Annotated in this window: 95 protein-coding genes and 1 tRNA gene (2 of these 96 only partly in view); 32 read left to right on the forward strand and 64 right to left on the reverse strand. The window is 48.4% G+C overall.

All coding sequences use genetic code 11. The features are described from left to right. Positions 1-463: the 5' portion of a methylenetetrahydrofolate reductase [NAD(P)H] gene (metF, locus tag EP073_RS09495; protein ID WP_128466911.1), read on the reverse strand. It extends 386 nt beyond the left edge of the window; only the first 463 of its 849 coding nucleotides appear in the window; it begins with the start codon at positions 461-463; the stop codon falls past the left edge of the window. A gap of 81 nt (positions 464-544) precedes the next feature. Between metF and EP073_RS09500 the strand changes: the two genes are divergently transcribed. Beyond that, positions 545-1138 carry a lytic transglycosylase domain-containing protein gene (locus EP073_RS09500; protein ID WP_128466912.1) on the forward strand — a complete coding sequence of 198 codons (594 nt, stop codon included), beginning with the start codon at positions 545-547 and terminating at the stop codon, positions 1136-1138. Here the strand turns inward: EP073_RS09500 and EP073_RS09505 are convergent. The 5 genes from EP073_RS09505 to eno form a co-directional block, all read right to left on the reverse strand. Further along, a complete protein-coding gene (locus EP073_RS09505) occupies positions 1135-2223 on the reverse strand; it encodes an iron-containing alcohol dehydrogenase (protein ID WP_128466913.1) in 1089 nt (362 codons plus the stop codon). The two genes, EP073_RS09500 and EP073_RS09505, sit on opposite strands and share 4 nt — an antisense overlap. Positions 2224-2226: 3 nt before the next feature. Then, positions 2227-3324 (reverse strand): aminopeptidase, encoded by a 1098-nt coding sequence (locus EP073_RS09510; RefSeq protein WP_128466914.1) that lies wholly within the window; start codon positions 3322-3324, stop codon positions 2227-2229. 158 nt (positions 3325-3482) lie between these two features. After that, a complete protein-coding gene (locus EP073_RS09515) occupies positions 3483-8060 on the reverse strand; it encodes a cadherin domain-containing protein (RefSeq protein ID WP_283808391.1) in 4578 nt (1525 codons plus the stop codon). A gap of 15 nt (positions 8061-8075) precedes the next feature. Next, entirely contained in the window at positions 8076-9266 is a 1191-nt protein-coding gene (locus EP073_RS09520) for a hypothetical protein (RefSeq protein WP_128466916.1), read from the reverse strand. A gap of 598 nt (positions 9267-9864) precedes the next feature. Then, positions 9865-11157, reverse strand: coding sequence for a phosphopyruvate hydratase (gene eno, locus EP073_RS09525; RefSeq protein ID WP_128466917.1), 1293 nt, complete (start codon positions 11155-11157; stop codon positions 9865-9867). Positions 11158-11327: 170 nt separating this feature from the next. Between eno and EP073_RS09530 the strand changes: the two genes are divergently transcribed. The 7 genes from EP073_RS09530 to EP073_RS09560 all read left to right on the forward strand — a co-directional run bounded on the left by EP073_RS09530 (position 11328) and on the right by EP073_RS09560 (position 19265). Beyond that, entirely contained in the window at positions 11328-12617 is a 1290-nt protein-coding gene (locus EP073_RS09530; protein ID WP_128466918.1) for a radical SAM family protein, read from the forward strand. Between the two features lie 3 nt (positions 12618-12620). Continuing rightward, the gene (locus EP073_RS09535; RefSeq protein WP_128466919.1) at positions 12621-13337 is read left to right on the forward strand and encodes a hypothetical protein; all 717 of its coding nucleotides are present in this window, start codon (positions 12621-12623) and stop codon (positions 13335-13337) included. Next, positions 13337-14896, forward strand: coding sequence for an L-aspartate oxidase (gene nadB, locus EP073_RS09540; RefSeq protein ID WP_128466920.1), 1560 nt, complete (start codon positions 13337-13339; stop codon positions 14894-14896). The genes EP073_RS09535 and nadB overlap by 1 nt, the downstream gene beginning before the upstream one ends. Further along, positions 14868-15557, forward strand: coding sequence for a tRNA (5-methylaminomethyl-2-thiouridine)(34)-methyltransferase MnmD (locus EP073_RS09545; RefSeq protein ID WP_128466921.1), 690 nt, complete (start codon positions 14868-14870; stop codon positions 15555-15557). The genes nadB and EP073_RS09545 overlap by 29 nt, the downstream gene beginning before the upstream one ends. A 578-nt stretch (positions 15558-16135) precedes the next feature. Further along, on the forward strand, positions 16136-16768 hold the full coding sequence (locus EP073_RS09550) for a PrsW family glutamic-type intramembrane protease (protein WP_164885327.1): 633 nt from the start codon (positions 16136-16138) through the stop codon (positions 16766-16768). 92 nt (positions 16769-16860) lie between these two features. Further along, positions 16861-18900, forward strand: a complete 2040-nt coding sequence (locus EP073_RS09555; RefSeq protein WP_164885328.1) for a PAS domain S-box protein — start codon at positions 16861-16863, stop codon at positions 18898-18900. Continuing rightward, positions 18897-19265 carry a response regulator transcription factor gene (locus tag EP073_RS09560; protein ID WP_128466924.1) on the forward strand — a complete coding sequence of 123 codons (369 nt, stop codon included), beginning with the start codon at positions 18897-18899 and terminating at the stop codon, positions 19263-19265. The genes EP073_RS09555 and EP073_RS09560 overlap by 4 nt, the downstream gene beginning before the upstream one ends. Before the next feature lie 6 nt (positions 19266-19271). Here the strand turns inward: EP073_RS09560 and EP073_RS09565 are convergent, their stop codons facing one another. From EP073_RS09565 to EP073_RS09600, 8 genes are all read right to left on the reverse strand, one after another. Next, positions 19272-19463: a hypothetical protein gene (locus EP073_RS09565; RefSeq protein ID WP_128466925.1), complete on the reverse strand. Its 192-nt coding sequence runs from the start codon at positions 19461-19463 to the stop codon at positions 19272-19274. A 6-nt stretch (positions 19464-19469) separates the two neighbouring features. Beyond that, positions 19470-20693, reverse strand: coding sequence for an NADH:ubiquinone reductase (Na(+)-transporting) subunit F (gene nqrF / locus EP073_RS09570; RefSeq protein ID WP_128467811.1), 1224 nt, complete (start codon positions 20691-20693; stop codon positions 19470-19472). A 15-nt stretch (positions 20694-20708) separates the two neighbouring features. Continuing rightward, complete coding sequence (nqrE, locus tag EP073_RS09575; RefSeq protein ID WP_128466926.1) at positions 20709-21320, reverse strand: NADH:ubiquinone reductase (Na(+)-transporting) subunit E; 612 nt, start codon at positions 21318-21320, stop codon at positions 20709-20711. Then, positions 21317-21937 carry an NADH:ubiquinone reductase (Na(+)-transporting) subunit D gene (locus tag EP073_RS09580; protein ID WP_128466927.1) on the reverse strand — a complete coding sequence of 207 codons (621 nt, stop codon included), beginning with the start codon at positions 21935-21937 and terminating at the stop codon, positions 21317-21319. The genes nqrE and EP073_RS09580 overlap by 4 nt, the downstream gene beginning before the upstream one ends. Continuing rightward, positions 21930-22706, reverse strand: coding sequence for a Na(+)-translocating NADH-quinone reductase subunit C (locus EP073_RS09585; protein WP_128466928.1), 777 nt, complete (start codon positions 22704-22706; stop codon positions 21930-21932). Before EP073_RS09585 ends, EP073_RS09580 begins: the two co-directional genes overlap by 8 nt. Further along, complete coding sequence (locus EP073_RS09590; protein ID WP_128466929.1) at positions 22693-23886, reverse strand: NADH:ubiquinone reductase (Na(+)-transporting) subunit B; 1194 nt, start codon at positions 23884-23886, stop codon at positions 22693-22695. Before EP073_RS09590 ends, EP073_RS09585 begins: the two co-directional genes overlap by 14 nt. Next, entirely contained in the window at positions 23886-25232 is a 1347-nt protein-coding gene (locus tag EP073_RS09595) for a Na(+)-translocating NADH-quinone reductase subunit A (RefSeq protein ID WP_128466930.1), read from the reverse strand. Before EP073_RS09595 ends, EP073_RS09590 begins: the two co-directional genes overlap by 1 nt. A gap of 102 nt (positions 25233-25334) precedes the next feature. Continuing rightward, positions 25335-27554, reverse strand: a complete 2220-nt coding sequence (locus tag EP073_RS09600) for an EAL domain-containing protein (protein ID WP_128466931.1) — start codon at positions 27552-27554, stop codon at positions 25335-25337. A gap of 269 nt (positions 27555-27823) precedes the next feature. Between EP073_RS09600 and EP073_RS09605 the strand changes: the two genes are divergently transcribed. Genes EP073_RS09605 through EP073_RS09615 form a run of 3 tightly spaced genes read left to right on the forward strand, consistent with a single transcriptional unit; the run spans position 27824 to position 31535 of the window. Then, positions 27824-28183 carry a response regulator gene (locus EP073_RS09605; RefSeq protein WP_128466932.1) on the forward strand — a complete coding sequence of 120 codons (360 nt, stop codon included), beginning with the start codon at positions 27824-27826 and terminating at the stop codon, positions 28181-28183. A gap of 12 nt (positions 28184-28195) precedes the next feature. Continuing rightward, positions 28196-28819 carry a chemotaxis protein CheX gene (locus EP073_RS09610; RefSeq protein ID WP_128466933.1) on the forward strand — a complete coding sequence of 208 codons (624 nt, stop codon included), beginning with the start codon at positions 28196-28198 and terminating at the stop codon, positions 28817-28819. After that, the gene (locus tag EP073_RS09615) at positions 28809-31535 is read left to right on the forward strand and encodes a PAS domain S-box protein (protein ID WP_241654080.1); all 2727 of its coding nucleotides are present in this window, start codon (positions 28809-28811) and stop codon (positions 31533-31535) included. The genes EP073_RS09610 and EP073_RS09615 overlap by 11 nt, the downstream gene beginning before the upstream one ends. Here the strand turns inward: EP073_RS09615 and EP073_RS09620 are convergent. From EP073_RS09620 to draG, 9 genes are all read right to left on the reverse strand, one after another. Next, positions 31532-31990, reverse strand: a complete 459-nt coding sequence (locus tag EP073_RS09620) for a DUF269 domain-containing protein (protein WP_128466935.1) — start codon at positions 31988-31990, stop codon at positions 31532-31534. The two genes, EP073_RS09615 and EP073_RS09620, sit on opposite strands and share 4 nt — an antisense overlap. A gap of 1 nt (position 31991) precedes the next feature. Then, complete coding sequence (nifX, locus tag EP073_RS09625; protein ID WP_128466936.1) at positions 31992-32360, reverse strand: nitrogen fixation protein NifX; 369 nt, start codon at positions 32358-32360, stop codon at positions 31992-31994. Further along, positions 32357-33688: a nitrogenase iron-molybdenum cofactor biosynthesis protein NifN gene (gene nifN / locus EP073_RS09630; protein WP_128466937.1), complete on the reverse strand. Its 1332-nt coding sequence runs from the start codon at positions 33686-33688 to the stop codon at positions 32357-32359. The genes nifX and nifN overlap by 4 nt, the downstream gene beginning before the upstream one ends. 4 nt (positions 33689-33692) lie before the next feature. Further along, entirely contained in the window at positions 33693-35051 is a 1359-nt protein-coding gene (gene nifE / locus EP073_RS09635; protein WP_128466938.1) for a nitrogenase iron-molybdenum cofactor biosynthesis protein NifE, read from the reverse strand. 11 nt (positions 35052-35062) lie between these two features. Continuing rightward, a complete protein-coding gene (gene nifT / locus EP073_RS09640; protein WP_128466939.1) occupies positions 35063-35269 on the reverse strand; it encodes a putative nitrogen fixation protein NifT in 207 nt (68 codons plus the stop codon). Between the two features lie 402 nt (positions 35270-35671). Further along, positions 35672-37189 carry a nitrogenase molybdenum-iron protein subunit beta gene (nifK, locus tag EP073_RS09645; RefSeq protein WP_128466940.1) on the reverse strand — a complete coding sequence of 506 codons (1518 nt, stop codon included), beginning with the start codon at positions 37187-37189 and terminating at the stop codon, positions 35672-35674. Positions 37190-37218: 29 nt separating this feature from the next. Further along, a complete protein-coding gene (nifD, locus tag EP073_RS09650) occupies positions 37219-38661 on the reverse strand; it encodes a nitrogenase molybdenum-iron protein alpha chain (protein ID WP_128466941.1) in 1443 nt (480 codons plus the stop codon). Positions 38662-38793: 132 nt separating this feature from the next. After that, positions 38794-39663 carry a nitrogenase iron protein gene (nifH, locus tag EP073_RS09655; protein ID WP_128466942.1) on the reverse strand — a complete coding sequence of 290 codons (870 nt, stop codon included), beginning with the start codon at positions 39661-39663 and terminating at the stop codon, positions 38794-38796. A gap of 157 nt (positions 39664-39820) precedes the next feature. Continuing rightward, a complete protein-coding gene (draG, locus tag EP073_RS09660) occupies positions 39821-40711 on the reverse strand; it encodes an ADP-ribosyl-[dinitrogen reductase] hydrolase (RefSeq protein WP_128466943.1) in 891 nt (296 codons plus the stop codon). 35 nt (positions 40712-40746) lie between these two features. Between draG and EP073_RS09665 the strand changes: the two genes are divergently transcribed. Then, on the forward strand, positions 40747-41550 hold the full coding sequence (locus tag EP073_RS09665; RefSeq protein WP_128466944.1) for an NAD(+)--dinitrogen-reductase ADP-D-ribosyltransferase: 804 nt from the start codon (positions 40747-40749) through the stop codon (positions 41548-41550). Here EP073_RS09665 and EP073_RS09670 read toward each other — a convergent pair. From EP073_RS09670 to nifA, 3 genes are all read right to left on the reverse strand, one after another. Next, entirely contained in the window at positions 41526-41819 is a 294-nt protein-coding gene (locus EP073_RS09670; protein ID WP_128466945.1) for a nitrogen fixation protein NifZ, read from the reverse strand. The genes EP073_RS09665 and EP073_RS09670 overlap by 25 nt on opposite strands. A gap of 1 nt (position 41820) precedes the next feature. Then, on the reverse strand, positions 41821-42084 hold the full coding sequence (gene fdxB, locus EP073_RS09675; protein ID WP_128466946.1) for a ferredoxin III, nif-specific: 264 nt from the start codon (positions 42082-42084) through the stop codon (positions 41821-41823). 145 nt (positions 42085-42229) lie between these two features. After that, positions 42230-43897 (reverse strand): nif-specific transcriptional activator NifA, encoded by a 1668-nt coding sequence (gene nifA, locus EP073_RS09680; protein WP_128466947.1) that lies wholly within the window; start codon positions 43895-43897, stop codon positions 42230-42232. A gap of 446 nt (positions 43898-44343) precedes the next feature. Between nifA and EP073_RS09685 the strand changes: the two genes are divergently transcribed. Then, entirely contained in the window at positions 44344-45183 is an 840-nt protein-coding gene (locus EP073_RS09685) for a 4Fe-4S binding protein (protein WP_241653991.1), read from the forward strand. Here the strand turns inward: EP073_RS09685 and EP073_RS09690 are convergent. From EP073_RS09690 to EP073_RS09710, 5 genes are all read right to left on the reverse strand, one after another. Continuing rightward, the gene (locus EP073_RS09690; protein WP_128466949.1) at positions 45177-45542 is read right to left on the reverse strand and encodes a response regulator transcription factor; all 366 of its coding nucleotides are present in this window, start codon (positions 45540-45542) and stop codon (positions 45177-45179) included. The two genes, EP073_RS09685 and EP073_RS09690, sit on opposite strands and share 7 nt — an antisense overlap. Then, positions 45532-47688: a PAS domain S-box protein gene (locus EP073_RS09695; protein WP_241654081.1), complete on the reverse strand. Its 2157-nt coding sequence runs from the start codon at positions 47686-47688 to the stop codon at positions 45532-45534. Before EP073_RS09695 ends, EP073_RS09690 begins: the two co-directional genes overlap by 11 nt. A 192-nt stretch (positions 47689-47880) precedes the next feature. Next, entirely contained in the window at positions 47881-50970 is a 3090-nt protein-coding gene (locus EP073_RS09700) for an efflux RND transporter permease subunit (RefSeq protein ID WP_128466951.1), read from the reverse strand. Further along, positions 50967-52151, reverse strand: coding sequence for an efflux RND transporter periplasmic adaptor subunit (locus tag EP073_RS09705; protein WP_128466952.1), 1185 nt, complete (start codon positions 52149-52151; stop codon positions 50967-50969). Before EP073_RS09705 ends, EP073_RS09700 begins: the two co-directional genes overlap by 4 nt. Next, positions 52148-53560: an efflux transporter outer membrane subunit gene (locus EP073_RS09710; RefSeq protein ID WP_164885329.1), complete on the reverse strand. Its 1413-nt coding sequence runs from the start codon at positions 53558-53560 to the stop codon at positions 52148-52150. Before EP073_RS09710 ends, EP073_RS09705 begins: the two co-directional genes overlap by 4 nt. 158 nt (positions 53561-53718) lie before the next feature. Here EP073_RS09710 and EP073_RS09715 point away from each other — a divergent pair, with 158 nt between their 5' ends. Both EP073_RS09715 and EP073_RS09720 read left to right on the forward strand, forming a co-directional pair. After that, positions 53719-54405, forward strand: coding sequence for a response regulator transcription factor (locus tag EP073_RS09715; protein ID WP_128466954.1), 687 nt, complete (start codon positions 53719-53721; stop codon positions 54403-54405). Further along, a complete protein-coding gene (locus EP073_RS09720) occupies positions 54402-55772 on the forward strand; it encodes an ATP-binding protein (protein ID WP_128466955.1) in 1371 nt (456 codons plus the stop codon). The genes EP073_RS09715 and EP073_RS09720 overlap by 4 nt, the downstream gene beginning before the upstream one ends. Positions 55773-55793: 21 nt before the next feature. On the opposite strand, the gene EP073_RS09725 is transcribed toward EP073_RS09720, so the two are convergent. The 4 genes from EP073_RS09725 to EP073_RS09740 all read right to left on the reverse strand — a co-directional run bounded on the left by EP073_RS09725 (position 55794) and on the right by EP073_RS09740 (position 57978). Then, positions 55794-56213 carry a Spy/CpxP family protein refolding chaperone gene (locus tag EP073_RS09725; RefSeq protein ID WP_128466956.1) on the reverse strand — a complete coding sequence of 140 codons (420 nt, stop codon included), beginning with the start codon at positions 56211-56213 and terminating at the stop codon, positions 55794-55796. 7 nt (positions 56214-56220) lie between these two features. Then, positions 56221-56508, reverse strand: coding sequence for a hypothetical protein (locus tag EP073_RS09730; RefSeq protein WP_128466957.1), 288 nt, complete (start codon positions 56506-56508; stop codon positions 56221-56223). Further along, positions 56501-57109 (reverse strand): RNA polymerase sigma factor, encoded by a 609-nt coding sequence (locus EP073_RS09735; RefSeq protein ID WP_128466958.1) that lies wholly within the window; start codon positions 57107-57109, stop codon positions 56501-56503. The genes EP073_RS09730 and EP073_RS09735 overlap by 8 nt, the downstream gene beginning before the upstream one ends. A 143-nt stretch (positions 57110-57252) precedes the next feature. Continuing rightward, complete coding sequence (locus tag EP073_RS09740) at positions 57253-57978, reverse strand: hypothetical protein (RefSeq protein ID WP_128466959.1); 726 nt, start codon at positions 57976-57978, stop codon at positions 57253-57255. A gap of 205 nt (positions 57979-58183) precedes the next feature. Between EP073_RS09740 and EP073_RS09745 the strand changes: the two genes are divergently transcribed. Continuing rightward, positions 58184-58618 carry a Fur family transcriptional regulator gene (locus EP073_RS09745; protein WP_128466960.1) on the forward strand — a complete coding sequence of 145 codons (435 nt, stop codon included), beginning with the start codon at positions 58184-58186 and terminating at the stop codon, positions 58616-58618. Then, the gene (locus EP073_RS09750) at positions 58618-60081 is read left to right on the forward strand and encodes a catalase (protein WP_128466961.1); all 1464 of its coding nucleotides are present in this window, start codon (positions 58618-58620) and stop codon (positions 60079-60081) included. Before EP073_RS09745 ends, EP073_RS09750 begins: the two co-directional genes overlap by 1 nt. 166 nt (positions 60082-60247) lie before the next feature. On the opposite strand, the gene EP073_RS09755 is transcribed toward EP073_RS09750, so the two are convergent. The 4 genes from EP073_RS09755 to EP073_RS09770 are packed head-to-tail and all read right to left on the reverse strand — an operon-like array spanning position 60248 to position 63865. Then, positions 60248-60862 carry a class I SAM-dependent methyltransferase gene (locus tag EP073_RS09755; RefSeq protein WP_128466962.1) on the reverse strand — a complete coding sequence of 205 codons (615 nt, stop codon included), beginning with the start codon at positions 60860-60862 and terminating at the stop codon, positions 60248-60250. Positions 60863-60873: 11 nt separating this feature from the next. Next, positions 60874-61908, reverse strand: coding sequence for an ATP-binding cassette domain-containing protein (locus EP073_RS09760; protein WP_128466963.1), 1035 nt, complete (start codon positions 61906-61908; stop codon positions 60874-60876). Then, on the reverse strand, positions 61901-62605 hold the full coding sequence (locus EP073_RS09765; RefSeq protein ID WP_128466964.1) for a GTP-binding protein: 705 nt from the start codon (positions 62603-62605) through the stop codon (positions 61901-61903). The genes EP073_RS09760 and EP073_RS09765 overlap by 8 nt, the downstream gene beginning before the upstream one ends. 18 nt (positions 62606-62623) lie before the next feature. Beyond that, the gene (locus EP073_RS09770; protein WP_128466965.1) at positions 62624-63865 is read right to left on the reverse strand and encodes an ABC transporter substrate-binding protein; all 1242 of its coding nucleotides are present in this window, start codon (positions 63863-63865) and stop codon (positions 62624-62626) included. A gap of 257 nt (positions 63866-64122) precedes the next feature. Here EP073_RS09770 and EP073_RS09775 point away from each other — a divergent pair, with 257 nt between their 5' ends. Then, complete coding sequence (locus EP073_RS09775) at positions 64123-64452, forward strand: YnfA family protein (protein ID WP_128466966.1); 330 nt, start codon at positions 64123-64125, stop codon at positions 64450-64452. A gap of 48 nt (positions 64453-64500) precedes the next feature. On the opposite strand, the gene EP073_RS09780 is transcribed toward EP073_RS09775, so the two are convergent. The 6 genes from EP073_RS09780 to EP073_RS09805 form a co-directional block, all read right to left on the reverse strand. Beyond that, on the reverse strand, positions 64501-65532 hold the full coding sequence (locus EP073_RS09780) for a DUF799 domain-containing protein (protein WP_128466967.1): 1032 nt from the start codon (positions 65530-65532) through the stop codon (positions 64501-64503). Positions 65533-65534: 2 nt separating this feature from the next. After that, entirely contained in the window at positions 65535-65891 is a 357-nt protein-coding gene (locus EP073_RS09785) for a DUF4810 domain-containing protein (RefSeq protein WP_128466968.1), read from the reverse strand. Beyond that, on the reverse strand, positions 65888-66250 hold the full coding sequence (locus EP073_RS09790; RefSeq protein WP_128466969.1) for a hypothetical protein: 363 nt from the start codon (positions 66248-66250) through the stop codon (positions 65888-65890). Before EP073_RS09790 ends, EP073_RS09785 begins: the two co-directional genes overlap by 4 nt. After that, the gene (locus tag EP073_RS09795) at positions 66237-67175 is read right to left on the reverse strand and encodes a CsgG/HfaB family protein (RefSeq protein ID WP_128466970.1); all 939 of its coding nucleotides are present in this window, start codon (positions 67173-67175) and stop codon (positions 66237-66239) included. The genes EP073_RS09790 and EP073_RS09795 overlap by 14 nt, the downstream gene beginning before the upstream one ends. Before the next feature lie 155 nt (positions 67176-67330). After that, the gene (locus EP073_RS09800) at positions 67331-71704 is read right to left on the reverse strand and encodes an efflux RND transporter permease subunit (protein WP_128466971.1); all 4374 of its coding nucleotides are present in this window, start codon (positions 71702-71704) and stop codon (positions 67331-67333) included. Positions 71705-71709: 5 nt separating this feature from the next. Beyond that, positions 71710-72891: an efflux RND transporter periplasmic adaptor subunit gene (locus EP073_RS09805; RefSeq protein WP_128466972.1), complete on the reverse strand. Its 1182-nt coding sequence runs from the start codon at positions 72889-72891 to the stop codon at positions 71710-71712. Between the two features lie 297 nt (positions 72892-73188). On the opposite strand from EP073_RS09805, the gene EP073_RS09810 reads away from it, so the two are divergent. The 7 genes from EP073_RS09810 to EP073_RS09840 all read left to right on the forward strand — a co-directional run bounded on the left by EP073_RS09810 (position 73189) and on the right by EP073_RS09840 (position 82528). Continuing rightward, positions 73189-75213, forward strand: a complete 2025-nt coding sequence (locus EP073_RS09810; RefSeq protein WP_128466973.1) for a methyl-accepting chemotaxis protein — start codon at positions 73189-73191, stop codon at positions 75211-75213. Between the two features lie 163 nt (positions 75214-75376). Further along, the gene (locus tag EP073_RS09815; protein ID WP_128466974.1) at positions 75377-75751 is read left to right on the forward strand and encodes an ArsR/SmtB family transcription factor; all 375 of its coding nucleotides are present in this window, start codon (positions 75377-75379) and stop codon (positions 75749-75751) included. Positions 75752-75753: 2 nt separating this feature from the next. Beyond that, positions 75754-78159 (forward strand): heavy metal translocating P-type ATPase, encoded by a 2406-nt coding sequence (locus EP073_RS09820; protein WP_206617461.1) that lies wholly within the window; start codon positions 75754-75756, stop codon positions 78157-78159. 137 nt (positions 78160-78296) lie between these two features. Further along, positions 78297-79064 carry a helix-turn-helix transcriptional regulator gene (locus EP073_RS09825; RefSeq protein ID WP_128466975.1) on the forward strand — a complete coding sequence of 256 codons (768 nt, stop codon included), beginning with the start codon at positions 78297-78299 and terminating at the stop codon, positions 79062-79064. Between the two features lie 119 nt (positions 79065-79183). After that, complete coding sequence (locus tag EP073_RS09830) at positions 79184-80584, forward strand: PAS domain-containing protein (protein ID WP_164885330.1); 1401 nt, start codon at positions 79184-79186, stop codon at positions 80582-80584. Positions 80585-80748: 164 nt separating this feature from the next. Continuing rightward, the gene (locus EP073_RS09835; protein ID WP_128466977.1) at positions 80749-81714 is read left to right on the forward strand and encodes a lipid A deacylase LpxR family protein; all 966 of its coding nucleotides are present in this window, start codon (positions 80749-80751) and stop codon (positions 81712-81714) included. A gap of 376 nt (positions 81715-82090) precedes the next feature. Beyond that, positions 82091-82528 carry a hypothetical protein gene (locus tag EP073_RS09840; RefSeq protein ID WP_128466978.1) on the forward strand — a complete coding sequence of 146 codons (438 nt, stop codon included), beginning with the start codon at positions 82091-82093 and terminating at the stop codon, positions 82526-82528. A gap of 107 nt (positions 82529-82635) precedes the next feature. Here the strand turns inward: EP073_RS09840 and EP073_RS09845 are convergent. The 4 genes from EP073_RS09845 to EP073_RS09860 form a co-directional block, all read right to left on the reverse strand. Further along, positions 82636-82709, reverse strand: a tRNA-Pro gene (locus tag EP073_RS09845). Between the two features lie 97 nt (positions 82710-82806). Further along, positions 82807-83640 (reverse strand): thiamine pyrophosphate-dependent enzyme, encoded by an 834-nt coding sequence (locus EP073_RS09850; RefSeq protein WP_128466979.1) that lies wholly within the window; start codon positions 83638-83640, stop codon positions 82807-82809. Beyond that, entirely contained in the window at positions 83637-85325 is a 1689-nt protein-coding gene (locus tag EP073_RS09855; protein ID WP_128466980.1) for a 2-oxoacid:acceptor oxidoreductase subunit alpha, read from the reverse strand. The genes EP073_RS09850 and EP073_RS09855 overlap by 4 nt, the downstream gene beginning before the upstream one ends. A 55-nt stretch (positions 85326-85380) precedes the next feature. Then, a complete protein-coding gene (locus tag EP073_RS09860; protein ID WP_128466981.1) occupies positions 85381-85992 on the reverse strand; it encodes a trimeric intracellular cation channel family protein in 612 nt (203 codons plus the stop codon). A 180-nt stretch (positions 85993-86172) separates the two neighbouring features. On the opposite strand from EP073_RS09860, the gene EP073_RS09865 reads away from it, so the two are divergent. After that, a complete protein-coding gene (locus tag EP073_RS09865; protein ID WP_128466982.1) occupies positions 86173-86397 on the forward strand; it encodes a hypothetical protein in 225 nt (74 codons plus the stop codon). A 45-nt stretch (positions 86398-86442) separates the two neighbouring features. After that, the gene (locus tag EP073_RS09870) at positions 86443-86742 is read left to right on the forward strand and encodes a nitrous oxide-stimulated promoter family protein (protein WP_128467813.1); all 300 of its coding nucleotides are present in this window, start codon (positions 86443-86445) and stop codon (positions 86740-86742) included. A gap of 334 nt (positions 86743-87076) precedes the next feature. Here the strand turns inward: EP073_RS09870 and EP073_RS09875 are convergent, their stop codons facing one another. The 6 genes from EP073_RS09875 to EP073_RS09900 all read right to left on the reverse strand — a co-directional run bounded on the left by EP073_RS09875 (position 87077) and on the right by EP073_RS09900 (position 94456). Continuing rightward, positions 87077-89236: a methyl-accepting chemotaxis protein gene (locus EP073_RS09875; protein WP_128466983.1), complete on the reverse strand. Its 2160-nt coding sequence runs from the start codon at positions 89234-89236 to the stop codon at positions 87077-87079. Positions 89237-89430: 194 nt separating this feature from the next. Further along, positions 89431-90105 (reverse strand): phosphate signaling complex protein PhoU, encoded by a 675-nt coding sequence (phoU, locus tag EP073_RS09880; RefSeq protein WP_128466984.1) that lies wholly within the window; start codon positions 90103-90105, stop codon positions 89431-89433. Between the two features lie 13 nt (positions 90106-90118). After that, complete coding sequence (gene pstB, locus EP073_RS09885; protein WP_347338916.1) at positions 90119-90886, reverse strand: phosphate ABC transporter ATP-binding protein PstB; 768 nt, start codon at positions 90884-90886, stop codon at positions 90119-90121. 57 nt (positions 90887-90943) lie between these two features. Continuing rightward, entirely contained in the window at positions 90944-92107 is a 1164-nt protein-coding gene (gene pstA, locus EP073_RS09890) for a phosphate ABC transporter permease PstA (RefSeq protein WP_128466986.1), read from the reverse strand. A gap of 13 nt (positions 92108-92120) precedes the next feature. Beyond that, a complete protein-coding gene (gene pstC, locus EP073_RS09895; RefSeq protein WP_128466987.1) occupies positions 92121-93350 on the reverse strand; it encodes a phosphate ABC transporter permease subunit PstC in 1230 nt (409 codons plus the stop codon). 92 nt (positions 93351-93442) lie between these two features. Then, a complete protein-coding gene (locus EP073_RS09900) occupies positions 93443-94456 on the reverse strand; it encodes a PstS family phosphate ABC transporter substrate-binding protein (RefSeq protein WP_128466988.1) in 1014 nt (337 codons plus the stop codon). A gap of 340 nt (positions 94457-94796) precedes the next feature. Between EP073_RS09900 and EP073_RS09905 the strand changes: the two genes are divergently transcribed. Beyond that, positions 94797-97028 carry an NHL repeat-containing protein gene (locus EP073_RS09905; RefSeq protein ID WP_128466989.1) on the forward strand — a complete coding sequence of 744 codons (2232 nt, stop codon included), beginning with the start codon at positions 94797-94799 and terminating at the stop codon, positions 97026-97028. A gap of 148 nt (positions 97029-97176) precedes the next feature. On the opposite strand, the gene EP073_RS09910 is transcribed toward EP073_RS09905, so the two are convergent. The 5 genes from EP073_RS09910 to EP073_RS09930 form a co-directional block, all read right to left on the reverse strand. Next, complete coding sequence (locus EP073_RS09910) at positions 97177-99504, reverse strand: FAD-dependent oxidoreductase (RefSeq protein WP_128466990.1); 2328 nt, start codon at positions 99502-99504, stop codon at positions 97177-97179. A gap of 13 nt (positions 99505-99517) precedes the next feature. Beyond that, positions 99518-101161: a glutamate synthase-related protein gene (locus EP073_RS09915; protein WP_128466991.1), complete on the reverse strand. Its 1644-nt coding sequence runs from the start codon at positions 101159-101161 to the stop codon at positions 99518-99520. Beyond that, positions 101149-102255 (reverse strand): class II glutamine amidotransferase domain-containing protein, encoded by a 1107-nt coding sequence (locus EP073_RS09920; RefSeq protein WP_128466992.1) that lies wholly within the window; start codon positions 102253-102255, stop codon positions 101149-101151. The genes EP073_RS09915 and EP073_RS09920 overlap by 13 nt, the downstream gene beginning before the upstream one ends. Positions 102256-102788: 533 nt before the next feature. After that, on the reverse strand, positions 102789-104003 hold the full coding sequence (locus EP073_RS09925) for an HDOD domain-containing protein (protein WP_128466993.1): 1215 nt from the start codon (positions 104001-104003) through the stop codon (positions 102789-102791). Between the two features lie 23 nt (positions 104004-104026). Next, a complete protein-coding gene (locus EP073_RS09930) occupies positions 104027-106021 on the reverse strand; it encodes an ATP-binding protein (RefSeq protein WP_164885331.1) in 1995 nt (664 codons plus the stop codon). 254 nt (positions 106022-106275) lie between these two features. Here EP073_RS09930 and EP073_RS09935 point away from each other — a divergent pair, with 254 nt between their 5' ends. Further along, entirely contained in the window at positions 106276-107247 is a 972-nt protein-coding gene (locus tag EP073_RS09935; protein WP_164885332.1) for an SLAC1 anion channel family protein, read from the forward strand. 34 nt (positions 107248-107281) lie between these two features. Here EP073_RS09935 and EP073_RS09940 read toward each other — a convergent pair whose 3' ends face one another. After that, positions 107282-107905, reverse strand: coding sequence for an NAD(P)-dependent oxidoreductase (locus EP073_RS09940; RefSeq protein ID WP_128466996.1), 624 nt, complete (start codon positions 107903-107905; stop codon positions 107282-107284). A 162-nt stretch (positions 107906-108067) separates the two neighbouring features. On the opposite strand from EP073_RS09940, the gene EP073_RS09945 reads away from it, so the two are divergent. Further along, positions 108068-108415, forward strand: a complete 348-nt coding sequence (locus EP073_RS09945) for a winged helix-turn-helix transcriptional regulator (protein ID WP_128466997.1) — start codon at positions 108068-108070, stop codon at positions 108413-108415. A gap of 664 nt (positions 108416-109079) precedes the next feature. Here the strand turns inward: EP073_RS09945 and EP073_RS09950 are convergent. The 3 genes from EP073_RS09950 to EP073_RS09960 all read right to left on the reverse strand — a co-directional run bounded on the left by EP073_RS09950 (position 109080) and on the right by EP073_RS09960 (position 112874). Beyond that, the gene (locus EP073_RS09950) at positions 109080-110792 is read right to left on the reverse strand and encodes a methyl-accepting chemotaxis protein (protein WP_128466998.1); all 1713 of its coding nucleotides are present in this window, start codon (positions 110790-110792) and stop codon (positions 109080-109082) included. A 209-nt stretch (positions 110793-111001) separates the two neighbouring features. Beyond that, entirely contained in the window at positions 111002-112174 is a 1173-nt protein-coding gene (locus EP073_RS09955) for a class I SAM-dependent RNA methyltransferase (RefSeq protein ID WP_128466999.1), read from the reverse strand. Continuing rightward, the gene (locus tag EP073_RS09960; RefSeq protein ID WP_128467000.1) at positions 112164-112874 is read right to left on the reverse strand and encodes a tRNA1(Val) (adenine(37)-N6)-methyltransferase; all 711 of its coding nucleotides are present in this window, start codon (positions 112872-112874) and stop codon (positions 112164-112166) included. Before EP073_RS09960 ends, EP073_RS09955 begins: the two co-directional genes overlap by 11 nt. Positions 112875-113082: 208 nt before the next feature. Here EP073_RS09960 and EP073_RS14100 point away from each other — a divergent pair, with 208 nt between their 5' ends. Together EP073_RS14100 and EP073_RS09970 are read left to right on the forward strand one after the other, a co-directional pair. Beyond that, entirely contained in the window at positions 113083-114495 is a 1413-nt protein-coding gene (locus EP073_RS14100; protein ID WP_128467001.1) for a response regulator transcription factor, read from the forward strand. 147 nt (positions 114496-114642) lie between these two features. Then, positions 114643-115343, forward strand: the start of a protein-coding gene (locus EP073_RS09970) for an Lcl C-terminal domain-containing protein (RefSeq protein ID WP_128467002.1). The gene runs 1402 nt beyond the window's last position; the window shows 701 of its 2103 coding nt (coding positions 1-701); its start codon is at positions 114643-114645; its stop codon lies beyond the right edge, outside the window.

Raw genomic sequence — 115343 nt, forward strand, 5'->3', positions numbered from 1 at the left:
TATTTTTTGTCTGCACGTGCCCTTCGGGGTAACAAGCGACGCCAACGCTGTAATCTCCGCTCTTTTTCAGAAAATTCACCAGATCAGATGCGTATTCAAACTCCTTACTTATCTCATCCGTGTTCATTTCCAGCGGGACATCCCCCCTGAGAGCGAGAATATTCTTTACGCCAATAGAATCAAGCTCCGAGGTTACAGACTTGATCACCTCGCAGGTCGCCGCAACGCACGTAAGGTGCATCATTACCTCAAGACCGTAATCCACACGGGTTCTGCGTATCCATTCCACAGTTTTTTCAGTGGTGCTGCCGCCCGCACCGTAGGTAACGGAGACAAAGTCGGGGCTGTATTTTTTTAACTGAGAAATTGTATCAAAAAGGACGGATTCCGCTTCCTCTTTTTTAGGGGGAAAAAATTCAAAAGATATTGTGCGTTTTGAATTTATTATATCAATAATTTTCATGTGGACATCTCCGGATGTTTAATGAAAAATAACCGCAGAATGCGTTGACTGCAAGAAATATTTATGAAATAGTCATTACAGATGAAGCTTATCTCAATATATAAAAAAATCCTGCTGGCGTTTATCATTTATGTTCTTCTTTTAAATACATGCACATTCCTGAGCACATTTAATCCGAAAGCACTCTTAAATCCTTTTCATATAAAGATAAGAACGGTCAGCGTATACTACCTAGTACGTCATGTCGTGCTTGTTTCCGGCGTGGCGTTCAGGGAAACGCCGAAAGAAATCATCAACAAGAAAGCAGAGCTCTATTCCGAAAAATACGGTATTGATCCGGACCTTGTTAAAATAGTGATCGATGTGGAATCCGAATACAATAAATTTGCCATATCCAGAACAGGCGCCATGGGACTTATGCAGCTTATGCCCATCACCTTCGGCGATATGGGCGGGCAGGATCCTTTCGACATAGACACAAACCTTGAGGCGGGGATAAAATATCTCTCAATTCAGCTTAAAAGGTTCAATAATACTGAACTGGCTCTCTCCGCTTACAACGCGGGACCTTACACTGTCTCCTCCAGAGGGAACCGTGTGCCTGATTTCGGGGAGACACAGCGGTATGTCAAAAAAATCATGTACCGCTACAGTCAGGTCGCAGGGCAGGACTAAACCAGCTTTTTCACCACGTAATCCGCATCCGCCTCGAAGGGGGTGGACTTCATATTCGGCTTGCTCAGAGCGTACGCCGCCATCACAGGCTTTTCATCCATAGTCAGAACGCTGCTCAGAGGTTCCGCTCCAAGTCTTTCCAGCCAAAGGTTTATATCAAATCTGTGTTTCTCAAACAGAGAAGGAATAACATTGAACTTCTGTACCCCTTTCTCTCTGAGCATTTCCATAAAGCATGGAAGAAGCATGGCGTTTGCAGTGCCGTGGTGAATTTTCTTGTTGTTTGTAAGGTAATAGCCGAGACTGTGCAGGAGTGTGGTACCCGTATGCAGAATAACCGTGCCCGCAAGGGATGAGGCGTACATGAAATTAACAAGGGCGCGTTCGTCTTTGAGGTCTTCCACGGCGGAAAGTGTGGCGAGAATAAGCTCCATGGATGTCATGGCGCACATATCGCTGAAAGGGTTCGCCCTGAGCGATATTAGCCCCTCCATTGAGTGGGTAAAAGCGTCGAATACTGTCGCAAGCAGTGTGCGCTCATTCAGTGTTTTCAGCAGCCCGGGATCAAGCACCGCCCACTTGGGGAACATGCAGGGCTTGCTGAAATTTATTTTATCTGTCTTTTCTGCGTCCGTAATGATCGAATAAGCGTTCATTTCGCTTCCGGTACCGCATGTGGTGGGCACTGCGAGAACCGGCAAAGGCTTATTGGGCATATCCTTTTTCGCCAGAAGCTCATAGAAGCTGTCGTTGTTTGTCGCAAACACGGCTATTGATTTCGCAGCATCCAGCGGACTCCCTCCGCCCACGGCTATCACAGCCTCACACCTTGCGCTGCGCATGAAAGCTCCGCCGCGGATGATTGTGTTTATGGACGGGTTTTCCTCAACTTCCGAGAAGAAATGGAGCGACCTGTCCGCAAGCTCAGCTTCCAGAAACGCCTTCATGCCTGTAGCTTCAAGAGATGTGCGACCGGAGACTATGCCTATTGTTTTGTAGGGCGCCATCAGTTCTTTGATTTTTTCTATGCTGTCGAAGCCGAAAAACGCCTCAACGGGGCTGTGGAACGAGAATATATAGCTCATAGCTTACATACCGCTGAATCTGCCGTTTTCAAAAACAAGCCTTCCGTCCAGATAAGCTTTGCCGTCTTCCATGGCTTTTATCATGTCCCAGTGGATGCCGGATTTATTTTTGCCGCCCGCTTCGGGGTAAGAGGCGCCCACTGCCATATGGATTGTACGTCCGATTTTTTCATCAAACAGAATATTTTTCGTAGGTTTGGTAATGGATTCGTTAAGCCCGAAGGCTATTTCGCCTATGAAGCGTGAGCCTTCGTCTGTCTCAAGCACGGACTGGAGAAAGTCATCGCCCTTTTCAGCGTGGGCTTCCATGATTCTGCCTTTCTCAATTTTAAGAGTTATTCCGCCCGCTTCCACGCCCATGTAAGATGTGGGCACATCGAAGTATATAGTTCCGTTAACTCCGTCCTCCACAGGGCTTGTAAAGACCTCTCCGTCAGGCATATTGTGGTGTCCGTTGCAATTGATCCACTTGCGCCCGTCCACGTTGAAGGTTATGTCGGTCTTATTGCCGACAATGCGGAGCTCCTTTGTTCCGTTCAGGAGACCCGTAATTTTCTGCTGGTATTCGTCAACCGCTCTCCATGCGGCAACAGGATCATCCTCATGAAGCCTGCACGCGCGGAACACAAACTCAGTGTATTCATCAAGCGACATTTCCGCATCCTGCGCCATTGCGGCTGTGGGATAGGGGCAGAGCGACCAGCGGAACTCCCCCTTCTGCTCCCTGTCCATGAGGACTTCACGCACCTTTGCGTATGACTTGGCGTATGTCGCTATCTTGGATTTATCAGCCCCTGTGAGCTGCTTGGTGTTGTCTGTGGCATCTATGTATACCGAAGCTGTTACATTGTGAGTATCCGCCCATACGCTGTGCGGGATAAACTCAAGCTGATCCTTCCCCGCATGCTTGTAAAACACCGACTGCTGACCGGAGAACGCCAGACGCAGAACCGGATAAGCGCCAATCTCAAGGGTTTTGGCATAGATCTCTTTTATAAGCGGCTCACTGACTGTTTCCGCACGGATCAGGAGAATATCTCCCTTTCTCAAGGCAAGGCTGTATTCGCATATAAGTTTGGCTAATTTCTTTTCAAGACTCATTTTGTGCTCCCCGTTGTTTTTACTTCTGACATAACATAATCCATTTTGTTAAATAAAAAAAGGGCAGCCTGAAAAGACCAGCTCAATAAAAAAAGCGCCGCACCCTGAAAAGGTACGGCGCTTCTGATATTATTCTGTTTTTTTACTCTTTGTCGGTTTTAGACTTTTCTCCTTCTGATAAAGAGAACAAGCGCAGCAGTGAGGAATATGAGACTGATCACAGGATCCCCCGAACCCGCTGAGCATCCGCCGTGACCGCCGCCGCCTCCGCTGTTTCCGCCGCCGTTATCCGGCAGGGTTTCCTTACTGACTATGCCGAAGCTCGTAAGGTGGTCAACCCAGAATGTGGCTGTGCCTGTTATGTAGTCAATTTCAATTATATTATCCAGCGGAACAGCCGTTAAGTTTCCAGCCACGAAATCTTCATAGGATTCCGCACTGAAAATTTTGTACTCTCCGCTTTCAATATCACCGGGTTTAACGATAGCTGTGTTAAACGGAACAGTAATCTCAATGCGCTCAAGGATGTTGTCCTCGCCATTGGTTTCAAACTTAAGGTCTTCGCATCCGTATACATAGAGAGACACATCATACAGACTCGCGTACGAACCCTGAAGAGTATCCTCACCGCTGTACAGCTGCTGAACCTCAAGATTTGCGGTGAGCGAGTCGGTGTTGCCGCAAACGCTTTCAGTGTCAGCCATGATTTTATCAACATTCAGACCCGCAGGCGGGATGATGACAAGGATTTTTTCATCCGCAGTCACTCCGTCACCGTCTTCGGCGTCACCCACGTTGTTTGAAACCTGACTTCCGCCCTCAATATTAATCTCTTCATTGAGATAAACAGGGGTCACATCGTTATCCTCTGCCTTGTTGTTCACAAGGTAGGTGTATGTATAGAGCACTCTGCCTCTGTCGGAAACGTTGAGAACAATGTTTCTGCTTCCGCCGTACTGATAGTCATACTCTGTTCCGAGCATGGATTCAGTATCGATAAGTGTTCCGTTGTCCGACTTCACTATGAGTGTCAGACCGTTGAAGCTTCTGCCCGAAAAGGTTATTACAGTCACGTTGTCGGCTGATGCGGCTGATGCTCTGATGTCCGTATTGATTTTCGGTGTCATAGCCACGCTGACTTCTGTATCAGTTGCGCCTATGCTTTTGGTTCCCGTCAAATATCCGGCTGATTCGCATGTGATGAATGAGAAATCAGAGCCGGATTCAAGCCAGAAGACATTCTCCGCCGTACCGCCCGCACCTGCTGTTAGGGTAACTGAGGCATGTTTCTTTTGCACTCCGCCGGTTTTGACCCAGAGAATAACATTCGCTGAATCTCCCTGAAGCAGACCGCTCACTCTAGCCGTTATGCTTTTCGTTGTCGCCTGCATGGTGACACTCTGTCCGTAGCCGGTGAGAGCAGTGCCGGACATTTTGGTGAACACATAGCCTGTTTTTGTGAAGGTCAGGGTATGCGCAGTATCGAATCTGGAAGGTATCTCCAGAGAGAACCTGCCGTCCGATCCTGATGTGGCGGTGTAGCTTACTCCGTCATACTTCACTTCGTGCTCGGCGAATACACTCACGCCGGAAAGCGGGTTCTGAGAAGAATCGCGCAGCGTCCCTGCGTATATGACAGAGGGAACCATGAGTATGGAGCCTGTCTGCGCGCTCTCCTCATCGCTTTCGGCAAGTATGCTGAAGTTGAGGAATTCCTCTGCGTCAGCAGGCATAACTGTTCCGTATGCAGTGTTGCCGCCTGACGCCGCAGAAGCGAAAGTGCCGGAGGTTACAGTGGCGATTTCGCCCGACGCGTCTTCCGCTCCGTTTTCGTCAAGCACTGTAAACACCGCGGCAGAGCTTATTTCACCGCCCTTAAGGATTACTTTTTTAGTGGAGTCTTTTTCATATATCTGCTGTTCCTGCACGAAGATATTCATCGGTACATGCAGGGTGAATACGGAGACCTCTCCGGTGAGAGAATCCGTAACAGTCACTGTGTAATTGCCTGCGAAGGCTCCTTCCGCGGTTATTTTAAGGTCAAAGGAAGAGCCGCTGCGCACTACTTCATAAGCAGCAGTTCCCCCTTCCTTGGTGACGATCACTGAAGGAGTGACAGCAGCGGGAATATTGAAGCTGAGAGCCTTGCCCGTTTTGAGCTGAACGGTAGTATAATTCAGCACTGTTCCCTGACTTGTTACGGTGAAAGGGTAGTCCTTCCTGCCATCGCCATTTGCGTCGTCATCAAGATAGTCGAGCCTGCCGTCACCGTCTGAATCTCCAGTTCCTTCCAGATAATCGGGAATGCCGTCGCCGTCTGAGTCCCTCGTCTTATCTGAGGACAGACTAACGGTAACGGAGATCGTTGCCTCATCAGTGAGAGCGCCGTCCGAAACCCTTATCTTGAAGCTGTCAGCGCCTATGTATCCGCTTGCGGGAGTATATGTAAACGAACCTGTTGAAGCGTTAACGGAAGCCGTGCCGTGACCCGCCTGAGCGGATATGGTGTAAGAGAGGCTGTCGCCGTCCACATCCTCAGCGTCCGCAGTGTCTGTAACCGGAGTGTTCTCCTCGGTGCTCACTGAGGCATCCTCAGCCACAGGGGCTTCATTCACGTTGGTGACTGTGACAGTTATATCCTGCTCGTCGTTATCTGTGCCTACAAGCACTGCGGCTTTCACACGCACAATATAAGTGTTGTTATGGTCTGAGTCTGACGGCTCCTCATAATCCGGAGCACTGTTGAAAACAAGCGCTCCGCTTGAGGAGTTAATACTGAAGGCTGAAGAATCCGCGCCGCCTGTTATAGAGTAGACTATGCTGCCGCCGAGAGGATCATCGGCAGTTACGGTCATGACCTCAGTCTGTTTTTCGGGTACGGACGCAGTAGCTGAGCTCGTTATTTCAAATACAGGCTCAAACACATCCGTAACAGTGACTGCTATGTTCTGAGTAACCTCATGCACGCCGTCAGAAGCCTTTACGGTAACAAGGTAAATGTTATTGCTGTCTGCATCCGCAGGCGTTTCATAATCAGGCGCTGAAGTAAATGCGAGCGCACCGTTAGCCGAGTTCAGCGAAAATTTCGCAGCATCGGCGCCGCCTGTTTTAGTAAAAATCAGTGTATTGCCGTCTGCGTCGTCAGCAGTGACCGTCATTACCGATGTCTGATTTTCAGGAGTGCTCAAAGCTGCGAGGCTTGTAAACACAGGAGTATTATCATTAAGATTGTTTATGCTCACAGTAATGCTCATGGGCACGCTGTGCGGACCGTCATCCACTGTGACCGTGAGTTCGTAAACATTGTCGGCGTTGGAGTCGAGGGGATTCTCATAGTCCTGAGCCGATGCGAAAGCAAGAACGCCGGTGAATGTGTTCAGCGTGAATTTGCCCGAATCAGCTCCGGCGCTGAGGGAGTATGAAAGCGTGCTGCCGTCCGCGTCTGTCGCTGCGATAGTTCCAACCGCTGTCAGTCCTTCGTCAACAGAGAATGTTCCTGAACTTGAAAATACCGGAGCATTGTCGTTCTCATTGGTTACTGTGACCGCAAAAGAAGAGTTCGCTGTGAAAGTTCCGTCGGATACTGTGACTGTAACATTGTAGATGTTGTCAGCGCCTGCATCCGTCGGATTTTCATAATCCGGCGCCGCTATGAACGAAAGGATGCCCGTTGCCGCCCCTATGCTGAATTTAGCGGCATCCGCACCGCCTGTTATGCTGAATGCGAGCGTATCGCCGTCAGCGTCAGTTGCTGAGGTTGTCCCCACAGATGTCTGGTTTTCAGGAACGCTGAAGGTTGCTCCCCCTGTGAAAGCGGGGGCGTTCTCGTTTATTTCATCCGTGACCGTGACTGATATAATCTGCACGGCAGGGTTTGTCCCGTCTGTGGCGGTAACCTGTACTACATATATATTGTTGGTATCACTGTCTGAAGGGTGTTCATAATCAGGAGCATTTACAAAAATGAGCTCTCCCGTTGTGCTGTTTATACTGAATTTAGCAGCATCCGCACCGCCGGTTATGCTGAATGTCACCGAAGCGCTGTCAGGGTCTGTCGCTGTTACGGTCACTGCCTCAGTAGTATTTTCCGAAGCAGACACAGAAGCGGAGCTTGTAAATGTCGGTGCTGTATCATCAAGATCCTGAACCGTTACAGTTATGCTTTGTGAGTCAAAGTTTGTTCCGTTTGAAGCTCTTACAATGACTTCATATATATTGTCCGTGCCGGAGTCGGCGGGGGTTTCATAGTCCGGAGCGGAGTTAAAGGTCAATACGCCTGTTGAAGAGTTGATGGAGAAAAATGCGCTGTCAGCTCCCCCGTCCAGTGTGTAAGTATATGTTTCGCCGGTAACCGCAGTTACCGTCACTGTGGTCACCGCGGTTGTGTTTTCATTGACATTGACAGACGCGAGCGAACCGCCGCCGTTGCTGGTGATGGTTACGGTATCAGCAACGGAATTGATCGTGACATTGACAGTTATTTCATCCGTCCCGCCGCTGGTGTTGGTTATTTTAACCTTGAAAGTATCACTGCCGAAGTAGTTCGCAGTGGGTGTATATGTCACAGATTTTGATGTCCCGGTTCCGCTCACTGATGCCGTGCCGTGTAAAGCGGCGGAGGAGATGCTCCATGTTATCGTCTCGCTGTTCGGGTCAGTGGCGTTAAGCGTGAGACTGAACGCTGTGGGGCTTCCGTCCTCGCTCATGGTTACGCTTGCTGAATCACCTTCGGTAATTGAGGGCGTGGGGGTCTAAGCAACACCGTAAACATACGTGCTTGCGTCATCATAGTTGACATAGATAAAGCCGCTTACAGGTCCGGGAAAAAACTCCCCCCAACTGTCGGGGCTCTCTCCGGTACGTACAGGTCCTTCAAGGCTTGTTGCGTTATTATCAAGCAGTTCTGAGGTTACATATGAATCCACGTCAACATCGGCAAGAACAAAACCTCCGTCTTTCAGGCTTACGGGCTGTTTAATGGAAGTGTTGCCGACCACGCGCAGGATAGTTTCACCGGAAACTGTACCTGTGCCGCTGATAAATGCCCGCCGCTCATCCCTTGAGTTATAATCTGCTCCGGGTTCCCCCATAAACATTGTTACAAATGTATTATTTGAGAGCCCCTGAACATAAATCTGTGCAGACCCGCCTTTATCAACGGAAGAAATTTTATAATGGTTGTACCCGCCAACGGTAGTCTGGGTTCCGTCGTTATTGTATATTACACCGTAGTAATTATCCACACCGTTGCAGTGATAGCCGAACATGAATTTGCTGTCGATCACTCCGAGGGAGTGGGAGTACATTGATGAGCATGTACCGTCCCTTGTGCCGGTGTTGGATATGGAGGTGGCGCTTTTCGCAACGTCACCGTCAGCTTCAAATATCTTCATATGATATTCATCACCAGCGCTCTGCCAATAAAACAGTATATTTCCGTTGGAAAGCTCCGCTGAACCTCCGTAACAGTTGTAACTTGATGCGCTTTCGGAAATGTTGGTTACACCCTTTACAAGTCCTCCGTCTTCATCAAGGATTATCATTTGATAATCGCTTCCGCAGCCGTTATCTGTACCGTCCCATGAAACTATTATGTTTCCATTGGAAAGTGTCTGAATGTATGAGCCCATGTAGTTTGAAGCTCTGGCGCCCATAAGCGGGCTGACGTCATATGTCCACGCCGCACTGCCGTCCAGATTGAAAGCTTTGACATAAAGCCCGCTTAAGTTCCATGAATCGTCCAGAGAGCCAACAGAGTAAACAACCTTGCCGCCCGCGGTAACGCCGAATTTGTAATGATATGCTGTTCCGGAACCGTCAAACTCGGAGAAATCGGGAATAATCTTGGCTGCGTTCGCAACGCCGAGATACGCCGCGTGAGCACTAACTGAAAATGAAAAAATTACGAGAAACAGAAATAGTCTAATAATACTCTTATACATATGCAACCATCCGGAAATAATTATGATTCTAATCTGTCAAAATTAATAATAACATATTTTGTCACATATAGTGTCAAATCAAAGTATTTTTTTATGCGAACGTCTAAAATAAAAAGGGGGAGCTTTGAAAAGGCTCCCCCGGCTGATAGCAGAAGAAAAAAAAGCTGAGACTGCCGCGTCGCTTTGCTCCTCGCAGTGACGTAACCTGCTGTCATTGCGAGCGTGCGAAGCACGGCGCGCCGACATCATGTCGGCGTGGAATACGCCTAACCTCTTTTCAAATTATAAAAAGAGCCGAGTCCTTTATAAACTCCCTGATCCGTCTTTATGGCTCAAAACCTGCATCCTGCGGTTTTTCGCACACGCTCGCGGGCGGATAAACCGCCCTTCGCTTCGCACGGCGCGCCGACATCATGTCGGCGTGGAATACGCCTAACCTCTTTTCAAATTATAAAAAGAGCCGAGTCCTTTATAAACTCCCTGATCCGTCTTTATGGCTCAAAACCTGCATCCTGCGGTTTTTCGCACACGCTCGCGGGCGGATAAACCGCCCTTCGCTTCGCACGGCGCGCCGACATCATGTCGGCGTGGAATACGCCTAACCTCTTTTCAAATTATAAAAAGAGCCGAGTCCTTTATAAACTCCCTGATCAACGAGTTCTTCCTCGATGCGGAGGAGCTGGTTGTATTTGCAGATGCGGTCGGTTCTGGAGGCGGAGCCGGTTTTGATCTGACCGGCATTCGTGGCGACAGCCAGATCGGCTATTGTTGTATCCTCCGTTTCGCCGGAACGGTGAGAGATAATGTTTGTATAGCCCGCTGTTTTGGCTGTTTCAATCGTATGGAGGGTTTCTGTCAGAGTGCCTATCTGGTTCAGTTTAACAAGAACAGAGTTGGCGACGCCCCTTTTGATGCCTTCCTGAAGACGCTTAACGTTTGTGACAAACAGATCATCTCCCACAAGCTGGATTTTGCTTCCCAGAGCGTCCGTGAGTTTTTTCCAGCCGTCCCAGTCGTTTTCGTAAAGACCGTCTTCGATGGAGATTATAGGGTATTTGCCGCAGAGGTATGAGTAGTATTCAACCATGTCATCCGCTGATTTCTCAGGATTTTTCTCCGCAGCCATGAAGTATTTGCCGTTTTTGTAGAATTCGCTTGCCGCAGCGTCCAGAGCAAGGCATATGTCCTCACCGGGCTTGTAGCCTGCGCTTTCTATGGCACGGAGGATCACTTCAATTGCTTCCTCGTTTGACTTAAGGTCGGGCGCGAAGCCGCCTTCGTCACCGACGGCGGTATTGTATTTTTTCTCATGGAGAACCTTTTTGAGAGCGTGGAAGGTTTCAGTGCCCATCCTGAGAGCGTCACGGAAGGTTTCAGCGCCCACAGGCATGATCATGAACTCCTGAATATCCACGTTGTTGTCGGCGTGCTGCCCGCCGTTGATGATGTTCATCATAGGCGTGGGAAGAGTGTGTGCGAACGCTCCGCCTATATATTTATAGAGGGGGAGTGAAGAGGCATCCGCAGCGGCCTTCGCGCACGCAAGCGAGACACCGAGTATAGCGTTTGCGCCGAGTTTGGATTTATTGTCTGTTCCGTCAAGGTCTATGAGAATTTCGTCAATGAGCTTCTGCTCAAGAACGTCTATGCCCTCAAGCTCGTCTGAAATAATTTCGTTAACATTCTGAACGGCTTTCAGAACACCCTTGCCGAGGTATCTGCTTTTGTCGCCGTCTCTGAGTTCCACAGCCTCATGCTCGCCTGTGGAAGCGCCTGAGGGAACGGCAGCTCTGCCTAAAAATCCGCCGCTCGTAACCACCTCTACCTCGACCGTGGGATTGCCTCTGGAGTCAAGGATTTCCCGTGCATAAACCTCAATAATATCTGTCATTTCATACTCCCTGATTTATATTTTTTTCTTAACTGTTATTAGGTGCCGTAAGTATATATTGAAAAATTGCGAAAATACAATATGATTTGTTTTCCCGTGCTCACTGACGGCGGGCTGTCCGTGCGTGTCAATGAGGCATCCGCGCGGGCTTATTAAACAAGGCAGGTACTATGTACGATATACCAAGTCTGCTGTTTGCGGACAGACAGGGCAATATATATGACCACCCCAGCCTTAAGATGGCTGTGAGAAGCGAAAATTATAACTTTGTTCCTTACGAGACAGAGCTTATTGAGCTCCCCGAAACCTCAAGACTGTATTTCATGCCGAACACCCACCCCATAGCCTATAATCAGGACACGGCAAACATGGAAACCTTCACGGGCGGAACGGCTGTGAGCGCATTTCTCGCCCCCGGGTTCCTGCGCCTGTTTCTTCCGGCGTATAAAAAGCTTAATACGGAGATTCTGCCGCTTTACGCATATACGGCAGTGGGCTGGATGAACGGCAAATTCGTTGTTCCGGCTATCAAAATAGACGATGATTCCAAATGGAATCCCAATCTTTACGACTACACGGACGCCTTCAAGCCGAAGGTTCAGGCTTACCTCAGCAAATACCCCGAAAACAGGCTCTACAGGCAGCTTGCCAAATGCGCGCTGGAATACCACTGCACGGCGGCGAAAAACGTTTTCATGGGCAGATGGGAATGCCCCATCCCCACCGCTCCCTCGTGCAACAGCAGGTGTCTCGGCTGCATATCCAAACAGCCTGCCGAATGCTGCCCCTCACCTCAGTCCCGAATAAATTTCGTTCCTTCTCCCAAGGAAATAATAGAAGTAGCGCTGAACCACTATGAAACCGCTGAGGAGCCGATAATCAGCTTCGGTCAGGGCTGCGAAGGAGACCCGATAACAGAGGCTGAAACCATTGCCAAGGCTGTTTCCGTCATTAAGAAGAAGGCGCCGAATATGACAATTAACTTTAACTCCAACTGCTCCAGCCCGGAAAAGCTCAAGCTCCTTCTGGACGCCGGAGTGGACAGCATAAGAGTCAGTATGAACTCCGCCAACCACACAACATACGAAATGTACTATTCACCGGTGGATTACGATTTCGGAGATGTTCTGAAAAGCATAGAGCTGGCAAATAAATATAAAGCCTACGTTTCCCTGAATCTTCTCACCATCCCCGGCGTGAATGACCGTGAGGGTGAGCTGAACACGCTCCTTGATTTCCTCGGAGCCTACAACATTGATCTCATTCAGCTTCGCAACCTCAATATTGATCCCGATTTTCTCTTCTCAAAAATGAAGTTTAAAACAGAGGAAATCCTCGGACTTAAAAACATGTTAAAATTAATCAAGCGTAAAAATAAGAATGTCAGGTTCGGTTACTTCAACCGCACGAAGGAAAACTTTTTCAAGGACTTCGGCTACCCTGACCTTAAAAGGAGATAAACCATGAAGAAGCTTCTCGTACTTGCATTCGTCATCTGCTTTTCCGCTACGGCGTTCGCAGACGACATAAAACTCCGCTCCGGCATGACTCAGAGCGATTTCAAAACCTTCGCGAAAGAGCTCGGCTCGGTCATATCCTTTGACCCCAACAGCCCCGCTGACCCGCTTGGCATACTCGGCTTTGACATAGCCGCCGAAGCGTCATTCAATATAATCGACACCGGAATATGGGATCACGCGGCAGAGGACGGCGATTCGCAGGAAGCTCTCGTTATGTACAGAGTTCACGCTCAGAAGGGGCTCCCCGGCAAGATTGACATAGGCGCCATGATAGGTCAGTCCGCCAACTCCGACCTCACTGTAGCAGGCGTTTCAATAAAATACGCCATACTGGAAGGCACAATGGCAACCCCCGCCATCTCACTCAGAGCGGCATATTCGCAGACAATAGGTCACGATGAAATAGACGCCTACAACGCCAACCTCGGTCTTTTCATCAGCAAAGGCATACTCATCGTCAAACCTTACGCGGGCATAGTCGGCTCCATGAACTATCTCAAGGAAAGCTCTGACGCGGTTGATCTCGACGCTGAAACGGCTTACACGGCAAAAGGCATAGTGGGTGTTCAGGTTACTCCGTTCCCTTTCCTTAAGTTCAACGCTGAGGCGGGAATAGGTGAAATTAACCAGTTGAGCCTTAAGGCGGGCATTCGCTTCTGATGAATAAAAAACGCTTCGATTATATAGTTCTCGGCAGCGGCGTAGCAGGTTTGCGCGCCGCTATTGAGCTTGCCGGTCACGGTGATGTGGCTCTCATAACCAAATGTGTTCTGGGTGAAAGCAGTTCCGAATATGCTCAGGGCGGCGTCGCCGTTGCCCTCAGCGAAGAGGACGACATAGTTCTTCACTATGAAGACACCCTGAAGGCAGGCGACGGGCTCTGCGTTAAGGAGGCTGTCAAAACCCTTGTCGCCGAGGGACCGGAATACATCACCCAGCTTATTTCATGGGGAGCGAAATTCGATACCAAGGAGGGAGCCCTCTCCTTCACCCGTGAGGCGGCGCACAGCGTAAACCGAATAATACACGCCCACGGCGACGCCACAGGACACGAAATAGTCCGTACACTGAAAGAATATTCCCTTAAATTCATTAATATTTACAGGCTTGACTACACCTACGCCATAGATTTCATAAAAGAAGACGGCAGGGTCACGGGAGTTCTGGCGCTGGATGAAAAAAGCGGCGAGTTCACGTCATTCTTCTCCAAAGCGGTTATTGTCGCCACGGGGGGAGCGGGAAGGCTTTTCACCCGCACTACAAACCCTGATGTTTCAACCGGAGACGGCGCCGCTATGGCTTTCAGAGCCGGAGCGGAGCTGGAGGACATGGAGTTTTTCCAGTTTCACCCCACGGCACTCCACTTTCCCGGCGCTCCGGCGTTCCTCCTCAGCGAGTCTATGAGAGGCGAAGGAGCTGTTCTGCGCAACAACGCGGGGGAAAGATTCTGCTTCAGCTATCACGAAGACGGCGAGCTTGCTCCCAGAGACGTTGTAAGCCGTTCAATATTCTTTGAAATGAATAAAACAAAAACGAATCATGTTTACCTTGACGTGACTCATCTTGATAAAGAGCACATCCTCCTCAGATTTCCGAAGATATACAATACATGCCTAGGCTACGGCATTGACATAACGCAGGATTATATCCCCGTCAGCCCCGCAGCGCACTACTACATGGGCGGAATAAAGACCGACCTTGACGGGCGCGCGAGCCTCAAAGGTCTGTACGCCTGCGGCGAAGCGGCATGCACGGGAGTTCACGGAGCAAACAGGCTTGCCAGCAACTCGCTCCTTGAGGGTGTTGTTTTCGGCGGAAGAAGCGCGAAAGCGGCGATTAAGGATTCAGAAAATACGGACATAAGCGATACGGAAGTTCAGACCGCTGAAAAGTTCGCCGAAGCGGATTACGCCGAATCACTGAAATCCATTCAGGAAATTATGTGGAAGTATGTAAGCGTTTCCAGAAATGAAACGGGGCTCAAAGCCGCAGTCAGTGAGCTTTCCGCTTTTCTGAAAAGATTTGAAGACAGAACACCCTCAGACAGGAAAACGGCAGAGCTTAAGAACCTCGCCCAGTCGGGGCTTCTGATGGCTCATGCCGCACTCGCCAGAGAAGGCAGCCGCGGCGGACACTACAGAGACGACAAGCCGGAGAAAATAACAGAAGATTACCATATATATTTCAGCAATGCCGAATTTAATCCTCATTTCAGGTGATAAGAAGCCGATCTCCACGGGGGACGGCTCCATATCATTCTACAATCTCACTTATAAGCAGGCTTACCACGCCAAAAGCATAGGCACCTTCACCGAAAGCCTGCACAAGTTCGTAATCCCTTCGGAAATTGTGGAAAAGCTGAAAAAAGGGCATGTCCGCCTGCTGGACATCTGTCTGGGAATCGGCGCAAATCTCGCCGTGACTTTCCATGAAATAGAGAAACTCGGAATCCCAAAAGAGCACAGACTCCAGATAGTAAGCCTTGAGAAGGACCACAGCCTTGTGCAGCTTATACAGAGAACATCTACCCTCAGTCCGCCTGACGGCTACAGAATCCTCCGCAGACTGCTTTATGAAGGCACATGCGGGCGATACGGACTTGATGTCATGTACGGTGACGCGGTAAACAGTCTGGACAGGCTACAGGCTCCGTTTGACGCAGTATACTTCGATCCTTTCAGTAAAAGAAAAAACGCCGAAATGTGGACGGAAAGCGTGTTCAGAAATTTACACAGAATATTGAAAGACGATGGAAAAGTTGTAACTTATTCGTGCGCCAGAGGGGTAAGAGAGGATATGAAGAAGGCGGGGTTCGCCGTCTCTGACATTCCCCGCCTTCCTGATGGCTTTCAGTCAGGAACTGTAGCTATGAAAAACTAGTCTGCACACTAGTCTGCATGTTGTGCTTTGTAGTAAACAGCAGTCCAGAAACCTGCGATAGCCGAAACACAAAGAATACCTAAGAGTATTGCCATTTCTTTCCTCCATACGCAGAACGTATTTCCTTTGTCAGCCGAAGCCGGAAAACTGCGTTCAACTTATTTGTTTGATCTGAAATAATAATAGATCCTCTGATGAATAAAACAACTCCATTTTTTGTCTCTAATTAATAGATCGTAGAACAAAACGCGTTTTACTGTTCTAATACACTATTAATCATCAGTTTATTTATTAATATGTTTCCTTTGCGCGCAAAACAAATAACTTCTTTTTAAAAAGAAACACCTTGAATTATATATTAAAAGCAATTTTCACAGACACTGTGCTCAAAAGCTTTTCTGAATGATTTTGTTCATTATGAATTACAGTGCGTTTCGCTGATGAAACAAGACAGACTGTTTTTATAAATAAAAAAAATTGGTGTTGCGCAGCAGAGAACTCTGATCTACTTTTATTAATTACACTTTGGCAGGTGCCGGTTGGAGCTGATGTTAATTCTGACGGCGGGATCACTTGTATTGGCATTTATCATAAATGCCTTCGGCAGGTTTGAGAAACGCACACTTTTCATGTCGCTCCTTGTGGCTTTTGCGGCAGGTTCCGCGGCCTATCACCCTGCGGCGTGGATGAACACCCTCTTTCTCGATACTCTGGGAATAGAAATGAACGCCGTGAACCTGCCCAGACCTTCAACGGCTGCCTACTCCGCCTTTGTCGGCATAAATGAGGAGTTCCTCAAGTGTCTCATTACATACCTGATAATAAAAGACTCAAATAATTACCAAACCCCGCTGCAGGGCTATGTATACGCCGCTTCGGCGGGGCTCGGCTTTGCCGTGCTGGAAAACATATACTACCTCGGCGGGCTGAACATACAGATGCTGCTGATGCGGCTTTTTATATCCACCCCGCTGCACATAGTCCTTGCGCTGATATGGGCTGCCGGAATAAATTCTGCAAAATTCCGCGGATGCGGTTTTCTCAAATGTACCGCAGCGTATGTGTTCGTTTCCGCAGCCCTGCACGGAACATACAACTATCAGGCGATATACGCCCGCACAATGGGTGAAAGCGCTGTGAAGACACTGACCGTCCTCGCCGTCACAACGGTTACTGCGTTCTTCTTCATAAGGCATCATAAAAACAGATAAAGGCTATTATTACCCTTTTACTCAGTGATAGTTTATGATAATTTACTAAACAATATGTTTTGAGCGATTGTTAAGGCTGTGGATGTATGTGCGTGAACAACTCCGATGGACAGAAAAAAACTGAGAGCATTGATTTCGCCTCTCTCTCCGAGGAGGAGAGCTGTTTTCTGTTCAGGTCTGTTTTTGAGCAGAGCTCTGATGCCGTTATCATCACTGACCCCAAAAACAACATAACTTTCTTCAACCCCGCCGCCGTGCGCATGTTCGGAATGGACGCCGAGCAGCTCTCCAGACAGAATATCAACTCACTCGCCTTCGGACGCAGAATCATTCTGCCGGACGAGCTTAAAAAACTCTCGAAGGGTGAATATCCCGAAGGTCTCAGAGCGGAAAACCTCTTCATGACTAAAAACGGCTTCTTCTGGGGGCATACTGCAATATCCGTCATTACGGGAAACGGACGGGGAAAACAGCGTATTCTCTTTGTAATAAGAGATATAACCACTGAGAAGAACCTCCGTGAGGAGCTTTTCACCAGCAGAGAGCAGCTCCAGAACATGCTGGATTTTGTGAACAGCATGGTTGTGGTCACAAACGGCACTGAGATGCGCAACTGCAATAAAAACCTCCTGAACTTCTTCGGGTATGAATCCCTCCCCGATTTCAAAGAAAATAACGGCTGCGTATGCGACATGTTCGTTCCTATGAACGGCTATCTCACGGAGAGCAGACGCGGGCACTGGCTTAAAAAGGTTCTGCGCAACAAGGCATCCTCCGGAGATACAAAGGTTGCCATAAAGGATCCCAAAACAGGCTCTGTACGCTTCTTTTTAGTGGATATTCAGCCGTTTCCCGGGGAAAAATATTACTATATAGTCTCCTTCACTGACATCACCGAGCTTGAAAACCAGAAAAAGCTTTTGGAAGACACGAATATCTCCCTCGAAGAGAAAATAAACCGCCGCAGCAGAGAGCTTTTTGAAAGCTACCGCAAGCTGGCGGCAAATGAGGAGATGCTTTCCGTAATATTCAATATGGCGAGCATAGGCATAGCCATGGTAGACGACAAAGGGCGATACGTGCGGGTAAACGGGCGCTTCTGTGAGATGTACAGGCTGAAGGAATTCAACATAATAAACTCTGCGTTTGAAACCGTGCTCCACGAAACCCTGCGGGAGGATATGCGGAGACTGTTCATGAAATACCGTGACGGGCACTTAAAACGCATCGCCTCCGAGTGGAAAATAAGGCGTGTTGATGATACGGTTATGGACATGCTTATGACCACCAAGTGGGTAACCATGTACGACGGCAAGCGTTATCTTATCTCCACTCACCTTGATATAACCGATAAAAACAAGCTCCAGCAGAAGCAGAGAGAACAGGAGCGGATGCTTGTCCAGCAGTCCAAAATGGCAGCCATGGGCGAGATGATAGGCGCCATAGCCCACCAGTGGAAACAGCCGCTGAACGCCATAGCCCTCATAGCGCAGTGCTTTAAGGACGATTATGACTATAAGGAGCTCACCCTTGATGCGGTGAATGAGCACGTAAGCGGAATCCTCAAGCAGGTAAACTTCATGGCGGCGACCATTGATGATTTCAGAAACTTCTTCAAGCCCGCCAGAACGATGCAGGAATTCAAAATTTCATCCGCAGTGGCGGATATTGTCAATCTCATGCTGCCCCAGCTCAAGGTCAACTACATAGCTGTGTATGTGGACGACACAGGAACGGAGAAATGCGGCTCGGAAGTTTACGGTTATCCCAATGAATTCAAGCAGGTGATCCTGAACCTGATAGCAAACTCTAAAGACGCCATAGCGGAGAGACGAAGCCGTAAAACGCTTAAAAACTCGGAAGCAGGCATAATAAACATAAAAATAGAGTCAAACGAACAGCAGGTAAAAATCACCTTCGCAGACAACGGAGGAGGCATACCGGACGAAGCCATGAGCAGGCTTTTTGAGCCTTATTTCACCACCAAGGGCTCAGGTTCGGGCATAGGTCTTTATATGTGCAGAACAATTATTGAAGGGAAAATGAAGGGAAAAATCAGCGCTAGAAATACCGGCGACGGCGCGGCGTTCACCATTGTGCTGGAAAAATTTATTGAGGGGAGCAGCGAATGAAGAACCTGAAAGACATCAGGCTTCTTTTCGTGGAGGACGAGCTGCTGATGCAGAAGTCCATCGAAAAGATACTGGCAAAGCATGTTACTGAATTCAGGCTTGCGGTTAACGGGGAAGAGGGTCTGAAGATGCACGGAGAGATGAAGCCCGACATCATAGTCACAGATCTCGACATGCCTGTGATGAACGGAATCCAGATGATTTCGGCGATCAGAAAGACAGATACCGAAACGCCGATAATAATCATCACCGCATTTGAGGATCAGGCAGAAGTGGCTAAGGGAGCCGATTTCTCTCTTATTAAGCCTATCCTGAAGAAAAAGCTTTTTGAGCTTCTGGAACTCTGTGTGGAAAAGCTGAACTAAAACCGGTCAGCTTTTACCGCAGTCTCCATGCCCGTTCTCACATTCACCCTTATCGGTATGCCCGCCGGAGGAGGCGCAGCAGTCTGCGCCCTTTCCGCACCCGCATGAGGCGTTTTTCCTCTTCGCGCTAAGCACGGTGAGGAAAAACACCGCAAAGGCTATGAAAGCCGCCACAAGGGCGGCCGCAAACATTTTCATTCTCAATTACCCGCCGAAATCGTCGAAGTATATGTTCTCCGGCTCGACACCGAGTCTGTCCAGCAGATCAAGCACGGCATCTATCATCACAGGAGGTCCGCAGAGATAATATTCGCAGTCCTCAGGCGCCGGATGGTTTCTCAGATAAGCGTCATAGGCTATGCAGTGCACAAAGCCCTTGTATCCTGTCCAGTTGTCCTCTGGCAGGGGCTCACTCATCACCACGTGCCAGCTGAAATTCTCGAACTCCTTCTCAAGCTGCTTGAAGTCCTCATCGTAAAACAGCTCGGCAACGCTTCTGGCCCCGTACCAGTATGAAATTTTGCGTTTCGTTCCCTTTCTCTTAAGCTCGTCAAATACAATGGAGCGCAATGGAGCCATGCCCGCGCCGCCGCCGAGAAATATCATCTCAGTGTCATTATCCGTGGCGTGGAACTCACCGAAGGGTCCCGTTATCGTGATCTTATCGCCGGGCTTTCTCGTATGGAGGTAAGTTGAACCTTTTCCGGGGGGGATGCCCACAGTCTTCGGAGGCGGAGTGGCTATGCGTACATTGAGTTTGATAACACCCTTCTCGTCAGGATAATTCGCCATGGAATAAGCACGCACCACTGGCTCGTCAACCTTGGAGCTGTACTGATAGATACCGAACTTCTCCCAAGCGGCGTGGTATTTTTCGCCCACGTCTATCTGGATGAAGTCCGCTTCATAGGGAGGAACCATAACCTGAATATACCCGCCCGCGCGGAAGTTCACATCCTCACCTTCGGGAAGCTTGAGAACTATCTCCTTTATAAAGGTGGCAACATTTCTGTTGGATATTAGCTCGCATTCCCACTGCCGTGCACTGAACACCTCAGCGGGGACTTCTATTTTTAGATCTTCCTTAACAGTGAGCTGACAGGAAAGTCTGTAGCCCTCACGCTCCATCTTTCTGTTGATGTGGCTTTTTTCCGTGGGAAGAATGTCCCCGCCGCCTTCATGCACTATAACCTTGCACTGACCGCAGGAGCCCCCGCCACCGCATGCGGAGGAGACAAATATTTTTTCATCCGCCAGAACGCTTAAGAGCTTCCCGCCCCTCTGCACGCTGAGCGCCTTATCCTCGCTGTCATTGATTATAATGCGGACACTGCCCGCCGGAACAAGCCACTGTTTGGCGGTGAGGATGAATCCTGCCAGAAAAAGGATTATTGCCGTAAAAAGGGCAACGCCTAAAACTATCTCTATCACGCTTCGCCCCCCTTAGAGCTGTATGCCTGAGAAAAGCATGAACGAAATCGCCATGATTCCCGCTATTACAAATACTATGCCCAAGTTATCAAGTCCTTTAGGAACATCAGCATACTTCATCTTTTCCCTTATACCCGCCATCGCTATTATGGCGAGAGCCCACCCTGCCCCTGAGCCGAATCCGTAAACCACGCTCTCGCCGAAGGTGTAATCACGCTGAACCATGAAAAGAGTACCGCCGAGTATAGCGCAGTTCACCGTGATCAGCGGAAGGAAGATGCCGAGTGCGTTGTAGAGCTTCGGCACGAACCTGTCCAGCCCCATCTCAAGCACCTGAACAATGGCTGCGATGATGCCGATGTAGGTTACAAGACCTATGAACGTGAGATCAACATTATCGAGCCCCGCCCACGCCAGAGCTCCTTCCTTAAGTATATGCTGATATATCAGGTTATTGACCGGAACGGTGATCGTCTGCACGGCGATAACCGCTATACCCAGCCCAGTCGCCGTCTCCACCTGTTTTGAAACGGCAAGGAATGTGCACATACCCAGAAAGAAGGCAAGCGCCATGTTCTCCACAAAAATTGATTTAACCAGAAGGCTTAAGTAGATCTCTGTCATGCCTTGACCCCTTTGGTTATAATAAGCTGAACACCCCAGATAATAAGCCCGATCAGGAAAAACGCGCTCGGAGCCAGAAGAAACAATCCGTTAGGCGTGTACCAGCCGCCGTCCGAGGTGAGCGGAAGCACCTGAAAGCCCAGAAGCTTGCCGGCACCGATAAGCTCACGGACTGTACCCACGGCTATGAGCACGAGACCGTAGCCGGCGCCGTTGCCCAGACCGTCAAGAAGACTCTGAAACGGCGGATTCTTTATAGCGTAAGCTTCAGCTCTGCCCATGAGAATGCAGTTTGTTATGATAAGCCCCACAAAAACAGAGAGCTGCTTGCTGATCTCAAAAAAGTAAGCCTTTATAAACTGATCCGCTATGATAACCAGAGAGGCGATAATCGTCATCTCCACTATGATCCTTATGCTTGAGGGTATGTAGTTCCTGATTACGCTTAAGGATAAGTTTGACAACCCCAGAACCACAGTAACAGCCAGTGCCATGACAAAGGTAGTCTTCAGGTTTGAAGTAACCGCCAGAGATGAACATATACCCAGAACCTGCACTGCGATGGGGTTGTTTCTGAAAATGGGGTCAGTAAATATTTTCGCTGTGCTGCTAGCCATTGATCCCCTCCGCCTCTATTTTGGAAAGAAACTTTCCGTAGCCGTTTTCTCCCAGCCAGAACCGCACGAGGCTGTTTACGCCCCTGCTTGTCATTGATGCGCCGGAGAGCGAATCCACAAGATATGCGGCATCGGGCGAAGCGGGATCAACCTTTCCGTTTCCCACACCGAGCCTAAGCCCGCCGTCCTCTCCGTAAATCTCTTTTCCCCGCCACTGAGCTTTCCAGTTCGGGTTGTCCACCTCACCGCCGAGACCGGGTGTTTCCTTCTGGTCATAAAAGGTGAGTCCGGCAACGGTTTTGCCGTCGCCTTCCAGCGCCAGAAAACCGTACATTGTAGACCAGAGTCCGCTGCCGTATACATGAAGTATTATTTTATCCGGTTTGCCGTCCCTCATGACTATATAAACGGGCTGCTCCTCAGCTATGCTGGCTATGCCCGCCGTGTCCTGTTCCTTAGTGAGGCGGACTGCCGTGCTGAGAGCCTTGAAATCCTTAAAAAACCCTGTGTCAAAGCCCTGCTTCCGCTCAAAGCTTCCGTCGCCCACATTCACCGCAAGTACGGAAATATTCTCAAAAGCCTCTTCAATATCGGTGTTTTCACCGAGAAGCCCCGCAGCGGCGAGAACATTCTTCTGCCTGTCAAGCTCGCGGTTTCTATCCTGAATGGGCTTGAGAGAAACAGCCGCGGCAGAAACCAGAACCGAACAAACAACGGAGAGAACCAGAGAGACTATAAATGTAAATTTTCGTGAATTAACATCCGGCATATCTGCGCCCCCTCCTTCTTATATTCGCCTTTATCACATACTGATCTATCACAGGCGCGAATACGTTTCCGAAGAGGACGGCGAGCATCGCCCCCTCAGGGAAAGCAGGATTCACCACCCTTATCAGCGCCGTCATTGCGCCTATTAAAAATCCGTAGATATACATGCCTGTTCTCGTCATGGAAGCTGACACAGGATCTGTCGACATAAAGACAGTGGCGAAGGCGTATCCGCCGAGGACAAGATGCCATTCGGGGCTGAGGTTCATCATCGGGTTGGTTTCGCTCCCGATCCCGTTAAAAAGCAGGACAAGAGAAACCAGTCCGGCAACACTTGAAAGCATTATCCTCCATGAGCCTATGCCTGTCACTATCAGAACCGCGGCACCGAAAAGACACGCAAGAGCGGATGTCTCACCCATTGAGCCGGGCATAAAGCCCAGAAAAGCGTTGATCCATGTGATCCCCGAATCACTTCCGTGAGCCATGGAGCCCAGAGGGGTGGCGTATGTCATTGTATCGGCGGGAATCCATATCCGATCCCCTGTCATGGCGGCAGGATATGAGAAGAAAAGTACCGCCCTTGACATCAGAGCAGGGTTGACAAAGTTGCGCCCTGTTCCGCCGAAAACCTCCTTGCCCATAACAAGACCGATGGAGATAGCCACTCCCGCCTGCCAGAGAGGAATAGTCGGCGGAAGGATCAGCGGAAAGAGAAGAGAGGTCACAAGGAACGCCTCGCCTATCTCATGCTTTCTGACAACTGCAAAAAGCAGCTCCCAGAAGCCGCCCACGGCAAGAGTCAGAATATATACAGGCAGAAAATACAGTGCCCCGTGCAGAAAACATGAGCCGACGGATGAGCTGTCCGCTCCGCCGGAAATGCTCATAACGGCAAGCCGCCAGCCCTCGGCAAGAGTTCCCGCCTCAAAAGCATAATTCGCCTGAAGTCCGGTATTGTAAAAAGCCATAAGAACGCAGGGGATAAGAGCAAGAACGACAGTTGTCATTATCCTCTTAAGATCCAGTCCGTCTCTAATGTGAGTGTATCCTTTTGTCACATCAGGGGAAGTATAAAGAAAAGAATCGGTCATCTCAAATACGGGATACCATCTTTCCAGCTTTCCGCCCTTTTTGAAGTGATGCTCATGTTTTTCGAGAAAATTACGCAGCCCTTTCATCAGCCTTCCTTCTCCAAAGTATCAAGCACCTGCCTGAGCATAGGCGCATAGTCCTGCTTGCCCGGGCAGGCGTAAGTACAAAGAGATAAATCCTCCTCCAAAAGCTCCAGACAGCCGAGCTTCTCCGCCGTTTCAAAATCACCCACGGAAACAGCCCGCAGGAGATAGGTGGGCAGAATGTCCATAGGCATAACATCCTCATAGCTTCCAACAGGAATTATGGGACGTTTGCCGCCGTTAAGATTTGTATTGAAAGCAGGCTTCCCTATGCCGAAGGCGGTGAGAAAAGAACGCTTAACCGAGTGCATGTCCGTTCCCAAACCTGCCCAGCCCAGAAGCTTTCTTTCCCGACCTTCGGGGATAAGAGTAACCTGATTTATGTATCTGTGCAGATAGTCTGTCGGGGGTGCGGTTTTCCTTCCATGGAGAGCGCTTCCGCTTATGATACGCACATCCTCCGCATTGATCTCGTTTTTAAGGAGATCACCGAACCATGCGCCCCGTATGGTTCTGATGAGTCTCGGTTTAACCGCTCCGGTTCCGCAAAGGGACACGACAGCCTGCACGGGAATTTTCCCTGTCAGGAAAAGCTCGCCTATTGCCGCAGTGTCCTGCCAGTTTATTTCCCATGTGCGGTTGCCGGCGTGAGCGGGAGAAAGAAAATGTATGTGAGTCCCTGCCAGCCCCGCAGGGTGGGGTCCTTTAAAGCACACGTACTCTATTTTGCCCCCCTGAACCGCGGGAACCGCGTCTTCCGAACTAACACATATGTATAGTTTTTTGCCCGCCAGTTTTTCAAGGAGGCTCACACCGGCAGCAAAAAAGCTTTCCATGCCCGCCATGGCGGTCTTTACATCAGCGCAGAGGGGTCTGGTATCGGCGGCTGTTACATAAATATAATCCGCTTTTGCGTCGATAGCCGGGGTTCTGCCGAACGGACGGCTGATGAAGGATGTCCAGAGTCCGGCATCGTTCAGCACATTGCGGATCGTTTCTTCACCGATGATTTTCAGCTCCGCAGTGTTAAAGACCTTCAGGCTGCCGCCCTCTGTGCCGTCTATTTCGATTTCAAGGGAAAGAAACCTTCGCTTCTCGCCCCTGTTGACAGCCAGAACTTTGCCGGAAAAGGGGGAAACAAACTTCACGCCCGCATTTTTTTTATCGGTGAAAAGCAGATCACCGGACTTCACAGAATCCCCTTCCTGAACATTCATCGTGGGTTTCAGTCCGATATAGTCGTCCCCAGTGACGGCATATCTGCTCACAGTTCCCGATTCATAAACTTTCTGTTCGGGAGCTCCGCCTAAAGGGAGGTCAATTCCCTTCTTAAGAACCACTTTTTTCATTCCGCTCAAAAAACACCCTCACTAACTCGCTATATTAAGACAATTTATACCTTATAATACACAACAGCTTACAAATAAAGCATAATCCTAATGGCGTCAGAGTCAAGTAAAGTCGTCAGGCTTGGTGTCAGGTCTCGGCTTGGCAATAAAAAACCCCTGCGAATAGTCGATTCCGAGTTCATTGACAGCGTCAAAAATCTCCTGACTGCTCACAAACTCAGCAACCGTTTCTATTTTCATTCCGCCGGCGAAGCCCGCTATACTTTTCACCAGACGGTTTGTGTATTCGTCACGGTGGATGTTCTGGATAAGGCTTCCGTCAATCTTCAGATAGTCAAAGTCAAGGTTCATCAGATGAGTGAAGTTGGAATACCCTGTGCCGAAATCGTCTATGGCAACCTTGCAGCCAAGACTTTTCACTTCGCTGATAAACTCCCTTATCTCCTCATAGTTACCGATGTTGTCCGTTTCGAGAATTTCAAATATCACGTTTCGGGCAGTGCAGGTTTCCTTCAGGAGATTTTGTATATAATGCACTATATCCTTATTGAGTATATCCTCAGTTGAAATATTTATGGAAAATTCTTTCCCGCCGCCGTTAAAATGCTCCACCGACTTGCGGAGCATAATTTTGGTAAGCTGCGGGTAAAGCTTGGTTTTCTTGATAATTGGCAGAAACATCCCGGGGGAAACCACGCTTCCGTCCGCCTCCAGCATCCTGATGAGACATTCGTATTTGCGGATCTCACCCGTGCGGTTGTCCATGATGCCCTGAAAATAAGGCACTATGCGGTCTTCCTTAATAGCCTGCTTAACCTTATTCAGCCAGAAAAAGTTGTTGGACTGATGCTGGCTCAGCTCCATGCTCTCGTCAAAGTGCATGTATGCCCTTTTGCGCTCCCGGGAGATTTTGAGCGCAATATCCGAGGATTGGAGAGGCTTTTCCCTGTTCCCTGAAATGCCTATGCTCACGGATATGGAGATTTCGATCCCCTGATAATCTATAATTTCGGAATCTGTTCTGTTTGATATGTAGTCGGCTATCTTCTCAGCCAGCTCGGTTTTTGTATTAAGAAGGATGACGAATTCATCCCTCCCAAGCCTGTAAAGAGTATGTTCTCCGGTTATTTCGGGGTTAATTGACTCAAAGGATGAAATATATTCCCGCAGACACACCGAATACTCCTTAAGAACCTGATCTCCAGCCCCGATTCCGAAAACCTCATTGACCTCCTTGAAGCGGTCAATATTAATCAGAATCATAACAGAGCCCGAAGCCCATTCCAGATCGCTCAGAAGCGCGTTTCTGTTGGGAAGTCCGGTGAGTGTGTCCGTTCTTTGCTGAGCGGAGAGAGTTTTCTTCCCCTCCTCAATCTCCCTGAGCATAACACGGAAGCTGTAGTGGAGAATAGCCGCAGCGAGAATGAGAAAAGCAAACACCACCAACACAAGGTAAAATCTGGCGTTACGGTAATCCTGAACCTCCGCATCGATATTCTGTACCACTACAAGGTAGGCAAAGGGCGCATCATCATACTCCCTCAGTTCGTAAGCGGTGTGAAAGCTGTAGTAAGCGCCGTCGATTTTCTTGAGGAGCATCTCCCTGCCCGGAGTAAAATCCGTGCCGAGAGTCAGAAATACGGGGTCATCGGTTCCTGTGATATAATAGTTTCCTGCGCCGATCATTTCCTCTCTGTTGTTTATGACTCCCGCGTAAGATTTATTCAGAAACAGCGCACTCTTAAACTGGAAGTGCTTCGATACCGCCTCAATAACAAAATCAGCGTTAAGCCCCAGATCGAGCATTCCCTCGTACTCTCCGCCTGAAAAGATAGGAATCATCACTCTGTAGTAAATGCCGTGCCTGCCCGGTTCAAAGCCGGAGAGCCTTTCTCTGGTTCTGTTCATCAGCCTGACAAGCGGGCGAACATCAGTGAGATTATCGCCGTGAAAATCCGGTCTGTGCATACGCAGAACTGTCACTCCGTTTTTGTCGATGAAGTGCATAACGTGGAAAAAGGGATCCTCCCGTGTCATCTCCCTGTAGAGCGGAACAAGCTCCAGAAAAAGCTTTTCCCTGTCTCCGGCGAGAAATGCGCTGAGAACCTTGTCCCGCTGGAGCAGGGCGTGGGCGGCATTGAAATATTTGCGTTCAGTTTCCGATACGGAAAGCCCGAATGAACGGGCAAGCTGCGAATCGAACCTGCGGAAGGAGTAATCAAGGTATTTTTCATTAAAATAATTGCCCGCAAAAAGAAAAATAGCAGAAAGAGAGAGCATTAATATGATAACAAGAAGCATGGCTCTCATGCGGACAGTCATACATTACCACCTTGATTCCGCGGCATTCAGACCGCAGAATTAATACACAAAAAACCTGCGGCAGCGCATCAGAAACGAACAGCCGTTTAAACAATACCAAATCACTATTCATTATACATTTTCACAAAAGGAACCGCAACTAACATTGATATTCGGAAATAACAGCCCAAAGTAGGCAGAATGAGCGCCGGAATTGAGATCTTGAACTTGACATTTGGCTTTCTCAGGTTATGATCATTTAACTTAATAAAAATTATCAGCAGGTACACATGAAAATCTTGATAGCCGATGATTCTAAAATAGCAAGGAAGGGGGTGCTCAAATCTCTTACCGCGGCTTTTTCAGGAGAGTTTGACTACCGCGAGGCTTCAAACGGCTTTGAAGCGGTTGAATCCTTTGCCGCATACAGACCGGATCTCGTGTTTATGGATCTCACCATGCCGGAAAAAAACGGAATAGAAGCACTGGAAGAAATAAAAGCAATGAATCCGGCGGCAAAGGTTGTTATAATTACCGCAGATATACAGAAAAAAACAACCGAGATTGTCTCCGAGCTCGGAGCAACAGGGATACTCAATAAACCTGTCACTGCCGAGAAAATCTCGCAGATTATAACAAAACTCGTTTAACGGCTGATTTGTATGATGAATGTTCTGAATGACGACAGGAAAGATGCGCTCACGGAAATCATGAATATTTCTTACGGCATGGCTACTGCCATAATATCCGATTCCATCGAAGCTCACGCGAATCTGCATGTTCCGAAGATTCATATAGTGGGCACCGAAGGACTTGAGAACTACGTCAACAGCAAAACATCCAAAAAGAATAACTATTTCGTTTCCGTACAAGTGTTTATCAACAAACTGGACGGAGAAAGCATCTTCATCATAGACGATAAGTCCGCTCTGCAAGTCGCCGGCATTTTTATGAGCGATGCGGACGAAACCATCGAGAATGAGGACGACATAGTGAGCTCCATCCACGAGCTTTCAAACATCCTCACCTCCGCCTGCGTGGGCAAGATCGCTGAACTTCTTGAACTTGAAGTGTTTTTTCATCCTCCCGCCGTTGACAAGCAGAGCGGGGAAAAAATCGCCGAATACAAAAACTTTGAAAATTTCAGCAAAATTATTGTCGTGGAAACTGTTCTGGATTTCAGACAGGAAAAAATCCACGGGCTTCTCATCTTTCTTCTCAAGGAGAGTTCTTTTGAGCATCTGCTCATAGCTTTGGATAAATATATTGAACAGTATGAAATTTGAGACTGATCCGGCTTATTTTCTTGACTCCATCTACAACGGCGCCTGCATTCTGGACGATGAACTGACGGTTCTTTTCTGGAACAAGTGGCTTGAGGCGCATACTTCCCTGTTCAGAGAACAGGTTACAGGCAAAAAAATAACAGATCTTTTCCCTGAAATAAACGTAAAACAGCTCAAAAGAAAGATACGCTCCATGAAGGCACTGCGTTCACATACATACTACGACGCCGGCACGGACGGCTGGCTTTTCAAAATCAAATCAGCGAAATTCACCAATTCCTTATTTGAATACATGAAGCAAAACGTGGTCATATCCCCCTTTGACAAGGATCTGAATTACGCTCTCGTGATGATCTACGACCAGACACGCCTTTTTGAGACTCAGAAAAAACTTGAGGAAAGCGAGTCTTTCCAGCGTGCCGTATTCGGCAGGAGCGCCAGCGGCATAGTTATTCTCAACACTGACAAATCCATACTAACCACGAACGAATCATTCCGGAAAATGGCGGGAAGTGACGAGGATGAGCTCAAGGGCATGGACTTTGAACGGTTTCTGAGCCCTGACCACACTGAGCTCTGCCGTGAATGCTTCGGAAAGCTCTATTCCGGTCAGGCGGACTCGGTGACAGAGGATGTGAAGATACAGATGCCGGGCGGCAGAAAGTTCTGGAGCAGGATTGCGGTTTCCGTAATCTTCGATCAGGAGGGAAAGCCCGAATACATCGTATGCGTTATGGACGATATAACCGAGCGCAGAAACTTCCTTGATGAGCTTGAGAAAAAAAGCGAATACGTGCAAAAAATTCTGGATTTCCAGTCAAACATAATAATAGTCACCGACGGCGAATTTCTCCTCAACTGCAACAAAAGCTTTCTGGACTTCTTTCAGGCAAAATCTCTGGATGAATTTAAGAGCAAAAAGAAGGAGCTTTCTGATTACTTCATGAAGGAACAGGGGCTTATAACCGGAGAGGATGAGCAGGGCTGGCTTGAGGAGGTTTTTCAGAACTTCCGCATGGGTGTGGACAGCAAGTTGAAAATGCGTGACCCGTTCGGCGCCGTGCGCACATTTCAGGTAACGTTCCGTGTTCTCCCCATGACTGCCGGAGAATACATAGTCTCCCTCTCTGACATAACCGACCTTGAGAATTACCACAAAATACTCAGGGACGCCAACCGCATACTGGAAATAATAGTCAACGAGCGCACCGAGGAGCTGAGAAAAACCAACCGCATGCTTGAAAGCAGCCGTCAGCAGCTTGAGCAGGCGCAGCAGATCGCACGTATCGGAAGCTGGGAATGGTCAGGAGCGGACAGAAAGCTGAGCTGCTCCGACGAGCTTTACAGGATATTTGGCGTTGACAAAACAGAGGTTATCCTTTCCGACAAACACTTCTTTGAAATGGTCGCTCAGGAAGATGTTCAACTGCTTCGGACTATGGTTTCCGAAGACACGATAGCACGGGGCAGCTTCGATGAATACATCCACATCAACAGGATAGACGGAGAACGACGGATCCTCAGAGTGCAGAGCCGTATAAGAACGGACGCTGCCGGCTATATAAATATACTCGGAACAGCACACGACATAACAGAGATCAAGCGCACGGAAACAGCGCTCCGCCAGAACGAGCAGCTTCTTTCATTCATATTCGACTTCGCCAGCTTCGGTATATGCCTTGTGGATCAGGAAGGCAGCTTCATCCGCTTCAACAGGAAGTTCAGTCAGCTGCTCTCCATTCCTGAAGCTGCGCTCAAGCAGCAGAACTTCTTCGGACTTTTCCCCGAAGCCGACAGAGAAAAAGCGCACCATACCACAGAGTGGAAGCACGAACTGGAAAACGGAAAAACCCTCGATTTACTTGTTACGGCTGGTGCGGTCAAGATGCTTGAGGAGGAGGACAAACTCCACTTCATATACTCAATAGCCGATATTACCGAGAAAAACAGGATAGAAAAGATACACCGTGAACAGGAGCAGATGCTTATACAGCAGTCCAAGCTGGCAGCTTTGGGAGAGATGATAGGAGCCATAGCCCACCAGTGGAAGCAGCCCCTGAACTCCGCCAGCCTGTATGTTCAGCTTATTGAGGACGACTACGACTTCAATGAGCTCACGAAGGAAAAACTCAGCGAATACGTAATAGAAATCATGAACCAGCTTAATTTCATGGCGCACACGGTTGAGGATTTCCGCACCTTCTTCACACCGTCAAAATCACTGGGTGAATTCTCCGTCAGGAGAGCGCTTGATGATGTTGTAGCGCTCATGAAGTCATCCCTTGAAAAGCACAAAATTAAAGTAAGTGTGGTTACCGAAGGCAATGAACCGGACAGCATTGTCCTTTTCGGATATGCCAGCGAGTTTAAGCAGGTTATGGTGAACCTGCTCAGCAACGCCCGGGATGCCATAGACGCTAAAAGGCTCTCCATGCCGCCCTTGGAAAGGAAAACAGTGGGAAATATAGATGTGATAATTACCGAAACCGACACCGAAGTAATAGTCGAAACCAAGGACGACGGCGGCGGCATACCGGAGGACGCTCTTAAGCGGATCTTTGAATCCTACTTCACCACCAAGGGTGACGAAGGCACGGGAATTGGTCTCTACATGTCCCGCATGATAATAGAAAACCGCATGAAGGGAACAATCGCGGCCTCAAACAGCGGAAAAGGCGCGGTGTTCACCATGCGCTTCCCGAGAGAATTTCTTTAAACAAGCCCCAGTTCAGCCGCCTTTTCGCAGGCTTTCTGGGTTTTTGTCTCACCTGCTCCTGCGAGCTCCTCAACAGAACTGAAACTGAATTTGTGGGCATTGCGGAGGGTATCGCAGCAGAGAATGAAGTCCTCGTGTATCACGAACGCCCTTCCGAATCCCTCATAGCCCAGATCCAAAGCGGCATAGCACATCTTCCCTATGTTCTGCTCAACAAGCATCGCCACAGCCTCGTAAAACATCCTTATCTGCCAGACCGTCTGTATGTCCACAACGCCGGAGGTGTCTATCTTCTTTTTTTCTTCCCTGCTTTTCACATAACGGCTCAGAACCTGAGTATCCTCAAGCTTTTTCCATGAGCCGTATGTGTCGAACGCCCTCATCTTTTTGACAAGGGTATCGGTAAAGTCTGAGACCTCCCAGCCGGTTCTCTGTGAAAGAGACATGCCCGCCATGTTATTTTACCTGTATCGCCTTTCTCAGCCATGGCGGCGGAGAATCGTTAAGCTTTTTCACAAGAGTATCCAGAAGCTCGTCTATGGACGCCTTGTCATCCACCTTTACGGGGTGAATCTTATTGCGCACAACAACGGCAGCAGCGGGTCCGCCTATCTCGGTGAGGTAAAGGATCGAACAGTCGTTGAGGGCTTCAACCTTTGTATTAATGTCAATTTTATGATTTTCATCAGCATCTATGGGGATAAATGTGCGCAGCTCGGCGAACTCCGATCCGTCCGTGTTTACATCATAAACCGCCACTGAGGTAGCTCTGCCGAAATGCTCATCCACCTCTTTCATACTGTTCGTACAGAACGCAACCTTCATATACTCCTCCTGTAGTGCTCCGTCTGTTTCTCCCATGAGTCGTGCTCGTCATGCTCAAGGAGAATGCTTCCTATCTCAGAGGCGAAATAAGCCGTGCCTCTGTAGCAGGTGTAAACCTTTATAAACTGCCCTATCCTGTCCTTCACCGGAATGCCCATCCTCAATAATGGAGCGTGTATCATCTCCGAGGCTAAGTGAGCATTGGTGTTTGAAATAATAAGAGAGACTCCTCCCCCCTTTAGGGCTGCATCTTCCAGATCGCCTTTGATAACCTCTTCCGCAGGAATATCCATGAGAAAGGGGGAACCGAAGGTGGTGATTCCTATTTGTACGGTAATGCCCAGCTCGTTATGAAGAAACTTGGATACGCCGAGCAGGAGATCCGGCTCAATGGCGACGGCAGCTTTCTTCCCGCCGAAATTGAAGTGTCCGTCAAGCATTACGTCTATTGCTGTTCTGCGCTGCTTTTTGATTTTTGCGGGAATATCCTTCCTTCCGGAAAGCTCCATAAGCAGCTCTATAAATCTGTCCGTTTCGGTGATTCCTATGAGGGAATCAAACACAACGAAAGGGACATCCGTAAGTTCTTTCAGTAGTTCCGTTATCTCACCCATTGTTCTGCCGACTGCTATATTAAGCTCAGCGGCTCCTGCTGTTTCAATGTCTTCAACCGTGCATCCGCCGGGGGCTGTGCTGTAGAAGAAGTCTGCGCAGCCGGACATGCTTTCGGAAATATCAGGCAGAAATACAGGACGAAGCCCGAAAGATTCCACTATATCCCTTATCTCGTCTATATCGCCTGCTGTCATGGCAAATGCGGGGATAATGTTCACACGCCCCTTTTCGGTTTCCATTTCAGCGGGCGCCAGCTGCTTAAATATTGCTTTCAGGGTGTTGGTGTAGCCGAGGTGAGCGTCATCCACAAAGTCCGGCGTTGTGCAGTAAACTATTTTTGATCCGGCGTACTCGGGATATTTCTTCCTGAAATCCTTTATGCTCCGCTCAAAGTCGTCCCCTCTGGTATCGGAAATCCCTGTGGAGAGAAGAACAAGAAGTTCCGGTTTATGCTTCTCTATTACGTTTTTCATCCCCTCAAGCAGGTTCCAGTCCTCGCCCATAATCGTTGCAATGTCGGTGAGGGCTGTGGTCTGCATAGGAACAATCTCACGGAAGTGCTGAGTGAGGAACGTCTTAGTGAACGCCGTGCACCCCTGCGACCCGTGATGGAGAGGCATAGCCCCTTTTATGCCAAGGGCGGCTAAGCTTCCGCCCAGTACCTGACTTTTTTTAAGCGGGTTGGTTTGCCCAACTTTTGATATTGCTTCCATAGACCTACTCCCAAGGAGCCTTGCGCCTTGCCACTTCCCAAACGGGGGAGGTGAGAGTGTATGCGAGCTGTTTTGCCAGCTCAACCATGCCTGTGTAGCCTGCGTAGCCGTGTATCCTTTCCTGATTCACGTCCACAAAAGGGTATCTGCCTTTGATGGAGGTGTACATGTTCCTCCCTCCGGCTAGGAGAAGATCAGCCTTCTCCTTTTCCAAAACACCCAGAAGAATACGTCCGTCCCCTTTTTCAAGAAGCATTTTCTGTGTACCTTCAAAGTGTTCCCTGATTTTCTCTATATCCTGCTCAGTGGATTTTCTTGTACTGGTTCCGATTACGTCCATGCCGAGTTCCTCAAGCTGATATATTGTCGACCAGCTTTTCACTCCGCCTGTGTAAACAAAAACTTTTTTACCTTTAAGAAGAGCGGTGTATGGCGCTATATCAGCCAGAGTCTCTGCGTTTTTCCTTTCAACATAAGTGTGTATTCTTCCCCGCAGCTCCTCTGAGTCCAGCATGTCCGCTACAGAGAGAAGCGTCTTCTCTATCTCTCCCAGTCCGTAGAATGAGCCCTCCGCGAACGGTATTCCGTATTTGCGCTTAAGCCCCTCCGCCAGAGTGAGCAGAGCCTTGCTGCATATAACAAGTGTGCATTTCGCCCTGTGCGCATAGGCGATTTCGTCAAATGACGTGCCGCCTGTGAGACTTGAGAGAACATTTATCCCCAGCTCCCTGAAAATAGGCATCATCTGCCAGAGCTCACCTGCTATGTTGTAGTCGCCAATAATGTTGATGTCGTATTCTGTGGTTTTTTCAGGCTCTTGCGTGCCTATTACGTACTCAAGGAGAGCATCGCCCGCTATCTTGTTGCCGAAGTTTTTATTGCCGATAAAGCCGGGGGATTCCACGGGTATCACGGAGATTCCGGTGAGTTCGGCAGCCTTTTTACAGGCGGTGGGAACATCGTCGCCGATCATGGCGGTAACGCAGGTGGTGTAGACAAAGATAGCTTTTACAGGGTATCTGGCAGCTATCTCCACGCATTTATCCGTAATCTTCTTCTCCCCGCCGAAAACAACGTCCATTTCGGTTACATCTGTAGAGAATCCCATTTTATAGTATTGACCGTGAAGGTTCCTGCTGCCCCTGTTGTTCCAGTTCTGGCTCACGCATGTGGCGGGTCCGTGTATGAGATGCGCTGCGTCCCCCACGGGAAGAAGCACTATCTGCGATCCGTCAAAGGCGCATCCGCCCATTGTTGCCCCGGGTGTGGGTTTGGCGCATTTTTTTACTTTTTCCGCTGTGCTTTTCTTTTTATTTTCAGAACAGCTGTCAACTTCGGTCAGATGGTCAAATTTTGCAGCCATGACACATTCCTTTATTTTGAGAGTACTTTTACCTCGAATGTAGCGGGGAGCTTAGGTACTTCCTCCAAAGCGGGAAATTCCAAAACCCAGCCGTTGTCAAGTTCAAACACTCCGCCCCATGCCCCTGCCTGCTCAATTTTGATTACGTGCGCTTCAATGTCCTTCTTGGGAACGTAAATATTAATGCCTTTCGGTGTTTCTCTAACTGTTACTTTCATTTTGCAGCCCTGCCTCTAATTAAATCATCGCCGAACCGGCGTCCTGCGGTTCGGCTGAAACCGCTCGCGCCTTGCAAAGCAAGCCTCCGCTCCGGCACGGCGCAGTTCCATCCATGGAACCGGATAAAACGAGGGGCGGACTTTTGCCGCCGCCCCGCAGCGGTATATACTTTGTTATTGAAACTGTTTGTTATCTGATTACGTCGTAGCTCGTGGTGTACATCGTTTCCCACTTTCCATCGCCGAACCTGCATCCTGCGGTTCGGCTGAAACCGCTCGCGCCTTGCAAAGCAAGCCTTCGCTCCGGCACGGCGCAGTTCCATCCATGGAACCGGATAAAACGGGGGGCGGACTTTTGCCGCCGCCCCGCAGCGGTATATACTTTGTTATTGAAACTGTTTGTTATCTGATTACGTCATAGCTCGTGGTGTACATCGTTTTCCTGTCTGTTTCGTCAAGGATTGTGTTGACGATCCAGTTGAGGAGGTTCAGACCGCCCATGTACCCTATTGTGGGGTATCTGTGGAGGAACTGTCTGTCAAACATGGGAAAACCGATTCTGATAAGCGGTATGCCCGTATCTCTCATAAGGTATTTTGCGAAGCTGTTCCCTATGATGAAATCGCAGGGGTCGGTTGCAAGCAGTGAGCGGAAGTGCCACATATCTTTATGAGCGTAAACTTCGGCCTCGCTGCCCTGAGGGCAAGAAGCAAGCAGCGCTTTAGTGTCTGCTTCCCAGTCCTTTGTACCGTTTGTAAGCAGAACATGCTTGATTTCGCCGCCGAGTTCCATAACCATGCGTGTAAGACCGAAGGCATAGTCAGGGTCAGCATTCAGAGAGAAGGTCTTGCCGTGTACCCAGTAGTATGAGTCGCCTATGGCATCGACAAATCTGCCTCTTTCATTTTCGATTTCAGCAGGAATTTCCTTGCCGGTAAGTTCGGCTATTGCCATCATAAGGTCGTCTGAGCCTTTGATACCGAAGGGGTTAACCACTTTCACAGGGTGTCCCCATTCTTTCTCAATGAACTCTATTGTTTTAACAGTTGAGTATTTCTGAAGAAGAAGCGTAGCCTTGGAGTTGGGCGCGTCCTTCAGGTCAGCTATCTTAGTTCCGCCGTTGAACATTTTGTAATGTCCGTCGGTGGGGGAATCAAGGTTGTAGGAAGGATCGCTCAATATTATGAAATCCACTCCGAACAGACCGAGAATCCTTTTTATCTCACGGAAGTTGCCTATATAGGTATCGAATCCGAGGATAACGTTGATTCTGTCTTTCACTTCGCCTGTTTTCTCGCCAACCTGAGCAAGCATGCTTGAGAGCATGTTGTCATAGCCGGTGATATGCGAACCCACGAAGGAAGGGGTGTGCGCATGGGTTATAAGCGAGCCTTCGGGAACGTTGCCCTGCTCTTTGGCGTTTTTTACGAAGTTGTTAAGGTCATCCCCGATAACTTCCGCCATACATGAAGTGCATATGGCGACCATGCTTGGCTTATAGAGCTTGTAAACATTGTCAAGCCCCACGTACATGTTATTGTGTCCGCCGAACACAGCGGCGTCTTCCGTCATTGAGTCGGAAACAGCGGGGAAAGGCTCCTTGAAGTGACGGCAGAAGTGCGAGCGGAAATAAGCCGCACAGCCCTGTGAACCGTGCACATAGGGCATAGTGTCGTCAAAACCTATGGCAGCGTAAAGCGCGCCGAGAGGCTGGCATGACTTAAGAGGGTTTACAACAAGGTGCTCTCTTTTGAAGTTAAGCTCCTTGTATTCCTCGCCGAGAGTCCACTCAAGGGTCTTGGCAACCTCTTCTTTTGTAGCGGCGTTTTCGTAAAGCTCACGCTTTCTTTCAAACATTTCCGAGAAACGTTCATCGTTAAATAGGGTTATATGATCTTTTACTTTAATATCTTTGCTCATGACTTACCTCTCTTGTACGGCACTGATTATCAGCTTTTCCACGGAGCTTTGATGTTTTTCCAAACGGCTCCGTTAATTGCCATGTCCATATCTCTGGCGAATACTCCGAATCCTTCCACACCGTGGTAAGGACCTGAGTAATCCCATGAGTGCATCTGTCTGAAAGGGATGCCGGACTTCTGTGTCTGGTATTTTTCTTTAATACCTGAACCGAAGAGGTCGGGTTTATACTTCTCAAGGAAATTGTCCATCTCGAATTCCGACATGTCGTCAACCATGATGGTCGTGCTGTCAAGGTATTCAAGGGTACGCTGGTAATCATCGCCGTGGGCGAACTCGTAACCAGTGAGCAGTATTTCAACACCGAGATCCTGAAAGGCGGGCATTGTGTGTCTGGGTCTCAGACCGCCTACGAAAAGCATTGTTTTCTTCCCTTCAAGTCTGGGTCTGTATTTAGCGACAATTTTCTCAAAGTAAGGCTGATATTTTTCAGCAATGACTTTTTCTGTCTGTTCCTTAATCTTGTCATCAAACATAGCGGCGATTTTGCGCATGGATTTGATGATCTGCGTGGGTCCGAAGAAGTTGAACTCAAGCCACGGCACATTGTATTTTTCCTCAATGTAGCGTGAGATGTAGTTCATTGAGCGGTAGCAGTGGATAAGAACCACTTTAGCCTGCGCAACGTTTGCCAGTTCGCTGAAAGTACTGTCTCCGGTGGACTGGGCAACAAGGTTGAGCCCCATGTCCTCAATGATTTTTCTTGAAGACCATATATCACCGCCGATGTTGTAATCGCCGATGAGCGCCACATCGTAGGGACCTTTCTCGAATTTCTGACCGACCATGTCTTTTTCGTATATCCAGTCACGGATGGTGTCGTTAGCTATGTGGTGACCGAGAGACTGTGAAACGCCTCTGAAACCTTCACAGCGGCAGGGGATAACGGGTTTGCCGATCTCTTTGGAAATGTCTTTGGAAACGGCTTCAATATCATCACCGATAAGACCGATGGGGCACTCTGAAAGCACGCTTAAGCCTCTGTTCAGAGGGAAAAGATTGTTAGCTTCCTTGAGAAGCCCTCTCAGCATCGCATCGCCGCCGAAAACTATGTCTTTTTCCTGAAAATCCGATGTGAACTGCATAGTGCCGAAGCTGTCTATACCCGTGGTGCCGTTGTAGTAGTTACGTCTGGAAGACCATGAGTACTGACCGCAGCCCACAGGACCGTGGCTCACGTTTATAATGTCTTTAATGGGACCCCAGACCACGCCTTTGGCACCCGCATATGCACAGCCTCTCATGGTGATAACGCCGGGGCGGGATTTCCTATTGGACTTAACTCCACATTTTTCCTGTCCGGGTTCTACAACCTCAATGTGGGTTTTCCTGTCCTTGTAGGTTTTCTCCTCGTACTGTGTTATGACCGACTCTATAAAATCTTCGGCCTGTTTTTTATCTATAGTGCTCATGCTGTCTACCTCGTTTTATTGCGGTCAAAGGTCTCAAATCTGCGCTTTCTTTCCGCATTCAGGCAGCTTCTGTGTCTTTCCCGTTGGGAATATGAGCGCCCGCGACCGAAAGAAAGCCTTAATCCTGCGGAATTAAGCGTTTTTCGCTTTTCCGACCTCTGCGTCATCCTCCTGAATGATACCGAATTCCATAAGGAGTCCTTCGAGTTCATCCATTGTAAGAGGAGTGGGGATATTGAACATTTTGTTATCGTTTATCTTCTGTGCAAGAGTTCTGTATTCGTCAGCCTGTTTGCATTTTGAATCGTATTCGATAACAGTCATTCTTCTAAGCTCCGCATGCTGAACGACGTTGTCTCTGGGCACGAAGTGTATTCTCTGAGTATTTATTCTTCTCGCAAGCTCGCTGATCAGTTCGTCTTCCCTGTCAGTTTTACGTTCGTTACAGATAAGACCCGCAAGACGGACGCCGCCTGAGTTAGCGTATTTAAGGATACCCTTGGAGATGTTGTTCGCTGCGTACATAGCCATCATCTCACCCGATGCGACGATGTAGATCTCCTGAGCCTTGCCTTCCCTGATGGGCATTGCGAAACCGCCGCACACAACGTCACCGAGAACGTCATAGGAAACAAAGTCAAGGTCTTCCTCATATGCGCCTTCTTCCTCAAGGAAGTTGATAGCCGTGATAACACCCCTTCCAGCACAGCCTACGCCGGGCTCAGGACCGCCTGACTCAACGCATTTGATGCCGAGGAAGCCCGCCTTGAGAACCTCATCAAGCTCAAGGTCTTCCACTGAGCCTTTTTCAGCGGCAAGTTCCATGATTGTCGCCTGTGCTTTGGAGTGAAGGATAAGACGAGTAGAATCTGCCTTGGGGTCGCAGCCTACGATCATTATCTTTTTGCCCATTTCCGCAAGAGCGGAGATAGTGTTCTGGGAAGTGGTCGACTTGCCAATACCGCCTTTGCCGTAAAAAGCTATTTGTCTCAATTTAGCCATGATCCGAAACCTCCGGTTTATTATCTGCATTAGTATAAACAAGAAGCGTGCCAAATGCGTAAATTATTGATAAACAAGAATTGTCATATTTTGAGAGGTTTCAGTGACAGGCGTTTGTAAGGTTTTTGTATGGTTTGAAGGGGTAAACTGACAAACCTTACAACAAAATCACGTTCATAGGGGCATTCAGCAGATCTTCGGTCTGTTTTGTAATAAGCCTTACAACATCCTGATCCAGCGCCCTGAGCCATTTCTGGGGTATGCCGTCCATGCCGTACAGAGCGCCCGCAAGCATCCCCGCTATGGCTCCGTTGGTGTCGGCGTCACCGCCCTGATTCACTGTTCTGACTACTGTTTCGTACAGGCTGTCTGAATCAAAGAAATAGTGCATCACGGTTCTGAAAGTATCCTTAATATAGCCCGATGCCTCGCCGTTGTATTTTGAGTGTGAGAAGGTGGGGTCTTTTTTGATGAACTCGGACACAATATCAAGTGCTGCCCTCTTGTCTCCCGTTTCGATGAGCGCCTTCACAACCTCGCCCAGAACAAGGGTTGCCATGTCGGACAGCTCGTTATTGTGAGTTATATGACACTGGGATATTGTTATCTCCTCAAACCATACCCAGTCTTTCAGGCAATAGAGCACAACGGGAAAATTCCGCATGGCGGCGCCGTTTCCCGCTGAAAATGTTGAGTAGAGAGACACTACAGAACGTTTTGTAACATAATTAACAATGCCCCTTCTCACTGTGCTGCCTATGTCCACAGGCTTTTTCTTCATCCATCTTGCGAAGCTTGCTGCCGCACCCTGAACAGTATAGCCTCCGTTTTCGATCAGGCTGTCGCCGATAGCCAGAGACATCTCCGTATCATCTGTAACATTCCCCGCCTTAAGGTGCAGCCACCCGCCGCCGATTATTTTATCGTGTATGCCGTATTTATCCCTGATTTCCCTCGGAAGCATGAATTCTGTAGTCGCTCCGAGAGCATCACCGGCAGCAAAACAGAGATAAGCGGCAAGCGCTCTTTCAAAAACATCATTTTTCATTTGCAAACTTCCTTTTGTCTTGGCATATTCCGATCATGATAAATCTTGATGACAGCCACAAGGCAGGCGTTTATTACCACAGCACGAATAAAATCAATATACCCGCAAAGCTCTTTGTAAGCAGAGAGTACAATGTGGGCATAATCCCTATTACTATTGACGGAGTGCTGGAATATCACCGCAGGCTTTTTGAGATCGCGGCAGCGGCAGGCAGCATTTCCGAGGCTTCCGTTTTCTTTGAAAACTACATGAACGAGCTCTTCGCTCTGGAAGAAAGTGTGAAAGGAAAAAAGGTCGGAAGCTACATAAGGCTTCTGAAAAGCTGGCTTTTTGATTCCAACAACTCCGCCGGAGCCGTGCTCAAGGGCTGGGTGGAAAACCGCTTCGGGCTTATTCCGTTTTACCACGGACAGAGCATCCCCGGGCTTTATTCCAAAGAGTACTATGATTACCTTCAGGAGTGGATGAACTCCAGAACCAACAAAAACAGCATGTTTTCGCAACTCGACCTGCTGTACACATACACGCAGACAATAATTAGGGCATACTGCGAAAATCATGTTCCCACCATAACCCTTTACAGGGGAGTGAACGATCTGAGTGACCATATTATCATTGATCAGCTCTCAAAAAGAAAATACTGCATCGAACTGAACTCCCTCTCCTCGTTCACTTCTGAAAAGGAGATAGCAGAACAGTTCGGCAGTAAGATAATTAAGGCTGAAGTGCCTTACACAAAAATCGTTTACTTCTCGGAAGCCCTGCCCCGAAGGTCATTCAGCGGTGAGCTGGAGTACCTTGTGATAGGCGGGCGCTACGATGTTGAAACCGTATTCTGAGAATCGTCCTTTTTAATTTTTATCCAGACCATTTCGTCCGGATCATAGTCTTCAATAATTTCAATCTCATGCTTCCTGAAGCCGACTTTTTTATTGGTTTCAAGAAAATGAACCACTACAACAGGCTCGAAGAGGAACTCCGTAATCTGGCAGACAAAACCTTCCTCTCCCTCTTCGGCGACCACTTTACCACGGTTGCAGCCTGCGCAGGTTCCGTCACTCTTAGTGCAGCCGAGAACTCTGATTTTCTGGTTTTCTCTGAATTCCATATTATGCCTCCAGTGGTGCGTGGGTGAAACACTTCTTCGGACAAGCGACAGCGCAAGCCTTGCAGCCTACACAGGCATCATCGTTTTCGAGTACCATGTAGCGTTTCGCTGAATCGTCATCGTCGTCTTCGTGAAGTGAAAGGCAGCTAAAGCTGCAAGCTTTATAACAGCGTCCGCAGGCGATACATTTTGAGTTGTCGACAGCCATAACGAACTCGGGTGTCCATTTGCTGCCGCCTTTAGTAATTCCGGTGATGTAGGTCATTGTGTTCCTCCTTAAGCTTTTCAGTTACTGATGCAAGCGGCGTGCCAAATATGAAGAACCGCTTTATCAGCAACTTAGGAGGATCAATTCCCGTCTTGTTCAATTTTTGTAAGCTTACCTACATTTATTGTAGGGTTTGTGTTTGTTATATTTTCTTCACTTCTATGCCGAATTTCATTATGCGGTAATTGATCTGGCGAACTGTCATGCCGAGAAGTCTGGCTGCCTTTGCCTGAACCCAGCCTGTTTTCTCAAGAGCGTCAATAACCATCTGCTTTTCATCATCCACAGCAAGGGGTATTTCAGAGTGCGGCTTAGCCTGTCTGACAGACTCTTCTGCGGGTTTTTCGGCAGCTTTGGGATAGTGTTCGCAGAAAAATTTCTGTTCTCCGCCCGTATCCATATTGAGTGACTCAATACAGACCGCATGCTCGCCGCAGCCGGCGTGACCGTTGTTCTCCATAAGCTGGGCAAGACAGACCTCGCCTCTGGAGCATGTGAACTCGGCTGGTGTTATCTCATCGCTTGTTACGGAGAGGGCGGCACGCTCTATACAGTTTTCAAGCTCACGTATGTTGCCCGGCCATGAGCATTTCATAAGCAGGGGGAATACATCCGGTGAGATCTTAAGCTTTGTGCCATAGTTTGTATTGAATTTGTCAAGGGCTGTCTTTGCGAGTTCGGGAATATCCTCCCTGCGTTTCCGCAGAGGCGGGAGGAAAATAGAGACGACATTCAGCCTGTAATAAAGATCCAGCCTGAAATCTCCTGAACGCACGGCGTTTTCAAGGTTTCTGTTCGTGGCGGCAATCACCCTCACGTCAATGGGTGTGGGCTCCGAACCGCCGACACGCTCTATGCTCATCTCCTGAAGAACACGGAGCAGTTTGCTTTGCGCCTCAAGGGGCATGTCGCCTATTTCGTCAAGGAATATAGTTCCGCCGTTTGCCAGCTCAAATTTGCCTTTTTTGTCGGCGATCGCTCCAGTGAAGGCGCCTTTTTTATAGCCGAAAAGCTCACTCTCTATAAGCTCTTTCGGGATCGCCGCGCAGTTGACGGCGACAAAGGGCTTCTGCGCGCGGTCGCCGGAGTAGTGAACGGCTTTCGCCACCATCTCCTTGCCGGTTCCGCTTTCGCCTCTGATAAGCACTGTTGTTTTTGTGCGGCAGACCTGAGAGATCTTCTTTAAGACCTCCTGCATCAGCTTGCTGCCGCCAACAAGACCCTTGACGGAGAATTTCACCGCAACTTCGCTCCGAAGCCGCTCCTTTTCCTCTATCAGCTCTTTCTTCTCGCTGTTTATAAGCGTCATCTTGTGCATGAACGAGGCGACAAGAGCGGAAATCATCTTCAGAATATCCACCTCAGCCTCATAGCTCACCACCTCACGGTAGTGCTTGTCCACAGCGAGAACGCCTATCTTCTCGTTTCCATGGCTGATGGGAACGGCGATAAAGCTTGTTTTCTCATCATCCCTGCGCTTGATTTTATCCTTGAAATCGGGCTCAAGGCTTATGTCGTGGAGCATGATCGGGAAGCCGTATTTAAACACCTTCCCCACCATGCCTTCGCCGCTTTTATACACCATTTCCGCAAGAGCGGCTCTGCTGAGACCGTGCGAAGCCTTCGGCAGGAGCGCCCCTGTCTCCGGATCGGCAATAAGAATTGTACCGTTCTGAATATTGAGATTATTGCTCATAATATTCATCACGTTCTGGAGCGCCGCACTCTCGTTCACCTTTGAGTTCAGCTCAAGGCTTATGTCGTATATTGTATTCAACAGAAGTTTATAATAGCTTAATCTCTTTTCCATGGAGTATAACAAGCAATGCCTGTGCCATTGGGAAATCAGCGAAAAACAGGCGTTTGGAAGGTTTATTACATTAATGATGATTAAATATTAATCGCTTTTAATTACATTCTTTACAATTTTAGCCGCATTGTTTTATTTCATCAACAAGTCCCTTAATTATAAACATCTTATCCGTCATTGCCACTGACTATATTTTATACATTCACGGGAACTTCTTTGCTGTTTTTTGTTCGGGATCAATTATAGGAATAAAATTTACGGCTACACTGCCCTAAAGATTTATTAAAGAGGAGATTTTAATGAAACAGCTTCTGAGCTCGACCGCTCATTTTCTCAGGTCTGATAAAACGGCGGTAAGGCGTTTGATCCAATATTTATTCTTTGCAGCAACAGTTTATATCGGCATAAGATTTTACTTCTACTTATCCGCCCTTCAAGCGGGCGACATGTCGGCAGTGAAGCCCGGCGGCGTGGAGGCATTTCTGCCTATAAGCGCGCTGATGGGGCTCAAGCGCTTTGTGTTCAGCGGAAATTACGATATGATCCACCCTGCGGGACTGACGCTTCTCATTGTCTTTCTTTTAATCAGTATAATCTTCAAGCGCGGCTTCTGCGGATATATCTGCCCCATCGGGCTCATCTCCGAAACAATAGGCTCCGCAGGCAGAAATATCAAAATCCACAGGTTCATAGCCTACCCGCTGTCCTCTCTGAAATATCTCCTGCTGGGGTTCTTTGTTTATATCATCCTCATACAAATGTCTCTGCCTGCCATAGAGGGTTTCCTCAATGCGCCTTACAACAAGGTTTCAGACGCAAAAATGATGCGCTTTTTCACAGAACCCTCCCGCACTACCCTCATGGTTCTGGCTGTTCTCCTGATACTGGGGCTTCTTTTCCGCAACTTCTGGTGCAGATTTCTATGCCCTTACGGAGCGCTGATGGGGCTTGTGTCGCTCGTATCGCCTTTCAAAATAAAAAGAGAGAAGGATGCCTGCGTGAACTGCATGAAATGCACGAACATCTGCCCGATGGATATACAGGTGCATAAAGCCGGAACAGTCCATTCGCCGGAGTGTATAGGCTGTCACGACTGTGTCAGGGTTCGGGCTAACGATGAGTGTCTGAAAACTTACAAATCAGACTACAGATCCCTGACCCTTGCGGTATTTGCGGTATTCTGGATAAGCATAGCCGCCGCCACGCTCACCGGATTCTGGCGGTCGGAGGTATCAAGCGGGGAATATCTCTTCTGGCTGGAAAGGCTCGGTCAGCTCAGTCACTGACAGTTAAGGAGTCTGGTTACGCAGGAATAAACATCCGCGAAGCTGATCGGCTTAAAAAGAATTTCGCAGTCCTTCAGGGAGCATGTTTCCTCTCTGAAGGCTGTGGTTATTATAAATTTGGGCTTGCCGCCCTGCCCTCTTATCTTGTCCACAAGCTGAAAGCCGTCCAGATGGGGCATAGAGAGATCTGTTATGACAATATCCGGCTGTGTTTCCATAAAAATCTCAAAGCCTTCCCTGCCGTTCCCCGCCTCGTAAACATCACTGAAATAGAGCCTGAGCTGGCGTACCATAAGCATTCTGGTGAGCGCCTCATCCTCTATGTACAATATTTTTGCCTTAACAGTTTCAGCCGTCATCTTTCACCGCCGCAGATCTGAGAACCAGTCTGAAAACAGCACAGCCATCCTTTGATTCGGCGGTCAGATACCCTTTCATATGCTGTTCCACTATATTTTTTGACATATACAAACCAATGCCTGTTCCTTTACCCTCTTCCTTCGTAGTGAAATAGGGATCAAAAACTTTCTGAATCACGTTCTCAGGTATTCCGCCGCCGTTATCCTTAATGCTGAGAACTATATTGTCGCCGCAGGCATCCAGATCAAATTCAATGAATCCCTGAAAGCCTTCCGCCTCACTTTGCCTTCTTTCGATTATAGCATCTCTTGCGTTGTGTATGATATTGAGCATAACCTGTTTGAATTCGCCTTCATAACCCCTGACAAGCGTCTTTCGACTCAGACACCCGGGGCTCTCCACAGAGTTTTCGCTGAAGTAAGAATCGTCGCCGCATCTGCATATTATGCGGTAATCGATGCTCGATGCCATAAGCTGTGCGCTGACCAGCCGAATGGTCTCCAGAACGGAGCGTATGATCTCGAAGGGCGCCGAGCTTTTATCGGGAGCAAAGAAGCGTCTGAAATCATCGATAGTGTCGGACATGTGGTTGATTATGTGCATGCAGTCCTTTTCGATCTGGTTTACGTATGAGTCATCAAGCCCCTGACTGAAGTGGGTCTCCCGCATATCCTGAACATACAGTCCCAGTGCGTTGAGAGGCTGGCGCCACTGGTGGGCTACAGCGTTTATCATCTGCCCCATGTCAATGAACTTTTTCTGTTCCATCATTATCTTTTCGCTGAAAAGCCTGCGTTCGGTCTCCTGATCAACCTTCTTTTCAAGAGCTTCGTTGAGGGCTTTCAGTCTGTTTTCCGCGTCCTTGCGCTGGGTAATGTCCAGAACCACAGCCATAATAACCTCACGCCCTTCGACAAAGGTTTTCTGAATATGTATTTCAACAGGGTACAAGGTTCCGTCCTTACGCCTGTGAACTGTTTCAAACATTACCGTTTCCTTCTCCCCCTCTATAACAGGCAGAATCTGTTTTCTGAACGACTGAAAAGTCATCTGAGGTTTGATGTCCAGAGTTGTCATCTGGAGGATTTCTTCATGAGAGTACCCGAGATTTTTGCAGGCTCCGCGGTTTACTTCCACAAACCGGAGGGTGTCTATATCGTAAATAAAGATTTCATTCAATGAGTTAGCGATTATATCGCCGAGATAGTTTTCCCTTGATTTGCTTTCCTTATATTTTTTCTCAAGATCGCTTATTATCCGCATAAACGAATTTTTCATCATAAGAATGGTGAGACATATGAAAATAACTGCCATAATCACGGCAAGTCTCAGATAATGGGTGATCGCCATTTTCTCATTTGTTATATCCTGAAAGGTCACGAGACTGGCTATCTTCTGTCCGTTGTAGCCCTTAAGAAAATGATCCATGTGGACACGGTAGAATTTGCCGTCCTCATTAATCTCTGTTAAAACGCCTTTGGAGAAATCAGCCTTATTGAAAATCGTCACAAAATCGTCATTGGATACATTGATCAGCCGTTCGCCGTCCAGACTTTCCGCCCGGGGCTCAAAGCAGAGGTTCTCAGCCTTATCCGCTGGAATGAACAGCCCCATTTCAAGATCCAGCGTGTTTTTCATGAGAGAGAGCAGATAGTCCACCCCAATGCCCACTTCGGCTATGCCTACAAAAACGCCCATATAGTAAACGGGTTCCGCGTATCTGTAGTGAAGTCCGTAGCAGCCGAGATCAAAACCGAAACGCGGCTCCTTTTTATCGGCTACCTCCTCAAGCATGGGTCTGGGGTAACCGGAATAGTTGAGATGTCCGGGCGCGTGCATCCGCATGAACGAGCTTCCGTTTTCATCATGAATATGTATGATTATTTCCGTGTGATACTCCGCCACGAGAGCGCCGTATTTTTCATTGAAATAAAGTCTGATTCTTTCCCTGTCCTTTGATGCCATCGCCTCACGAAGGTAATAGTCGGACAGAAGAGCCCTGAACCTGCTCCTCAGTGAGCGCTCAAGCTGATCAGACTGATAGCTGAGCATAAACTCTATTTTCTTATGCTTGTAATCTATTGCGGACGAAAGGTCATTACGCACATGGACAACGGTGAGAGCCGTAAACATGAAAATCGCCATCAAGACTATTAGAACGACTCCCAAAGTCGTCTGACGCGTAACTGACAATGAAAACTCCCTGACACATATTCAAAAAAATGCACGCCTCTGGCTTCTGTACAGTTTTTCCGGGCGCTCAATGTTAAATATATGTCCTCTCTGTTTCTTAACAATAAATATTAGCACCGGAGAGCGAACATAGCCTTAATAGTTTCACTGCTTTTTATCAATCAGGCGTTTGCAGTCCTCCATAATAGAATAAGCGCTGGGTACGAAAAGAAGCGCCACAATCGTTGTGAAAAGCACGCCGAAGGCTATGCTGACCGCCATGGGAATGAGAAACTGAACATGTATGGATGTTTCAAGTATCATAGGCGCCAGTCCGAAAAAGGTTGTGAGAGACGTCATTATTATAGGTCTGAATCTCCTTTTTGCCCCTTCCATGATGATTTCATCGTTTACATAGCCTTTATCCCGTCCGAACCTGTTTATAAAGTCCACCAGAACAAGGGAGTTATTCACCACCACACCGCTGACCGCCACCATGCCGAATATGCTCATGAGGCTCAGGGTAAGTCCCAGAAGCATATGTCCGGCTGCCGCTCCCACCAGCCCAAGAGGAATGGAAAACATTATAATAAGCGGCTGAACATAGCTTGCCAGAGGAACGGCAAGAAGAGCGTATACGATCAGCACGGCAAAAGTCATATTGTATTTCAGGCTGTCCATGGATTCCCTTCTGCTCTCCTCCTGACCTTCAAACTTCCACTCAAGACCGGGGAAGAGGCTCTGAACCTCCGGCATGGTATTTTCAGCCAGATCTCTCATTATCTCCTGCGGGTTTGAGAATACTCCGGCAGTGGCTATTACATTCACAACCCTGCGCCTGTTGGTGCGGTTTATCTCCGTGAGATCCTCAGTAAAGTAAACCTCAGCCACCGAGCTCAGTGGAACCTCCGAACCGGAAGGGGTTTTAATGTTAACAGCGTATACGTCACCCAGATATTTACGTCCGGAATAAGGATATTTCACCCTAACTGTCACCTCGTCCTGTCCTCTCTGATAAATAAGCGACTTTATTCCGAGAAAAGCCGGAGAAACCTGAGAGGCTATGGTCTCGTTCGTGAGTCCGAGAGATCTTCCGTAGCCGTTAAGCCTATAATGAATCTCCTGCTGCTTTGACGCAAAGGAGTCCTCAATATCATAAACCCCGCCGTATTCCGCCAGCTTATGCTTTATTATGCCGCTGGCTTCCCTCAGCACTTCCTCATTATCATGATCCAGACGGACGGATATATTCGCGCCGAAATTTCTGAGCTGCGAATCGAAGCTCAGTGATTCCGCGGAGCTTATGCTGCCCACCGCCTCACGCCATTTTTCCTCAAACAGCCCTGTACGGAAATTGCGGATTTCATATTCGTAAAGCATTACGTTGACAACGGCGCTGCCGTCTCTGCGTATGCCGCTGTTAACGTATTCTATAAAGCCCGTGTCGCTTCCTGTCTCCCTCATCATCTCCGCGTCAACCTTAAATGCCGTTTCCTCAAGCCTTTTCACCACCCTCTCAGTGACGGCTGCCGCAGTTCCTGTGGGCATTACCGCTGTCGCCCGCACTCTGTCTCCCTCAAGCGGAGCCATGAAACGGAACTTGAGATTGCCGGAGCCCACAATACCGGCAAAAATTATGGTGATGGCAATGAAGACAGCCACAGTGGCGTATTTATACTCCATAGTCATCCGCAGGAACCTGTCAAAGGGTCCGTTCACGAACCTGTCCAGAGCGTTTCTTATTCCGTCTCGTATGCCAAGAGAGAACTTAGGCTTGGCGTCTCTCTCCCTGCCGCTGTTCATATGCGCGGGAAGAATAAAGAAGGACTCCATAAGCGAAACCAGCAGAACTGATATGACCACCACGGGGAGGGTGTTCATCAGAAGCCCCATGCTCCCCTCCACAAACAGAAGCGGAGCGAACGTGGCGACTGTGGTAAGCACTGAGAAGGTCACGGCGCTGAGCATCTCCTTTGTTCCGTCAACTGCCGCCCTGTATCTGGTTTTGCCGGACTTGTAATGGGTGTGTATATTTTCACCCACGACTATGGCGTCGTCCACCGCTATACCCAAGGTCATTATGAAGGCGAAGGTTGTTATCATGTTTATGGAGGCGCCCGCCAGATTCAGAAAATAGAAGGAGCCGAAAACGGAAATAGGTATGCCCAGTGCCACCCAGAGAGCGACACGGGTTTCAAGAAACACAGCAAGAATAAGCACCACCAGAGACAGACCGAAGGCGGCGTTTTTCATCAGAAGATCTATGCGGTTCTGAAGCTGCTCCGACCTGTCATCCCATATGACAACTTTTACTGATTCGGGGAAAGAGGCGGTTATCTTATCAATAGTTTCGTGAACCCGTTCGGACACGCTTGCCGGAGTCTGCTTGCCCACCCTGTAAACATCTATGGAGATTGACGGAGCGCCGTTAAAGCGCTCAAGTATATCCTGCTCCTCAAAGCCGTCGCTTATTTCCGCAATATCGCCCAGAAGAACTGTGCCGCCGCCCGCTGAGGATACGACAGGGATACTCCCGAACTCACTTCCTATTCGGCGTTTATCGTACATCCTGAGCTTTATGTCACCCGATTCGGTTTCAAGTGTTCCCGAAGGGTAGTCCATGGAGTTTCCTCGCAGTGCGTCCGAAACATCCCTGAGAGTGAGGCTGTACTTTCTCAGTGTTTCCTCCGGTATCCAGACGGCTATCTCCCTGTCCTTCACGGCCACATACTCAAGCTGGGTTATGCCTTCCGTGGCAAGGAGCCCGTTTTTTATCCGATCAGCGTAAAAACGCAGAGCCTCTTCGTTCACATCACCGTACACGCTGACTGTGAGAACTTCTCTGCGCCGTATCTCAAGCTCCACATCAGGCGTTTCCGCCTCGTCCGGATACGTGGATATTTTATCCACCTCAGACTTAACATCCTGAAGCGCCTGCTGCCTGTCCATTCCCTTGATAAGCTCAATGCTCACCGAGCCTGAGCCTTCACCTGCCACGGAGGTTATCTTATTTACAAAGTGAAGACTGCTGACGGCATCCTCCGTGGGAAGAACCATCCCTTCTTCTATTTCGGAAGGGGAAGCGCCTGTGTATTCAAAAGTAATGTTTATTATATCCTTTTCAGAATCGGGAAAAACCTCCTGTTTGGTGTTCAGCATCATGAAGATACCGCCCACAAGCAGGAAAAGCATCAGCAGATTGGAGGCGACCTTATTCTTCGCCATCCATGCTACGGCGCCGCCCCTGAGCATCATTTAAGGCTCCCGGAAAGGGTGGAATTATCAGCCGTGCGGACAGTGACATCCATGCCGTCAATGGCGCCTCTGAGTCTTGAGACTATCAACTCCTCTCCGCCTCCAAGACCAGAGGACAAAAGCACCCTGTCCGCCTTGTAGGAATGGACTGAGACAGGAATTATGCGGAGCTTTCCGCTCTCCACAGCCCAAACCTGTGAGCCTTCCCTGAGAGCGGCTTCGGGTATGACAACCCTCTCTTCCGGCTCTCTTGTGCGGAGAACGGTTTTTATATTCATCCCGATTGCGGGATAGGGTTTATCTTTTAAATTTTCAGGTGTGAGAGGAAGCCTCACGACGGCTCTGACCATTCCGGTGGTTTCATCAGCCCCGGGAAGAAGCTTTGCCAGATAGCCTCTGTACTCCCATGAGCTCTGTCCGTCTTTCAGTATGACGGAGGCGGGCGAAGCCTCAGTCTCGTTCAGCGAGAAGCGGAAATCCACCGACACGGAAGCGGGGAAAGGCACAACGACCTCGTAAAGCCGGCTGCCCGCCAGAGAACCCAGCACATCGCCGGATTTCACGACGCTTCCGTTCTGTATGGAGGATGAAACAACCACAGCACTGAATGGCGCATAGTAAACAGTTTTGGCAAGGGTGTTTTTCGCTGACCTCAGATCATTCTCAGCCTGAGCCAGCTTCGCCTGAGCTTCGGCTTTCTGAAGCTCATAATCAGCAAGCCGTCCGGGTTTCTCCGGCCGTTCCTTGCCTTCGTTCCAGAGCTCCCACTCTTTGGCGGTTATGTCAGCGGAGTGCTCTATTTCGGCGAGATTGAGTCTGGCTGTCGCCACCGCAGTTTCCGCAGCGCTCAGTTCCGCCTCGTAGGAGACAGATTCCAGCCTGAAGAGAACCTCGCCCTGCCTCACCCTGCCTCCCTCTTCAAACGAAGGGTTCTTATATATAACTGTTCCGCCTGTTTCGGTTTTTATCTCTATTGTTTTTTCAGCCTGAATACGCCCGTATCCTTCCCTTTCAAGGGGTATAAAGGTTCTGGAACACACCTCGGTTATCACGACAGGCGGAATCCTCGCAGGCTCTGTCTTTTCGGGAACGGGAATGTTGGACATATAATATTTCCAGACCAATAGCGATACTCCGATCACCGCCACCGGCAGCAGAATTTTGATTATGCTCTTCCTCATTTCCCGTCTCCTGATTTATCTGCTATATATTTCTCTTCCCATCCGCTGCCTAAGGCGCGTATGAGGCTTATTCTGGCGCTCACAAGCTCACGCTCAGCACCGAGAAGCGAAATCTCCTGCTCCAGCATGCTTGTTTCCGCGGCAATCACGCTCCTGATGGGGATAAGACCACCTTTAAACTTCAGACTGCCAAGCTCATAAAGCGACCTGTTTTTCTCCGCCGTGCGCTTAAGCTCCTCCAAGGATTTCTCCCTGTAGGCGTTCTCCAGCAGTCCCTTTTCTATGTCGTGCAGGGCGGCGAGAACCGCTTGTCTGTATTTAAGAATATATGAATCAAGCTCCAGCTCCTTCACCGTCACAGCGGTTCTCTTCTTTCCGCCGTCAAACACCGTGAACAGAGCATCCGCCACCAGAGAAAAAGCGAAAGCCTCCGGACGGATGAGCGATGAAACGCTGTCCGAACCGTAGACTCCGGCGGCTGAAAGGGAGAGTGACGGATACCTGTCCGCAATGGCTGCGGCAAGCTGTCTGTCTGTTCTGTAGATTGCGTATTGAGCCGCCTTTATATCCGCTCTGGCGGCAATCACCTCAGCGGGAATGGCATAGGGCACATCAGGAATCCTCACGTGCCACCCCTGCGGCAGCTCGGGCAGCTCTGCTCCCTTTATCGCCAGCATGAGGGCTATCTCTTCCCTGAGGCTCATGAGGGTAGATTCGGATGATGCCCTGCTTATCCGTACTGTTTCCAGCTTCTTTTCGGATTCGTATATATCTTCAAGGCTGCCAAGCCCTGATTTAAAGGCGTTTCTGTCCGCCGTGACCAGTTTTTCGTAAAGTTTTTCAAGGGCTGTGAGTTTTCCGAGGCGCTCGGTTTCGTAGCGGTACAGGAAATATCTGTCAGCGAGTTCCGCCGACAGGGACAGGTACTGCCCGCGAAGAGTCATTCCTGCGTATGCCGCGTCATATTCGGCGGCTGATACAAGGCTTGAGTTTCTGCCCCATATGTCCGCCTCCCACGAGGCTCTGGCGGAGAGTTCATACTCGTCCTGCCATCTCCTGCCGCCGTCTGCTTCACGGGAGGTATCCGAAACGCCGACCCCCGCTGTCAAGGTCGGCAGTCTGTCCGCACGGGCGGATTTTACGCCCGCACGCTTTATCTCAAGGGATACATAGGTATCCTCAAGCTCATAGTTTTTGGCAAACATTTCACGGATCAGCCCGTCAAGGGCAGTGTCATCAAAAACATTCCACCACTCAGAAGAAAAATCCGGCACATATCCGGAGGAAACATTCACAAAGCTTTCAGGAGCGCCGGTATTAAGCTCTTTCACTTTCAGCGACTGCTCCCTAGCTCCGCAGGCAGAGAGTACCGCTGAGACAGCAAACAAAAAAATAACAGTATACTTCATAATCATCCCTTCCCCGCGGAATAATAAAACTCTACTCTACATTGACCGTTATTATCCAGAAAAGTCCGGCCTGTATGGTAAATTTTTGTAAAGCGGCAGAGAACCGCTTAACTTAAATTAACGTGATTTTATTGCGGTTTACTTTTATAATTGTATCTATGAATTTTATAAATGCAAATATACTGATTATAGACGATGATACGGAACTTTGCGAACTTCTTGAAACCTATCTCGGAGAAGAGGGTTTCGGAGTGGAGAGCGTACATGAGGGAAAATCAGGACTGGCAAAGGCTCAGGACGGCGGCTTTTCCCTGATCATTCTTGACGTGATGCTCCCCGGGATGGACGGCTTCGCCATACTCCGCGAACTCCGCAAAACAAATGACACTCCTGTTTTCATGCTCACAGCCAGAGGTGAGGAAACCGACAGAATCTCCGGCATTGAAAACGGCGCCGACGACTACCTGCCCAAACCCTTCAACCCGCGAGAGCTCATAGTGAGAATAAAAGCCATACTAAGAAGAACTGGAAGACAGACAGCGGGAGTTACAATAGAGGCAGGCACGCTGCGAATAAACACATTACGCCTCAGCGCATACGCCGGCGGGCAGGAAATCACACTGACATCCGCCGAATTTCAAATACTCGAAATGCTTATGCGCAGCGCAGGCAAAACAGTGAGCAGGGATGATATATCAAAATGCGTATTTGAACGAGAGCTCAACTCCTTTGACCGAAGCATAGACGTTCACATAAGCAACATCCGTAAAAAAATCGGCGACCCCGACATTATAAAAAGCATCAGGGGCGCAGGCTACATTCTGACGGCAGAGGTTAAAAATTGAGGCTGGGCAAAGGCGGAATCTTCCTTAAAATTTTCATTTCATTCTGGATAAGCCTCATAGCGTTCAGCATACTTAGCATATTTCTCTATGTTATGTCAGATAAGGATTTTATACGTATTCTATCAATAAAGGCGCAGCACTCAAACGAAATCAACCTCAATATTCTTTTTGTCGACAGACACCTGACAATGGACACGGACAGCTTCATAAAATATGTGAGAAAGGTCTCCGCTAAATCTCCGAACAAGACGTATATTTTTGACAAAAATCTTGAAGAGATAACCGGACAGCCCTTCTCTGAGGAAGCGATGGAAACCGTGACCACGCTTGCCAAACAGAAGCTCCGTGTTGTCAGGCAGATAAGCGACAGTCAAATTCTCAATGCGTTTGTTCTGCGGGATTCAGCAGGCAATATGCCGGAAAAAGCCTCATATCTGCTCACAGTTTATAACAGACCGGAGAGAAGAGTGATTGCAATGGTGTGGTTCAAAGAGTATTTTCAGGAGATTATGCTGCACATCATAATTATATCCCTGATCAGCTTCTACCTCGCCAGACACCTTACCATACCCCTGAAAGAGATCAACGAAGCATCTGACAGAATATCGCAAGGCTCATTCGACATATCACTCAGTGAAGTCGCACACAGGAATGATGAATTCGGCGAGCTTGCCCACAAGTTCATGCTGATGGCGGAACGCCTTGAGGAGAACAGGCAGCAGCAGATAAGGATGTTCAGGGATATTTCCCACGAGTTGAGATCCCCCCTCACCAGAATGCGCCTTGCCATAGAGCTGGCGCTTGCCAAAGCGGATCAGCCCACCGCCAAGCTGCTTAACCGCATAGAAACAGAGTGGAACAGGATGGGGACGATGATAGCCGACCTTAAGGCAGTTTCTGACTGTACCGGAAAGCAGATACAGTTTGAGCATTTCGATCTCTGCTCTCTCATAGAAAACCTCATGCCCGATTTTCACTTTGAAGCGGAAGCCTCAGGAAAGAAAATAATCTTCAACGGATGTTCCTGCTGCAAAATTCACGGTAATAAAAGACTGCTCTCAAGCGCTATAGAAAATATAGTCAGAAACTCCCTTAGATATGCTGCGGGAAGGATAGAAATAATTGTTAACACGGATGATCTTTTTTTCACAGTTGAAGTTCTGGACGACGGACACGGAGTTCAGGAAGAAAATCTTGAAAGGATATTCGTTCCCTTTTTCAGGGAAAACTCAGACAGAGACAGGCAGACCGGAGGAACCGGACTGGGGCTTGCCATAGCTAAACGCGCGGCAGACCTCCACAGGGGAGAGCTTTACGCCGCCAATACAGACAAAGGCTTCTGTATAACAATGAAGCTTCCTGTGTAGAGAGATTCACCGCGCCGCCTGTTACGGTCTGTCTGGAAAAGGCGGAGGGGGCGGAGGTCCGAACCCGCCCGTCGGCGGAGGAGGGGGCGGGGTTTTCTTGAACCTTTCATGAAGCTCATACAGTTTTTTCATCTGTCCTTCATCCAGAACTTCATTCATTTTTCTGAAAGCTTCTTCAAAAATTTCATCGGCCTCACGCTTCGTTTTATCCCTGAGCGCATCTGCCTTCGGGCGCGCCTCGTCAAGAATACGCCTTACATCGGCAGACTGCTCAGGAGTGAGCTTAAGCTCCCGTTCAAGCATGGAGTGAATTTTTGCCGCCACATCGTGCGGCTCTTTACGCATATGATTAAACTGTGCTATGCGGTAAATATTCATGGCAATTGCGCCTGCCACAAAACCAATAAGAAATATAACAACAAAATAAGCAGACTTTTTCATGGCATACCTAGATCACTACGCCTGAGACACCGGTCACAAGCAGTTCCATGAGATAAAGCGTCTTTTCCTGCACCATATAGTTTTCGGTAATGAAAAGAACAGCCAGAAGAACGCACAAAACAGGTACAAGCACCGCGAATGCCGGTGTTTTCACCATCGAGATCTCAGCCTCTTCCGCCATGCTTTCAAGCGCCTTTCTGTAGGCTCTGTCAGCAAAGCCCTCATCCGGCGCAGTGTTTCTGCCTGCCCTGCTAGCCGCAGCAAGTTCTTCCGTCAGTCGTTTTTTCTCACTCATAATTACTGTCCCTGATTCCCATTCTTTTAAGTGCGTCTGAAAGCTTTTTCTTTGCGCGGAAGGCTCTGACTTTGACCCCCGCTCTTGTCATATTCATAACGTCCGCAGCCTCCGCAGCGGAGACTCCGTCAAAGTATACCAGCTCCATCAGTATTCTGTCCTTGGGAGAAAGAACGAGCATAGCTCTGTCGAGAATCATCCTCAGGTGCGTCTGCCTGCTTTTTCTCTCAAACTCATCGCCCGCGCTTTCGGATTCCAGCCTTTCAAGCAGGTTTCCGCCCTCATAGCTCAGACTGCTGAGGGAAGTTTCGTTCTTTCTGTATTCCCGCCGCCAGTAGTCACAGCAGCAGTTTATGCTCACTTTTTTGAGCCAGCCTTTGACTTTTTCAGAATTATCCAGTGTTTTCAATGACTTGAAAACTTTTATAAAAACTTCCTGTGCAACATCTTCGGTCATGTCCTCCGGAACATGTCTTCCCACGGTTTCAAAAACCAGCGACTCGAATCTTTTAACAAAGACTCTGAAATATTCGTATTCCCCGCAGACAAGCCTTTCTATCAGCTCTCTGTCGGAAATATCAGGCTGTAGTTTGCTGCACATTCAAAATAACATTCTTCCGCGTTTACCTTATTCAGTCAATTATTAAATTTATTGGGGCGGAGGGAACTCTGTCTATCCCGCTCCGCCCCTTTCGGGTGGTGTGCGTCCTGTCCGAACCTTGCATCTTTAACTGTCATTAATCCTTACGCTTCGCCGAAAAGAAGTGAGTTCATCATCATGGAGTATTTGTACTCAAAAGATCCCTTCTCCTCATCGGTCGATGTCATTTTTTCCAGCGCGCTGAGCAGCATCTCTGAAATCTGACTGAGATTCTCCTCTTCCGCAACTGTTTCGGCTGTTTCTTCGGCTTCCTCGGATTCATCCGTCTCGGAAACACTCAGAGTTGTTTCCGTTTCAGTGTCCTCTCCGGCTTCCGCAAGCGCTTCCAGAAGGCTCAGAAGAGTTTCGTCAGTGGTTGTTTCCTCGGATTCACCCATCGGGGGCATTCCGCCGGGAGGAGGTCCTCCGGCAGGTTTCCCGCCCTGCATGCCGTACATCCCTTCCTGAGGGGCGTTCTGGTGCATGTCATACGCCTGCTGAGCCATTTCGGTGAGGCTTACGCCCTGCTCTTCGGCATAGGTTTTCAGTTCTTCCGAGGCTGATTCAGCAACGCTCTCCGCGCTGAACTCCTCTTCGCTTTCCGCTGCTTCCTTGATGGCGTTTCTGAAGTCTTCCATGTCTGTCTGAAGCTCTTCGGGCATGTTCACCATGAAGCTGCCCATTTTGCTTATCTCTGCCTTATCTACAGAGGAAAGTGATGCAAAACGGCTGTCTTCGCTGTTTTCTTCGGTTTTGCTGCCGGAGGAAACCTGTGTGAGCCCGCTGATCTTCAGGTTTTCATAAAGACCGCTTGAAGCAGAAATTATCATGTGTCATCCTCCCTGAAGTTGTATTCGGCATCCTGCCTGATACCACCTTAGACGAAGGTGAGTTTTCAGCGGTTACATTTGTTTTGATCTGATAAAATAAATTAATGATATTTTTTTCGTATTGACTTGACCTGCGGCATTTTAATAATTAAAATCAATTTATAATGATTACAAACTTGTTTTCATTATAGCTAAGAAGGAGCATATGAAACACAGCAACGAAGAAACTGCGGCAGAGCTTATGAACCGGAATATCAGACCCTCATTCCAAAGGGTGCGTATTCTGGTGTATATGCAGGAGAACCTCTGTCACCCCACAGTGGAGAAAATCTTCAATGATCTGCACACCGAAATCCCCTCTCTCTCAAAAACCACCGTTTACAACACCCTCAGTCTTTTTGTTGAGGCTGGTCTGGTGCGGATTCTGAACATTGAGGACAATGAAACAAGGTACGACATAATTATGAAAAATCACGGACACTTCAAATGCGAATCCTGCGGTGAAATATTCAATTTCAGGATAAACCTTGACGACTTTACCGCAGACGAACTAGGCGGTTTCATAATAAACGACAAAAACGTTTATTTTAAAGGCATTTGCCCTAAATGCAGGAAAGAAAAAATTAAGGAGGCAGAGTAATGGACAAAAAGAAAAAGAAAAAACTTACAACCGTTGCAGGCGCACCCGTAGTTGATAACCAGAATGTTCAGACCGCCGGTCCCAGAGGTCCTATGCTGCTTCAGGATGTTTGGTATCTTGAAAAACTCGCTCATTTTGACAGGGAAGTGATACCCGAAAGAAGAATGCACGCCAAAGGCTCAGGCGCCTTCGGCACATTCACCGTTACACATGATATAACTAAATACACAAAGGCTAAAATATTTTCAAAAATCGGCAAAAAAACCGATATGTTCGCGCGCTTTTCAACCGTTGCGGGGGAAAGGGGCGCAGCGGACGCGGAAAGGGACATCAGGGGATTTGCCATGAAATTCTACACAGAAGAAGGCAACTGGGACCTTGTCGGCAACAACACCCCTGTTTTCTTCCTGCGTGACCCGCTGAAGTTCCCCGACCTTAACCACGCAGTCAAGCGTGATCCCAGAACAAACATGAGAAGCGCTAAAAATAACTGGGATTTCTGGACATCTCTCCCCGAAGCTCTGCATCAGGTCACGATTACGATGAGTGAAAGAGGGATTCCCCAGTCATACCGCCATATGCACGGCTTCGGCAGCCACACTTTCAGCATGATTAACGACAAAAACAAGCGTGTATGGGTCAAGTTCCACTTTGTTTCACAGCAGGGCATCAAAAACCTCACGGATGAAGAAGCGGAAAAAGTCATAGGTAAATGCCGTGAAAGCCACCAGAGAGACCTGCTTGAAAGCATCGACAAGGGCGACTTCCCCAAATGGAAGATGTTCATTCAGGTTATGACGGAGGAAGAGGCGAAGAAAATGCCCTACAATCCGTTTGACCTTACAAAAGTCTGGTTTAAAAAAGATTTCCCGCTTATTGAGGTAGGCTGCTTCGAGCTGAATAAAAACCCCGAAAACTACTTTCAGGATGTCGAGCAGGCAGCTTTCAACCCTGCGAACATTGTCCCCGGAATAGGCTTTTCACCGGATAAAATGCTTCAGGGCAGGCTGTTCTCCTACGGTGATACACAGCGCTACAGGCTCGGCGTGAACCACCACCAGATTCCCGTAAATGCTCCCAGATGCCCGTTCAACAGCTACCACAGAGACGGACAGATGCGCACAGACGGCAATCAGGGCTCCACTCTTCACTATGAGCCGAACAGCTACGGCGAATGGCAGGAGCAGCCGAAATTCCGTGAGCCTGTGCTTGAGCTTGAGGGCGGAGCATGGAACTGGAATTTCAGGGAAGACGATGACGACTACTACACTCAGCCCGGTCTGCTTTTCAGGCTCATGAGCCCCGCTCAGCAGAAGGTTCTCTTCGAGAACACGGCAAGAGCCATGGGAGACGCTCCTGAAAAAATAAAGGTGCGGCACATCGGCAACTGCATGAAGGCGGATCCCGAATACGGCAAAGGCGTTGCCAAGGCTATGAAAATCGATATTAAAAAGGTTAAATAACTAAGAGATTGCTTCACTAAAGTTCGCAATGACGGCAAATTACTTCACTGCGAGGCAGTCTCAGTTTTTTACTTTTGTCAACAACTTCAGAGGCGGGTTTCCCCCGCCTCTCTCTTTTTATCCGCATGCTTAACCGACTTTAATGGATAAAATTTGAAAATTACCTTTACTTCCGGCAGATTACCCAGCCGCCACAGTCATTTTGAAATATTTCAGTGAGACCGCCGAGTTGGTTGAAGGTGTCCGCTATGGTTTGCGGAGTATGTTCCGCCCCTGTTTTCTTTTTGACCTTTTTGGGCCACTCGGGACTTCTTTCCCTCATTTTTTCGATTACAGCCTGTTTCACCCTCTGCTTGCCGAAACCGCTGCCGATAAAGATTATTCCGCCCGGAGCGAGAACCCGCATAAGCTCTCCGAAAGCTCCGAGATGATCATCCCAGAACCAGACTGAGCTTCTGCTCACTATAAGGTCAAACGAACCGTCCGCAAACGGGAGACTGTGCACCCCCGCTACAACCGCTTCGGCTATGCAGGAAAAACCCCAGCCGCCCACTCTTTTGCGGGCAAGCTCAACGGCATCCGCAGAAATATCCGCAAGAACAAGACGCATATCGACCATTCTGGCTATCTCAAGCCCCAAATGCCCGCCTCCGCAGCCTATATCAAGGCACGTTCCGCTCTCTTTTCCGGTGATTTGCAGAATCTGTTCCGCAACAACAGGATAAAGGGGGGCAAACACCTCTTCGGCTATGGAGTCAAATTCCTGCGCCTTGTTCTGCATAAGTTATCACCTCAAAGTGCTTTTTCTGCAAGACCGAGGAACTCCTCCATCCCGAAATCTATTTTTTTGCCTGCTCTCAGCATGTTTCTTATGCTGAGGATTTTAGCGTCATAGGCTTCCAGAACAGAGAGATTCTCCTTCTCCTTTTCTCCTGTTTCGATAACAGCGGATATGCCTCCGTTGCTTATGGCTATGCGTCTGTTACCCATAAGAGCCAGAATCGGGTCATGGGTGGACATGAGCACGATCTTTTCTTTTTTCACAAGAAGATCCAGAGCTTTTTTTCTGTCAATACCTGCGTTTTCTATCTCGTCAATAAGCACAATCGGTGATGAGCTGAGCAGAGCCGTATCTGCTATCATCAGCGCTCTGGACTGACCGCCGGAAAGCTGCGTCAGCGCCGTTGTGCGCTCGAATTTCTCGCCGGCAAGCTCGTTGGCGCACTCTATGACGGCCGCAACGGTATTTTCTATATCCACAACCATGCGGCTTGAGGCGTGCATGGCGACAAAGTTTTCCGCATTAAGATCAACCACGAAGTTCATATTCTGCGAAAGCTGCGCCACAAGCTTGTTCTCAAAGCGGAAGCGCTCCTCCTGCGAAGGGGTTTTTCCGTCTATGAGGATTGTCCTGCCAGTAGGCGTATCCTTCTGGGCGAAGCATTCAATATCTGCCAGAAGACGGCTTTTTCCTGATCCGGTGGGACCGACAATGCACATTATGTCACCCGGGCGGAGCTCAAGCTCCACATTCTCCGCACGTCCGTTTTTATCTGTTCCGCCTATTACAGTAAGAGAGTTAAGCCTGCGTCTTGAGCCCTTCATAAGCGCAGACGCCTGCTCCATAAACTCAAGGAAATGGGTGCGCATCTGCTCGTGAGAGAGTCCGGCGTCCTCCATTGTTTCCTCATCAACGGATTCTATGAGCTCAGCCGGAGTCAGGAGGCTGTCCTTCCATGAAAGACCGATGGAACGGAAATAATCTCCTGCGTAAGGGTGCTCCTGAAGCAGCCTGCCGAACGGCACTTTAAGAAGATGATTATTCATTCGGCACCGCCTCTTTGAATGCCATTTTCTTAACATTGCCCTTCTGATGGGCTACGCCTATATCCGTTTCCCCCACGCAGTAGGGACAGATCGCGGCGGGAATGGAGAAGCGGAGCCTTGCCCCCTCAAGAGAAGTGACCTCGGAGGCCTCATCAAACGAGAAGCTCAGGTCATAGGCGCCCTGTCCGGTAATGCCGTTAACAAACATCACCGCCGCCTTAGGGTTAGCCTGACGGACACGGAAAGCGAAAACCTCCCTTTCCGCCTGAGAAACTATGTCTCCCTTGGTGATAACGGCTATGTCTGCGTAACGGAGCATAGGACCAATCTTCTGCGGTGTGTCCACCCCTGAGAGACAGTCCACAACACAAACGGCTGTAACGCCCTTTATGTGGGGCGCACAGCGGTTGCAGAGTCCGGCGCTTTCGCTTATGAGCACGTCAAAACCTTTCTCCAAGCCCCACTGAACACAGTCATCAATATTGCTGACAAAGTAATGGTCGGGACACAGATTGCCGGAAAGTCCGGTGACAACCGTCAGACCCGCTTCCGTATACAGCCTGTGGTCAAGGGCGGAGAGGCAGTCGAATTTGACTATCCCTATTTTCCCTTTGTATTTACTGAGGTATTCTGCTGTTTTTATAATAACCGAGGTTTTCCCCGCGGACGGGGGTCCCGCAACTGTAATAAGCTTCATTTATCTTCCTTTGATTTATCAGCGGATAACTACGTGGAGCTTTTTGCCCTGCTCTTTCCTGTGCTGCCTGAGTTTTTCCATGAACCTGTCGTTCATTTCGTCAGAAAATTCCTTCATGTCCCTTTCCCTGATGAAGTCCCAGCCGAGCCATTTGATTTTTGCCCCTTCAGGGAGATGGTTGTTCGCCTCAGGGTGGACAGAAGGGAAGAATGAGGAAGCCATAATGTCCGCCAGTTCAGTTCCTGTCATATAGTCTATAATTGGTTTCAGCCTTTCCTTTTCACTCTTTTTGACAAGCATATACATGGGGCTTGCCATTGCGCCGTCCTCAGGCCAGATTATCTCCGTATGCTCGGTATTCGGGCAGGATTTGGCGAAAAACCACGGCAGAACATAAATAGCCGCTCCGGTCGACATGGAGCTTCCGGCTGCTTTTGCCATCTGAGAGGCATGCCAGCCGTCCTTGATATTGGGCAGAAGCATGTCCAGCCCCTCCTGACCGTAATCCTTCCAGATGTTTACGAGGAGAACCTCACTGATGTAATCGTCACTGCCGCCGACTATGATATTGTTTTTATACTCAGGCTTGAGCAGATCGCTCCATCTGCGGGGAACGGGAAGATCTTTGAGTTTTTTGTAGTCCACAAGAATGATGTAAGTATAGACAGCGTAAACAGTATAAACACCAAGCGGATCTTCGATTCCCGCGGATGCGAAGGGCTCGGGCATCGGCTTCATCTGGCAGGATTCATAATGACCGCTGTCCAGAAAGCGGGAGGTAAACTGACTGCGGTAGAAGGAGCCGAAACCTATGGAACCTACAATATCGGGCAACTCGTCTATGTTGTGCGACTGCCATATATCTTCATACGGATCCGCCCCGCCGCAGCCCATCGGCACAAAGCTGACGAATTGTTCCCCTGTTTTTTCAAGGTGTTTCAACATCGCTTCCTCGTATGACTCCTTGAAAAGATGCTTAACGGGGCACACCATGTAGCCGAGAAAATCCGGCTTCACGGGGGGCGCGTCCTCTGTGTAAAGCATGGGAGTTTCGCACGCTTCTATACGCTTTTCCAGAAGCGGAAGGAAAATTTCGGGGTTAAGCTCTCTCATCTTCATAAATGAATCAAGAGTAAGGGTTTTTAGAAACGCTTCATTCTCCGAGAAAGTACCGAGACCGTTCATGATAAACAGTTCTCCGGTTTCGGGAAATTTTGCGAAAATGTCTGAAATACTCATTTCAGGCTTAATATTTTTCAAGACTGCCTCCTTGAAACCGCACGCTCACGACGCACGTAGATAATATAGCCTGATCCGTCACTTAAAATAACGACATCGCTATGAAGTAAACTATATAGCGACCTTATTAAATTATCAATAAAAAATCTGTGTATCGTTTTATGTTCTGAATAGTATCTATTTTATCCCTTTTGCACTGTTTGTCCATAACAAAGGGCATAATACAGGTTGCATTTGGCAGACGTTTTACCTAGTCTTGGATTTCAAGGGGAACAATTATGAATATTTTCAGCACAGTTGGGCTTTTTGTAATTACAGGTCTGGCGGAGATTACAGGCTGTTATCTGCCCTATCTCTGGCTTAAAAAAGGTGCTTCTGCATGGCTGCTTATTCCCGCAGCGCTTAGCCTTGCTCTTTTCGCATGGCTGCTCACGCTGCACCCTGCCGCCGCAGGCAGGGTTTACGCTGCTTACGGCGGAATCTATGTAACAGTCGCCCTTGTGTGGCTCTGGCTTGTGGACGGGATTAAGCCGCATCTGTGGGACTACGTGGGAGTAGCGGTAACCCTCTGCGGAATGGCGATTATTTTTCTCGCTCCAAGGGGATGAGCACACCCGCGGTTTTCCGCAGTTCAGCCGCGAGGCTGAACCAATTATCTAATTACTTTTCACTTCCACTACTTCTTCTATATTAAAGTAATATTTACTGCCATCTTTTATAAACGGAATTTTCCCGTCCGATTCTCTTTCAACGTATAACTTTTTTCCTTCAACAAATAAAAAAGGTCTGTAATCATCATAAAGAAAAAACTTGTTTTTGAGGTATGTTTTTTCACCTACTTTCTCTAAATAATAATATTTTGTATACCCGTTATGTTTAAAAACATTTCCACCCAAGCTCATTACATTAAATGCAAAATAGCCGTTTGCCCTCATTCTAACTACAAGCGGAACATCTTCTTCAGAATTTTCTCCATATACAAAATACTCATCCACATAGAGTAACCCATTTTTGTATTCACCGGAATCAGGGATAACCAGAACTTCTTCTAAATCACTTTTATAATTGGGGTGATATTTACCAACAGGAAGAGTTGACAACCCGTGTTGATTGGCCACAAGAGATAATTTAGTATAGTCAGTTCCAGTATTCACTGCAACTGTAACTGCGGAAACAATGATACTCACTATACTACTAGTATCAATTACTCTGGCTGAATAAGCATAAGCATTGCTTCTCCATATTTCTTTCTCGGTCGCAGTATTTACAATAGCGTATGACAAACCAACATCAACATTACTTGAAATAACATTATAACCAGTATCCCATGCATTTATGTCAATATAAACTATTGCATCAGCATTAAATACCTCTTTAAGTTTTGAAATTGGAATATTTCTTATCAGTTCATTCTCAACAATATTCTCGCTTTTAAAAAAAGCATCAACAAGATGTACAGGGTATACATAATATCCCCTTTCAGCCAGAGGTTGCGTAATAGAATATCTAAAATGTTCTGCTGCATCAGCTGCTGTTGTCGTATTTCTTGCCGGTAAAACGAGAATTGATGTAGGGTGGGTATTAAAGTAAGATTTGTAGTAATCACCCTTTTTGACAGAAGATGACGTTGCACACCCTGAAAACACAAAACTTAAAAAAGAAATTATTAAAATCAGTTTTTTATTCATACCTAATTCTCCGAATAAAGTTTAGATACTATTCTGTTTATAAAAACTTCTGACTCAGGATACGTTGTTTTTTCAAGTTCAAAAAATTTCCTGGCCTCGTTTCTTTGTTCATTTTCATAAAGAAGCTGCCCGTACTCGGCGTATAATCCTGGAGCAACTCTCCTTTTTTGACTGTCGGATGTTTCTATAACTTTCCTGAGTTCTTCTATATGCTTCTGAGTATACTCCTTGTCAGCGCTTTTCATTGCATAATTAACTGAAGATTTAGGATAATCTCCCCAATAATAGAGAGAAGTATTTGTTGCACAAGCAACAACACTGAAAGCAATTAATAAAGCGAATATCAAACTTTTGATCATGGCAATTTTACCTCATAAGTGCTATTTGAACCCAAGTAAATTTCTTTTGACATAATGAGTAAATTATCTTTTGTGTATACTTTCAGTTCAACCTTACCACTTTGAACTTCGTAGACTGTGTTACTGTTGCTGTCTATGCATTCATTCTCAGCTAACTCTGCCTCATTCCGTTTAATAGTGCAATGTTCAAGCTCAAAAGTATACCTTTCATTAACTGTTATCTTATATGTAGCAAACGCACTTTTATAAAATTTGAGATAACCAATATCTCTGGACTGAACAGTTGCTTCTCTATAACCGCACCCAACTAGTATAAATGTAACGAAAATAAAAAATATGAGAACCTTACTTTTCAACATATAAATCCTCCAGATTCAGTTTTGAAAAATTACCTTCTTCAATAATGCAAACAGAACCTTCGTCAGTGTAGTTGGAACCAAACAGTTGCACGACCTTTATCTTGCCAAGTTTAGTTCCTGGAAGCTCAATCAGAGTACCAGTCTGAGGATTCTTGATTTTTTTACCCTTTTCATACACATTGAATATTTCTCCAACAATAATACCTTGATTCTGCCCTCCAGCAATAGTAATTGTCGATTCATCAAACGTAAGAATATATGAACGCCATGGTTTATTAAGAAGATTGTTCATTAACCCATCAACAACGCTGTTGATTGCTGCAGAAATGGCCTTGTCGTTCAGGGTTGAATCATAACCTACATGTTTACCCACGCCGAAAGCAGAACCTGCTTCACTTAAAGCTTCACCACTGCCTTCCTGTGCAAAAATAATAATACCAGTTTTTACATCAATGAGTCGAACACTTACTTTCGCATAAGCAACCTGTTGTATGGAACGAGAGAAAACACCAGTTTCTGAAACAGTTTTTCTTCCAAACTCACTTACAGACCCAACAATAAGGTAATCAGCGTTAATTTTCAGTGATTCAAGGCGATGAGCATCTATTTCTTTTTTAAGGAGTTCATCATCACTACGCTCAAGAAGGATAAACTTTCCTGATTGTGTAAGCTTTGCAGACAAAATATCTGTGGCTTGTTTTTCAGCATTGTAGTCATTATTTAAGCCGAAAAGAGCAGATTTTGAATACATTGCTTCGTTTCCAAATCGAGCAATAGCAACCTTCCTCTTGAGGATATGTTGTTCTTTCCCAATAACTTGAGGCTGAACAACTGTAGGTACATCAATTTTAATTACTGTTGGCGTAGTAGTACACCCAAGCAAAAATAGCATTAAAAACATAAGTAAAATATTAAGCTTAGACATTTCCTCCCCCTGTCTCTTGTGTTTTTTGACCAATTATTTATTATTCACAAATAAACAAGATATGTCTATACGAAAAATATATTCACAGAGTTCTTTTATTGTTTAAAGTGAGAAATGAACATTAGTAAAAAAATACAATCTGCTACTAACTCATTTCAATTTGCCAATACCAGCACACCCGCGGTTTTCCGCAGTTCAGCCGCAGTCAGGAGAAGGTTCAGCCTTGCCGCCCTCATATCGTAGAGAGCCTTTTCCGCTGCCGCTCCCGCCTGCATATACTTGGATTCGCTCACCAGTCCGGCTCTGAGCCTGTCCTTCATCTGGCGGAAGCTCTCCATCCCCAGTTCCGCCGCTTTCTCGGCTGTTTTCAGTGCGCCAGCGGCATATTCAAGCCTGCCGCTCAGCCTGTTCAGCTCCACATCAAGCCTGCCCCGCACGTTGCGCAGGTTTTCCGAAGCCTGAGTCACCTGTGCGTTTCTCTGCCCCACCAAACCCTTGCGTTTGCCCCAGTCAAAAACGTTCCACTCAGCCTGCACGCCGAAGGTGGTTATGCTGCTGTCAACAAACGGTACTCCGTCCTGATAGGTATGCCTGACGAACAGACCCAAATCGGGGATATATTCATCCTTCGCGGCGCTTCTGGCGTGCATTGTTTTTTTCAGCGCATACTCAGCCGCCTGAACATCAGGGGAGGTCAGATAAGCCTCTGCCGATGTGATATTCACATTTTCAGGTTCATCATCAAATGTGTCTGAAAGAACGATTTCCGTGTCCTTAGGCAGGTTCAGCAGATCTCTGAACTGAGCCCTGAGATCCGAAAGCCGTGTCTCAGCGGCTATGACGTTCTGCCTGCTGTTGAGGAGCCCTGTTTCAGCCTCCATCACTGCGGATTCCAGCACATTGCCCGCATTGAAAGCGTCACGGGCTTCCATAACGGCATGCTCAAAGGCTCCGACATACACTCTGTAAACTGCCGACTGCTGCTCCGCCAGAAGAATGCCGTAATAAAGCTGCCGCACGGCAAAGGCTGTTTCGTTCACAGCCTTTCTCTGCTCCGCTCCGGCTTTTTTAAGATCGGCGTCTGCGGCGCCTGCGCCCTCATTTATTTTAAAAAGCTGTGTCAGCGGCTGTTTTAAGGTAGTGCTTACAATAAACAGGGAATTGCTTCCCTGATCTATCTCAAGGTCTTCCGTGGGAAACCCGCCGAGACCGGGCACTGTGCCCAGCGCGCCTTTGTCTATTGTCACTACGCCGTTGTTGCTCGTCTGAGTATACATGGATTCCACTGACAGCATGGGAAAATAATCCGCCCGTGCCGTCAGTTTCGCCGCCGCCTGCTCCTGTATTTTCGCCTCGGTTATTTTCAGGTTCCGGCTGTTTTTAAGGGCATATTCCTCCGCCTGTTTCAGAGTGAAGGTTTCGGCATTTGCCGTGCCCGCAAACAACAGCAGAACTAAAACGGCAGCGGTTGATGTTCTGCCTTTCCTTGACATAACAACTACATACAGCACAGGGACAACAAGAAGCGTAAAGAACATGGAGAATACAAGCCCCACGGCGATAACACTTGCCAGCGGGCTCCAGAGGCTTGAACCGGAGAGAATCATGGGAGTAACCCCGACCGCCGCCGCCATTGTGGTAAGAAATATGGGACGGAGCCTGCGTTCACCCGCTTCCGTAGCCGCACGCTCCAGACTGTGCCCCTCGGCGGTTTTCTCCTTTATGTAGTCCACAAGGATTATGGCGTTTCTCACCACTATTCCGCAGAGGCTGATCAGCCCCATGAACGCCGTGAAACCGAAGGGATTGTTTGTGATAAACAGCCCGAACATAGCGCCCGGCAGCGCAAGAGGTATGGACGACATAACCACAAGCGGCTCTCTGATATTTTTAAACTGCACAAGAAGGACGAAGAATATCGCGGCAAGGCTTATGCCGAGAGCAACCACCATCTGCGGAAAGGTCTCCTCCCTGTTCAGCAGTTCGCCGCCGTAGCTGATTTTATATCCTGCGGGAAGCTTTATAGCCTCCACTGCAGGGCGCACATCACCAAGAAGAGCTGAGGCGTAATAACCTTCCTTAACAAAAGCCCTCACAGTAAGCGTGGGGACTCCGTTTCTGCGGACTATGCGGCTTGCCTGAAGCTCCGGTTTGAGCTCCGCAACTGATCGCACGGGAACCTTTGCGCCTGTCAAGGGAGAGGTTATGTAATAATCCCCGATGTCTGAGAAGCTTTTCCTGTTCTCCTCATTAAGCCGCAGCACGACGGGAATCACTCGCTCCCCTTCCCTGTAGTCGGTGACTGACAGACCGTCAAACCCGCCGTAGAGATAGCCTGCTATGGCTGATGCGGGAATACCCAGCCTTGCGGCGGCGTCCGTATCCACATCAACATCTATCATCATGGAATCATTGAAGAAATCCGTATGCACGAAGTCGGAGTAAGGCACTGCGGATATGATTCCGCTTATCTCCGCGCCGATGCGCTTAAGCTCCTGAATATCATACCCGCTTATACGCACCTCAACAGGAGCCTCAAGGAGATTGCCCTGCTGAAGCTCCTTCACTATCACAAGCGCTTCCGGCGCCGTTTCCGCCAGAGTTCTTCGCAGTTCATACACAAGAGCGGATGTTGCCTCCTCTGAGGCAGTATTCACTATGAACTGACCGTATGCAGGGTCCGGCTGCTGAGGATTCACGTTGTAATAGAATCTCGGTGCGCTTCTGCCCGCAAATGAGGCAAAATGACTAATATCCTTGCGGCTGCCGAGTGCTTTTTCTATGCGGCGCATAATATCGTCTGTCGTCTCTATTCTGGAGCCCTGCGGCATCCATACATCAATCACAAACTGGTTGCGCTCGGCAGACGGAAAGAACTGCTGAGGAACATACCTGAAATACAGCCCGCCCAGAAGAACAGCGGATATGCCCACCACGGCGGCAAGGTATTTGCGCTTCATGAATATGCTGATTGTAACGGCGTAGGCATTCTGAACCCTGTCAAGCACTGTGCGTTTCCGCTTTCTGCCCGCTGTTTCATCATGCAGCCCCTTTTTGATGAAGAACCTGCACATAATCGGAGTCAGCATGACGGCGACAATGAACGAAACAGACAGGGCAATGGATACTGTTTTCGGCAGAGCGGAGATAAATTCGCCCACCGAGCCTGTGAGTATGAGCAAGGGCAGGAAAGAGAAAATAATTGTCAGAGTCGCCGTGAGCACGGGAACGAAAACATCCCCCGCAGAACGCCACGCCGTATCCTCCTTCGGCACCTTTCTGTCCAGCAGTTCCACATAGTTATCCGCTATCACTATGGCGTCATCCACCACAATTCCCAGCACCATTATGAGAGAGGCTATGGAAACCTGATGGAGCGCTATCTCAAAGGTGTTCATTAAACCCAAAGTAGCGCATAGGGTTACGGGAATAGCGACAGCCGCTATGACAGCTACGCGAATAGGCAGCAGAATGATCGTTACGAGTATTACAGAGGCTATGGCGAGCATAAACTCATGGGTGAGAGTGCTCATCCGTTCCCTGACAACTGTCGGCTGATCCGCCACGAGATCAAGTGACAAGTCCGGAGGGAGTATGCTTTTCAGCTCCGTAAAAACCCTTCCGATTGATTCGCCCAGTTCGACTATGTTTTTCCCTTCCTGCATCTCAACGGAGAGCAGAAGAGCCGCTTCGCCGTCATAACGCACCATGAATGAAGGGTCTTCGTACACCCGTTGGACATCCGCCACATCTTTCAGATAGATAGGGTGTCCTGTTGTGCGGGAAACATCTATCAGCGTGTTTCTGACATCATCCTCGGCACTGAAAAACCCGCCGGTTTTGATTGGAATCTTGTTTTCCGCCGATTCAAAACTGCCGGAAAAGCCTGTCACGTTCCGTTCCTTCAGCGCACGGGCGATCTTCATCGGGTCTGCGGCATATGCGGAAAGCCTTTCGGAATCAGTAGAAACAGTTATCTGCTCCTGCTGCCTGCCGTATACGGCGAGCTTGCCCACTTCCCGCACTGAGCGGAGTCCGTCCTTTATTTTATCAGCGTAATCACTCAGCTCCCTGTAGCCGTACTTTCTGCCGTGAACGGCTATAAGCATCGCCACGGTGTCGCCGAAATCGGAGTTTACAGACACTCCGGCGACCCCTTCGGGGAACTCGGAGCGGGCTTCCGTAAGCTCATTACGCAGCTTCGCCCAGAAGAGATCCGCCTCGGTGACGTAATCCTCAAGCTCAACATTTATCACAGCCAAACCCGGACGGCTGGTTGAATAGGTTTTACCCTTTCTGATCTCGGGAAACTTGAAAATATGCTCCTCAAGCTTTACAGTGAGCCGGCGTTCCACCTCCTCTGAGGTTGCGCCCGGATATACCGCAAATACAAGACCTGTGCGGATAGTGATTGAGGGGTCTTCGGTTCTGGGCATCTTCATAAAGGCGTGGATGCCCGCTATCACCACGGCAAGGGTAATAACGACCGTAACTATAGGGTGGTTCAGGGAGCTTTTGATGAATTTCATAACCGTCACTCCGCTGCCGGCTTAACGCCGTTTCCGTCCCTGAGCCTTTCCTGTCCGGCTGAAACTATTGTTTCATCACCTTTCAGACCGTTTTTTATCTCTATGGATGTTTTATAAAGCCTGCCTGTCTCCACTTTGACGGCATAGGCTCTGTTTTCTTTGACTACAAAAACCGCCGGAGCGCCCTGAGCATCCCGCACTATGGTGTTAAGCGGCACAGTGAGCATGTCCGCCCGCTCGGATGTCTTAACGGAAACATCCGCAGCCATTCCTATTTTCAGTAGCTTGCGGGGATTCTGCACTTCGATCTTCACAAGGTATGTTCTGGTGGCGGGATCAGCGGAAACATTCACAAGCCGCACAATACCCTCAAAAACCTGTTCAGGCAGAGCAGCAAGGCGCACCTCCGCTACCTGACCTGCCTCCAGCAGGCGTATATCCTTCTCGGGAACGCCTGCGCTCACATCCACAGGGTCAAGCTTCACAATCTCAGCAACTGGGGAACCGGCTGAAACTGTTTCTCCTTCGGAGACGAACCTTTTGGACATATATCCGTCACTGACGGCGTAAAGCTTTGTGTCGCCTAAACTCTTACGTACGGAAGACAGAGCCGCCTCAGCCTGCCTCAGCGCCGCCTTAGCCTGCTGTTTGTCCTCTTTCTGTCCGCCGTTTTTTGCCATTTCGTACTGGCGTTCCGCAGATTCGTAAGCTGCCCTGAATTTCAGATAATCATTCGGGGCGAGACTGCCCGAATCATAAAGCGTTTTCATTCTTGCATGCTCATCCTTTGCCCGCTCGCAGGCTATGCGTGCCTGCTCAAGCTGTTCGGGGCGCACGGGACTGTCCGCCTTTTCGTATGCCGCTTTCGCCATCTCAGCCTGTGCCTCCGCCCTCTGCACCGCAAGCCTGTAGTCGGTCGGATCAAGCTCTGCTATGAGTTCCCCCCTGCGGACAAACTCCCCCTCGCCGGGGACAATCCTCATGACTCTGCCGGAAACAAGGAATGACAGCTTCGCCGGAGCATCCTGAGAGGTCACTGCTCCCCCTGCCGAAACTGTGAGATTGTCATTAACATGCGTCACTTCTGCTGTCTTCACCGGAATATATGTTTCATTATCCGTTTCCCTTTTATCTCCGCACCCCCATAAAACAAACAGAATCATAAGCAGTGTCAATGACTTTTCCATGCTTTTACCTCTCTTGCGTTTAAGCCGCTGAAACCGCAGGCTATACAGTATTTATATCATCGCACTTTGAGTATGTCATTTCAACAATATAGTCAATAAAGTTGTCAATTATCAATTTTCTAAACAGTGATATTTTTATCATTCGTAAACTGTCGAAATATTTTCAGGACACGGAAACGCACTATTAAGCATACAGTTCATATGTGAGTTATTATTTTCATATGACTATTAATATAATCATATGAATCTTTTTAAAAAGGTGTTATAGTTGACAAATTTTATTCGCAGGGGATCGTCATGAAAATTTCATTCAGAATGAAAATTCTGCTTCCGGTAACGGTAAGCGTAATCATCGCTTTCCTGTTCACGGGAATAGCCTCCTACAGGGCTGTCAACAGGGAAACGGTCATAATCGCGCAGAACGATGTGCGTAATATGACATACAGATACGGTCATCTGATCAAAAGCAGCGTGGAGCAGGCTCTCAGCACATCGCTTACTCTTTCCGCTTCCGCCGGAGCCTTATCTGAGAACGGCGGCGCCATACCCCGCAAAAAGATTGCCGACATGCTGAAAAAAGCGGTCGAGGATAACCCCGGTCTGTTTGACGCATGGATAGTCTGGGAACCGGATATGTTTGACGGAAAAGACGCTGAGTTTGACGGTACAAACACCGCAGGCACAGGGGAAAACGGGCAGTTTGCTCCTTTCGCCGTGCGCCTCGGCGGTGCAGTCAGGCTTGCGGCAGCAGGCGGTATGTACGAGTCCGACTGGTCATCGGACTGGTATCAGAAACCGTTTCAAACAGGAAAACCACACATAGGCGAGCCGATCACCCGTGATATTGGTGATGAAGTTGTCACAACTGTATCAATAGGTGTTCCCTTCACGGTAAACGGGAAAACAGCCGGAGTAGCCGGAGTGGACATATCCGTCGCGCTGTTTGACGGGCTGCTTTCAGGCGTAAATGTATATGATTCCGGATACACATTCATGCTCTCCAAAAACTACACAGTTCTTGTTCACCCCGTCGGTGAGCTTGTGGGCACAAGAGCCCGCCTTGCCGACACCATAAGCCCGTATCTGGACAACGGCGATGAATACTTCGTGGAGACTGTCTCCTCCCAAACCGGCAAAACCTCGTACACCCTCTACTCTCCCATTGAGATAAACGGAACGGACTACAGCTATTTCATAGGCTTAAGCGTTCCGATAGATGAAATAATGAAAGCCGTCCAAGTGATTGAGATTACAATAGCCGTTGCGGCTGTAATTGCGGTGATTGTCATCATTGCCGTTATACTCCTCATTGTCGGTTTTCTGGTGCGTCAGCTCGGCGGGGAACCGCATGAGGTTGTGGAAACAGTCCACCGCATAGCGGGCGGAGACTTCACAACTGATATTAAAACCGCGGTAAACGACACCTCAAGCCTCACGTACGCTATCAAGGAGATGGTAGCTGGCTTAAGCGGGATGATAAATAACGTAACGGAAGCGGCTGACAGACTGCGGGAAGCCAGCATAAACCTCTCGGCAGGAGCTCAGCAGCTTTCCAGCGGCATGACGGAGCAGACTGAACGCTCGGGGCTTATCACCATCGCCTCAAACGAAATGAGCTCAACAACGGGCGACATAGCGAAAAACCTCACGGAGATAACATCCTTCGCCCAGCAGACAACGGAAAAAGCCGTCAACGGAGACAAGGTTGTCAGTACCTCCCTGAAAGCTGTGGAAAAGATAAAGGATACAGTTGATCAGTCCGCTGTGCTTGTGCACTCCCTCGGCGAAAAATCACAGGAAATCAAGGATATTGTCAACGTAATCAGCGATATAGCCGACCAGACAAACCTCCTTGCCCTCAACGCCGCCATAGAAGCCGCCAGAGCGGGCGAAGCGGGCAGAGGCTTTGCGGTGGTGGCGGATGAGGTACGCAAGCTCGCCGAACGCACTCAGAAGGCAACCACCGAGATCTCAAACCTTGTTCAGGGAACTCAGACAGAAATGAACAACGTTATTGTGTCCATGGAAGGGGTTACATCGCAGGTGCATCAGGGAGTGGAATCCTCCCGTCTCATAGGCGCTGTTCTGAAGGAAATTCAGGAGGGTGTCGCCATGCTCCAGTCCATGGTGGAGAATATTTCCAGCGCCACGCAGGAGATGGCATCCACCAGCTCGCAGATTCAGCAGGACATAAGCTCCATCTCCTCCGTTTCCAATGAGGTTAAAACCACCTCCGACCATCTGGCGGAAAGCGCCTCCGGTCTGGAGCACATCTCAGACAGTCTCAGAAAGCTGATGAGACGGTTCAGATTAAAGGCATAAACATTTTCCGGCTCCTGCGGCAAAAACGCTTCAGGAGCTTTTTTTTATTTTGATCCTCAAATTATTTTCTATATCTGCGTTTTATCGATTGACTTCATCTGCGCTCCTGTTATCATTACATATGAACATATAAGCATATGTAATGGCATAACGGAGCGCCGCAATGGTTAAAGAAACAGAAAAAGACCTGTGTGATGAAAAATGTATCCACCCGCAGTCCATATGCCTTGTCAGGCAGAGCATGCTTGATGAGAACACAATATACGATCTCTCGGAAATGTTTAAGGTGCTCAGTGAGCCTTCAAGGATAAGAATACTCCACGCCCTTTCAAGACGTGAGCTCTGCGTCTGCGATCTTGCGGAGGCGCTGGGCATGAACCAATCGGCAATCTCCCACCAGCTCAGGATACTCCGCAACGCCAGACTGGTCAAATTCCGTAAGGAGGGCAAAGAGGCTTGGTACTCTCTGGATGATGAGCACGTTATAACCCTTATGTGTCAGGGGATTGAACATATCTCACACGGAAAAGGAAAATGAGCATGATAAAATTCAAACATCTTAATAACAAATGCGCCGATGCCTGCTGCTCGGGCATACACGGAAATGAAATGCCTCACAGAGATACAGAGGTGAAACAGACACGCTCCGCATCCCTTAACATACAGGGGCTGGACTGCGCAGACTGCGCCGCGAAGCTTGAGGGCGCAATACAACGCATGGCGGGAGTGACCGAAGCGCAGATAAATTTCGCCGCCGCCAAGTTGAAGGTGGTTTTCGATGAAGCTGTTCTGAGCATAGATGAAATAATAGGAACAGTCACAGGCTTCGGCTACAGAGCATCCGAAAAAACAGAAAACGGAATAACCGCTGTTTTCAAGCTCTCAGGGCTCGACTGCGCTGACTGCGCCGCGAAGCTGGAAAAACGCATAAGCTCTATAAAGGGTGTGAGTTCCGCCAAGGTAAATTTCAGCACATCCAAAATGACAGTCACCCACTCCGTTCAGGAGGAGGAAATAATAAACGCAGTCAGGCAGGCAGGCTATCAGGCTGTGAAACACGGCGAAAAGGCTATGGTTAAAACATGGCGGCAGCAGCCGAGAATGCTTTCGGTTATCGCAGCGGGATTCATTCTGGTTTTTGCGGCAGTTCTTGATAAATCAGGTTCAAATGATTCCGTGGTAACGGCTCTCTATGCCCTTGTGATGGCGCTCGGCGGCTTTCATGTGGCAAAAAGCGGTTTCTACGCCCTGAAAAGCATGACCCTTGACATGAACTTTCTCATGATAACAGCGGCAGTCGGCGCCGCGGCTATCGGAGAGTGGAGCGAAGGGGCGACTGTTGTTTTCCTCTTCTCCCTCGGCAATGCTCTTCAGGCTTACACTATGGACAAAACCCGCAGCTCCATCAGAGCTCTTATGGAGCTCGCCCCGCCGGAAGCCCTCGTCCGCAAGAACGGAGCTGAAACATTGATGCGTGTGGAAAACATTGATATAGGCGATATTGTCATCGTCAAACCCGGCGAGAGAATAGCGGTTGACGGAACCGTCTCCGGCGGCTCATCCGCAGTGAATCAGGCGGCAATAACAGGCGAATCCATGCCTGCGGATAAAAACGCTGGCGATTCGGTATACGCCGGAACAGTGAATACTCACGGCGCTCTGGAGATTACCGTCACCAGAAAGGCGGAAGATTCCACGCTCTCAAAAATAATGCACGCCGTTGAGGAAGCTCAGGCACAGAAAGCGCCCATGCAGCAGTTTGTGGACGTTTTCGCAAAATATTACACCCCTGCGGTGATACTCGGCGCAGCGGCTGTAGCCGTTATACCTCCCCTGCTTTTAGGGGCGGAGTTCGGTACATGGTTCTACCGTGCCCTTGTTCTTCTTGTTATATCCTGCCCGTGCGCACTTGTAATATCCACACCGGTTTCAATAGTTTCCGCCATAGGCAACTCATCCAGAAACGGCGTACTGATCAAGGGCGGGGCATACATGGAGAAACTTGGTCAGGTCAAGGCGATTGCCTTCGACAAAACAGGAACCCTCACTCACGGCAGACCGCAGATTACCGATATTGTCCCACTCAGTCCGTCCTTCTCGGAGCAGGATATTCTTACACTCGCCGCTGCTGTTGAAAAATGGTCGGAGCATCCCATAGCGAAGGCTGTCACAGCCGGAGCATCGGAATACTCGGTTCAGTATTCCGAAAATTTCAGGGCATTCCCGGGCAAGGGAGCAAAAGCCGATGTGAACGGAAAAACTGTTTACGTTGGCAGCGTCAGGCTTTTTGAAGAAGCCGGACAAAGCGCAGCCGCTCATGAGGAAACCCTCCGCAGGCTGGAGGAACAGGGCAAAACGGTGATATTCATCGGCTCCGCAAATGAAATATTCGGCGCTGTCGCAGTGGCGGACACTCTCAGACACAACAGCAGTGACGCAGTGCAGGCACTGAGAAAAACAGGGATAACCCATATAGCCATGCTCACCGGAGATAACAGAAGGGTAGCGGAGGCTGTAGCCGCCGATCTTGACATAGACAGCATATACAGCAGTCTCCTTCCGGAGGATAAGTCCTCCGCAATGAAGGAGCTTAAGAAAAAATACGGAACAGCCGCCATGGTTGGCGACGGTGTGAATGACGCCCCTGCCCTTGCCGTTTCGGACATTGGCATAGCCATGGGTGTGGCAGGCTCCGACACTGCCCTTGAAACAGCAGACATAGCGCTGATGGCGGACGACTTAGGCAAGCTCTCATACGTGATAAGGCTGAGCCGGAAGACCCTTGCGGTTATAAAGCAGAACATCACATTCTCCATAGCGGTGAAGGTGCTCTTCATTGCCGGAACCTTCTTCGGATTCGTGAACCTCTGGCTCGCCGTACTTGCCGATATGGGGGCATCGCTTCTTGTCACGCTGAACGGAATGAGGCTTATCAAAAAGGTCTGAAAAAAATACACGCCCTCCGCCGCAAAAAGCCGCAGGGCGTTTTTTTATGACGGAAATCACATTTATTCATACTGAGAGGGTTAATAACATGGTAATCTATACGATAAAACATACATAAAAAATATTAAGGATGTTCCATGATCTGCACTGAGGAAACACTGAACTCATTAAGCAGAAAAGACCTCACAGAAGCGCTCTGTTTCATGGATGACTGCCTTAAATGCGAAAATGACAGAGAGTTCGACAGCCTTCTCAGGGATTTCGGCTCTTATCTCGGTTTTGAATATGTTCTCTGCTGTTATATGCACTCCACCTACCGCAGAGCAAACAAGGTAAATATACTCAACATATCCAACCCTGCTGAATGGATGGATGAATACGAAAAAGAAAATTATGTGCAGGACGATCCTGTGCGGTATGAGCTGGAGCAGCGGCTGAGCAATAACGAAACGGTTTCCTTCATCCACTGGGACGAATACGAACGCTCCCTCTCCCCAAAGGAGCTACAAATAATTGAACGGAGAAGGCACTACGGACTGAACTACGGTTGCTCCGTTTACACCAATTCGCAGTCGAAGGATTTTACATTTCTCATCTCTCTTGCCGATAAAGAAAAGGAAGTCGACAGGCGGACTGAAATTCTCTCAACTCTGCTTATCCAGCACATGATGAACGCCAAGAAAAGGCTGGACACCACCGCCCTTGTAAACGCTCTCACCAAGAGGGAGAAAAGCGTTGCTGACTGGATTCTGGACGGCAAAACCAACTGGGAGATAGCCGCGATACTCAACATCAGCGAAAACACCGTGAAATATCACGTAAAAAACATCTATATCAAGCTTAAAGTCTCCGGCAGGCAGGAAGCCATAGCGGTAATGCTGGCGGTGAGATACTTAAGCCTGTAATCTTCCGCTGCCTCACGAAATTAGACGTATCAAATTTTTTTCGCTCTTCTTAATCTATATCAAGTTTATCTCTCAGGATGGATGCTATCTTACCAATATCACGTTACGGAGGATGCACTATGAAAATCACAAAGGAAATGACAGTCTACAAGGTTGTCTCAGAGTACCCGCATCTGAAAGAGATTTTTATAGAATCTGGCTTCAAAAGCATTACTGACCCAATCAAGTTCAACACAGTCGCCAAGGTTATCAGCCTTGAAAACGCATGCAGGATGAAGGATGTTGACCCGGCAGCCTTCCTTGAAAAGCTTAATAATGCTGTGGGCGGAGGCTATGACAAATCAGCGGAAATGGAACGCCATATTGATATTGATAAGTCAAGAGCGGATAAAATAGCGGCAATTGTACACAAATTCTTTGACGGAGCGGACAAGACTCTCCTGCAAAAGAAATATGACACAATAGCGCCAGTCACGGCGGCAGAATTTGCCTATGCCGAACAGCTTATATCCGATGCCGGAGTTCCGGACAGCAAATTTGAGAATGAAATAGGCGGAATCATATCCCTTTTCCGCTCGTCCCTTGAGAGTAGCGCAATTCCCGTACTGCCCGCAGGACACCCCGTATCAACATATATCAGAGAAAATGCCGAGATACTCAAGCTCACAGCAGAAGTCAGAAAGGAGCTTGAAACAATCACCCCTGACAGGGAGAACCTGCTCCGGCTTTATAAAAAGCTTAAGGATGTCAACCTGCACTTCATCCGCAAGGAAACACAGCTTTTCCCCTATCTTGAGAAAAAAGGATTCGACAAGCCCACAACTGTTATGTGGTCACTCCATGACAGGATAAGAAAGGGGATCAAGGACAGCATAACAGCACTTGAGCACGGAAGGCTTGACGAGTTTCTTAAGATTCAGGAATCACTGCCCGAAGAAATAGACGGTATGACCTTCAAAGAGGAGAAGATCCTTTTCCCCACTGCGCTTATGATGCTGAGCGAGGATGAGTGGAAGCTGATAAGAAGCAATGAAAAAGAGCTTGATTACTGCCTCATCGGGCAGCCCGAGGAATGGGGCGGAAGCATACAGGCAGCCGGAACGGATTTGAACGGATTTGTTAATCTCGGTGAAGGTATCCTCTCCTTTGAACAGCTTAACGCCGTTTTCAGCCACCTTCCGTTCGATATATCATTCGTTGACGAAAACGACAGAGTAAAATTCTACAATGCCGCTCCGAACAGAATTTTCCCCCGCAGTCCGGATGTTATAGGGCGTGAGGTCAAATACTGCCATCCGCCGAAAAGCGTTGCCACTGTCATGGAAATTCTGGATTCATTCAGAAACGGCGGGAAAGACAAGGCGGAATTCTGGCTCACCCTGCACGGCAGATTCCTTCATATCAGATATTTCGCCGTGAGGAATGCAGGCGGCGGATACATGGGCACACTGGAAGTGATGCAGGATGCCACGGAAGTCAGACAGCTTGAAGGAAGCAGAACCCTGCTCTCGTGGGAGTGAGTGAGGACAGGTTTTGCAGCATAAGCTTATTACCTTGATAATCAGATACTTAAAACAGTATAATGGGGGTGGTTTTTATTCTACCCTCAGGTTATCAGGTGCGCGGCATGGGAAAAACGTTACCAAGGTTCAATACATTAATATATAAATGCGCGGCGGTTTTTATGCTGACCCTGCTGCCGGCTGCGCCGCAGAAAGCCTTTGCTGCGGGCGATGGTCTTAACGGCACACTGAGCCTTGTCATTGAAAACGACATTTTTTACAGTGACCAGTATTACACTAACGGAGTGCGTGCCTCGTGGACTACCGCTGCGGACAAAAAACCTGACTGGGCGCTGAACGCCGCCCGTCTGTTCCCGTTTTTCCCTGATAATTCCTCTGTGCGGACTAACTACGCCATAGGTCAGAACATGTACACCCCGAAAGAAACCGATTCCAAGAATCCGCCTTCGGATGACCACCCCTATGCGGGCTGGCTGTACGGTTCTGTGGGTTTAATAGCCGAAAACGGTCGGCAGCTTGACCAGATCGAGCTTACTCTCGGAATAGTCGGTTCCGTGTCACTCGCCGAACAAACTCAGAAATTTGTTCATAAAGTCAGAGGTATTGACATACCCCAAGGCTGGGATACCCAGCTTAAAAACGAACCCGGAATTGTTCTCACTTACCAGCGAAGCTGGAGAAGCTATGTTTCAAAATCATTTATCGGAGTGCCCTTTGACCTCACACCTCACGCAGGCGGAGCGTTAGGCAATGTTTTCACATACGCAAATACGGGGATTACCCTGCGTTACGGAAAAGGGCTGCCTGTCGACTACGGACCTCCGAGAATCCAGCCAAGCCTCCCCGGTTCAGGATTCTTTGTTTCACAGAAGGATTTCAGCTGGTATCTTTTCGCAGGGGTAGAAGGCAGATACATCGCCCGCAATATATTCTTAGACGGCAACAGCTTTACCGACAGCCGGAGCGTGGACAAGGAGCCGTTTGTCGGCGATCTTCAGATGGGTGTGGTTGTGACAAAAGGCAACGTGCGTCTTGGATATACCAAAGTATTACGTACACGGGAATTCAAAAGCCAATCCTCCGACAGGCAGGACTTCGGCGCATTCAGCCTTTCCATGCAGTTTTGAGGGATGGTGGGCTATTTATAGACCGTGCTGTGATCTCAGATATTTATTGGAATAATCTTTTCTTTACTGTTGAATTTTCTCTTGATTTTGTTCTCACTTTTGTTAGCTCATAAAAATGAAATGGCACATAGAATTTGTTAATGATATTGTTGAGCAGGACACTTTGGAGTAGTCGGCAGATATACTTGAGAATTTACTTCATATATTTGAACTGATTGAGAGAAATGGAATAAATTTAGGCAAGCATTATATAAAATCTATGTCTGGTCAAGCATGCTAAGACTGAGGAACTGAACTGAAAATATTTGTGGGCTGATGAGCTTAAAAAGGCGGAGCTTGCAGCTCCGTTGGGGGTAGTTATTACAGGGGGCAAACAATGAAAGATAAATTTATTGAACAGTTTAAAGAAAGAATAGTATCGATAATTCTAACACCTGTTTTCATTTTCTTCTTGTGGAGCTTGCAGCAGCTTACCAATGGTCTGTATGGGAAGATAGAACCTATTATCCTTGAACATATCTCAAAAAGATTGCTTTGGGTTGTTGTAATTATGGAAGCAGTAATGATTATCATATTACTATTCGTTGTTTATATCCTAAAACCAAAGGGAATGAGTTTAAAATATGGTATTTATTGGGATAAAGACAAAAACCCTCATTGTCCAAGCTGTAAAAAACCTCTGAATAGCTATGATGACTACGGCATAAATGGTATTGGATTTTATTGTAATAGTTGCAAGTTAGTTCATCCAATGTCCAAAAAAGGAATTTATTTAACAATTTCTGACGCAAGGAAAATCATGGATAATATGTAGAAAATAATAGTATAAATTGTATACATAAAGAAAAGACTACATCTTTCTCTTAAAGTGTGCAAAACAAAAACTACAATCATAAATAATTGATAAAAAAAGAAAAAAAATCGGGGAAACAGGATTCGAACCTGCGACCCCCTGTGCCCAAGACAGGTACGCTACCAAACTGCGCTATTCCCCGATTATTTAAGGAAGGGAACTATACTATTCCCGTTTATCTCTGTCAATAGATAAAAAAAGAGGCGGAAGCACCCTGCCTCCGCCTTCTGTATCCCTCTCTAAACAAGCTCTTCGAGAAGAGCCGTCACATCTCTTTTGCGAACCTGCGCCTTTTCGATTTCGGGGTGCATCTCATTGTAGGAAGGATGCCCCTCTGCCTTGTAGAAAAGCCCGATGGGAAGCTTATCCTTTGTTTTTGAGAGCTTTAATGCAGCATCAGCGTCCGTCACATCGTGGTTTTCGATTTTAACAACCCTTTCCTGATAATACTCATACTGGTATTTTCCGCCGAAGGTTACGCACGGCTGAAAAACATCTATCAGCGCAAAGCCGTTGTGGTTCAGCCCGCCGAGGATAAGCTCCGCAAGCTGCTCCGAATCGCCGGAAAAGCCTCTGGCAACGTATGTCGCTCCGGCATCTATTGCGATTGCGATGGGGTTAAGCGGCTCATCCACAACGCCGAACGGAGTGGATTTGCTGGGCGAGCCTACATCATTGGTGGGGGATGCCTGTCCGGTTGTGAGACCGTACACCTTGTTATTATGCACAATATAGGTGAGGTCGACATTGCGGCGCATAGAGTGGACGAAGTGTCCCACACCCATGCCGTAGCCGTCCCCGTCGCCGCCGTTTACGAGAACCTTCATATCAGGGTTGGCAAGCCTTATCCCCGTGGCAACGGGCATTGTTCTGCCGTGGAGCCCGTGGAAGCCGTATGCGCGCACATGGTTTATCATTTTGCCTGAACAGCCTATACCAGAGACAAGCGCGAGCCTATGCGGTTCTACACCAGCTTCGGCAAGGGCTTTCTTTATGCTGTTCCAGATGGCGAAGTTACCGCAGCCCGGACACCATACGGGTTTTTGTCCTGTGTTGTAATCGAGTGCTTTCATTTCGCCGCCTCCTCTGCAAAGCTTACAATCTCTTCATTGAAAAACGGTCTGCCGTCGTATTTAAGGAAAGTTTTTTCAATTATTATGCCCGTATTCTCGGCGATTATGCCTCTGAGCTGGGCTGTGTAGTTGTTTTCCATCACACAGAGGTTTCTTCCCTCAAGCATTTTCTTAACCTTGTCCCAATTAAGGGGAATGACGGCGGGAAAATGTATAAAGTTGAATTTATCGGTATGTTTCATGGCTTCAAGCAGCATCATCTTCACCGAGCCGAAGCATACGAAGGTAAGCGGCGCGTCCTTTTTGCCGAAAAGCTCAGGGTGCGGCATATCGTCAGTGAGAGGCTTAAGCTTGCGGAAGCGTCTTTCCACCTGACTTTTGCGTACGTCCGCCTTATCGCTCACGAAGCCTTCGTCTGTGTGCTCGTTACTGCTGGCTATGTATAGCCCGCCCTTAGTCCCGGGGATAACTCGCACACCCACACCGTCTTTCTTTTCGGTGAATCGGTTGAAGTATGCCATGGGTTCTTCCTCATTCCCTTCAAATATATAACCACGGTTAACCTCACCTGTTTCAGGCATTTTTTCAGCCATGAAGTGGGATTCGGAAAGGAATTTATCCAGAAGCACAAAAACGGGAATGTGATATTTATCAGCGAGGTTCAGAGCATCAAAGGTAAATTTGTAGCACTCCTCCACACTGCCGGGGGAGTAGACAGCTCTGATAAACTCGCCCTGAGAGGCGTTGATGATATATTTGAGATCCCCCTGCTCCGTCCATGTCGCCATGCCCGTTGCGGGTCCCGGTCTCTGTGAAACGGCAAGTACGATGGGAACCTCAGTGATCGCCGCCAGTCCGAGACCTTCGTTCATTAGGCTGAAGCCGCCGCCCGCCGTGCCTGTCATGGCTCTTGCCCCTGCGAAGGATGCTCCCACAGCCATGTTTATTCCGGATATTTCGTCCTCCGTATGCTTAACCACCAGTCCGTGCTCTCTGGTGCATTTGGCAAGGTAGTGAAGTATGGATGAGGCGGGGGTCATGGGATATGTGCTGAAGAATGTCAGACCGCCTGCTACGGCGCCGATTGAAGTTGCCTCATTCCCTGTAACATAAAGAGCGGGAGCGCATTTGTCCGGCGAAGGTTTACAGACAACGGAATAACGCTCCTTAACAGATTCATAGCCTTTTTTTGCCGCATCAACGTTTATTTTTGCCACCTTTTCCTTGTAGGCTGCCATAAGGTTTTTCTCAAGCAGCGCAAAATCAAGACCGAGCAGAGCAGCGGCAGCGCCGAGGGCGACGGAGTTTCTCATTATGTCCGGTCCGTCCATCTCTTTGACTATGTCCATAAGCGGAACATCGATTTTCTTGGCTTTAATGTCTCCGGCATTTTTCAGATTGGCGAAATCGCCTATAACATAAGTGCCTTCCTCAAACATTTCCCTGTTGAAGCATTCATCGGAAAGCGCAACGTACATATCGATCTTTTTGTAGGGAGCGGTGACCTCAGTGTCTCCGAACGCTATCTGATAGCAGTTGTAGCCGCCTCTTATCAGCGAAGGGTACTCAGGGTAACCATGCACATGGTATCCGCTCGCCTTAAGGACTTTGGCAAACATAGGACCGGTGGTCATAATGCCGAATCCGGCAGGACCGCCGATTTTCCAAACGTAAACAGAACTCATGACCTCTCCTTTGTTTATTTGATTTGCATATCCATTGGATATTATAACATAAAATTTATTGTTTGATCCTCACAACAGGCAGCCCCCACTTTCTGCGGAGCGAAATCATCCTCAGACTGAAAACAAATGATGTAACCAGTATAAAGCTTATGCTTTTGTTGATTCCTGCGTAATGACAGAGGCAATAGATTATGCCGCCGAGCATGGCGGCGCTGGCGTAAATCTCCTTCTGGAGCACGAGCGGTATCTCCTTTGAGAGTATGTCCCTGAACATGCCGCCGAAGGTTCCCGTGATTACCGCAAGCATCACCGCGCCCGCCCAGCCCACATCATAAGCCAGACCCACGGAAACACCCGTAACTGTGAATACGCCGAGACCGAGAGCATCCATAGTGAGGAAGAGGTGCATCTTGCTTTCGAAATGCTTGTGATAGAAAAACACTGCGAATGAAACAACTACCGAAACTATCAGATAGTTGTAATCTGCGAAGATGATAGGCGGGATTTTGCCCACCATTATGTCACGGGTGGTTCCGCCCCCGACAGCGGTTACAAGGGCGAGGAAAGTCACCCCGTAAAAGTCCATCTCTTTACGCACGCCCACCAGCGCACCGCTGACGGCGAAGGCGACTGTTCCGATCATGTCCAGAATATACGGTATTGTCATAAAAGCATTATATCAGGCAGCAGCTATTTTGAAAACGGGGAAAAGATTAATGGGGAATTAAATATTACATTACTCCGGGCAACTTTCTTAATGCTAAATTTATTTGATTCAACGAAATTATTTTGATAGTATTTATCAAAATAAATAATAATACACTGCCTGTAGGCTGTGTATACTTATGTGCAGGATAAACCCGCCAAGACAAAGGTTACAAAAGATAATACATCAAATGTCAAAATCACTTACAGAGATTCCAGCGGCAACTACGCCGAGCACTTTCCGCAGATCGTTACTGAAATGCTGAACAAAGGCACGCTGAACCCTGTGGAGCTGGATAATGAGACATGGGAAGAATACGTAAACTCAGTAAACGAAATGCGGACGGAGAGATTCGGTAAAAATTGACGCTGCTCAATGTTCTTTTGCCTGAAAATGTACTATCATTCGGGTATGAAGAAGGAAAAACGGGTAATTAAGGACGAAAAGATTTTACGCCGTTTCATAGGCGTTTTCTGTCGTGAAAACCACGGCAGCGGAAAGGAACTTTGCCCCGAGTGCGCGGAGTTGCTTGCCTATGCGCTCAAACGGAATGAGAAATGCCCCCTTGACCCTAAGCCGAAGTGCAGGGACTGCAAAATACACTGCTACAAGGCGGAAATGCGCAGGAAGATACGGGAAGTAATGAAGTTCAGCGGTATCTGGCACATTAAGCGCGGTCGACTGGACTGGGTGCTGCATTATTTTTGGTGAAGATGTTTCTGAGTTCTTCAATAACACAATAACTGCTTGGTTTTATAGAATTTAATGTTTGATGTTGTTGTAGCAGCCCCAAGGATGGGGCTGCGCCGTGTACAGTGAAGCCGAACAGTGTTCGGCGCGGGCGTGTACATCAAACTGACAGGATGACGCATTACCGTGTCACTGCGAGGAGCGACGCGACGCGGCAGTATCTAAAATATACTGAGAGATCACTTCACTCTTTCAGGGTTCGCAATGACGCAAAACAGTCCCGAAAGAAGAAATCCCCATCCGATCCCCCTTTATAAAGAGGGAAGTCATTGCTGTTAAAAACCCCCTTTTCAGGCTATTTCCTGATGAAAACTTCAACCGATTTATGAAGCTGATCCATGGAGTCTTTCATTTCGGTGAAGATACCGAGAAGGTCGTTAACTGTAGCGGTGCTCTGGCTGACCATAGTTCCGGAGCTCTGCACCATTTCGTTCACACTGCCGATTGCCCTGTCCCTTTCATTAAGCGTCTGCTGCATGGTGAGAAAGGTTGTATTGAGAGATTCGCCTGATTTCACGATCCCTTCAAATACTTCCCTTGTTTTCGCCATGACCTCCGCACCCTCCGCCACCTTGTCCTCAGTGGTGCGCATATCGTTCAGGATACCGGTGATGTCAGCGTTAAAGCCGCCTATGATGTCACCTATATTTTTAGTGGCGTTGCGTGTTTTCTCCGCCAGCTTACGCACCTCATCAGCAACCACGGCAAAGCCTCTGCCGTGTTCTCCTGCCCTTGCCGCTTCTATTGCAGCATTGAGAGCGAGAAGATTTATCTGGTCGGTGATGTCGTCTATCACACTGAGAATGCTCCCCACCTCTCGGGATGATTCCCCGAAAAGGAGGAGCTTACCGCCGAGCTGCTCAACAGAAGTGCCTATACCCTCCATCTGGTCGGATAGAACATTCATATTCTGTCGTCCGCCGGAGGTGCGTTTTTCTGTCTCCTGAGTAACTTCCCTCGTCAAATCAAGGTTGCGGCGCATCTCAAGCCCTGCGGATTTTACCTTATCCATTTCCTTAAGCAGGAGCGAAAGATTTCCCTCCTGTCTGCCCAAAACCTTTGTGAGTTCAGTCTTCTTCCTGTCGAACTGACTGAAATCCTCCTCTGTCCTCACGGAGATCTCGTATATTTTTTTCACAAGCTCATCCAGTCTTTCCAGAAAACTGTTCATGTGGTTAGAGATGTTCGCAATTTCGTCCTTGTAGAAAACAGGGATGCGTTTTGAAAGGTCACTGCCGATGGAATTGATCTCTTTTCCGATGAAGTCCAGCCTTTTAAAGGCTATGCGGTCAAACATGAGATACAGGACGGCAAGTATTACAAGAAAAGTCAGTCCGGCGTAGAAGAAAACACCGCCGATCAGACTGCGTATCTGCGCCAGCATCTGACTTCTGTCCATCTTGATTACGATGTCAAAGCTTTTACCCAAAAATTCCGCACGATCCTTGGAGAAGATATAGCCGTTTCTGCCTGCGTCAGTTATCTCATCGGTGAGTGAAGTTTGCGGCAGCGCGGCGAATTTCAGTGTTTCGGGATCGTCCGCACCGGCAGGCATGTTCATCAGAAGACCTGATTTATCCAGCAGGCGCAGATAGGTGTGTTCATCTATTCTCTCCGGCAGAAGCGACATTACAGTGTCTCTGCTGAGTGTCACAATGACAATCCCTGTTCGTATATCATCAGCGTTTATATGCCTAGCCATGTAGGCAACAGGTCTGCCGCCGTCAATTTCAGACGGTTCAAAGTCGGTAAAAAGTGTCTCGGTAACGGGCATTGAAAGAGCATTCCCGAATGTTTTTCCCAGAAAGCTGTCCTTGTGCACACCTGTGATAAGATTTGTTGCAAAAGCGTGGTTCCTGTCAGAAGAGAAGATTATCACACCCTCACTGTCCACTATGTACATAGAATATATGTGATACGGCTCCATGAGAAGCCTGAAGCTGTCGTAATAATTTGAATAGACAAAGTTGAACTCTACCGGAAACTGCATGGTTTCCATCTCGTCCAGACCTGCTATGTTTGTGTATTGCAGTACAAGCTGGCGGAAGTCCTCATCGGTTGAGAAGTCAGCTCTGTCCATCCAGTTCAGCATCTGCCTGTTTCCGGTCTTCTCAAAGAAAGCTCTGAGCCCCGGAGCCATCATCTCCGGATCAAGGGAGGGGCGTTTGTTCAGCTTGTAATAAGCAGAAGCTATGCTGTAAAAGCCCTCGGTTACGTAACCGTTTTTCGCAAAGCCGGTCAGAAACCTGTCCACCGAGCCGAGATAGCCAGTGAACCGCTCGGACATGACTTTTTTGAGTATTTCCGCCTGCTGCCCCTTACTCTTTGCAAGTTCCCCTTTTCCCTTCTGAATCAGCACCGAAGATGAAACAAACGTAATAAGCAGAAGCGAGCAGACAAGCATGGCGCTTATCTTCACTTTCAGGCTTAAGTTTCTGATTATCCCTTTTTTCATGTATATCCCTTCCGTAACAGCTTTTGTTATTACAATGTTATGAATGGGATCGGAAGTTATCAGATAAATGTTAAATTAATGTAAAAGCTTGGTAATTAAGATTTATATAGTGATTAAGTAGATAAGAGACGGTTTAAACCATGCGGGCGTCAATACCCGCATGGTTATAAGGTCGGGGGGTTATGGTCCTGAGATTATTTATCGGACTTTATTTCTCCGTCCGGTACATTTTTGATAACCTTTCCGGTGGCGTAGTAATACGAATGTTCGGCGATGGTGACGGCATGGTCAGCAGCTCTCTCAAGGCATCTGGTGATGAATATGAAGGAGACGGTTTTGTCCGCCCTGTCGCCGAATGCTGCCATGTTTTCAACAGCTTTTTTCAGAATTTTCCTGTGGAGTCTGTCCACCCTGTCATCCCTTTCGATAATCCGGAGAGCGAGCTGCGAATCGCATTTATAGAACGCGCCTATGCTGTCTTTGATCATATTGGCGGTTTCATTCACCATTTTAGGGAATCTTTTCATGTCGAACTCATAAAGAGGTCCGCCGGCGCGCATAACTTCCTTGGCTATATCAGTGCAGTAATCAGCTATTGATTCCAGTTCGCCCACTATATTGAGGGATGATATAACATAACGGAGGTCGCTCGCTTTCGGCTCAAACAGACCAAGAAGGGATATGCACACTTTGCTTGTCTCCCCTTCCAGCCTTAGCGCCGCCTTGCCTTCGCTGACTATTTTCTGGGCAAGTTCCTCGTCATACCCGTTCAGCAGAACGCTCACATCCTCAACGATGCCGGACACAAGAGCGGTAAGCTTGTTCAGGTTATCTTTTAGGGCTATATACTGAATTTCAGCGTTGTTCATCTCGCATCCTCCCTTAACCGAATCTTCCGGTTACGTAGTCCTGAGTCTGCTGTTTGTCAGGGTTGGTGAATATCTTCTCTGTGGTGTTGTACTCCACCATCTCTCCCATGTAGAAGAATGAAGTGTATTCAGAGATCCTTGCAGCCTGCTGCATGCTGTGGGTAACTATGATTATGGTGAACTTCTCTTTCAGCTCAAAGATAAGCTCCTCTATTTTAGCTGTGGCAATGGGGTCAAGAGCCGAAGCGGGTTCGTCCATAAGCAGAACATCAGGCTCCATTGCGATTGCCCGTGCTATGCAGAGCCTCTGCTGCTGACCGCCGGAGAGGGTTGTTGCCATATTGTCCATCCTGTCGGAAACCTCATTCCAGAGACCGGCTCTCCTGAGAGCGTTCTCCACAAGGTCATCCATGTCACGCCCTTTTCTGACTCTTCCGTGAATCTTAGGGGCATAGGCTATGTTGTCATATATACTTTTGGGAAAGGGATTCGGCTTCTGAAAAACCATACCGACTTTGGTGCGTATATCCACAACATCTATGGAACTGTTGTATATGTCAATATCGTCAAGGAGTATGGTTCCGTCCACCCTTATGCCGGGAACAAGGTCGTTCATACGGTTGAGGCAGCGCAGCAGTGTTGATTTTCCGCAGCCGGAGGGTCCGATCATAGCCACAACGTGCTTTTCGGGGAAATCGATATTAACGTTTTTAAGAGCGTTGAAGTCTCCGTAATAGAAGTCCAGATCACGTACGGACATCTTCATTTTAAGGTCCTTCATCTGTTTGATTTTCTCAGCGGGTGCCGCCTGTATACTCATAGGTTTAAACCTCCGGAATTACCATTTGCGTTCATATTTGTTTCTGAGCCAGATTGCCGTAAAGTTCAGCGCGAGAAGAACAGTGAGCAGCACCAGTATGCCCGCCGCTGTCCTTTCAACATAAGGGCGGAGACTCGTTGCCGACCATGTGTATATCTGAGCGGGAAGAACCGTTGTAGCACTTGTCACGCCTGAGGGAACATCTGGAATATACGCCATCATGCCCACTATGAGAAGCGGCGCTGTCTCGCCCATTGCTCTGGCAAGACCGATGATCCATCCGGTGAGTATACCGGGCATCGAAACGGGCAGAACATGATGCCACACGACCTGCCAAGGCGAAGCGCCTACACCGTAAGCGCCGTGACGTATGGATTCGGGAACAGCCCTCAGAGCCGCTCTTGTGCTTATTATCATAACGGGAAGTGTCATAAGCGCCAGAGTGAGCCCGCCTACCAGTGCGGAGGAGCGCGGCACGTTAAAGAAGTTTATGAAAATGGCAAGCCCAAGAAGACCGAATATAATTGAGGGGATTGCGGCGAGGTTGTTGATATTCACCTCAATAAGCTGGGTGAATTTATTGTCCGGCGCAAACTCCTCAAGATAAATAGCGGTCATAACCCCCAGAGGGACACTGAGCAGCATGGTAACCACAAGAACCAGAATAGTTCCCATCATAGCGGCGTATATCCCCGCTATTTCAGGCATCTTGGAATCTCCGGTGGTAAAAAAGCCTGTGTTGAACGCAAGGCGTATCTTATCCGCACCCCTGAGATTGCTTATGTACTCGATCTCTCTGTCATTAAGCCTGTTGGGTTTGTTTTTCATATACTGGTCAACATCACCCTTGGCAACTACCCAGAGAGTTTGTGTGGTGTTCATATATTCAGGATGCTCCTCAACTACCTGAGGCAGAATGCGGAGAAAGCCTCTGGAAAGAACATCCCTGTCGGCCTTTGAGACTGCCCTGTTGGGCATCTGGAGAGTCTCTTCATTGAAAGTGACTTCGGCTTTTATCTCAGTCTGAGAGAAAGCCGTATAGCCTGTTTTTATCATATCATAAAAGAAGAAAACAAGAAAAGCGACCGCCAGCAGAAGCGCCGCCTTGCCGTAAAGCTGAAAGCGTTTTTCCGCAGCGTATCTTTTCTTAAGTTTCTTATCGTGTTCGTTTAAATAAGCCATTAGCCCGCCCCCCTTACTCGTAAATCTTGCGGTATCTGCGTACTATGTACGTGGAGACAAGGTTGATGATAAATGTGAATATCAGAAGCACAAGTCCCAGACCGAACGCCGACAGAGTCGCAAGGCTGTCAAATGCCTGATCTCCCGTGAGTGCGTCAACTATCTGCACCGTAACGGTCGTCATGCCTTCAAGAGGGTTCCATGTGAGGTTAGGACGAAGCCCCGCCGCCATCACCACAATCATCGTTTCGCCCACTGCGCGGGAAACTGCAAGAAGTATGGCGGAAACTATCCCGGGCATCGCCGCGGGGAGAATAATCTGTTTTATCGTCTCGGATTTGGTTGTACCGAGAGCGAGACCGCCCTCTCTCAGACTCTGGGGAACGGCGTTTATAACGTCATCGGAGAGGGAAGATATGAAGGGAATAATCATGATCCCCATCACAAGACCCGGAGCGAGAGCGTTTGTGTAATCGGCCTGAAGACCGAAGAAGCCGGCAACCTTAACAACCAGAGGGCTCACGGTAAGTGCGGCGAAGAAGCCGTAAACAACCGTAGGTATACCTGCGAGGATTTCCAGCACGGGTTTGAAAACCTTTCTGAAATTGTTTGACGCGTATTCCGAAAGGAAAATCGCCGCAAACAGCCCCACAGGGACGGAAACGGAAAGCGAGATAAGAGTTATCATGAATGTTCCGGCGAATATAGGCGCGGAACCGAACTCCGGCTTGGCTGCGTGCTCAGACTCTCTGCCGGCGCCTTCAAGGAAAGCCGTGTCAGGGTTCCATGAGGTTCCGGTAAGGAAGTCTATTACGTTCACATGTTTGAAGAAAATAATTGCCTCAAAAAGAATAGAAAACACAATGCCGACTGTAGTGAGAATAGATACAAGAGATGCGGCTATCAGCAGGTATCTGATATGCTTCTCAACTATCACTCTGGCATTTAAAAGAGGCGAAAACTTTTTGGAGGAGATGATGAATCCCGCAATAACAAGCAGGGCGGAACAGGCGAGAACCACGGCGGGCGAAATAACCGCTATTTTAGTGGTTTTCAGCAAAAGCGCTGCGAAAAGAAGCAGCCATGAAGGAACGGTGAACTTTATCACCGCATACCATGCGTAGTGACCGGGTCTTGAGCTTAGCCGCTGCTTTGAATCCTCCCATACTTTTGCCCTGTGAGCTCCGTATGCGAAAGACAGTCCAGACAGCACCGCCAGTATTATGATTATTGTAATCAGCATCAGCAATGCGCTCCGATGTAGTTTATGTTTTTACACAACAAAACGGATCGGAAAGCTATCCGATCCGTTCTGCTTGTTATTTATGCTATGTCTTATTTCACGTCGTTGAGAGAAAGAGCCTTGCGGGCTTTCCAGTCTGCTCTGACTTTTTCTCTTTCTGTTTTAGAAAGAGGAATGAGTCCGATTTCTGTAAGGAAACCGCCTTCGCCTATCATTTTCTCAGAAAGGAAAAGATCAACATACTGCTCCATGCCTTTTACCTTGCCGAGGTGATCGCCTTTAACATAGAAGAAAAGGCTTCTTGATATGGGGTAGCTGCTGTTAAGAACGTTCTCAGGAGAAGGGAGAACACCGTTGACTGCCACGCCTTTAATTCTGTCGGCGTTTTCCTGAAGGAAGCTGTAGCCGAAGATACCGATTGCGTTTTTGTCTTTAACGAGTCTCTGAACTATAAGGTTATCGTTCTCGCCTGAGGGAACATAAACGCCGTCCTGACGGATTTTTTTGTAGGGCTTGCCGTATTCTTTGATTTTGCCTGTAGCGCCTTCCATAACAAGCTCTTCAAAGGCGTCACGAGTGCCTGAGGATGTGGGAGGACCGTAAACAAGAATGTCTGCGTTGGGAAGACTTTTATCTATATCAGACCATTTTTTGTAGGGGTTTTTTACAAGCTGACCGTTTACAGGCACTTCCTCAGCAACTGCGAGCGCAAGCTGAGCGAGTGTAAGGCTGAAATCAGCTCCGCTCTTGTTGTGAGCTATTGCTATGCCGTCATAACCGATTTTTATTTCGATTACCTGTGTTATACCTGCCTTGAGATCTGCTTCAAGCTCGCTTTTTTTGATTCTGCGAGAAGAGTTTGTAATATCAGCAGTATCAAGACCTACGCCTGCGGCAAAAAGCTTGTGTCCGCCGCCGGAACCTACTGATTCAACAACGGGAGTGGGGCTTTTTGTTGTTGCGCCGAATTCTTCAGCAACATAGCTGGAAAAAGGGAACACTGTTGAAGAGCCGACAATTCTGATCTGGTCGCGTGCGAATGCGAAACCCGCAGTAAGTGCCGTCATAAGAAGGGCAATTGCGATAAGCTTCATAGTTTTTTTCATTTCCTACCTCCGAGTGAGATGACTTCTTAGGTCAGGTATATAAAAGTTTATTTTTGTGAGGTTCTGATTACGGAAATGTCAGAAAAAAGTTAAATCGCAAAAGCTCTGTTTTCGTAAGAGAGGTTACCACTTTCTCTTGATCACACACACGGCAGGAAGTAGAATTTAATAGTGATTATACTTTTCATTATTGAATCCTAAATTTGTCGGTAATGCCGGCTGCATACACAATTCGGACGATATTAAAAAATCATCAACTCAGCAAATGCTTAGTTATTTTTTACCAATAGTGCGTAAAAACTTTGAAGTCAATAAAACTGATTTGTAAGGAGAGCAGGGAATGAGAAAAAAACTGTTATTGGTATTTGTATTTATTTTATCACTGTCTGTGTTCGGCTGCAACGGATCATCAGGCGGGTCAAACAATGATCCGGGAGCAGGCGATGAGACTTCGGTGTATGCTTTTGACACCACCTACGCGGGTATCCGCTTCAGGACAGATAACGTATCAGAAATGTTAATGTACAACTCGAATAATTACGGCAAAATAAACAGCTTGGCGACATCCGGCGAAGATGTGTACGCCGTCGGGGAAGGCGCTCTGTGGGTCAACGGAGTGCTTGATACAAACATCGAGGCGGCTCTGGCTGAACACAATGTCAATTCTCTTTACCTCCTTTCGGTTGCCGCCTCTGAAGACAAGGTGTATATAACGGGAACAAGCGGCAACAGGGCGCTTCTCATTGAAATAAAAGGCGTTGAAATCACATTTTTTGATCTGCCGACAGAAATCTCGGAATCGGGGCAGTCCAGCGTTCGTTCTGTTGTTGCCGGTGCTGACGGAAAGGTGTACGCCGCAGGAACATATTATGTCAATATGTTTGACCCCCGTGCGTTTCTTGTTGAAATAGACGGAAACAGCACCACACTCCTCAACATTCATGATGAATTATCCGGCGCGCTGACCTCTCGGGGATACGCTGTGACAGTCGCTTCAGACGGCAGTGTCTATATGGCGGGAGGCTATGACGACGGCAGCAACAAGGCTTTTCTTCTGAAAAGAAACGGAGGCGCCTTTTCACAGCTCACTCTTCCTGCGGAGCTTGCCGGTTTAACGACCATCAACGCCATGACAGCCGGAAATGGTAAGATTTATCTGACCGGAAGCGATTCAACGGCAACGGCATTCCTCGCGGAAATAAACAGCAGCGATACGGTTTCAATGATAATCCTCCCAGCCGCTATCACGGGTTCAGGTATTTCCAGCGGAAACTCAGTCGCTGTCGGCAATGACGGAACAGTTTATGCGGCAATCGATAACAGCGGCGGAAATCAGGCGGCTCTGGTTACTGTCACCGGAGGAACCGCGGCATTCACCGACATACACAGCTTATTCACAGGAGCAGCATATTCACATGCCAATGCCGCAGCAGCAGACAGCAGCGGCAAGGTTCATATAGCGGGGTACCATCATGACAACTTCAGCAGTACTGCATACCTTCTTGAAGTAAGCAGCGGCACTCCGGCGTCTGTTGCGCTGGAAGTTCCGGATAACGCACTTGCGAACACCTATGCGTATACCATGGCTGTGGCAGATAACGGCACGGTTTATATGGGAATAGGATACTCTGATTACAGCACATCGAGTGCTAAAGCCGCAATTATCAGGAAAAGCGGAAGTGAAACCGAATTAATAGACTTCAGCGGGCAGTTGACAGACGCAACGGACATTTATATCCGCTCTTTGGCAGTTGGAGATGATGGAAGAGTCTACGCCGCAGCATATTACTATGACAGCAGCTACGATACTAAGGCATTCGTTGCGGAAATAGACGGCAGCACTGCCGCGATCATTGATATTCACAGCGAAATCACGGGAGCCGCAACATCCGCCGCCCACTCCGTCACGCTGGACAGCGACGGCAAAATTTATACCGCAGGGCAATATGATGACGGCAGCAATAAAGCGTTTATTGCCGAAATTGATAACGGAACTGTTACAGTCACTGATCTGCACAGCGAGTTCACTGGAGCAACCTTTTCCCGTGTTAATGTCATTGTAGCGGGTACAGACGGCAAAATCTACGCCGCAGGCTATTATCGGGACAGCAGCAACACCACAAGAGCATTTCTTATGGAAATAAACGGCGGAGCTGTTACTGTCTTTGATCTGCACGACGAGATCGCCGGAGCGGAATCTTCCGTAGTTTACTCGGTGGCAGTCGGCAAAAATGGAAAGGTTTATGTCACAGGAGATTGTTATGACGGCAGCAACGATAAAATATTCATTGCGGAATTGAGCGGCGGCACACTTTCACTGCTGACTCAGCCCGATGAAATTACCGGAACCGATGAGGCATACACATCCAGTATAAATGTCAGCGCAGACGGTAAAATTTACGTCGGAGGAACTTATTACAACGGCAGTATCTATCAGCCATATCTCATTGAAATAAACGGCGGGACTGCACAGATGGCAGAACTGAATCCCCCCGCTTCTCCGAATGATTTTGTCGACATTATAACATGGGACGGATCAGGCGATATGTACTTAATGTACGTATCGTTCTGAGAAAAAGACGGAATTAGGTAAACCGAAAACTGACAGAGGAAGCCTCAAACGGCTTCCTCTTTTCTGCCGATATAAATCAGACAGAATGTACTGATTTCCGCATACGCTGAGGATGACGCATAAATGCCGTCCTTAGGGCTGTTTATATCTAGCTTTCCATAAATTTGATTAAGTTGTCCGTCATAGTCCATACGCCGCAGGGGCATACTCCTGCACAGATGCCGCAGCCGATACACTTTGAGGCGCTGGAAACATATTCAAATTTGTCGTCCGCCTCAGTTCTTGTTATCGCCTGCTGAGGACATATGTCAAGGCAGAAACCGCAGTCACGGCAGAAGCCGCAGCTCATGCAGCGCTTGGTTTCGTCCTCTGCCGGCATCTCCTCAAGGCGTGTGGAATTCATCGGGTGATAGAACTCATCCTTAACCTTGTCCTGCGGAATCATAGGCGCCTTTTTGAAGGCATCCAGAGGTCTGCCCTTGAGCAGCCTGTCTATGTTGATCGCAGCCTTGCGCCCATCGCCGAGAGCGTGGGTGAAGAGACCCTGCTTTATCGTGTCTCCCGTGACGAAAACCTTCTCATTCGCTGGAGACTGCATGAAATCGTTCACCAGCGTCATGCCCCTCTCGTTGAGGTATTCCCTGCCGAGAAAGGAGACATCCGGTCTGTCGCCGATGGAGATTATAACCGTATCCGCCTCTATGAATGAGCCGTCCTTAAAGTGTATGCCTTTGTCGGTCACCTTATCGGTAAATTTGGGGAAAAGTATTTTCGCTCCGAGTTTTTCGGCGTGTTCTATTTCCTTTTCAAAGGCTGCGGGTCTCTGAATATCAACAGCGGTGACTTCCTCCGCACCCATCTGATAAGCTCCTATGACAACGTCCATAGCGGCGTTGCCTGCGCCTATCACCACAACCTTTTTACCCACTGCCGGTTTTTCGCCCCTGTTGATTTTTTTGAGGAAATCAAGACCCTTGACAAGCCTTTCGTGCCCTTCAAACGGGATAACCACGGGATTGTGAGCACCCACGGCAACCACAACGGCATCGTATTTTCCGCAGAGATCAGCGAACATATCCTTATCAACACGGGTGTCTGTTTTCACGTTCACACCTGTGTCCAGTATTCTTTTTATTTCGGCTTTAAGAACATCTCTCGCCAGCCTGTCTTCGGGGATAACCTGCATCAGCTTACCGCCGATTACGCTGTCCGCCTCAAGAATATCAACTGCATAGCCCATCCTTTTCAGGTGGAAGCCAGCGGTAAGACCCGCAGCGCCCGCACCTATCACCGCCACCTTGCAGCCGTTATCGGCCGCAGCGGCGGGAAGTGTGACATCCCTGCTGAGCATGCCCATTTCCTTTATTTTTACAGGCACATCCACATGAAGCCTGCTGCATTCGTCCTGACAAAGGTTCGGGCAGACCTGACCGCAAACGGACGCGGGGAACGGGCTGTGCTCAAGCACAAGCTCCAGCGCCTCTTTCACCTTGCCCTGACGAAGAAGAGCTATCCTCTTCTGAGTGGGGATGAACACGGGGCAGTTATATTCACACGGTGCGGAGTATTTAGCGTTGCGCCACTCGGGAATGCGCAGCCTGTTTGCTCCCGTCTCCACATAGTCTGTTACCTTGAAATCTTCCTGAACCAGATCGCCGAAGATTCCTCCTTCCACCCATTTTTTCAGGCGGAAGTCTCTTGCTGACATATATCTGACTTCGTGTCTTTCCTCATGTGTTTTAGCAACGATTTTGTGCCACTGCGCCATGTCGGAAAGCTCGCTGTAAAGCTCCTGCTTATCTATTTTACCGAGGAAGACACCGAGACCTTCCCTGAGAAATTCCCTATCGGCGTCATCCAGTTCCAGCATCCATACTTCATCAGACAGACCGCTGACAAACCCTCTCACATAAACTGTTCCGCCAACCATGCCGACACAGCTTCTGTCGCCGAGGACAGATTCTCCTTCTGAAACACCGTGTCCGCAGACTATGGCATAGCCGCCGCCCATGAACTCGAAGCTGAATGAGCCCACCCTTTTCAGCACCCAGAACTCAGGCGCGGTATATCTCGGGTCGTATTTCATGAGTGCGCCGGAGCGTGTTCCGGTTTTGCCCGCAACGTATATTTTGCCGGATGCCGCGCAGTGCGCCGTGGTGTCGCCGCCGTCGCCTTTGAGAATTATCTCAGCTCCGGCGTTAAGCCAGCCCACGTCAGCGGGGGCAGAGCCTTCAATGACTACGGTTGTTCCGGGCATCCCCATAGAACCCGCCCTCTGACCGGGGTTTTTCACCCTGAATGTGAGGTGTTCGCCGTTTTCCGCCCATAGAGCGCCGCCGATATTATGCTGACCTGAGGCGTCCACGTCAAATTCACGGATGCCTGAATCAAGCCCGCTGTATATTTCTTTAAGAAGGTTCTGAGTAGAGATCCTTTTATCGTTTTTTACTCCGCTGATATGCGCCTTTCCGCTCATTTTGCCACCCCCTCTAGCATGCGTACTGAATTTTAAGTCTGTCCGCCACAGCCTTGTCCTCGCTGATCAGGCAGTCTGACCTGCCTACAGGGAGTGAGCTGTTGCCGATGGGAGCAAGAAGCTTTTTGAGCTCACTGTCAACTGAGAGGAAATAGTTGACAATGTTTTCGGCGACTCTGTCTATATCCAGTCTTTTTACAAGTGTCGGGTTCTGCGTTGTTATCCCAACAGGACAGAGACCCGTGTTGCAGGCGTTGCATTTGCCGTGGTCATTGCCCACACAGCCCGCAAGCTGAAGCATTAGCTTCCCTGTGAAAACACCGTTGGCGCCGAGAGCTATCATCTTGAAGGCATCCGCGGCGAGGTTGCCCGTCTGCCCCAGTCCGCCCGCGCCCCAGAGAGGTATCTGGGACTGCTTGCCCTGATGCGTCGCCGCAAGGTAGCAGTCACGGAGCTTGGAAACGATGGGATGCCCCGTGTGATCCAGTGAAACCTCATTAGCCGCTCCCGTTCCGCCGAGTATGCCGTCAAGGAAGAAGCCGCCCACAATGTTGTACGGGTCACGGAGGAGGTTGTTGTAAACCGATACGCTGGTGGAGCTTGCGGCAACCTTAATCGCCACCGGAACTTTGAACTTGAACGCAGAGTTGAACGTGAGGAACATCTTCTGCACGCTCTCCTCTATGGAGTAAAGCCCCTGATGGTTAGGAGGGCTGAGGAGGTCGGTTTTCGGAACGCCTCTGATCTCCTGAATGTGGCTCGCCACCTTCTTAGCCTGAAGCAGACCGCCGTCACCGGGTTTCGCGCCCTGACCTATCTTGATCAGCACACCGCCGGGAAGCTCCTGCATATAGGGCATTGTATTTATGATCCTGTTCCAGCCGAAGTGACCGGAAGCTATCTGGAGTATTGTATACTTAAGGAATTTTGATTTCAGGAGCCTGATGGGAACGCCGCCCTCGCCGCTGCACATGCGCACGGGAAGCCCGCATTCCTCATTGAGATAAGCCGTGGCGATCGCCATAGCCTCCCACATTCTCCATGAGAGAGCGCCTATTGACATGTCACCTATTATGACAGGGTATATCCAGTTCATCGGCGGGAGCACGCCTGAATCTATTTTCAGCTTGCCGTTTTCCAGCACAAAGGGAATCTGGTCCGCCGGAAGAATCCTGCCGAAGGGGGCGAGCATGTCGAAGGTGTGTCTGGAGGCGTCCAGTGAGGGGTCTGTCATCTGGCTGATGCGCCCGACTCTTATTTTGTCCAGAGTGCGTACACCGGTTGAAAGATTCGCCCTGCCGCCTCTTTTGTAGGGGTCGGCAAGGATGCTTCTGTATTTTATGGTGAATCTGGAGTCCTCATTGCGCACGGGCTTGATGGCAGTGTTCGGGCATACCCTTTCGCATACGCCGCAGCCGCGGCAGAACTTATATACATCCACCTTCTGTTTTATAACAGGTACAGCCTTAAACTCCACCTTTGGCTCAGGAGTAAGATAATCGCTCACTACCTTTCTGCGCTTTTCCATTCCGGCTTCTATAGCCTCAAAAGGACAGGCGGCGACACAGCTTCCGCACATAGTGCATCTTTCGGTGGAATAATTTATCTGCCAGTCAAGGTCGTCCCTTGATATTTCGTTCACTCTCATTGTTGCCATCTCTGCACCTCAAGGTTGTTGGTGATAACAACTGTCTCTCTTTCGCTGGTGTATATATCCTCTTCCCAGTTTCTGCCGGGAAGAACCTCGTTTATGCCTGAGACCTCTGAGGTCATGACAACTGTGCCGTTGTGCCTGCCTATGACCGTCGGGCGGAGCTTCTTGGCATCACAGGTGTTGAACAGAGTGCCGTCCGGCAGAACGCCAATTATGGTGTTGGGCCCGTTTATCTCAAGGTTTGAGAGGGAAGAGCGGATAAATTTAAGCGCCTCTCCGTCCTCTCTTTTCGCCATTTCCTCAAAGGGAAGCGGTGTTATGGCGTGCTTGTAATATTCCAGAGGCCATTTGAGTATTTTATGGATGTAGTGGAGTGTATAGAGAAAGCACTGCGAATCGGACTCAAAGCCTATATAGCCTTTGTAGAGCCCGTTCTGGAAGTTTTTGTTTTTTTCATAAAAGGTGTTTTCGCCGTTGGCAAGCGCAGTGTACCCCTGAAGAAAGAAGGGATGCGCCGCGTAGCGCACTATATCGTAATTTGTGTTCTGGCGGCACTGAGCGGTAATCACCTTTGCGGTGAAATCCCTGTCCTCTTTCCAGAGTCCGAAATAGGTTCCTATATCCTGCGGATCGCCTATCTCCTTGAGGGTTATCACATCCGGCCAGAAGGAATACACATAACCGTCGTCATTCTCCTCAAGAACATTTCTCAGCTTCAGCCTCATATCCACCAGAAGCTCTTCCTTCTCCTCCTGAGGAGCGTACTTGAAGCTTCTGGGGTATTGAAACACCTGAAAAACATAATTGGGCATGGGCTCTATATTCAGCTCGTCACGGAAGTTGATCTCCGGCGACCACTGCATAACCCTTACAAAGCCTTCTTTATGAAGAATATCCTCCGCAGTCGCCATGCCCTTATCCGTACATGCCATGGAGAGAATGGGAAGATCCTTATAGTCTGCGAACCTGCCGCCCAAGTCCTGCATAACCATTGCGAAACCTGAGTTATCGTGCCCCTTCTGCTGGGAACGCATAAGGAGCAGGGCTTTTGACGGATGAACATAATCCGTGGATTTGATAGCGCCTATTCTGCACATATCCTGCCTCCTGTATGAAAACAATTTACATTGCATTCTAAGTTTATAAGACCGTTAAGCCTGATAAAATAAACAACAAGGCGGACTGCCGAAACAGCGTATGACCTGTGGGACACTGAGACCGCTTTCGGAATAAAACTTTACGGAGAGAAGCTTTCCTTTTCTTTCGGGGCTTTCTGAAATAAACCGCTGCCCTTAATCAACTGCGTCTGAATTTGTCGCTGCGGATCTGAGATCCGCTTCGGAAATACGGTAAATCTCCCCTTTGTGTTTTACCGCCATATGAACTTATAATATGATACAAATGATAAGTCAATAATTAGAAACAAAGGTTAAAGCATGAAAAGAGATATTAAAATAATTCTTAAAAACAATTTAAAAATTATTTGAAAACGCAAAACCATTGTCACATTTATTACAATTCATTTTTAGCATTTATTATCAGATATTTGAAAAAGCTCAAAACTATACTGTTTGTTTTAAGAGGGAAAGATAAGCACGGATTAACAATTATAAGGAAGGCTTAAAAAAAATCAGTTAAATATCATTTTTGTCTGTAAGTAAAACTCATCGGAACCGTCTCTTATTTTTTCGAGCTGGCTTTTGGTAAGGTTTATCCGGTTTTTCATAAGGTAAGTGGCGGCAATGTCAGGCTCGGCAATGCGGAAATAGGTATAGAGAATCTTGGACATCTTCAGTATCTTAGCTTCATTCTGAAACTTGCATTTAAAGGGCTCGTCCTGAAACTGCACAGGCATGTAGAACTCAGGCTTAAACTTCCACTTCACAAGCAGAGCGATTCCTGCGTTCACCGAGTTGTGGTCTGCCAGACGCTTGTAGTTCTCGCTGTCCTTGGCGTCGATGGTTTCTCCTTCCAAATAGTCAGACAGAACAGCAAGAAGGAATATATACCCGATGCGGTGGATCATTCCGATAGAGAAAACAATTTTTTTACCTGAGAATTTAAGGACATCCGCCAGAACATGGGCAATGCACCCCACCCTTATGCTTTCTTCCACCGCTTCGCTTATCTCATTATGAAACATAAGCTCCTTATTGGAAGCCAGCGCAACGTTTATATAATTGATAAGGAACATTTTTATATTCATTGTGCCTATGCGCACTATGGCGCTCTCAATATCCTTAATATCAGTAAAAAGACCGCTGTAGTGCACGGAGTTGGCAAGTTTGATAAGCCCTGCGTGTATGCCCGGATCAGTTCTGGACATTACTGCTATTTCCTGAATAGTCACATCGTCCGATTCAAGAATAGGAAGCATCTGAAAGGCTATATCCTTTTTCATGGGCAGAATAACGTCACCCTTGCTGAGAACCTTTTTGATGTAGTCGAAAATACCTTCCTTGCTCTTCTGCGAAGCGGCCGCCTCAAGGGGTCTGCACACCTTGCCGGCGACGAGTATCTGTTCAAACGGACGCATCACCTGATTATGGTAGATTATCTCATAGCTTTTGTGCATGAAATACTTATCAAGCTCTTTATCCGCAAGGATCATGTAGATGCTCTGGGTGGAGTCTTTGATATGATCCTGAAGCTTGGAAAAGCTTACAAACTCGTTTTTATCAAGCAGAACAATGAACACATTGCGGAAGCCGCGCGTTTCCAGAAGTCTGCGGAAGCCGCGGGTAAAAAACGAGAATGCCTCATGCTCAACCCCGAGTATCTCAAGCATGGAGCTGTAATAATTAAGAATCTTTCTTTCAGAGCAAATAAGTATGGTGTCTGCCATTTTTTACCTTTCGTCGGTTTATTCTACTGCTGGATGCTGGGCAGTTCGATGCGGAAACATGCCCCCTTGTCAGTGTTCCGGACGGAAAGCTGTCCGGGCATGCTGTTTTCCACTATCATTTTAGACATATACAGCCCTATGCCAGTGCCCTTTCCTTCGGGTTTGGTAGTGAAATAAGGCTCGAATATCCTCTCCTGAAGCCCCTCATTCACCCCTCCGGCATTGTCCTCTATCTCCGCCACGGCTTTTCCGTTTTCATAATAAACACGGACAATAACCTGCGGTTCGGCTACGTTTTTCTCTGTCAACGCGTCTTTGGCGTTGTTCAGAATATTGAGAAACACCTGCGCAAGCTCACCCGGGTAGCCGCTCACCATGAGTTCGCTGTCAATCCGGAGCTCGACATCTATCCTGTGCTCCTCAAAGAAAGCCTGCACAAGATAAAGCGCCTTTCTCACACAGTCGGAGAGGAGAAACTCCGCCTGTTCCTTATTCTCCTTGAAGAAGTTGCGGAAATCGTCCACAGTGGCGGACATCTGCTGGATGAGAGCGTTCACCCTGTCCAGAATGTCCTTAAGCTTGTCATCGGTAAGCTCGCCGGAGTCCTTTATATATTTCAGCTCAAAAAAAGACAGATTCAGCGCATTCAGAGGCTGGCGCCACTGGTGGGCTATGTTGCCGAGCATCTCGCCCATAGCGGCAAGCTTCGACTGCTGGATGAGCAGCTTTTTGTGCTCCATACTTCTTTCCACTTCATGCCTGACCTTTTCCTCCATCAGCGCATAAAGCTCCATCAGCTCTTCCTGCATGTATTTTCTGTCCAGCACATTCACGAGGATTTCGCTTACGATGGTGAGCAGGGAAACTATGTCGTCATCCCAGTCACGCTCTTTTTCAAGGGATGAAAAAGTCATGAAGCCTGTGGATTTACCCTCTTTAATCATAGGTACTATAATAAGCGACTTAACCCCGAGAGCGTTCAGATATTCCCGTTCGTATTCGGAGCATTTTCTGTAGCCGCTGAGAGATGTTATATTAATTATCTCCCTGCCTGCAAGCTTTTCCATAAGAAGTTCCATTTCAAGCAGAGAAACAGACTTCATTCTCTTCATCAGGCTGGGCACACCGGCCGCAGTCCATTCATGGGTGACAGACGCCCTCATGCTGTCCCTGTCCATACTGAAAACGCAGCAGCGCTCGGCGTCCACAAATGTTCCTATCTTCTCCAGCGCGCTGTTGATCCCCGAATCCACCTCTTCTGCTGAGAGGTTTATGAATCCGGCGGAGATCTCCATTATCTGCTGCTCAAACCACAGCCTGTTCTGTATGCCCAATTCGGCATTGACCCATGTTGTTATATCGTCATGAATGGAAACCACGCCGGCAAACTGTCCGCGCTCGTTCCTCACCGCTGTTTTTGTTATGTCAAACCAGCGGAACTCGCCCGTGGTTTTTATGTAAACCGTTTCAACATAGTTGTAGCTGGAGCATCTGCCCGCGGCTATTTCCCTGTCTCCCTTGGAGAAGCGGTCAAACTCCTCGTCAGTGAAGAGCTGTTCGTCCGTCCTGCCGATTAAAACTTCGTCACTGTGTGCTCCGGCAAGATCAAGAAAGCTGCGGTTGCACCCTGTGTAGCGAAGATCCCTGTCTTTCCAGCATACCGCCGCCGGAAGACTGTCTATGACATTTTGCAGCACCTTCTGGTAGCCGCTTCCGCCGGAAAACGATGTGTAGTCGGGACAGTTGACCCTGCGGATTATGCCTTCAAAGCCGGATGCCTTGCCCACCGCGTCCCGTATTATAAAAATACTTTCCGTGGCATTCACTTCCTCACCGTTTCGTGTGACAAGAGTTACGGAAATGTCCTCTGCGAGACCTTCCCTTAAGATCGAATCCTCCACAGCGTTTCTGACGGAAGGGTATTTATAGAAGCTGTCAATGGTTCTGCCTGTAAGTTCCTCGGCGGAGTACTCTAAAACACGCTCCGTTCCGCCGGAAACCTTTATGATTCTCCTCAAAAGGTCGGTTTCGTAAAAAATTTCTCCAGAAAAAGCTGAAAGCCTCTCAAAAGGCATCGACAAACCCCTATGACCCTGCTGTGCGGGCATTGATGATAAATAATACACATAATTGCTTATAATAACAAAACTTAAATGTTATACCCGTTCTAAAATAACATATTTATTTTCATTATTATAAAAAATTGAAGTGACTTTCCATGAGGAAAAGCATATATTCATTTTTCCGAATATATACTTCAATGGAGATCGAAATGTCCGAAGCAGTGCATGCCGTTTCCGGCAGCAGATTAAGATACTTCCCAATAACCCTTTTTGCGACTGTGATGGGGCTTACGGGACTCGCCATAGCCTTCTTAAGGTTTGACCATATAATGCACGCCCATACATATGCGGGACAGTTCATCCTGTTCGGAGTGACTGTCTGGTTTTTCTTCATTCTGAGTGTATACATTCTTAAGCTTTATAAATACCCCGAAGAAGTAAAGGAGGAGTTCCGCCATCCGGTGAGAATCAACTTCTTCCCCACAATATCAATATCCATGCTCCTTTTAAGCATAGGCTACGATGGCGTTTACCAGCCGCTCTCCTCCGCTCTTTGGCACATCGGCGCGCTGGTTCACATCAGCTTTACGTTTGTCATACTTAACATCTGGTTTTTCAGCGATTTTAAGGTGCAGACCAAAAACCCCGCATGGTTCATCCCTGTTGTGGGAAACATACTCGTTCCTGTCGCGGGAGTAACCCACGCGAACATTGAGATAAGCTGGTTCTTCTTCTCCGTTGGGATCATACTGTGGATTGTGCTGTTCGCTATAGTGTTCTACAGACTCATTTTTCATGAACAGCTTATGGCGAAGTTCCTTCCCACGCTGTTCATTCTCATAGCGCCTCCGGCAGTGGGTTTCCTCGCCTATGTGAAGCTCACCGGAAGCCTCGATTCCTTTGCCCGTGTGCTCTACTACTTCGGACTGTTCACGGCGTTCATGCTGTTCAGCATGTTCCGCCAGTTCAGGAAGGTTCCGTTTTTTGTTTCATGGTGGGCATACACCTTCCCCATGGACGCGCTCACTATCTCAACCCTGCTTATGTACAAAATTACCGGTTATGTCTTCTTTAAAGGGCTGGCTGTTATTTTCCTGACTATGACTGTCGCAGTTGTGCTTACGGTTATCTATAAGACAATAACAGCGGCGGCAGACGGAAAAATCTGCGTACCGGAATAGCGGAGGCAGGCTGATCAGCCTGCCCTGCACTTATTCAATAACCCACGGTGAAGCGTTTTCTGATGTGTTTGGGAGCTTCCAGCTCATCCAGAACTGCCGTTGCGTAATCACCTGTGGTGATGCTGCTGTTGCCGTCTTTATCCACCAGAAGCTCATCACCGCCGATCCTGAAAGCGCCTTTTTTCTCTCCGTCTATAAACTCCGCAGAGGGGCTGAGGAAAATCCAGTTAACATCACTGACTGTCTGAAGGTATTCAATAGCCTTCGCCATTTTTGACGCCACAGGGTAATAAGCCGCCGGGAAATCGGGAAGAGTGTAAATCTCTTTACCGTCTACCATGAGAGTGCCTGCGCCGCCCACAAAGAAAAGGTACGGCTGTTTGCCGCTTTTTTTTGTCTCTCCGACAAGATGCTCGGCAGATTTAAGAAACAGGTTCTCCTCCGCAGTGAAATCCGCAAAGGCATTAACCACAGCGTCAAAACCGCCGAGTTCCTCCGCTGTGAGCTTGAAAAGGTCTTTTTCTATTACATTCAGTGATTTGTCCGCAAGCTTAGCCCTATTGCGGACAACCGCCGTAACCGCGTGTCCTCTGGCTTTTGCCTCAGCCGCTATTTTTGATCCGGCTTTCCCTGCTGCGCCTATTACCGCTATTTTCATAATATCCTCCTGCTCTTTTCTGCTAATATACGCACGATGCGTCAGGAATGTAAGACGGCACTATTTTATTATCAGGTTACCTTAAGGTTACTTTTGTATTGAGTGTTGACTTCGGTCTGTTTGCGGTCATAATTTTTATATAAGCGCACAGAGGTACGATGAATGTTTGTGTTTAACTTCAAGGAATTTGAATGCCCCTTCAACTGCTTTGCCGAGATCATAAAAGGCAAGTGGAGGACAGGTATAATCCTCAGTCTCAGCGGCAGCCCTAAACGGTTTTCAGAGCTTAAAAAGGAGCTTGCAGGAGTGAGCTCTAAGGTTCTGGCGGATAATCTCAGGGCGTTGGAGAACGGCGGACTGATCAGCCGTACGGTTTTCCCCACCGTTCCGCCCGCTGTGGAATATTCACTTACGGAGCAGGGACAGGAGCTTTCCGGAATCATGGACAGCATAAACAACTGGGCAGGTATTTTTCTGAATAAAGGAGAAGCCGTTACTTATACGGAATAAGCGGGGACTAAGCAATCTCTCATTCAATAACATCAAACTGTACATCCTGTCAGTTTGATGTACACGCTCGCGGCGGGATGAACCCGCCTTCGCTTCGCACGGCGCAGTCCCTGTCCTTGGGACTGTTTTGCGTCATTGCGAACCCTGAAAGGGTGAAGCAATCTCTCATTCAATAACATCAAACTGCACATCCTGTCAGTTTGATGTACACGCTCGCGGCGGGATGAACCCGCCTTCGCTTCGCACGGCGCAGTCCCATCCTTGGGACTGTTTTGCGTCATTGCGAACCCTGAAAGGGTGAAGCAATCTCTCATTCAATAACATCAAACTGTACATCCTGTCAGTTTGATGTACACGCTCGCGGCGGGATGAACCCGCCTTCGCTTCGCACGGCGCAGTCCCTGTCCTTGGGACTGTTTTGCGTCATTGCGAACCCTGAAAAGGTGAAGCAATCTCTCATTCAATAACATCAAACTGCACATCCTGTCAGTTTGATGTACACGCTCGCGGCGGGATGAACCCGCCTTCGCTTCGCACGGCGCAGTCCCATCCTTGGGACTCTCTATATATTCAGAGACTGCCACGTCGCTGCGCTCCCCGCAGTGACACAGCATAAGCACAACAAAGACTTTGAATCAGAGGGAGCCTTCGCTCCCCTTTCATTTTACAGCTTAAATCTGGCTATCAGCGCCTGCAAATCTGCCGCAAGCCTGCTCAACTGCTCAACTGCCTCCGCAGACTCGGATGCGGCTACGGAGTTGTCTTTTGTCACATTGGAAATGTTTTCAATGCTTCTGGTCATCATATCCATAGCGCCTGCCTGTTCGTCCGTTGCGCGGGCGATAAGCGTAACCTCACCGGAAACGTTTTCAACCTCTCTGAGGGTTTTATCAAGGGATTCGGCGGCTTCCTCAGCCTTTTGCTTGCCTGCATCGACCTTTTCCACGCCTTCACGCATTCCGGCAACCGCACCGCCCGTATCCGCCTGAATATGCTGTATCATTTCCGCTATCTGCTTGGTAGCGGTGGTTGTTTTCTCTGCCAACTTACGCACCTCATCGGCGACAACGGCAAAACCTCTGCCGTGCTCGCCTGCTCTTGCCGCTTCAATTGCGGCGTTAAGAGCAAGAAGGTTTGTCTGGTCTGCTATTTCATCAATAACCTGAACAATGAGCCCAATCTGCTCACTGGACTTGCCGAGTTCCCTCACGGTAGCCTCTGTTTCCATGACTGCTTCGGCTATTTTTTCCATCATCATCTTAGTCTGGCGGACTATCTTATGGCTGTCCTCAACGGAATGCTTTGCGTTTTCGGCGCTTCCGGCAACGTTTCTGGCATTCTGAGACACCTCAAGGACAGTGGCGTTCACCTCTTCCACGGCGGAAGCTGTAGCAGACGCCTCTTCAGCCTGAGCTACAGCGCCTTGGGCTATATGCTCGGAGGTGCTGGAAAGCTCTGCGGAGGTTGACGCAAGGTTGTTGACTGATTCCATAACGGTATAAAGAACATCGCGCACGGAATCGCTTGTTTTGCTGAGTGATGTGTATACTTCGCCTATCTCGTCATTCCGCCTGATTTCAAGCTTAACACTGAAATCACCCGCGGCTATGGTGGCAAGCCGTTTGTTGACATCCTTCAGGGGAAGGAAGATCAGAAGCCTGTTAACCATGATAACAAGCACAAGCAGTATGCCTATAACCACAAGCAGCGCAAGATAATTGCGGAAAGCGTCCATCCGTGCGCCGGATATAATGGGTGAGAGAGGAATCATCACCTCAAAGGCTCCGTGGATCTCCCCTTCACGCCAGTTTTCCATCCTCACCCCTGTGGGGTCAATGCCCTGATCGTTGCCCCAGAGTTCCATGGATGTGGCAGGGTCACCGTGACAGATCTCGCACTCCTTGGTGAGACGCACTGCCTTGTAATAACGGATAGCGTCCAGTTCCTTATCTATTATGAAATGCTCCGGAGTGCTGCCCGTTCCTTTATCGTTGCGGGTAAACATATCAAGAACTTCGAGGTCGGTTTTATCGGGCTCGTTAACCGGATTTCGGGGTGAAACCTTGGGAACCTTCATCTTAACGCCTATTTCGTCCGCCTTTGCTTTGAGAACATTCATCGCCACTGCGATAGGCACAGTGTGAAGAAACTTGTCCACGCTGCTCCGCGCAGTTTCATAGTCATAAACACCGGCTCTTCCGGCATCAGCTATAGCCTCTCTCACTGCTTCGGCTTCAAGCACAAGAGCTCTCGCTTTGGAGACCTCAAAGTTGATCCAGTCATTTTTCTGCTTGATGTAGCTTCCGTAGAAAAGAGCACTCATTCCGAAGAACACAATCAGAAAAATGATAATTGACAGTTTCTGGCTGATTTTCATTCATATCTTCCTTCAGGGTAATAATCATTATCAACCCTGTATTTAAGGCATTCTACCATTTCAGGATATAAATACAATAATTATCCATTTACAGAAACCCCGTCTCCGGCTTCGCATTTCTGACGATATGCCCAGCCGGACACATCTCTGATTATTATATCGGCAGCTTTTTAAATATTATTCATGTTTTTCAGCAGTTTTCATTTCAATCAGCTTTTCAGGGCAAGACAGACCACACACTCCACATGGTGGGTTCCGGGGAACATATCCATAATGGTAAAGTCCTTAATATCATACATATTCTGAAGCTTCGCCACATCCCGCGCGAGGGTGGTGGGATTGCACGAAACATAGGTCACGGTTGTGGGTTTCTTCTCCCTTATAAATCCCACAACGCTTTTTTCAAGCCCTGTACGTGGAGGATCCGCAAGCACATGATCAAACCTGCCTTTGGAGGTTTTGATAAACTTTGTCACATCCCCGGCAACCCATCTTACATTTGCAAGCTCAAGCTTCTGCCCGAGCCTGATCGCTTCTTTGGAGATCTCAACCGCAGTCACGGAGCGAAACTTATCCGCCAGACCGATGGTGAAGAATCCGCTTCCGCAGTACAGCTCAAGGGCGTTCACCCCTGCTGCGTTCACCGCTTTTTTCTGGAGCTCGCCCATGAGAAACCTGTTGCTCTGGAGGAAACTGTCACCGCCGATCAGCACGGCTCCCAGCGGGGTATCAAGTTCCATATACTCTTCGCCGATGACAAAGTCCTTGCCGGATATTCCGTCAAAAGCCACGAACTTAACATCATCAGATTCGATCCCCTTGACTGAGGCAAGAAATCCGCCTTTGCCGTTCTCCACGGCGTAGAGTTCGTATATTTCGTCACAGACATTCGCCGCGGCGAACTCGCTGCATTTAGCCACAAGGGTTTCACTCACCAGCGGACAGTCGCCGACTTCGATGAAATCACGGCTTTTGAAAGCATAAAAACCTAGTTTGCCGCCCTTAACCTTAAACGTCACTCTGTTTCTGTAGCGGAGCTTCTCGCCGGAAACCGCTTCTGAGGGAACGCCGCACTTTACATTTCTGAAAGCCTGACGCACGATTCTGACCTTGATCTCCTTCTGCGCCTCATAGTCGATATGCCCGAAGGAGCATCCGCCGCATATGCCTATATGCGGACAGTACTTTTCGCCGCGCTTGGCGGAAGGTGTAATGACCTCCACAAGATTGGCGTAAATGAAGCTTTTTTTATCTTCCGTCATTTCGGCAACAACCCTGTCACCCTCAACTGCAAACGGGATGAAGGCTGTTCTTCCGTCTGTGAAGGTTCCTATGCCGTATCCGCCGTATGCCGTGTCTCTTATTTCTGTTTCAAAGCGCACCTGTAATTCTCCTCATCTCTTCTGTATATTCGCCGTTAATTCTCATAATAAGCGGCGGTTCCGTCACCAGTTCCGCCCTGCCGTCTCTTCTGAATTCTATTAATGCCGTTCTTGCCACCGTTTGTCCGTCCGGATGGACAAGACGCATCCGTTTGGGTTCGAGCCTGTTTTTTCTTGCCGTGACAAAAACGTCCGCCAGCAAGTCACTGTCTATGCAGATGGACAGACTGCCGCCTGATTTCAGGAAGCTTTTGCAGAACCCGAACAGATCGTCAAGAGTCATGGTTTCATTGAACCTTGCCGTTCTCTCCGTGAGCGTCGGCGGTATTTTGCCGGAGCTTTCCTTCCTGTACGGCGGGTTGCAGACCGCAGCATCATAATGAAAATCGGGTCTGTATATCCGCAGATCACCCTGAACAGGCTTAACTATGTCTTCCAGACCATTAATTTCAACAGTCTCAGTGAGGCAGGAGAACATATTCTCCTGCAATTCAAGGGCATCAATGTCAGTGCAGCCTTTGACTTTTGCAAGCAAAGCAGCAATCACCCCGCTGCCGCTGCCTATGTCTATTGTTTTTGCTTTCGATGAAGGTTTAACGAAATCAGCCAGCATCACGGCATCCACGGAAAAGCGGAATCCCTCCTTCGGCTGGCATATTACTATGTCCCTGCGGACAATGGAGTCGTAGGTTTTATTCATGCAGGGTATATTAATGCAAATCCGGTTTTCTTGAAACGGTTTTTACATATTCATATATAAAAACAGATGCTTAACACCCCGATAAGGTTTACACTGTACAAGACCATGAAATACATAATAGAATATCAAACATCGGCGGTTCAGCCGGAAAACATTTTAGCGGCATTTTGTTAACTCACACATACATAATATAAAGCGGACAGAACTGATGAATATATTAAAGACAGCAGACAGCCGCATAATCTCAAATACAGGGTTTGCGCTGATGTTTTCATATACCCTGTCATTTCTCTTTGAAGGACAGGTGTTTTACAGTCTGACTGAGCACTTCGGCGCGGAAACAGGTCATTACGTATTAACCGCTATACTCGCACAGTTTGCAGGGCTGTTTTCATGCGGTTATTTTGTGAGAACACCTGCGCAGGCAAAATACGCCATAATAACGGGAATGCTGGTCTGCCTGTTTGTCACTGTTCCTTTTTTCTTCTCCCCTTCCGTTTTCTGGCTGACAGGTCTGCTTGCCGCGAGCTACGCCTCCGGCTGCGCAATAGCGTCATGGGGATATTTTCTCAGAATTTTCACCCCTAAAAACCAGCGTTTAAAGTCATGCGCCGATCTGCTGATCTACTCCAACATACTGATGATCATAATAAACGTCACAGCAGTCCGCATATCCCCCTTTGCGGGACTGGCTCTCGCCTTGCTCTGCCTGTCCGCCGGAATGGCAGCGGTGCTGACACTGAATGTAAATAACGAAAAGCCCGAAGCTGAGAGAAGAAAAATCAAGCATGATAAAGATACAAAGAAGCCCATGATGATGCTGTATCTTTTTATTTTCGTGATAACCATCAACTCGGGTCTTATGTATCAGGTTGTTAATCCGGCTTTTGCCCATCTCTCTGAACTGGCGAGCCTGTACTGGGCTGTGCCTTATATTGCGGCTCTGGCAGTTATGCGCAACTTTTCTTCAAAAATGAAGCGCTCCGCAGTTTTATATGTAGGCATGGCGACTCTTGGAGCCTCCTTCATCTGCTTCATGCTGCTGGGCAGAAACGCTGCCGACTATCTGATTGTCAACACGCTTATGCTCGGCGCCTTCGGAATTTTTGATCTGTTCTGGTGGAGTATTATCGGAGAAATCCTTGATTACACTGATAATCCTGCCAAGACCTTCGGTATAGGGCTTTCCGCCAATGTACTCGGTATTCTTTTGGGAGGCACCATAGGCATGGCGGTGACCTCCGCTCATCTTTCTGATGCCGAAATAGTTGTGATAGCTCTGTCTGTGGTATGCGTCACCCTTGCCATGCTGCCGCCCCTGAACCGCACCCTCGTTGCTCTGCTTAAGAAACATGCTTATTTATCGGATGAGGAGAGCATGACTGATTATGAACACAAATCCGCAGCCGAACAAAACCGCACCATAGAACCGCTGACAAGCCGTGAGCTGGAGGTTTTACAGCTTCTCCTTGCGGGTAAATCCAATAAAATCATAGCCGACGATCTGTTTATCAGCGAGAGCACCGTGAAAACCCACACACGGAACATTTTTTCCAAATACAGCGTTAACAGCAGATCGGAGCTGTTCAGCATCCTCCTTAAAAATAAAATAAATAATTAGCCTGAAATCTGTAAACCCTGTGCGGGAAAGCCTTCTAATACTTTAGGACTAGTCTGTCCTTTCATATTTTCATCCTTTCGGTCGATGTTTTTTCCCTTCAAGTTTTCTAAAATATACTAGTCAGTTAAAATATCGGAGGGAATAGAAATGAAAAGACTATTATCGGTTTTTGCGGCGGTTCTGCTAACTGCTCTGCTTACAGGCTGCGGGGGCAGCTCAGGCAGCAAACAGTCTGCTGAACACCTTTACAAAGGTTACTACACAGGTGTATATTCAAGCCCGTCAATTTCCGGCTTATGGGAATTTACCGTAAACAATGAGGGTGATATTTCCGGCATTGCGGAGGATCATAATAATTCCTATGCTCTCACCGGCAGTGTCGACAGCTCGGGCAATGCCTTAGTTGACGGTATCACTGCCTTTTCATCCCTGAGAGCGGTTGGGGACATTTCTTTTATTTTTAATCTGAGTTCGGGCACAATAACAGGCACATGGAACAGCGGGGGAAACTCCGGTTCCCTTGTGGGATTGAACAGAACAGAGACACGTCCGGTCGGCAACACGGCTCCGGTGATAAGCGGCACTCCGCAGACCGGAGTGACCGCCGGCACCGCATACAGCTTCACACCGGTATCATTTGACGCTGACAGTGACCCGCTGACCTTTCGCATCGCAAACAAGCCCTCATGGGCAGAATTTGACAACGCGACGGGAACCCTCAGCGGAACACCGCAGACAGCGGCAACCCACAACGGCATTGTTATATCCGCTTTCGACAGTAAAGGCGGGTACGACTACATGCTGCCTTTCGGCATAACGGTTAATTCCGCCAATACTGCTCCCGAAAT

Origin of the sequence: Geovibrio thiophilus (assembly GCF_004087915.1) — a bacterium.
Classification (GTDB): Bacteria; Chrysiogenota; Deferribacteres; order Deferribacterales; family Geovibrionaceae; genus Geovibrio; species Geovibrio thiophilus.

Bases quoted from the DNA above. Each gene is read 5' to 3' on its own strand.
- EP073_RS09605 (WP_128466932.1), top strand. From the start codon at position 27,824: ATGAAAATCTTGATAGCCGATGATTCTAAAATAGCAAGGAAGGGGGTG.
- nifH (WP_128466942.1), bottom strand. From the start codon at position 39,663: ATGGCTAAATTGAGACAAATAGCTTTTTACGGCAAAGGCGGTATTGGC.
- EP073_RS09820 (WP_206617461.1), top strand. From the start codon at position 75,754: ATGATAAAATTCAAACATCTTAATAACAAATGCGCCGATGCCTGCTGC.
- EP073_RS09870 (WP_128467813.1), top strand. From the start codon at position 86,443: ATGAAGAAGGAAAAACGGGTAATTAAGGACGAAAAGATTTTACGCCGT.
- EP073_RS09905 (WP_128466989.1), top strand. From the start codon at position 94,797: ATGAGAAAAAAACTGTTATTGGTATTTGTATTTATTTTATCACTGTCT.
- EP073_RS14100 (WP_128467001.1), top strand. From the start codon at position 113,083: ATGAATATATTAAAGACAGCAGACAGCCGCATAATCTCAAATACAGGG.
- EP073_RS09935 (WP_164885332.1), top strand. From the start codon at position 106,276: ATGTCCGAAGCAGTGCATGCCGTTTCCGGCAGCAGATTAAGATACTTC.
- EP073_RS09860 (WP_128466981.1), bottom strand. From the start codon at position 85,992: ATGACAATACCGTATATTCTGGACATGATCGGAACAGTCGCCTTCGCC.
- EP073_RS09530 (WP_128466918.1), top strand. From the start codon at position 11,328: ATGTACGATATACCAAGTCTGCTGTTTGCGGACAGACAGGGCAATATA.
- EP073_RS09960 (WP_128467000.1), bottom strand. From the start codon at position 112,874: ATGAATAAAACCTACGACTCCATTGTCCGCAGGGACATAGTAATATGC.
- EP073_RS09840 (WP_128466978.1), top strand. From the start codon at position 82,091: ATGAAAGATAAATTTATTGAACAGTTTAAAGAAAGAATAGTATCGATA.
- nqrE (WP_128466926.1), bottom strand. From the start codon at position 21,320: ATGACAGAGATCTACTTAAGCCTTCTGGTTAAATCAATTTTTGTGGAG.
- EP073_RS09790 (WP_128466969.1), bottom strand. From the start codon at position 66,250: ATGTTGAAAAGTAAGGTTCTCATATTTTTTATTTTCGTTACATTTATA.
- EP073_RS09585 (WP_128466928.1), bottom strand. From the start codon at position 22,706: ATGCCGGATGTTAATTCACGAAAATTTACATTTATAGTCTCTCTGGTT.
- EP073_RS09850 (WP_128466979.1), bottom strand. From the start codon at position 83,640: ATGAAAGCACTCGATTACAACACAGGACAAAAACCCGTATGGTGTCCG.
- nifT (WP_128466939.1), bottom strand. From the start codon at position 35,269: ATGAAAGTAACAGTTAGAGAAACACCGAAAGGCATTAATATTTACGTT.
- EP073_RS09875 (WP_128466983.1), bottom strand. From the start codon at position 89,236: ATGAAAAAAGGGATAATCAGAAACTTAAGCCTGAAAGTGAAGATAAGC.
- EP073_RS09805 (WP_128466972.1), bottom strand. From the start codon at position 72,891: ATGGAAAAGTCATTGACACTGCTTATGATTCTGTTTGTTTTATGGGGG.
- EP073_RS09830 (WP_164885330.1), top strand. From the start codon at position 79,184: ATGAAAATCACAAAGGAAATGACAGTCTACAAGGTTGTCTCAGAGTAC.
- fdxB (WP_128466946.1), bottom strand. From the start codon at position 42,084: ATGACCTACATCACCGGAATTACTAAAGGCGGCAGCAAATGGACACCC.
- EP073_RS09695 (WP_241654081.1), bottom strand. From the start codon at position 47,688: ATGGCGATTTTCATGTTTACGGCTCTCACCGTTGTCCATGTGCGTAAT.
- nifD (WP_128466941.1), bottom strand. From the start codon at position 38,661: ATGAGCACTATAGATAAAAAACAGGCCGAAGATTTTATAGAGTCGGTC.
- EP073_RS09560 (WP_128466924.1), top strand. From the start codon at position 18,897: ATGAAGAACCTGAAAGACATCAGGCTTCTTTTCGTGGAGGACGAGCTG.
- pstB (WP_347338916.1), bottom strand. From the start codon at position 90,886: ATGAAGGACCTTAAAATGAAGATGTCCGTACGTGATCTGGACTTCTAT.
- EP073_RS09510 (WP_128466914.1), bottom strand. From the start codon at position 3,324: ATGAGTCTTGAAAAGAAATTAGCCAAACTTATATGCGAATACAGCCTT.
- pstA (WP_128466986.1), bottom strand. From the start codon at position 92,107: ATGGCTTATTTAAACGAACACGATAAGAAACTTAAGAAAAGATACGCT.
- EP073_RS09900 (WP_128466988.1), bottom strand. From the start codon at position 94,456: ATGAAAAAAACTATGAAGCTTATCGCAATTGCCCTTCTTATGACGGCA.
- EP073_RS09910 (WP_128466990.1), bottom strand. From the start codon at position 99,504: ATGAGCGGAAAGGCGCATATCAGCGGAGTAAAAAACGATAAAAGGATC.
- EP073_RS09835 (WP_128466977.1), top strand. From the start codon at position 80,749: ATGCTGACCCTGCTGCCGGCTGCGCCGCAGAAAGCCTTTGCTGCGGGC.
- draG (WP_128466943.1), bottom strand. From the start codon at position 40,711: ATGAAAAATGATGTTTTTGAAAGAGCGCTTGCCGCTTATCTCTGTTTT.
- EP073_RS09715 (WP_128466954.1), top strand. From the start codon at position 53,719: ATGAATTTTATAAATGCAAATATACTGATTATAGACGATGATACGGAA.
- EP073_RS09765 (WP_128466964.1), bottom strand. From the start codon at position 62,605: ATGAAGCTTATTACAGTTGCGGGACCCCCGTCCGCGGGGAAAACCTCG.
- EP073_RS09505 (WP_128466913.1), bottom strand. From the start codon at position 2,223: ATGAGCTATATATTCTCGTTCCACAGCCCCGTTGAGGCGTTTTTCGGC.
- EP073_RS09710 (WP_164885329.1), bottom strand. From the start codon at position 53,560: ATGAAGTATACTGTTATTTTTTTGTTTGCTGTCTCAGCGGTACTCTCT.
- EP073_RS09915 (WP_128466991.1), bottom strand. From the start codon at position 101,161: ATGGCAACAATGAGAGTGAACGAAATATCAAGGGACGACCTTGACTGG.
- EP073_RS09580 (WP_128466927.1), bottom strand. From the start codon at position 21,937: ATGGCTAGCAGCACAGCGAAAATATTTACTGACCCCATTTTCAGAAAC.
- EP073_RS09855 (WP_128466980.1), bottom strand. From the start codon at position 85,325: ATGAGTTCTGTTTACGTTTGGAAAATCGGCGGTCCTGCCGGATTCGGC.
- EP073_RS09595 (WP_128466930.1), bottom strand. From the start codon at position 25,232: ATGAAAAAAGTGGTTCTTAAGAAGGGAATTGACCTCCCTTTAGGCGGA.
- EP073_RS09920 (WP_128466992.1), bottom strand. From the start codon at position 102,255: ATGTGCAGAATAGGCGCTATCAAATCCACGGATTATGTTCATCCGTCA.
- EP073_RS09945 (WP_128466997.1), top strand. From the start codon at position 108,068: ATGTTTGTGTTTAACTTCAAGGAATTTGAATGCCCCTTCAACTGCTTT.
- EP073_RS09795 (WP_128466970.1), bottom strand. From the start codon at position 67,175: ATGTCTAAGCTTAATATTTTACTTATGTTTTTAATGCTATTTTTGCTT.
- EP073_RS09780 (WP_128466967.1), bottom strand. From the start codon at position 65,532: ATGAATAAAAAACTGATTTTAATAATTTCTTTTTTAAGTTTTGTGTTT.
- EP073_RS09815 (WP_128466974.1), top strand. From the start codon at position 75,377: ATGGTTAAAGAAACAGAAAAAGACCTGTGTGATGAAAAATGTATCCAC.
- EP073_RS09620 (WP_128466935.1), bottom strand. From the start codon at position 31,990: ATGGCGGGCATGTCTCTTTCACAGAGAACCGGCTGGGAGGTCTCAGAC.
- EP073_RS09760 (WP_128466963.1), bottom strand. From the start codon at position 61,908: ATGAATAATCATCTTCTTAAAGTGCCGTTCGGCAGGCTGCTTCAGGAG.
- EP073_RS09700 (WP_128466951.1), bottom strand. From the start codon at position 50,970: ATGATGCTCAGGGGCGGCGCCGTAGCATGGATGGCGAAGAATAAGGTC.
- EP073_RS09940 (WP_128466996.1), bottom strand. From the start codon at position 107,905: ATGAAAATAGCGGTAATAGGCGCAGCAGGGAAAGCCGGATCAAAAATA.
- EP073_RS09745 (WP_128466960.1), top strand. From the start codon at position 58,184: ATGAAACACAGCAACGAAGAAACTGCGGCAGAGCTTATGAACCGGAAT.
- EP073_RS09690 (WP_128466949.1), bottom strand. From the start codon at position 45,542: ATGACGGCTGAAACTGTTAAGGCAAAAATATTGTACATAGAGGATGAG.
- EP073_RS09755 (WP_128466962.1), bottom strand. From the start codon at position 60,862: ATGCAGAACAAGGCGCAGGAATTTGACTCCATAGCCGAAGAGGTGTTT.
- nadB (WP_128466920.1), top strand. From the start codon at position 13,337: ATGAATAAAAAACGCTTCGATTATATAGTTCTCGGCAGCGGCGTAGCA.
- EP073_RS09685 (WP_241653991.1), top strand. From the start codon at position 44,344: ATGTCGGCAGTGAAGCCCGGCGGCGTGGAGGCATTTCTGCCTATAAGC.
- EP073_RS09545 (WP_128466921.1), top strand. From the start codon at position 14,868: ATGCCGAATTTAATCCTCATTTCAGGTGATAAGAAGCCGATCTCCACG.
- EP073_RS09800 (WP_128466971.1), bottom strand. From the start codon at position 71,704: ATGAAATTCATCAAAAGCTCCCTGAACCACCCTATAGTTACGGTCGTT.
- nifA (WP_128466947.1), bottom strand. From the start codon at position 43,897: ATGGAAAAGAGATTAAGCTATTATAAACTTCTGTTGAATACAATATAC.
- phoU (WP_128466984.1), bottom strand. From the start codon at position 90,105: ATGAACAACGCTGAAATTCAGTATATAGCCCTAAAAGATAACCTGAAC.
- pstC (WP_128466987.1), bottom strand. From the start codon at position 93,350: ATGCTGATTACAATAATCATAATACTGGCGGTGCTGTCTGGACTGTCT.
- EP073_RS09665 (WP_128466944.1), top strand. From the start codon at position 40,747: ATGATAAATCTTGATGACAGCCACAAGGCAGGCGTTTATTACCACAGC.
- EP073_RS09615 (WP_241654080.1), top strand. From the start codon at position 28,809: ATGAAATTTGAGACTGATCCGGCTTATTTTCTTGACTCCATCTACAAC.
- EP073_RS09825 (WP_128466975.1), top strand. From the start codon at position 78,297: ATGATCTGCACTGAGGAAACACTGAACTCATTAAGCAGAAAAGACCTC.
- EP073_RS09740 (WP_128466959.1), bottom strand. From the start codon at position 57,978: ATGATAATTTCTGCTTCAAGCGGTCTTTATGAAAACCTGAAGATCAGC.
- EP073_RS09610 (WP_128466933.1), top strand. From the start codon at position 28,196: ATGATGAATGTTCTGAATGACGACAGGAAAGATGCGCTCACGGAAATC.
- EP073_RS09925 (WP_128466993.1), bottom strand. From the start codon at position 104,003: ATGGCAGACACCATACTTATTTGCTCTGAAAGAAAGATTCTTAATTAT.
- EP073_RS09590 (WP_128466929.1), bottom strand. From the start codon at position 23,886: ATGAAAGGGCTGCGTAATTTTCTCGAAAAACATGAGCATCACTTCAAA.
- EP073_RS09725 (WP_128466956.1), bottom strand. From the start codon at position 56,213: ATGAAAAAGTCTGCTTATTTTGTTGTTATATTTCTTATTGGTTTTGTG.
- EP073_RS09535 (WP_128466919.1), top strand. From the start codon at position 12,621: ATGAAGAAGCTTCTCGTACTTGCATTCGTCATCTGCTTTTCCGCTACG.
- EP073_RS09520 (WP_128466916.1), bottom strand. From the start codon at position 9,266: ATGTATAAGAGTATTATTAGACTATTTCTGTTTCTCGTAATTTTTTCA.
- EP073_RS09810 (WP_128466973.1), top strand. From the start codon at position 73,189: ATGAAAATTTCATTCAGAATGAAAATTCTGCTTCCGGTAACGGTAAGC.
- EP073_RS09600 (WP_128466931.1), bottom strand. From the start codon at position 27,554: ATGACTGTCCGCATGAGAGCCATGCTTCTTGTTATCATATTAATGCTC.
- EP073_RS09500 (WP_128466912.1), top strand. From the start codon at position 545: ATGAAGCTTATCTCAATATATAAAAAAATCCTGCTGGCGTTTATCATT.
- nifN (WP_128466937.1), bottom strand. From the start codon at position 33,688: ATGGAAGCAATATCAAAAGTTGGGCAAACCAACCCGCTTAAAAAAAGT.
- EP073_RS09775 (WP_128466966.1), top strand. From the start codon at position 64,123: ATGAATATTTTCAGCACAGTTGGGCTTTTTGTAATTACAGGTCTGGCG.
- EP073_RS09950 (WP_128466998.1), bottom strand. From the start codon at position 110,792: ATGAAAATCAGCCAGAAACTGTCAATTATCATTTTTCTGATTGTGTTC.
- eno (WP_128466917.1), bottom strand. From the start codon at position 11,157: ATGACAGATATTATTGAGGTTTATGCACGGGAAATCCTTGACTCCAGA.
- EP073_RS09785 (WP_128466968.1), bottom strand. From the start codon at position 65,891: ATGATCAAAAGTTTGATATTCGCTTTATTAATTGCTTTCAGTGTTGTT.
- EP073_RS09565 (WP_128466925.1), bottom strand. From the start codon at position 19,463: ATGAAAATGTTTGCGGCCGCCCTTGTGGCGGCTTTCATAGCCTTTGCG.
- nifK (WP_128466940.1), bottom strand. From the start codon at position 37,189: ATGAGCAAAGATATTAAAGTAAAAGATCATATAACCCTATTTAACGAT.
- nifE (WP_128466938.1), bottom strand. From the start codon at position 35,051: ATGGCTGCAAAATTTGACCATCTGACCGAAGTTGACAGCTGTTCTGAA.
- EP073_RS09730 (WP_128466957.1), bottom strand. From the start codon at position 56,508: ATGAGTGAGAAAAAACGACTGACGGAAGAACTTGCTGCGGCTAGCAGG.
- nifX (WP_128466936.1), bottom strand. From the start codon at position 32,360: ATGAAGGTTGCGTTCTGTACGAACAGTATGAAAGAGGTGGATGAGCAT.
- EP073_RS09670 (WP_128466945.1), bottom strand. From the start codon at position 41,819: ATGGAATTCAGAGAAAACCAGAAAATCAGAGTTCTCGGCTGCACTAAG.
- EP073_RS09735 (WP_128466958.1), bottom strand. From the start codon at position 57,109: ATGTGCAGCAAACTACAGCCTGATATTTCCGACAGAGAGCTGATAGAA.
- EP073_RS09750 (WP_128466961.1), top strand. From the start codon at position 58,618: ATGGACAAAAAGAAAAAGAAAAAACTTACAACCGTTGCAGGCGCACCC.
- EP073_RS09705 (WP_128466952.1), bottom strand. From the start codon at position 52,151: ATGAGGAAGAGCATAATCAAAATTCTGCTGCCGGTGGCGGTGATCGGA.